At 71.2% G+C, this 113,427-nt stretch carries 103 protein-coding genes and 2 pseudogenes (1 of these 105 running past the window's edge); 55 read left to right on the top strand and 50 right to left on the bottom strand.

The window, feature by feature from the left end; all coding sequences use genetic code 11:
- The first annotated feature begins 17 nt into the window (after window positions 1-17).
- Window positions 18-332: a hypothetical protein gene (locus tag O7617_RS30545; RefSeq protein WP_282259877.1), complete on the top strand. Its 315-nt coding sequence runs from the start codon at window positions 18-20 to the stop codon at window positions 330-332.
- A gap of 70 nt (window positions 333-402) precedes the next feature.
- Here O7617_RS30545 and O7617_RS30540 read toward each other — a convergent pair whose 3' ends face one another.
- Window positions 403-732, bottom strand: a complete 330-nt coding sequence (locus tag O7617_RS30540; protein WP_282259876.1) for an STAS domain-containing protein — start codon at window positions 730-732, stop codon at window positions 403-405.
- Window positions 733-905: 173 nt separating this feature from the next.
- Between O7617_RS30540 and O7617_RS30535 the strand changes: the two genes are divergently transcribed.
- The 5 genes from O7617_RS30535 (at window position 906) to O7617_RS30515 (ending at window position 5,314) form a co-directional block, all read left to right on the top strand.
- A complete protein-coding gene (locus O7617_RS30535; protein ID WP_282259874.1) occupies window positions 906-2,663 on the top strand; it encodes a PP2C family protein-serine/threonine phosphatase in 1,758 nt (585 codons plus the stop codon).
- Window positions 2,660-3,697 carry a cobalamin-dependent protein gene (locus tag O7617_RS30530; RefSeq protein ID WP_282259872.1) on the top strand — a complete coding sequence of 346 codons (1,038 nt, stop codon included), beginning with the start codon at window positions 2,660-2,662 and terminating at the stop codon, window positions 3,695-3,697. Before O7617_RS30535 ends, O7617_RS30530 begins: the two co-directional genes overlap by 4 nt.
- Window positions 3,698-3,815: 118 nt before the next feature.
- Window positions 3,816-4,163, top strand: a complete 348-nt coding sequence (locus tag O7617_RS30525; RefSeq protein ID WP_282259870.1) for an STAS domain-containing protein — start codon at window positions 3,816-3,818, stop codon at window positions 4,161-4,163.
- Window positions 4,164-4,231: 68 nt separating this feature from the next.
- On the top strand, window positions 4,232-4,678 hold the full coding sequence (locus O7617_RS30520) for a response regulator (RefSeq protein ID WP_145782537.1): 447 nt from the start codon (window positions 4,232-4,234) through the stop codon (window positions 4,676-4,678).
- Between the two features lie 114 nt (window positions 4,679-4,792).
- On the top strand, window positions 4,793-5,314 hold the full coding sequence (locus O7617_RS30515; RefSeq protein ID WP_282259868.1) for an ATPase: 522 nt from the start codon (window positions 4,793-4,795) through the stop codon (window positions 5,312-5,314).
- A 30-nt stretch (window positions 5,315-5,344) separates the two neighbouring features.
- On the opposite strand, the gene O7617_RS30510 is transcribed toward O7617_RS30515, so the two are convergent.
- The 3 genes from O7617_RS30510 to O7617_RS30500 form a co-directional block, all read right to left on the bottom strand.
- The gene (locus O7617_RS30510; RefSeq protein WP_282259867.1) at window positions 5,345-6,196 is read right to left on the bottom strand and encodes a hypothetical protein; all 852 of its coding nucleotides are present in this window, start codon (window positions 6,194-6,196) and stop codon (window positions 5,345-5,347) included.
- A gap of 515 nt (window positions 6,197-6,711) precedes the next feature.
- On the bottom strand, window positions 6,712-7,137 hold the full coding sequence (locus O7617_RS30505) for an OsmC family protein (protein WP_282259865.1): 426 nt from the start codon (window positions 7,135-7,137) through the stop codon (window positions 6,712-6,714).
- A gap of 91 nt (window positions 7,138-7,228) precedes the next feature.
- The gene (locus tag O7617_RS30500; RefSeq protein WP_282259864.1) at window positions 7,229-8,161 is read right to left on the bottom strand and encodes a serine/threonine-protein kinase; all 933 of its coding nucleotides are present in this window, start codon (window positions 8,159-8,161) and stop codon (window positions 7,229-7,231) included.
- 211 nt (window positions 8,162-8,372) lie between these two features.
- Between O7617_RS30500 and O7617_RS30495 the strand changes: the two genes are divergently transcribed.
- The 6 genes from O7617_RS30495 to O7617_RS30470 all read left to right on the top strand — a co-directional run bounded on the left by O7617_RS30495 (window position 8,373) and on the right by O7617_RS30470 (window position 15,712).
- The gene (locus O7617_RS30495) at window positions 8,373-8,603 is read left to right on the top strand and encodes a hypothetical protein (RefSeq protein WP_282259863.1); all 231 of its coding nucleotides are present in this window, start codon (window positions 8,373-8,375) and stop codon (window positions 8,601-8,603) included.
- 113 nt (window positions 8,604-8,716) lie between these two features.
- Window positions 8,717-9,463 (top strand): response regulator transcription factor, encoded by a 747-nt coding sequence (locus tag O7617_RS30490; protein WP_282259862.1) that lies wholly within the window; start codon window positions 8,717-8,719, stop codon window positions 9,461-9,463.
- Window positions 9,441-10,946, top strand: coding sequence for a HAMP domain-containing sensor histidine kinase (locus tag O7617_RS30485; protein ID WP_282259861.1), 1,506 nt, complete (start codon window positions 9,441-9,443; stop codon window positions 10,944-10,946). The genes O7617_RS30490 and O7617_RS30485 overlap by 23 nt, the downstream gene beginning before the upstream one ends.
- Before the next feature lie 44 nt (window positions 10,947-10,990).
- Window positions 10,991-13,294: a glycosyltransferase family 39 protein gene (locus O7617_RS30480; protein ID WP_282259860.1), complete on the top strand. Its 2,304-nt coding sequence runs from the start codon at window positions 10,991-10,993 to the stop codon at window positions 13,292-13,294.
- Window positions 13,291-14,613 (top strand): glycosyltransferase, encoded by a 1,323-nt coding sequence (locus tag O7617_RS30475; RefSeq protein ID WP_282259859.1) that lies wholly within the window; start codon window positions 13,291-13,293, stop codon window positions 14,611-14,613. The genes O7617_RS30480 and O7617_RS30475 overlap by 4 nt, the downstream gene beginning before the upstream one ends.
- Window positions 14,614-14,716: 103 nt before the next feature.
- Window positions 14,717-15,712 (top strand): SDR family NAD(P)-dependent oxidoreductase, encoded by a 996-nt coding sequence (locus O7617_RS30470; protein WP_282259858.1) that lies wholly within the window; start codon window positions 14,717-14,719, stop codon window positions 15,710-15,712.
- Here the strand turns inward: O7617_RS30470 and O7617_RS30465 are convergent.
- A complete protein-coding gene (locus tag O7617_RS30465; RefSeq protein WP_282264916.1) occupies window positions 15,678-16,556 on the bottom strand; it encodes an arginase family protein in 879 nt (292 codons plus the stop codon). The genes O7617_RS30470 and O7617_RS30465 overlap by 35 nt on opposite strands.
- Window positions 16,557-16,756: 200 nt before the next feature.
- Between O7617_RS30465 and O7617_RS30460 the strand changes: the two genes are divergently transcribed.
- The 4 genes from O7617_RS30460 to O7617_RS30445 all read left to right on the top strand — a co-directional run bounded on the left by O7617_RS30460 (window position 16,757) and on the right by O7617_RS30445 (window position 21,992).
- Window positions 16,757-16,906 carry a hypothetical protein gene (locus O7617_RS30460; protein WP_165947858.1) on the top strand — a complete coding sequence of 50 codons (150 nt, stop codon included), beginning with the start codon at window positions 16,757-16,759 and terminating at the stop codon, window positions 16,904-16,906.
- A 17-nt stretch (window positions 16,907-16,923) separates the two neighbouring features.
- Complete coding sequence (locus tag O7617_RS30455; protein WP_282259856.1) at window positions 16,924-18,354, top strand: methyltransferase; 1,431 nt, start codon at window positions 16,924-16,926, stop codon at window positions 18,352-18,354.
- Entirely contained in the window at window positions 18,347-20,443 is a 2,097-nt protein-coding gene (locus O7617_RS30450; RefSeq protein WP_282259855.1) for a sulfatase-like hydrolase/transferase, read from the top strand. Before O7617_RS30455 ends, O7617_RS30450 begins: the two co-directional genes overlap by 8 nt.
- Window positions 20,444-20,708: 265 nt before the next feature.
- Window positions 20,709-21,992: a citrate synthase gene (locus tag O7617_RS30445; protein WP_282259853.1), complete on the top strand. Its 1,284-nt coding sequence runs from the start codon at window positions 20,709-20,711 to the stop codon at window positions 21,990-21,992.
- A 259-nt stretch (window positions 21,993-22,251) separates the two neighbouring features.
- Here O7617_RS30445 and O7617_RS30440 read toward each other — a convergent pair whose 3' ends face one another.
- Complete coding sequence (locus O7617_RS30440; protein WP_282259852.1) at window positions 22,252-22,896, bottom strand: maleylpyruvate isomerase N-terminal domain-containing protein; 645 nt, start codon at window positions 22,894-22,896, stop codon at window positions 22,252-22,254.
- Between the two features lie 448 nt (window positions 22,897-23,344).
- Window positions 23,345-24,826: a glycosyltransferase family 4 protein gene (locus tag O7617_RS30435; RefSeq protein WP_282259851.1), complete on the bottom strand. Its 1,482-nt coding sequence runs from the start codon at window positions 24,824-24,826 to the stop codon at window positions 23,345-23,347.
- Between the two features lie 278 nt (window positions 24,827-25,104).
- Here O7617_RS30435 and glgX point away from each other — a divergent pair, with 278 nt between their 5' ends.
- The 3 genes from glgX to treZ are packed head-to-tail and all read left to right on the top strand — an operon-like array spanning window position 25,105 to window position 31,251.
- Window positions 25,105-27,222, top strand: coding sequence for a glycogen debranching protein GlgX (gene glgX, locus O7617_RS30430; RefSeq protein WP_282259849.1), 2,118 nt, complete (start codon window positions 25,105-25,107; stop codon window positions 27,220-27,222).
- 1 nt (window position 27,223) lies between these two features.
- On the top strand, window positions 27,224-29,530 hold the full coding sequence (gene treY / locus O7617_RS30425) for a malto-oligosyltrehalose synthase (protein ID WP_282259847.1): 2,307 nt from the start codon (window positions 27,224-27,226) through the stop codon (window positions 29,528-29,530).
- Entirely contained in the window at window positions 29,527-31,251 is a 1,725-nt protein-coding gene (gene treZ / locus O7617_RS30420) for a malto-oligosyltrehalose trehalohydrolase (RefSeq protein WP_282259846.1), read from the top strand. Before treY ends, treZ begins: the two co-directional genes overlap by 4 nt.
- A 112-nt stretch (window positions 31,252-31,363) precedes the next feature.
- Here treZ and O7617_RS33505 read toward each other — a convergent pair.
- From O7617_RS33505 to O7617_RS30400, 3 genes and pseudogenes are all read right to left on the bottom strand, one after another.
- Window positions 31,364-33,885 (bottom strand): annotated as a pseudogene (locus O7617_RS33505) (type ISP restriction/modification enzyme).
- 974 nt (window positions 33,886-34,859) lie between these two features.
- The gene (locus O7617_RS30405; protein WP_282259843.1) at window positions 34,860-35,405 is read right to left on the bottom strand and encodes an NUDIX hydrolase; all 546 of its coding nucleotides are present in this window, start codon (window positions 35,403-35,405) and stop codon (window positions 34,860-34,862) included.
- A gap of 40 nt (window positions 35,406-35,445) precedes the next feature.
- A complete protein-coding gene (locus tag O7617_RS30400; RefSeq protein ID WP_282259842.1) occupies window positions 35,446-36,804 on the bottom strand; it encodes a hypothetical protein in 1,359 nt (452 codons plus the stop codon).
- 432 nt (window positions 36,805-37,236) lie between these two features.
- Here O7617_RS30400 and O7617_RS30395 point away from each other — a divergent pair.
- The 6 genes and pseudogenes from O7617_RS30395 to O7617_RS30370 all read left to right on the top strand — a co-directional run.
- Window positions 37,237-37,314: pseudogene (locus O7617_RS30395) on the top strand (hypothetical protein); the annotation flags it as partial.
- A 676-nt stretch (window positions 37,315-37,990) separates the two neighbouring features.
- Complete coding sequence (locus tag O7617_RS30390) at window positions 37,991-38,470, top strand: hypothetical protein (protein ID WP_282264943.1); 480 nt, start codon at window positions 37,991-37,993, stop codon at window positions 38,468-38,470.
- Between the two features lie 239 nt (window positions 38,471-38,709).
- Window positions 38,710-39,546: an alpha/beta hydrolase gene (locus O7617_RS30385; RefSeq protein ID WP_282259841.1), complete on the top strand. Its 837-nt coding sequence runs from the start codon at window positions 38,710-38,712 to the stop codon at window positions 39,544-39,546.
- 46 nt (window positions 39,547-39,592) lie between these two features.
- Complete coding sequence (locus tag O7617_RS30380; RefSeq protein WP_282259840.1) at window positions 39,593-40,123, top strand: VOC family protein; 531 nt, start codon at window positions 39,593-39,595, stop codon at window positions 40,121-40,123.
- A 117-nt stretch (window positions 40,124-40,240) separates the two neighbouring features.
- Window positions 40,241-41,560 carry a hypothetical protein gene (locus O7617_RS30375; RefSeq protein WP_282259838.1) on the top strand — a complete coding sequence of 440 codons (1,320 nt, stop codon included), beginning with the start codon at window positions 40,241-40,243 and terminating at the stop codon, window positions 41,558-41,560.
- A 266-nt stretch (window positions 41,561-41,826) separates the two neighbouring features.
- Window positions 41,827-42,168 carry a GlsB/YeaQ/YmgE family stress response membrane protein gene (locus O7617_RS30370; RefSeq protein WP_282259836.1) on the top strand — a complete coding sequence of 114 codons (342 nt, stop codon included), beginning with the start codon at window positions 41,827-41,829 and terminating at the stop codon, window positions 42,166-42,168.
- A gap of 36 nt (window positions 42,169-42,204) precedes the next feature.
- Here O7617_RS30370 and O7617_RS30365 read toward each other — a convergent pair whose 3' ends face one another.
- From O7617_RS30365 to O7617_RS30355, 3 genes are all read right to left on the bottom strand, one after another.
- A complete protein-coding gene (locus tag O7617_RS30365) occupies window positions 42,205-42,357 on the bottom strand; it encodes a hypothetical protein (RefSeq protein WP_282259835.1) in 153 nt (50 codons plus the stop codon).
- 15 nt (window positions 42,358-42,372) lie between these two features.
- Window positions 42,373-43,824 carry an aldehyde dehydrogenase gene (locus O7617_RS30360; RefSeq protein ID WP_282259834.1) on the bottom strand — a complete coding sequence of 484 codons (1,452 nt, stop codon included), beginning with the start codon at window positions 43,822-43,824 and terminating at the stop codon, window positions 42,373-42,375.
- Window positions 43,825-44,016: 192 nt separating this feature from the next.
- Window positions 44,017-44,856, bottom strand: coding sequence for an oxidoreductase (locus O7617_RS30355; RefSeq protein WP_282259832.1), 840 nt, complete (start codon window positions 44,854-44,856; stop codon window positions 44,017-44,019).
- Between the two features lie 76 nt (window positions 44,857-44,932).
- Here O7617_RS30355 and O7617_RS30350 point away from each other — a divergent pair, with 76 nt between their 5' ends.
- On the top strand, window positions 44,933-45,571 hold the full coding sequence (locus tag O7617_RS30350; RefSeq protein WP_348774158.1) for a helix-turn-helix domain-containing protein: 639 nt from the start codon (window positions 44,933-44,935) through the stop codon (window positions 45,569-45,571).
- A gap of 96 nt (window positions 45,572-45,667) precedes the next feature.
- On the top strand, window positions 45,668-46,000 hold the full coding sequence (locus O7617_RS30345) for a hypothetical protein (RefSeq protein WP_282259829.1): 333 nt from the start codon (window positions 45,668-45,670) through the stop codon (window positions 45,998-46,000).
- A 111-nt stretch (window positions 46,001-46,111) separates the two neighbouring features.
- Here the strand turns inward: O7617_RS30345 and O7617_RS30340 are convergent, their stop codons facing one another.
- Window positions 46,112-46,855, bottom strand: a complete 744-nt coding sequence (locus tag O7617_RS30340; protein WP_282259828.1) for a TetR/AcrR family transcriptional regulator — start codon at window positions 46,853-46,855, stop codon at window positions 46,112-46,114.
- Window positions 46,856-46,932: 77 nt separating this feature from the next.
- Between O7617_RS30340 and O7617_RS30335 the strand changes: the two genes are divergently transcribed.
- On the top strand, window positions 46,933-48,150 hold the full coding sequence (locus O7617_RS30335) for a DUF418 domain-containing protein (RefSeq protein WP_282259826.1): 1,218 nt from the start codon (window positions 46,933-46,935) through the stop codon (window positions 48,148-48,150).
- Window positions 48,151-48,252: 102 nt separating this feature from the next.
- Window positions 48,253-48,939 carry a Type 1 glutamine amidotransferase-like domain-containing protein gene (locus tag O7617_RS30330; RefSeq protein WP_282259825.1) on the top strand — a complete coding sequence of 229 codons (687 nt, stop codon included), beginning with the start codon at window positions 48,253-48,255 and terminating at the stop codon, window positions 48,937-48,939.
- A gap of 14 nt (window positions 48,940-48,953) precedes the next feature.
- Here O7617_RS30330 and O7617_RS30325 read toward each other — a convergent pair whose 3' ends face one another.
- From O7617_RS30325 to O7617_RS30300, 6 genes are all read right to left on the bottom strand, one after another.
- A complete protein-coding gene (locus O7617_RS30325) occupies window positions 48,954-49,319 on the bottom strand; it encodes a hypothetical protein (protein WP_282259824.1) in 366 nt (121 codons plus the stop codon).
- Window positions 49,316-49,453 carry a hypothetical protein gene (locus O7617_RS30320; protein WP_282259823.1) on the bottom strand — a complete coding sequence of 46 codons (138 nt, stop codon included), beginning with the start codon at window positions 49,451-49,453 and terminating at the stop codon, window positions 49,316-49,318. The genes O7617_RS30325 and O7617_RS30320 overlap by 4 nt, the downstream gene beginning before the upstream one ends.
- Window positions 49,454-49,711: 258 nt before the next feature.
- A complete protein-coding gene (locus O7617_RS30315; protein ID WP_282259822.1) occupies window positions 49,712-50,134 on the bottom strand; it encodes a hypothetical protein in 423 nt (140 codons plus the stop codon).
- Window positions 50,135-50,145: 11 nt separating this feature from the next.
- Window positions 50,146-50,403 carry a hypothetical protein gene (locus tag O7617_RS30310; RefSeq protein ID WP_282259821.1) on the bottom strand — a complete coding sequence of 86 codons (258 nt, stop codon included), beginning with the start codon at window positions 50,401-50,403 and terminating at the stop codon, window positions 50,146-50,148.
- Window positions 50,403-50,765, bottom strand: a complete 363-nt coding sequence (locus O7617_RS30305; protein ID WP_145785671.1) for a DUF2089 domain-containing protein — start codon at window positions 50,763-50,765, stop codon at window positions 50,403-50,405. Before O7617_RS30305 ends, O7617_RS30310 begins: the two co-directional genes overlap by 1 nt.
- 219 nt (window positions 50,766-50,984) lie before the next feature.
- Complete coding sequence (locus O7617_RS30300) at window positions 50,985-51,518, bottom strand: RICIN domain-containing protein (protein WP_282259820.1); 534 nt, start codon at window positions 51,516-51,518, stop codon at window positions 50,985-50,987.
- 253 nt (window positions 51,519-51,771) lie between these two features.
- Here O7617_RS30300 and O7617_RS30295 point away from each other — a divergent pair, with 253 nt between their 5' ends.
- From O7617_RS30295 to O7617_RS30280, 4 genes are all read left to right on the top strand, one after another.
- Window positions 51,772-52,770, top strand: coding sequence for an RNA polymerase subunit sigma-70 (locus tag O7617_RS30295; protein WP_282259818.1), 999 nt, complete (start codon window positions 51,772-51,774; stop codon window positions 52,768-52,770).
- A gap of 1 nt (window position 52,771) precedes the next feature.
- Window positions 52,772-53,206 carry a DUF6069 family protein gene (locus O7617_RS30290; RefSeq protein WP_282259816.1) on the top strand — a complete coding sequence of 145 codons (435 nt, stop codon included), beginning with the start codon at window positions 52,772-52,774 and terminating at the stop codon, window positions 53,204-53,206.
- Between the two features lie 273 nt (window positions 53,207-53,479).
- On the top strand, window positions 53,480-54,103 hold the full coding sequence (locus O7617_RS30285) for a DUF6518 family protein (protein ID WP_282259815.1): 624 nt from the start codon (window positions 53,480-53,482) through the stop codon (window positions 54,101-54,103).
- A gap of 287 nt (window positions 54,104-54,390) precedes the next feature.
- The gene (locus tag O7617_RS30280) at window positions 54,391-54,723 is read left to right on the top strand and encodes a hypothetical protein (protein WP_282259814.1); all 333 of its coding nucleotides are present in this window, start codon (window positions 54,391-54,393) and stop codon (window positions 54,721-54,723) included.
- Window positions 54,724-54,786: 63 nt separating this feature from the next.
- Here the strand turns inward: O7617_RS30280 and O7617_RS30275 are convergent, their stop codons facing one another.
- The 3 genes from O7617_RS30275 to rph form a co-directional block, all read right to left on the bottom strand.
- Window positions 54,787-55,428 carry a dihydrofolate reductase family protein gene (locus O7617_RS30275; RefSeq protein WP_282259813.1) on the bottom strand — a complete coding sequence of 214 codons (642 nt, stop codon included), beginning with the start codon at window positions 55,426-55,428 and terminating at the stop codon, window positions 54,787-54,789.
- Between the two features lie 184 nt (window positions 55,429-55,612).
- Window positions 55,613-57,121, bottom strand: a complete 1,509-nt coding sequence (locus O7617_RS30270) for a DUF1996 domain-containing protein (protein ID WP_282259812.1) — start codon at window positions 57,119-57,121, stop codon at window positions 55,613-55,615.
- Window positions 57,122-57,644: 523 nt separating this feature from the next.
- Entirely contained in the window at window positions 57,645-60,254 is a 2,610-nt protein-coding gene (gene rph / locus O7617_RS30265) for a rifamycin-inactivating phosphotransferase (RefSeq protein WP_282264915.1), read from the bottom strand.
- A 269-nt stretch (window positions 60,255-60,523) separates the two neighbouring features.
- Between rph and O7617_RS30260 the strand changes: the two genes are divergently transcribed.
- Window positions 60,524-60,967 carry a DUF5990 family protein gene (locus tag O7617_RS30260; RefSeq protein ID WP_282259811.1) on the top strand — a complete coding sequence of 148 codons (444 nt, stop codon included), beginning with the start codon at window positions 60,524-60,526 and terminating at the stop codon, window positions 60,965-60,967.
- A 13-nt stretch (window positions 60,968-60,980) separates the two neighbouring features.
- On the opposite strand, the gene O7617_RS30255 is transcribed toward O7617_RS30260, so the two are convergent.
- The 3 genes from O7617_RS30255 to O7617_RS30245 all read right to left on the bottom strand — a co-directional run bounded on the left by O7617_RS30255 (window position 60,981) and on the right by O7617_RS30245 (window position 63,781).
- Complete coding sequence (locus O7617_RS30255; protein ID WP_282259810.1) at window positions 60,981-62,072, bottom strand: winged helix DNA-binding domain-containing protein; 1,092 nt, start codon at window positions 62,070-62,072, stop codon at window positions 60,981-60,983.
- 23 nt (window positions 62,073-62,095) lie between these two features.
- A complete protein-coding gene (locus O7617_RS30250; protein ID WP_282259809.1) occupies window positions 62,096-62,812 on the bottom strand; it encodes a carbonic anhydrase in 717 nt (238 codons plus the stop codon).
- Window positions 62,813-63,070: 258 nt separating this feature from the next.
- Window positions 63,071-63,781, bottom strand: a complete 711-nt coding sequence (locus tag O7617_RS30245; protein ID WP_282259808.1) for a DUF4396 domain-containing protein — start codon at window positions 63,779-63,781, stop codon at window positions 63,071-63,073.
- Between the two features lie 210 nt (window positions 63,782-63,991).
- Between O7617_RS30245 and O7617_RS30240 the strand changes: the two genes are divergently transcribed.
- Both O7617_RS30240 and O7617_RS30235 read left to right on the top strand, forming a co-directional pair.
- The gene (locus O7617_RS30240; RefSeq protein WP_282264914.1) at window positions 63,992-64,630 is read left to right on the top strand and encodes a HEAT repeat domain-containing protein; all 639 of its coding nucleotides are present in this window, start codon (window positions 63,992-63,994) and stop codon (window positions 64,628-64,630) included.
- Window positions 64,631-64,634: 4 nt separating this feature from the next.
- Entirely contained in the window at window positions 64,635-65,630 is a 996-nt protein-coding gene (locus O7617_RS30235) for a HEAT repeat domain-containing protein (protein ID WP_282259806.1), read from the top strand.
- A gap of 77 nt (window positions 65,631-65,707) precedes the next feature.
- Here the strand turns inward: O7617_RS30235 and O7617_RS30230 are convergent, their stop codons facing one another.
- From O7617_RS30230 to O7617_RS30170, 13 genes are all read right to left on the bottom strand, one after another.
- On the bottom strand, window positions 65,708-66,172 hold the full coding sequence (locus tag O7617_RS30230; protein ID WP_282259805.1) for a hypothetical protein: 465 nt from the start codon (window positions 66,170-66,172) through the stop codon (window positions 65,708-65,710).
- 35 nt (window positions 66,173-66,207) lie between these two features.
- On the bottom strand, window positions 66,208-66,708 hold the full coding sequence (locus tag O7617_RS30225) for a DoxX family protein (RefSeq protein WP_282259804.1): 501 nt from the start codon (window positions 66,706-66,708) through the stop codon (window positions 66,208-66,210).
- A 51-nt stretch (window positions 66,709-66,759) separates the two neighbouring features.
- Window positions 66,760-68,649 carry an amidohydrolase gene (locus tag O7617_RS30220; RefSeq protein ID WP_282259802.1) on the bottom strand — a complete coding sequence of 630 codons (1,890 nt, stop codon included), beginning with the start codon at window positions 68,647-68,649 and terminating at the stop codon, window positions 66,760-66,762.
- Window positions 68,650-68,736: 87 nt separating this feature from the next.
- On the bottom strand, window positions 68,737-69,357 hold the full coding sequence (locus O7617_RS30215; protein WP_282259801.1) for a YoaK family protein: 621 nt from the start codon (window positions 69,355-69,357) through the stop codon (window positions 68,737-68,739).
- Between the two features lie 200 nt (window positions 69,358-69,557).
- Window positions 69,558-70,220 (bottom strand): hydrolase, encoded by a 663-nt coding sequence (locus O7617_RS30210; protein ID WP_282259800.1) that lies wholly within the window; start codon window positions 70,218-70,220, stop codon window positions 69,558-69,560.
- Window positions 70,221-70,448: 228 nt separating this feature from the next.
- A complete protein-coding gene (locus O7617_RS30205) occupies window positions 70,449-72,491 on the bottom strand; it encodes a glycogen debranching N-terminal domain-containing protein (protein ID WP_282264913.1) in 2,043 nt (680 codons plus the stop codon).
- 12 nt (window positions 72,492-72,503) lie between these two features.
- Window positions 72,504-72,902 carry an SCP2 sterol-binding domain-containing protein gene (locus O7617_RS30200; protein WP_282259799.1) on the bottom strand — a complete coding sequence of 133 codons (399 nt, stop codon included), beginning with the start codon at window positions 72,900-72,902 and terminating at the stop codon, window positions 72,504-72,506.
- A 69-nt stretch (window positions 72,903-72,971) separates the two neighbouring features.
- Complete coding sequence (locus O7617_RS30195) at window positions 72,972-74,183, bottom strand: hypothetical protein (protein WP_282259798.1); 1,212 nt, start codon at window positions 74,181-74,183, stop codon at window positions 72,972-72,974.
- Window positions 74,170-74,697 carry a sigma-70 family RNA polymerase sigma factor gene (locus tag O7617_RS30190; RefSeq protein WP_282259797.1) on the bottom strand — a complete coding sequence of 176 codons (528 nt, stop codon included), beginning with the start codon at window positions 74,695-74,697 and terminating at the stop codon, window positions 74,170-74,172. The genes O7617_RS30195 and O7617_RS30190 overlap by 14 nt, the downstream gene beginning before the upstream one ends.
- A gap of 86 nt (window positions 74,698-74,783) precedes the next feature.
- The gene (locus O7617_RS30185) at window positions 74,784-76,421 is read right to left on the bottom strand and encodes a hypothetical protein (protein WP_282259796.1); all 1,638 of its coding nucleotides are present in this window, start codon (window positions 76,419-76,421) and stop codon (window positions 74,784-74,786) included.
- The gene (locus tag O7617_RS30180) at window positions 76,418-77,308 is read right to left on the bottom strand and encodes an ABC transporter ATP-binding protein (protein ID WP_282259795.1); all 891 of its coding nucleotides are present in this window, start codon (window positions 77,306-77,308) and stop codon (window positions 76,418-76,420) included. The genes O7617_RS30185 and O7617_RS30180 overlap by 4 nt, the downstream gene beginning before the upstream one ends.
- A gap of 114 nt (window positions 77,309-77,422) precedes the next feature.
- Window positions 77,423-78,742 (bottom strand): Na+/H+ antiporter NhaA, encoded by a 1,320-nt coding sequence (nhaA, locus tag O7617_RS30175; protein WP_282259793.1) that lies wholly within the window; start codon window positions 78,740-78,742, stop codon window positions 77,423-77,425.
- A gap of 122 nt (window positions 78,743-78,864) precedes the next feature.
- A complete protein-coding gene (locus O7617_RS30170) occupies window positions 78,865-79,881 on the bottom strand; it encodes a carboxypeptidase regulatory-like domain-containing protein (RefSeq protein ID WP_282259791.1) in 1,017 nt (338 codons plus the stop codon).
- A gap of 270 nt (window positions 79,882-80,151) precedes the next feature.
- On the opposite strand from O7617_RS30170, the gene O7617_RS30165 reads away from it, so the two are divergent.
- The 4 genes from O7617_RS30165 (at window position 80,152) to O7617_RS30150 (ending at window position 83,773) form a co-directional block, all read left to right on the top strand.
- The gene (locus O7617_RS30165; protein ID WP_282259789.1) at window positions 80,152-81,102 is read left to right on the top strand and encodes an SRPBCC family protein; all 951 of its coding nucleotides are present in this window, start codon (window positions 80,152-80,154) and stop codon (window positions 81,100-81,102) included.
- A gap of 54 nt (window positions 81,103-81,156) precedes the next feature.
- Complete coding sequence (locus O7617_RS30160; protein WP_282259787.1) at window positions 81,157-82,329, top strand: zinc-dependent alcohol dehydrogenase; 1,173 nt, start codon at window positions 81,157-81,159, stop codon at window positions 82,327-82,329.
- 363 nt (window positions 82,330-82,692) lie between these two features.
- The gene (locus tag O7617_RS30155; RefSeq protein ID WP_282259785.1) at window positions 82,693-83,277 is read left to right on the top strand and encodes a GNAT family protein; all 585 of its coding nucleotides are present in this window, start codon (window positions 82,693-82,695) and stop codon (window positions 83,275-83,277) included.
- Between the two features lie 109 nt (window positions 83,278-83,386).
- The gene (locus tag O7617_RS30150; protein ID WP_282259782.1) at window positions 83,387-83,773 is read left to right on the top strand and encodes a DUF2267 domain-containing protein; all 387 of its coding nucleotides are present in this window, start codon (window positions 83,387-83,389) and stop codon (window positions 83,771-83,773) included.
- 43 nt (window positions 83,774-83,816) lie between these two features.
- Here the strand turns inward: O7617_RS30150 and O7617_RS30145 are convergent, their stop codons facing one another.
- Both O7617_RS30145 and O7617_RS30140 read right to left on the bottom strand, forming a co-directional pair.
- Window positions 83,817-84,740 carry an LD-carboxypeptidase gene (locus tag O7617_RS30145; RefSeq protein WP_282264912.1) on the bottom strand — a complete coding sequence of 308 codons (924 nt, stop codon included), beginning with the start codon at window positions 84,738-84,740 and terminating at the stop codon, window positions 83,817-83,819.
- A gap of 243 nt (window positions 84,741-84,983) precedes the next feature.
- On the bottom strand, window positions 84,984-86,462 hold the full coding sequence (locus O7617_RS30140; RefSeq protein ID WP_282259780.1) for a glutamate--cysteine ligase: 1,479 nt from the start codon (window positions 86,460-86,462) through the stop codon (window positions 84,984-84,986).
- Between the two features lie 132 nt (window positions 86,463-86,594).
- On the opposite strand from O7617_RS30140, the gene O7617_RS30135 reads away from it, so the two are divergent.
- On the top strand, window positions 86,595-86,933 hold the full coding sequence (locus tag O7617_RS30135) for a DUF3817 domain-containing protein (RefSeq protein ID WP_282264911.1): 339 nt from the start codon (window positions 86,595-86,597) through the stop codon (window positions 86,931-86,933).
- Window positions 86,934-86,972: 39 nt separating this feature from the next.
- Here O7617_RS30135 and O7617_RS30130 read toward each other — a convergent pair whose 3' ends face one another.
- Window positions 86,973-87,521: a hypothetical protein gene (locus tag O7617_RS30130; RefSeq protein WP_282264910.1), complete on the bottom strand. Its 549-nt coding sequence runs from the start codon at window positions 87,519-87,521 to the stop codon at window positions 86,973-86,975.
- A gap of 142 nt (window positions 87,522-87,663) precedes the next feature.
- Here O7617_RS30130 and O7617_RS30125 point away from each other — a divergent pair, with 142 nt between their 5' ends.
- From O7617_RS30125 to O7617_RS30115, 3 genes are read left to right on the top strand one after another with little or no spacing between them, the layout of a single operon-like run.
- Window positions 87,664-88,788 (top strand): Vms1/Ankzf1 family peptidyl-tRNA hydrolase, encoded by a 1,125-nt coding sequence (locus O7617_RS30125; RefSeq protein ID WP_282259779.1) that lies wholly within the window; start codon window positions 87,664-87,666, stop codon window positions 88,786-88,788.
- On the top strand, window positions 88,781-90,535 hold the full coding sequence (locus O7617_RS30120; protein ID WP_282259778.1) for a thiamine pyrophosphate-binding protein: 1,755 nt from the start codon (window positions 88,781-88,783) through the stop codon (window positions 90,533-90,535). Before O7617_RS30125 ends, O7617_RS30120 begins: the two co-directional genes overlap by 8 nt.
- A 50-nt stretch (window positions 90,536-90,585) precedes the next feature.
- Window positions 90,586-91,701, top strand: coding sequence for an iron-containing redox enzyme family protein (locus O7617_RS30115; RefSeq protein WP_282259777.1), 1,116 nt, complete (start codon window positions 90,586-90,588; stop codon window positions 91,699-91,701).
- Window positions 91,702-92,073: 372 nt separating this feature from the next.
- Here O7617_RS30115 and O7617_RS30110 read toward each other — a convergent pair whose 3' ends face one another.
- Complete coding sequence (locus tag O7617_RS30110) at window positions 92,074-92,304, bottom strand: CDGSH iron-sulfur domain-containing protein (RefSeq protein ID WP_145782301.1); 231 nt, start codon at window positions 92,302-92,304, stop codon at window positions 92,074-92,076.
- A gap of 145 nt (window positions 92,305-92,449) precedes the next feature.
- On the opposite strand from O7617_RS30110, the gene O7617_RS30105 reads away from it, so the two are divergent.
- On the top strand, window positions 92,450-93,892 hold the full coding sequence (locus O7617_RS30105) for a hypothetical protein (protein WP_282259773.1): 1,443 nt from the start codon (window positions 92,450-92,452) through the stop codon (window positions 93,890-93,892).
- 223 nt (window positions 93,893-94,115) lie between these two features.
- Window positions 94,116-95,258 (top strand): SigB/SigF/SigG family RNA polymerase sigma factor, encoded by a 1,143-nt coding sequence (locus O7617_RS30100; RefSeq protein WP_282259771.1) that lies wholly within the window; start codon window positions 94,116-94,118, stop codon window positions 95,256-95,258.
- A 149-nt stretch (window positions 95,259-95,407) separates the two neighbouring features.
- Here the strand turns inward: O7617_RS30100 and ctaD are convergent, their stop codons facing one another.
- The 5 genes from ctaD to O7617_RS30075 all read right to left on the bottom strand — a co-directional run bounded on the left by ctaD (window position 95,408) and on the right by O7617_RS30075 (window position 101,116).
- Complete coding sequence (gene ctaD, locus O7617_RS30095) at window positions 95,408-97,399, bottom strand: cytochrome c oxidase subunit I (RefSeq protein WP_282259769.1); 1,992 nt, start codon at window positions 97,397-97,399, stop codon at window positions 95,408-95,410.
- Between the two features lie 125 nt (window positions 97,400-97,524).
- The gene (locus tag O7617_RS30090; protein ID WP_282259767.1) at window positions 97,525-98,247 is read right to left on the bottom strand and encodes an ATP-binding protein; all 723 of its coding nucleotides are present in this window, start codon (window positions 98,245-98,247) and stop codon (window positions 97,525-97,527) included.
- Between the two features lie 111 nt (window positions 98,248-98,358).
- Window positions 98,359-98,817, bottom strand: a complete 459-nt coding sequence (locus O7617_RS30085) for a DUF4383 domain-containing protein (RefSeq protein WP_348774157.1) — start codon at window positions 98,815-98,817, stop codon at window positions 98,359-98,361.
- 78 nt (window positions 98,818-98,895) lie between these two features.
- A complete protein-coding gene (locus tag O7617_RS30080; RefSeq protein ID WP_282259766.1) occupies window positions 98,896-100,053 on the bottom strand; it encodes a glycosyltransferase in 1,158 nt (385 codons plus the stop codon).
- Window positions 100,054-100,132: 79 nt separating this feature from the next.
- Window positions 100,133-101,116 (bottom strand): glucosyl-3-phosphoglycerate synthase, encoded by a 984-nt coding sequence (locus O7617_RS30075; RefSeq protein WP_282264908.1) that lies wholly within the window; start codon window positions 101,114-101,116, stop codon window positions 100,133-100,135.
- 226 nt (window positions 101,117-101,342) lie between these two features.
- Here O7617_RS30075 and O7617_RS30070 point away from each other — a divergent pair, with 226 nt between their 5' ends.
- From O7617_RS30070 to O7617_RS30030, 9 genes are all read left to right on the top strand, one after another.
- On the top strand, window positions 101,343-102,353 hold the full coding sequence (locus tag O7617_RS30070; protein ID WP_282259765.1) for a Gfo/Idh/MocA family oxidoreductase: 1,011 nt from the start codon (window positions 101,343-101,345) through the stop codon (window positions 102,351-102,353).
- A complete protein-coding gene (locus O7617_RS30065; RefSeq protein ID WP_282259764.1) occupies window positions 102,346-103,434 on the top strand; it encodes a zinc-binding dehydrogenase in 1,089 nt (362 codons plus the stop codon). Before O7617_RS30070 ends, O7617_RS30065 begins: the two co-directional genes overlap by 8 nt.
- 95 nt (window positions 103,435-103,529) lie before the next feature.
- Entirely contained in the window at window positions 103,530-105,305 is a 1,776-nt protein-coding gene (locus O7617_RS30060; protein ID WP_282259763.1) for an ABC transporter ATP-binding protein, read from the top strand.
- A 72-nt stretch (window positions 105,306-105,377) separates the two neighbouring features.
- Window positions 105,378-107,669 (top strand): accessory Sec system translocase SecA2, encoded by a 2,292-nt coding sequence (gene secA2, locus O7617_RS30055; RefSeq protein WP_282259762.1) that lies wholly within the window; start codon window positions 105,378-105,380, stop codon window positions 107,667-107,669.
- Window positions 107,670-107,849: 180 nt separating this feature from the next.
- Window positions 107,850-108,590 (top strand): GAF and ANTAR domain-containing protein, encoded by a 741-nt coding sequence (locus tag O7617_RS30050; RefSeq protein WP_282259761.1) that lies wholly within the window; start codon window positions 107,850-107,852, stop codon window positions 108,588-108,590.
- A gap of 231 nt (window positions 108,591-108,821) precedes the next feature.
- Window positions 108,822-109,319: a DUF2231 domain-containing protein gene (locus O7617_RS30045; RefSeq protein WP_282259760.1), complete on the top strand. Its 498-nt coding sequence runs from the start codon at window positions 108,822-108,824 to the stop codon at window positions 109,317-109,319.
- Window positions 109,320-109,479: 160 nt separating this feature from the next.
- Complete coding sequence (locus tag O7617_RS30040) at window positions 109,480-109,674, top strand: helix-hairpin-helix domain-containing protein (protein WP_282259759.1); 195 nt, start codon at window positions 109,480-109,482, stop codon at window positions 109,672-109,674.
- 155 nt (window positions 109,675-109,829) lie between these two features.
- The gene (locus O7617_RS30035) at window positions 109,830-110,588 is read left to right on the top strand and encodes a class I SAM-dependent methyltransferase (RefSeq protein WP_282259758.1); all 759 of its coding nucleotides are present in this window, start codon (window positions 109,830-109,832) and stop codon (window positions 110,586-110,588) included.
- Window positions 110,589-110,822: 234 nt separating this feature from the next.
- On the top strand, window positions 110,823-111,878 hold the full coding sequence (locus tag O7617_RS30030; protein ID WP_282257763.1) for an IS110 family transposase: 1,056 nt from the start codon (window positions 110,823-110,825) through the stop codon (window positions 111,876-111,878).
- Window positions 111,879-112,133: 255 nt separating this feature from the next.
- Here O7617_RS30030 and O7617_RS30025 read toward each other — a convergent pair whose 3' ends face one another.
- Window positions 112,134-113,081, bottom strand: a complete 948-nt coding sequence (locus O7617_RS30025; protein ID WP_282259756.1) for a DUF3500 domain-containing protein — start codon at window positions 113,079-113,081, stop codon at window positions 112,134-112,136.
- A 32-nt stretch (window positions 113,082-113,113) separates the two neighbouring features.
- Window positions 113,114-113,427, bottom strand: the 3' portion of a protein-coding gene (locus O7617_RS30020; RefSeq protein ID WP_282259755.1) for an ankyrin repeat domain-containing protein. Its footprint extends 79 nt past the window's final position; 314 of the gene's 393 nt are visible here — the last part of the coding sequence; its start codon lies off the right edge, out of view; its stop codon occupies window positions 113,114-113,116.

The following is a 113,427-nucleotide window of genomic DNA, read 5'->3' as shown; positions in this document are numbered from 1 at the left end:
GCGGAAGGAAGGTCGTCATGAAGCAGATCGTCGAGATCGTCCCCGCCCGACCCGGCTGGTACGCCCGCTGGCAGGTCACGCCCGAGGCCACCAGGTGTTACCCGGTGAGCCTGTGGGCGCTGTTGGAGGAGGCCGACGGGACCGGTCGGGAGGTGGTCGGTATGGACTGCATCGGCCAGTGGCCCGGCGCGGACGACAACGAGGCGGGTGGGCAGTTCGTCCGCTACCTGTACCAGACGCCCGATTCGGGGGAGCCCGAGGACGTCGAACCGCCGCCGACCGGCGAACTGCGCGAGGACCGCCCCCGGCTCCAGCCGATGACGGCGCCTTAGACATTCCTCCGGCCCCCGACCCCAGGTCCCAGGGTCGGGGGCCACCCCGGCCCGCCGGGGTGGCCGTCGATCAGCCGGTGGCGCGCAGGTCGTCGTCGTGGTCGACGGTCAGCAACTCGGCCAGGCCGGTGCGGTCGAGCATCCGTTGCAACTGCGGGCTGACCCCGGTCAGCCGGATCACCCGGGCGCTGCGCTGCACCACCAGCAACGCGCTGAGCCCGGAGGAGTCGCAGATGCTGATGCCGGTCAGGTCGATCAACACCTCGTCGTCGCCGTGCAGGTCGGCCGCCGCGGCGGTCAACTCGGGTGCGGTGTCGTAGTCGAGTTCGCCGGTCAGCCGGAGCCGGACGTGCCCCGCATCGAGGCGGGTCGCCTCAATCGCCAACAGCTGGTCGGACATCCCGTCATTTTCCCGGCCGAGCGTGGAAACGCAAAGCGGGCGCGGTGCTGCGCCACCCGAATGCGCTGAGATGCCACCAGCCGCCGACCGGCGTAGGGTGACTGGAGAGTTCCGACACTGAGCGCCGGTTCCGGCGCGGGCACGGGTGGACGACAAGGAGTGAGGCTCAGCTGGTGACTGCTTCCGACGTCAGGGACGTAGACCCGGGCGACGGACGGCTCCCCACACCGAGTACCACACGGCCCCCGGCGTGGCCCGCCGACGTCCTGCCCCGGTCCGCTGCCGCGCTGCCGCCGCTCGCCCTCGACGGGGATGTGTCCGCCCCCGACTGGTCCGAGGTCGTCGAGCACGTCCGGGAGGGCCTGATCGTCTGCGACGCCGACGGCGTCGTGCGCCACGTCAGCCCGGTGGCCGAACGCCTGCTACCCGAGGTGACGCCCGGCGAGTTGCTCGACGCGGCCGGTGTGCCCGGGTTGGACGACGGCGACTTCACCCACCTCGGGCGTCGGCTCAGCGCCCGCCGGGTGCCCCTGTCCGCAGGCCGCTGCTGCTGGTACGTCGAGGACGTCACCGACCGCGTCAGCGGCACCGACGCGCTGCTCGCGGAGCGGGCCCGCTCGACGTTCCTGGCCGTGGTCGGCGACAAGCTGGGCAACCCCCTGCACCCCGACCGGGCGGCCGCCGCGGTGGTCCGCCTCGCCGTGCCGACAGTGGCCGAGGTGGCCGTGCTGGTGCTCGCCCCGCGTGGCGGTCGGGCCCGTTGGTGGCGGTCATCGCGTACCGACGACGAGTCCCCGACGGTGGACAGCGGGGTGCTGGCCGGCGGCGACCTGCCGAGCGCCATCGCCGACGGGCTCACCGGAGCCGAGCCGCACGCCGTCGACTGGCTGGTCGAGCAGGCTGTCGACGCCGGTTGGCTGCCCGCGCTCACCGGCACCGAGAGCACCGCCCGAGTCGTCCCGCTGCCCGGCCGGGACGCGCCGGTCGGTGTGCTGCTGGTGGCCCGCCGAGCGACCCGCGGGTACGACGAGGCCGACGTGGAGCTGATCCGCGCGTTCGCGGCCCGCGCCGGCGCGGCCCTGACCACCGCCCTGCTCTACCGCGACCAGGCGGAGGTCGCGGACACGCTCCAGGCCAGTCTGCTGCCGGTCGAGCCGGCCGAGGCGGCGGGCGTGCAGTGGGGCACCGCGTACCGGCCCGCGCAGGCGGGGCTACGCATCGGCGGCGACTTCTACGGCTCGCACCGGCTCGCCGACGGGGGCTCGGTGTTCTTCCTCGGCGACGTGTCGGGCAAGGGCGTCGAGGCGGCCGTCTTCACCGGCCAGTTGCGTCAGTGCCTACAGGCGTTGCACCGGTTGGAGTCGCACCCCGGGCGGTTGCTGCGGTTGCTCAACGATGCGCTGCTGGAGACCACCCAGGCGCACGGTCAGGGCCGCTTCGCCACGATCGTGCTCGGCGTGGCCCGCCCGCGACGCGACGGAGGTCTGACCCTCACCATGGCCGGCGGCGGGCACCTGCCACCGCTGGTGCTGCGGTCCTCCGGCGAGGTGGAGGCGGTGCCGCTGAGCGGCATGCTGATCGGGGTGGTGCCCGACCCCCGGGTCGGCGAGGTGAGCGTACGACTCGCGCCGGGGGAGACCTGCCTGCTCTACAGCGACGGGGTGACCGAGGCGCGTGGTGGCCGTCGTGGCGACGAGCAGTTCGGCACGGAACGGCTGGTCGCCGCCGTGACCGGCTGTCAACGGATGCCCGCACCGGCCCTGGCCGAGCGGGTGGAGCAGGTCACCTGCGACTGGTTGGCGCACGGCGACCACGACGACATCGCGGTGCTGGCGCTGCGGGCCACCGGGAACGACGGGCGCGGGTCACGGCACCTGCACTCGGTGCCCGAGCCGGCCGACGCCGCCCAGCCGGGGAAGTCCGACGCGTGACCACCGCCACGGCGGCCGCCGACCCGGCCGGGGCCTTCGCCGGCTATTTGGACTGTCTCGCCGACGCCGACGAGTACGGCGCGATCGACCTGGCGATCGGCCTGCTCGACGCGGGCGTACCGGCCGAGCGGGTGCTGCTGGACCTGGTCGCGCCCGCGCAGGCCGAGGTGGGCGAGCGGTGGGCGCGCAACGAGTGGAGCGTCGCCCAGGAGCACGCCGCCACCCACATCAGCGAACAGGTGGTGGCGGCGGTCGTCGCGCACGTCGACCCACGCCCGACGGGCGGACGGGTGGTGGTCGCCTGCATGGACGGCGAGTGGCACGCGCTGCCGCCCCGGCTGGTGGCCGAGGTGCTGCGGTTGCGCGGCTGGCAGGTGACGTTTTTGGGTGCCAGCGTGCCCGCCGCGCACCTCGTGTCGTACCTGCACCGTTACGACGCGCACGCGGTCGCCCTGGCGTGCGCGCTACCGATGCGGCTGCCGTACGCCCACCGGATGATCGAGGCGTGCCGCCGCTCGGACGTACCGGTGGTGGTGGGCGGGCGCGGGTTCGGCGCGGACGGCCGGTGGGCGCGGCGGCTCGGTGTGGCCTGGGCGCCGGACGCCCCCGCCGCGGCCGACCTCATCGCCGACGAGCGGGCGCTGCGCGCGGTGCCGCCGCCCCGGTTGACGCACCTGGCCGACGACGAGTACGCCAGCCTGGTGCGTCGTCGGGGTGAGCTGATCGACGGCGCGTTGGCCGACCTGCTGGAGCGGGTGCCGGCGGCACGCGCCTACAGCGCCACTCAGCTCGACTCGACGGTGAGCGACCTGGGTCATATCGTGGACTTCCTGGCCGCGGCGGTCTACGTCGACGACAGCTCGTTGTTCACCGAGTTCGTCGAGTGGCTGCTGGAGATCCTGGTGAGCCGTGGGGTGCCCGCCGAGGCCGTCGCCCTGCCCTTCGACTTCTACCGCGTCGCGTTGCGTGACTTCCCCCGAGCGGGGCGTGTGCTGGCCCTGGGACGCGCCGCGCTCCCCGTCGCCGACCGCTGACGAGGCCGCTCCAGGACCGCCGCGGTCGATCACCGCGCCCTCCGGCCGACCGGTCAGCTCTGCGTATACTTGCCGCACTGCAAACGTCCCACCACGGGGTGGAGCGAGGGGGAGCACGGTGACGTTCAGCGTCAGCCACGTCGAGCGCGACGGCGAGGGCGCCGGTTTGCGACTCGCGGGCGAGCTGGACCTGAGCACCGCCCCCCAGTTGACCGCCGCGATCGAGGAGTTGACCGCCGCGGGCGAGACCCGGCTGCTCCTCGACCTCACCGACCTCACGTTCTGCGACTCCACCGGCATGGCCGTGTTCGTCCGGGGGGACAACCAGGTCGCCGCCGACGGGGGGTGGCTCCGGCTCACCGGTGCCAGCGGGCGGGTCGAGCGGGTGTTGCGGGTCACCGGGCTCGCCGACGTGTTGCGCTACGAACCGGAAACGCGCGACCCCGCGTCGCAGACCGCCCCGTGATGGGCTAGATTTCCCCGCCGACGCGGTGACCGTCAGGTCCCGTACCCGCCGACCCGAAGCAGGTAGTGATGGGCGCAGACAGCCCCCAGCCGGTACGCATCCTGGTGGTCGACGACGACCCGGGCGACGTGCTCATGATCGAGGAGGCATTGGCGGACTCCGACGTCGACAAGGTCATCGACGTGGTCAGCGACGGCGAGGAGGCGATGGAGTTCCTCCGCGCCGAGGGTCGGCACCAGCAGGCCCGCCGACCGGACGTGATCCTGCTCGACCTCAACATGCCACGGATGGACGGTCGGCAGGTGCTCGGCGCGGTGAAGCAGGACGAGGATCTGCGTACCATCCCGATCGTCGTGTTGACCACCTCCAACGCCGACACCGACATCGTCGGCAGCTACACGTTGCAGGCCAACGCGTACGTCACCAAGCCGATCGACCTGGACGACTTCAACGACGTGGTGCGCCGCATCGACGAGTTCTTCGGCCGGGTGGTCGTGCTGCCCAAGCGCGTCTGACGCACGACCCCCGCGCACGCATGCTGAACATTTTTCCCGAACCCCCTCGGCCGTCGCGGTCTGGGCCGAGGATCCAGGTGGGGAAGTAACAGCAGCTGCCTGGGGGGCGACAGAATGAGGTTCTCCGTCGTTGAGACCGGTTACGACCAACGGCAGGTGGATTCCTGCCTGGACGAGCTGGGGATCCGGTTGTCCCGACTGGCGGCCCGGGCCGAGGGCGCGGCCGGGGTGGGCCGCGAGTGGGACGAGATCCGCGAGGAGGCGGCCTGGCTCAGCGGGCTGATCCGACGGCTCGACCTGGGCGGCGCCAACGGCGGACGGTACGCCGGTGACGCGACGCGACGCGAGGCCGCCGACCTCCTGGCCCGGGCCCGCGTCGAGTTGGACGCGGCCCGCGAGGAGGCGCGGCAGGTGCGGGAGCAGGCGTACGCCGAGGCGGTGGAGGCCCGCCGCGACTTCGAGGCGGCGCTGTACCTGCGCCGGCGGCGTGAGGCCCGGGTGGACGAGATCCTCGGCCGGCTGACTGTGGACCAGGTACCCGCCGACACCCCGACCGCGGCTGCCGGCGTACCGGGGAGCCGGGTGGGCGTCGGCGGGCTGGACGCGGGCGCGGAACCACCCTCCGGCCGCCGCTGACCGCGCGGTGCGGCGACGCCCGTGGTCGGTTCAGGCGGTGAGCGCCGACGCGACGATCGTCGCCCGTTCCTCGTGCTGGGCGTACGCGTCCGGGTAGGCGGAGATCTGCACGGACTGGGCGGCGTAGGTGACGCTCATGTCCTGCCAGCCCGGGACCTCGTTGAGGGCCGTGTAGAAGGCCCGCGCGGCGTACGACGGGCGCATCAGCTCGGCCACCGTGCCCCAGCCGCTGCTCGGCCGCTGCTGGAACAACCCGACCGAGTCGTGGTCGGAGCCGCTGCCCTGGTTCGGATAGTCGAACGACTCCGGCAGGACGTCGCTGGCCAGGTTGTAGAGGTTGCTCTCCTGCATGGCGGTGGCCAGTGCGACCACCAGGGCGCGGCGGGGCATCTTCATGTCCAGACCGACGTCAACGATGATCTTCGCGTTGTCCATCTGCGCCTGGTCGAGGCCGGCGACCGGCCGGGGCCGGCGTGGTTTGACCGGCTTCTTCGGCGCCTTACGGGCGACGGTCGGGCTGGGCGTCGGCTTCGCCGTCGGGCTGGGCAGGATCCGCGCGGGCGCGATGTCGCGGTCCAGCGACCGGGAGGCGCGCTCGTCCGCGATCGCCGCACGGTCCGCCATCGCCTCGGCGAGCGGCTCCACCGCGCGGGAGGTGTCGTCGCTGTCGCTCCGGGCGGTGGCCACCGCGACGAGGCTCAGGCAGCAGGTGACACCGGTGGCCAACGCCACCCGGACCGGGGTCGAGCCCAGCAGGGTGCGACGGGGTGGTTCGGGGGCGCGGTGACGGCCGATCGTCCGTTCGGTTGATGCGGCGTCGTCCGATTGGATGCTCGGGCGCGCGTCGGTCAGCTTCTGGTCGGAGGGGTCGTCGGGATGCACCTGACGAGGCTAAAGACCCAATTGCTCGATATCGCCAGCCGATACGGTGGCATGCGCCACAATTTGCCCCGATCATCGGGGCTCGATGGCCCACACCGTCAGCGAATCGGAGCAACCTCGCGGATCAGGCGAGACGGTTATTTCCGATTCGGGGCGTGATTGCGGTCGCTCGGCCCGCCGCTCGACCCGTCTACCTCGCCATCCGCGCGTGTCCCCCGAACAGTCCCGCCCGAATCCCCCGAACGGCCGACCCCGGGCGGCCCACCAGGCCGGTGTCTCCGGGCGGTCCGTCGGGCCGGTGTCTCCGGGCGGTCCGTCGGGCCGGGGTCTCGGGGCGGTCCGCCGGCCGGGCCCCCGGTGCCAGGCCGGCCGTCCCCTGTCCCCGGCCGTCGACATCCGGCTTTGATCGACTCGGGTTCCCGCAAGTGGGGGTGTCAGAGCCGCTCGGATACCCCGACTTCCCCGATGTCGTGTGGATCATGATGCGGTGGAGGTGCCGGCTGGTGGTCGCCGGGTCAGTGTCGGCCGTTCTCCGCCGGTGTGACGGTCAGCCGGTGGCGGCTGGCGTCGTTGCTGGAGAAGGGCCAGAGCCGGTCGGCGTACTCGACCAGGTCGGCCAGTTGCTCCCGGCTCAGACCCGCCGAGCTGATCTGCGCGCGCACGTCGGCCCGATACCGGCCGTCGTCGTCGCGTCCCAGCTTCGCCTCCGCCCGCACCTGGACGGTGTGCGCCTCGTCGGTGATCTCACCGGCCGCCTCCACCGCCGCGTGGTGCAGGCAGGAGGCGAAGGCCGCGGCCAGCAACTGCTCCGGCCTCAGCCCCGTGCAGTGCGCCGCCAGCGGCGAAGCCAACGCGGTGGAGAGCCCGCCGTCGTCGGTGCGTACGTGACCGCCCTCGGCGGTCGCTGTGGCCTCACGCAGCCAGGAACTCTGATCCGGCATCGCGTTTCTCCCGTCGCTCACCGGCGGGCTACCCAGTGGCGGCCGGGCGAAACGCCGGAGCGGCGGCCGGGCGAAACGCCGGAGCGGCGGCTCAGCGCCGTTGGTCGAACACCGCCACCGCCTCGGTGGCCTCCGTCGCGGCCCGTTCGGTCCACGCCGAGGGTGGGGCGGGTCGGCGGGTGGTCGGGATCGTCATCGGCACGTACACCCGGGCGTCCACGGCCTCGGCCAGCAGCAGTGCGGCCATCAGGCTGGTGGGGCGTTGCCCGGGCTCGTCGGCGAGGCAGGAGTGGCACAGGTCGGCCACCTCCGGCGGAAGCCCGTCGATGTCGGGCAGCCGCTCCGGCGGCTGCCGTCGGCGTACGCCGAGCAGTTCGCCGGCGGTGACCGCGTGGTACGGCAGGCGGGCGGTGAGGCTGTAGTAGAGCAGCACGCCGAGGGCGTACATGTCGGCGGCCGGGGTGGCGGGCTCCCCGTCCAGCTGCTCGGGGGCGAGGTACGCCGGGGTGCCGACCACGATCCCTTCCGGCAGCGGGTCCGGGGTGCCGGTGGGGACGGCGATGCCGAAGTCGAGGACCTTCACCCCGGCCGGGGTGAGCATGACGTTCGACGGTTTGACGTCGCGGTGGACGATGCCCTCGGCGTGTGCGGCGGCCAGCGCCGCGGCGACCTCGGCGCAGACCCGCACCGAGATCCGCCAGTCCAGCGGCCCGGCCCGCAGGTGCGCGGCGAGCGTCTCACCCTCGGCCAGCTCCATGACGATGTACGGCACCGGGCGGCCGGGCAGGGTGGAGGAGGTGCCGAAGTCGTGCACGCTCGCCACGTTCGGGTGCACGAGGCGGGCCGCCGAGCGGGCCTCCGTGCGGATCCGTTCCACCGGGCTGTCCCGGTCGTGTGGTCCGGGCAGGATGAGCTTCACCGCGACCGGCCGGTCCAGCACCTGGTCGTGTGCCCGCCACACCTCGGACATGCCGCCCACGCCGATGCGCCGCTCGAGCTGGTACCGCCCGTCCAGCGCGCGCATCGACCACTCCTCGTCCTCGTCCCGCCGGCGGCGGATCCTCCGGTCGCGGTACCCGACCGCCGAGCTGGGCAAACCGGCGGGTCGCGCTGAGCGAACCGGCGGGGCGGGCCGACGCGTGCACCTCGCTGCGGCGCGGCGGCCGGTGCGGTAGCTTGCGAGCCAGAGCCGGTGTCACCGAATGTGCCGGCACGGTCACCCGAGAGGCATCGCGATGAGCGAGGTCACCGTCCGCTTCGTCGGCGGGCCTGCGGACGGTCTGGTCCGGCTGCTGCCGGCCGGGTCGGACGGCGGCCCACCGCAGCGTTGGATCATGCGGCATCCGGACGGCACCGGTCCGGTGCAGCCCGGCCCGGACCACCTCTATGAACGCGACCGGCCGGACGGGACGGGCGGCTGGAGCATGCGCTTCGTGCGCACCGACGCGTTCGGGGTGTCCGAGTGACCAGCACGCGGGGCTGACCGGTGCGGGCGCCGGAGTTCCGTCGACCCGGCCGCACAGCCGGCACACAGGTTCCACAGGGGCGGGGCACAGACGTGGCGGCCACGATGGGCGGCATGGTCATGAACGGGCAGGCCGCACCGAGCCGGATCGAGCTACGCCGCCCCGACGGGGAACCCGTGCGGGTGCTGGTGGTCGACGACGAGCCCACGCTCACCGATCTGCTGTCGATGGCCCTGCGGTACGAGGGTTGGCAGGTCCGCAGCGCCGGTGACGGGATGGCGGCGTTGAGTGCCGCCCGGCAGTTCCAGCCGGACGCGGTGGTGCTCGACGTGATGTTGCCCGACCTGGACGGCTTCCAGGTGCTGCGTCGACTGCGTGAGTACGCGCCCACCGTGCCGGTGCTCTTCCTGACCGCCCGCGACGCGGTGGAGGAGCGCATCGCCGGGTTGACCGTCGGCGGGGACGACTACGTGACCAAGCCGTTCAGCCTGGAGGAGGTGATCGCCCGGTTGCGCGCCCTGTTGCGCCGCTCCGGGTTCGCGGTCGCCGCCCGCGAGGACGCCGTGCTGACCGTCGGCGACCTCAGCCTCGACGAGGACAGTCACGAGGTGCGTCGATCCGGCCAACTGGTCACGCTCACCGCCACCGAGTTCGAGCTGCTGCGCTACCTGATGCGCAATCCGCGTCGGGTGCTCAGCAAGGCGCAGATCCTCGACCGGGTGTGGAACTACGACTTCGGCGGCCAGGCCAACGTGGTGGAGCTGTACATCTCGTACCTGCGCAAGAAGATCGACGCCGGCCGGGCGCCGATGATCCACACGCTGCGCGGTGCGGGCTATGTCCTCAAACCCGCCGAGTGACCGCCGACCGCTGCGTGCCGCCCGACGGTGGCTGGCCGGCCGCTCCCTGCGTACCCGACTGGTGTTCGCCCTGCTCGCGCTGCTGGCGGTGGTCAGCGTCGCGATCGGTGGCCTGACCACCGTGGCGCTGCGGCACTTCCTGATCGACCGGCTCGACGCCCAGCTGGCACCCGCGACGACCATGCGGGGTGACCGTCCGGGGCGGCCGGTGTTCCCGGGCAACGGACCCGGCGTGCCACCCGGATCGCCGTCGGGCACGGTGGTCGCCGTGATCACCGACGGGCGGGTGGTCAGCGCGCGGACGCTGACCGACAGGCCGTCCAGTGGCGACCCGTTCCCCGACGAACAGGCCGTTCCGGTCGGTGAGGTCGCCGCGCTGGCGGCTCTGCCGGTCGACGTGGAACCACGCACCGTGGACCTCGGGGTGCGCGGTGACTACCGGGCCGTGGCCCGGCAGTACTGGGACGGCCGGGTACGCGTCGTCGCGATCCCGCTGTCCGGCGTGCAGGAGACCGTGTGGTGGATGGTGGCGGCGCAGGCCGCGGTGGCCGCCGCCGGGTTGCTGGTCGCCGGTGCGGCCGGTGCGCTGATCGTCCGGGCCACGCTGCGCCCGCTCAACCGGGTGGCCGCCACCGCCACCCGGGTCACCGAGCTGCCCCTCGATCGTGGGGAGGTGGCCCTCGCCGTCCGCGTGCCGGATGCTGACACCGACGCGCGCACCGAGGTCGGTCAGGTCGGCGCGGCGTTGAACCGGATGCTGGGCCACGTCGCCGACGCGCTCTCCGCCCGGCAGGCCAGCGAGACGCGGGTACGCCAGTTCGTCGCCGACGCCAGCCACGAGCTGCGGACTCCGCTGGCGGCGATCCGGGGCTACGCCGAGGTGGCCCGGCGCGGCCGGGACGAGGTTCCCCCGGACGTGGCGCACGCGTTGCGCCGGGTGGAGTCGGAGAGCACCCGGATGACGCGGCTCGTCGACGACCTGTTGCTGCTGGCCCGCCTCGACGCCGGTCGGCCGCTCGCTGTCGAACCGGTCGACCTGACCGCCCTGGTGGTGGACGCGGTCAGCGACGCGCACGTCGCCGGGCCCGACCACCGCTGGCAGCTCGACCTGCCCGAGGTGGTGCTTCGGGTGCCCGGCGACGCCGCCCGGCTGCACCAGGTGGTCGCGAACCTGCTGGCCAACGCGCGGGTGCACACCCCACCCGGCAGCACGGTGACCACCACGTTGGCCGTCGACGCGGGCTACGCCGTGCTCACCGTCGCCGACGACGGGCCCGGGGTACCGGCGGAGCTGCAACCGGAGATGTTCGAACGGTTCGCGCGCGGCGACGGCTCCCGGTCCCGGGCGCACGGCAGCACCGGTCTCGGCCTGGCGATCGTGGCGGCCGTGGTGGAGGCCCACCGGGGCACGGTCGGAGTGGACAGCCGGCCGGGTCGGACAGCGTTCACCGTCCGGTTGCCTCATCCCACAGCTGACGCATAGTCAGCACACGGCGTCCCGCCAGCCTGGCCGCCAAGGCTGACCGCATGGACAGAACAGAGACCCTGACGGCACCCGCCGAACCCGAGCCGCCGACGGCCACACGCCCCGACGAGCACTCGCCGCCGACGCGTCGCTCGCCGGCCTGGGCCCGGCCCGCGCTGGCCGGCCTGCTGCTCGCCACGGCTCTGCTCTACCTGTGGGGCCTGGGTGCCTCCGGTTGGGCGAACTCCTTCTACGCCGCGGCCGTGCAGGCCGGCTCGGTGAGTTGGAAGGCGTTCCTCTACGGCTCGTCGGACGCCGCCAACTCCATCACCGTCGACAAGACACCCGCGTCGCTGTGGCTGATGGCCCTGTCCGTACGGGTCTTCGGGCTGAACAGCTGGGCGATGCTCGTGCCGCAGGCGCTCTGCGGGGTCGCCTCGGTCGGCGTGTTGTACGCGACGGTGAGACGCTGGTACGGGCCGGCCGCCGGTCTGATCGCCGGCGCGGTCCTCGCGGTCACCCCGGTGGCGACGCTGATGTTCCGGTTCAACAACCCGGACGCGTTGCTGGTCCTGCTGCTGGTCGCCGGGGCGTACGCCACAGTGCGCGCGGTGGAGTCGGCGAGCACCAGGTGGATCGTGCTGGTCGGTGTGCTGGTCGGCTTCGGCTTTCTCACCAAGATGCTCCAGGCGTTCCTGGTGGTGCCGGTCTTCGCCGGTGTCTACCTGCTGGCCGCGCCGACCGGGCTGTGGCGGCGGGTCCGACAGCTGCTGTTGGCGGGCCTGGCGGTGGTGGTCTCGGCCGGCTGGTGGGTGGCGCTCGTCGAGCTGGTCCCGGCCGACGCCCGCCCGTACATCGGAGGGTCGCAGGGGAACAGCATCCTGGAGCTCACCCTCGGCTACAACGGCCTCGGCCGGATCACCGGTGACGAGGTGGGAAGCGTCGGTGGCGGAGGCGGGCGCCCGGGAGGCGGCGGTCCGTTCTCGGGCCAGACCGGCATCCTGCGCATGTTCGGTGGTGAGGTCGGCGGTCAGGTCTCCTGGCTGCTGCCGGCCGCCGCGATCCTGCTGGTCGCCGGGCTGCTGGTGGCCGGCCGGGCGGCGCGTACCGACCGGGCCCGGGCCGGGCTGCTGCTCTGGGGCGGCTGGCTGCTGGTCACCGGCCTGATCTTCAGCTTCATGTCCGGGATCTTCCACGCGTACTACACGGTGGCGCTCGCCCCGGCGATCGGTGCGTTGGTCGGCATCGGTGTCACGATGCTGTGGCACGAGCGGCGACCGGCTGTCGCCGCGGTCGCCGAGATCCCGGCGGGTGATCCGGTGCCGGCGTCCGCCGACGGTGTCGCTGGTTCGCGACGGCAGCGGTGGCGTCGACCGGCGGCCTCGGCGACGCTCGCCGGCACTCTCGCGGTCACCGTCTGGTGGGCGTGGTCGCTGCTCGGGCGTAGCCCCGACTGGTACCCGTGGTTGCGCGGCGTCGTGCTCGTCGCCGGTCTGGTCGGTGCGGCGCTGCTCCTGCTGATGACCCGGCTTCCCCGCCGGTCGGTGCCGGTGGTGCTGGGTCTGGGCCTCGCGACGGCCCTCGCGGGCCCGGTCGCGTACGCGGCGCAGACCGCGGCGACCCCGCACACCGGGTCGATCCCCAGCGCCGGTCCGTTCGTGGCCGGCGGCTTCGGGCGCGGCGGCTTCCCCGGTGGGCGACCACCGGGCGGGATGGAACTGCCGGGCGGCGGTCAGTTCCCGGGTGGTTTCCCGGGCGGGGGTCGATTCCCGGGCGGGGGTCAGAACGGTGGCGGTCAGTTCCCGGGCGGCACCCCCGGCGGGGGCCAATTCCCCGGCGGCGGTCGAGACGGCGGCGGTCCGAACGGCGGCGGTCAGGACGACGGCGGAACGAACGGCGGCGGTCAGAACGGCGGCCAGGGGCCGGGCTTCCCCGACGGTGGCCGCAACGGCGGGCCCGCCGGCGGCCAGGGACGCCCGGCCGGCGGGGGAATGGGCGGCCTGCTCGACGCCCGGGAGCCCAGCACCGCGCTGCGCGAGTTGCTGGAGCGCGACAGCGCCGACTACACCTGGGTGGCCGCCACCATCGGCTCCAACAACGCCTCCGGTTACCAGCTCGCCACCGGAGATCCGGTGATGCCGATCGGCGGATTCAACGGCAGCGACCCGTCGCCCACCCTCGCGCAGTTCCAGCGCTACGTGGCCGATGGAAAGATCCACTACTTCATCGGTGGTGGCGGCTTCCGGGCCAACGGCGGCAGCTCGGCCTCCCAGGAGATCGCCGCCTGGGTCGCGGAGGCGTTCACGGCGCAGACCGTCGACGGTGTCACCGTCTACGACCTGAGCACCGGCACGGAGGCGTCGTGACCGCGCTGAACGCACAGCGGGCCGCCGTCCAGGCCCGACCCACCGCCTCCGGCGCGGTGCTGGACGTGGTGATCCCGGTCTACAACGAGGAGGCCGACCTCGGCCCGTGCGTACGACGGCTGCACGCCCACCTGACCGAGCACTTCCCGTACCCGTTCCAGATCACCATCGCGGACAACGCGAGCGTCGACGACACACCGGCGATAGCTGACGGTCTCGCCGCCGAACTGCCCGGCGTCGACGTGCTGCACCTGGAGGCCAAGGGGCGGGGAAGGGCGCTGTCGGCGGCCTGGTCCGCGTCGTCCGCGCCGGTGCTGGCGTACATGGACGTGGACCTCTCCACCGACCTGGCGGCGCTGTTGCCGCTCGTAGCGCCGCTCATCTCCGGCCACTCCGACCTGGCGATCGGCACCCGCCTGGCGCGTACCTCCCGGGTGGTACGCGGTGCCAAGCGGGAGGTCATCTCCCGGGCCTACAACCTGTTGCTGCGCGGTGCGCTGGCGGCGCGGTTCTCCGACGCGCAGTGCGGGTTCAAGGCGATCCGCGCCGACGTGGCCGGTGAGCTGCTGCCGTTGGTGCGCGACACCGGCTGGTTCTTCGACACCGAGTTGCTGGTCCTCGCGCAGCGGGCCGGTCTGCGCATCCACGAGGTGCCGGTGGACTGGGTCGACGACCCGGACAGCCGCGTCGACATCGTCGCCACCGCCCTGGCCGACCTGCGCGGGGTGGGCCGACTGGGTCGGGCGTTGCTGACCGGCGCGCTGCCGTTGACCGCCCTGCGTGCCCAGTGGGGCCGGGGGCCGCTCGCCGTGCCGCCCGGCCGTGCGCCGCTGGCCGTGCCGCCTGGCCGGGGGCCGCTCGCCGTGCCGCCCGGCCGTGCGCCGCTGACCGGTCCGGCGACTCAGGTGCCCGTCGGGTTGCCCCGTCAGTTGGTCCGGTTCGCGGCGGTCGGGGTGGCCAGCACCCTCGCGTACCTGGTGCTGTTCGTGGCGACCCGGGGTGCCCTCGGCGCGCAACCGGCCAACCTGCTGGCGCTGCTGGTGACCGCTGTGGCGAACACGGCCGCGAACCGTCGGCTGACGTTCGGCATCACCGGGCGTCGGCACGCGGGGCGGCATCACGTGCAGGGTCTGCTGGCCTTCGCGCTCGGTCTGGCGTTGACCAGTGGCTCGTTGGCCGTCCTGCACGCGGTCCACGCCGTACCGGCCCGGCCGGTGGAGCTGGCCGTGCTGGTGGCCGCGAACCTGGCCGCCACCGTCTCGCGATTCGTGCTGCTGCGCCTCGGCATGCACCACCGGGCCCGCCCGACGCGTCGGTGACACCAGGGTCACGGCCAGGGTGTAGCCCTGGGGCGAAGGCACGGCCCGGCGCGCGACCGTGAACACCAGGCAGGGCTGATCTGCACATTGCGAGGAGCGCACGATGACAACAGCACAACGTCCCATCGGCTCGGGCTTCGACGCGAGTTCCACGACGAAGGATGTCCTTGGATCGACCGACCTGACCGGCAAGATCGCGATTGTGACCGGTGCCAACTCTGGGCTGGGGCTGCAGACGGCACTGGCACTGGGTTCAGCGGGCGCTCACATCGTGGTCCTCGACCGCGACACCACCAACGCCCGCAGCGCCTTGGCCGGGATCTCCGCGGAGTACGCGACCATGGATCTCAGCGACCCGGCGTCGGTCGACGCCGTGGCCGGGGAGTTCGTCGCCTCTGGCCGGCCGGTGCACATCCTGGTGGAGTCCGCTGGGATCATGGCCGCGCCGTTGGGCCGGGACTCGCGCGGCAACGAACTCCAGCTGTCGATCAACTATCTCGGTCACTTCCAGCTCGCGGCCCGGCTCTGGCCGGCGCTGCGGGCCGGTAGCGCGCGGGTCGTCACCCTCACCTCGCTCGGGCACCGTCACTCGCCCGTTGTGTTCGACGACCCGAACTTCGAGCACCGGGAGTACGACCCATGGGCCGGCTACGGACAGTCCAAGACCGCGATGTCGCTGTTCGCGGTGGAACTCGACCGACGAGGCCAGGAGTACGGGGTGCGCGCGTTCGCCGCCCACCCGGGCAGCATCGTCGCGACAGGGCTGAAGCAGTATCTGACGACTGAGCAACTCGTCGCGGCCGGCATGGTGGACCCCGACGGAGATCCGATCCTCGACCCGAGCAAGCAGCTGAAGACCCCCGAACAGGGTGCGGCGACGCCGGTGTGGTGCGCGACGAGCCCGCAGCTTGCCGGTCTGGGTGGTGTCTACTGCGAGGACTGCGACGTCGCCGACATCGTGCAACCAGTCGGTTCCGACACGACGGAACTCGGTGACTTCAATGATCTCGACGGCGTCCTGCCGTACGCGGTCGACCCCCTGCAGGCCGAGCGTCTGTGGGAACTCAGCGAGAAGCTGACGAGGGTCCGCTTCCTCTAGAAACGAGCATCTCGGTGAGGACCTCGACGACGCGGCGGGTGTGCCGCCCGTCGGGGTCCTCGTCGGTGTTCAGGTCGGTCACGCTCATCCCGAGCAGCCGGTCGGTGCGGGCCAACGGCGTGACCAGCGCGATCAGGTCGGCCCAGCGCGGCCCGTCCGGCTCGGGGTAGGTCACCGCGGGCAGGTCGCGCGGGTCCACCACGTCCAGGTCGAGGTGCAGCCAGGCCGGTCCGTCGCCGTCGGCGGCCAGGCCCGCGCCGACCGTCGCCGCGCCCCGGCGCAGCAGCTCGGGTGCGGTGACCGGGTGGATCGCCGGGTCGATCCGGGCCGCCTCGACCCGGCTGCTCTCGTCGGTGGCCGGGCGGTGCCCGAGCAGGTGGACGCGGCCCGGTTCGATCAGCGTGCCGTCGGGGCCGACGGCGGCGGTGGGTCCGTTCCCGGTGACCACCGAGAGGTCCATGTCGGCGGCCTCACCGGTCGGCGAGGTGGCGCCGTCGAGGAAGTCCGGGTGGGCGTCGACGAACCACAGATCGGTCGCCGGGGGCAGGGCCCGGCAGATGCCGGGCAGGATCGCGCAGTCGCCGCCGAGCACCAGCGGTCGGTGGCCGTCCGCGATCAGCGCACCGATCCGCGCGGCGATGGCGCCGCCGGCCCGGACCAGGCCAGCCGCGCCGATCACCCCGCTGGCCGGGTCGCGGGCCGGGTCGCGCAACCGCGCCTCGTCGATCCGCCCGCCGTCGTCGGCGGCCAGGGCCTCGCGCAGGCCGGCCCGGCGCAGCGCGGCCGGGGCCCGCTCCTCACCGCGCCCTGCGCCGGAGGAGTCCAGCGGCGCGTCCACGATCATCCAGCGCACGTCAGCAGCGTACCGGCGCGGCGGGCCGTCCCGGCCGCATTCTGTGGCGAGGCTGGGAGTCCGCCAATGTGCCCGCGACACGGATGGCGATCAGCGTACGGTGAGGGACAAGTCCGGCTTTCTGGGTCAAAAGTCTCACCGCTGCATGCTCGGGACGCCGGTGTCGAGACGGCGAGGGCAAGGAGCGATCGGTGGAACATCTGGCCTACCTGGACGCGGGATCCGGCAGCCTGATCGTGCAGGCGGTCGTCGGCGGGGTGGCCGGCGCCGCGGTCGCCGCGAAACTCTACTGGCGACGCCTGGTCGACCGGTTCCGCCGGCAACCCACCGACCAGCGGTAAGCGGGCCGACCCCGACGATGGCGATCTCACCCACCGAGGTACGGCCCGAACCGGCCTCCTTCCGCGACCCGGCCAACCGGGTCTTCCACGTCGGCGACGAGGTGCTGCGCGGGCTGGACCCCCAGGCCGCCACACACTGGCGGGCGCTGACCGGCAGCACGTTCTTCCCGGCGCTCGTCGCCGCCCGCAAGGTCTGCGCCACCGAGGACGCCCCGCCGACCCTGGTGCCCGCCACGACCGGTGCCCCGTGGGCCGCCGTGCTGCGCCACGAGCGCATCCCGTTCGTCTCCCACCCGTACGAGTGGTCGTTCGGCATGCTGCGCGACGCCGCGCTGCTGCACCTGGAGATCCTGCGCGCCGCGCTCGGCGAGGGCTTCACCACCAAGGACGGCTCGGCGTACAACCTGCAGTGGCGCGGGGCGGAACCGGTCTTCATCGACATCGGCTCCTTCGAACCGGTCCGCGACGGCGAACCGTGGGCCGGTTACCGGCAGTTCTGCCAGACCGTGCTCTACCCGCTGCTGCTCACCGCCCACCTGGGCGTCGACTTCCAGCCGTGGCTGCGCGCCCGCGTCGACGGCATCGAGGCCGACGAACTGCGACCACTGTTCGGCGGGACCCGCCGACTGCGCCCCGGCGTGCTGACCCACCTGCACCTGCACGGCGCGATGCAACACCGCAACGCCGCCGCCAGCACCACCGAGGTCCGCGACCAACTGCGCGCCGCCGGCTTCTCCCGGGAGCTGCTGCTGGCCACCGTACGCGGCATCGAGAAACTGGTCCGGAAGCTGGAGCACCGTCCGGCCGGGAGCCACTGGTCGGACTACCAGGTCACCTGCGGCTACTCGGCCCGCGACCGGGTGGCCAAGGAGCAGTTCGTGGTCACCTCGGTGGCCTCCGGCACCCGCCCTCGCCTGGTGCTCGACCTCGGCGCGAACGACGGCCGGTACTCCCGACTGGCGGCCGGGCACGCCGACTACGTGGTCGCCGTCGAGCAGGACCCGGCAGTGGTCGACGAGCTGTACCGCAAGCTGCGCTCCGAGGGGCAACGCCGGATCCTGCCGCTGGTGCTGGACCTCGCCGACCCGTCCCCGGGGGGCGGCTGGCGGGGCGTCGAACGGGCCGGCTTCGCCGAACGGGCGTCCGCCGACGTGGTGCTCGCCCTGGCCGTCGTGCACCACCTGGCGATCGGACGCAACGTGCCGCTGCCGGAGGTCGTCGACTGGCTGGCCGGGCTGACCGCCCCGGGTGGCACGGTGGTGGTCGAGTTCGTCCACCCGGAGGACCCGATGGCCACCCGACTGCTGGCCAACAAACCCGGCGGCCTCTTCCCGGACTACCGCCGCGACGCCTTCGAGACACTGCTCGCCGGCCGGGGACGCATCACCGAGCGGCTGGAACTGCCCTCCGGCACCCGCACGCTCTACCGAACGGTGATCGGTGGCTGAACCGGTCGCCGCCACCGGGCCGCCTCCCGACGAGCGGTCCGGCCCCGGCGGCCCGTCGGCCCCGGACGTCGGTCGGTCGGACGAGTCGACCGGCGGGCGGTGGGATCGGGGCCGGCGCGGTGAGCTGGGCCGGGCGCTGGAGGTGACCGCGCTGGTCGGACTGGTGGTCACCCAACCACTGCTGGACGTGCTCGGCCGCAGCCCCGACTTCTTCCTGTTCCACCGCGCCGACCCGGCCGAGATCCTGCTGCTGCTCGCCCTGGTGGCGGTGCTGCCCACGACCGGGGTGGTGCTGCTCGGCGCGCTCAGCCGAGTGGCCGGCCGGACCGCACGCGCCCTCACCCACAGCGGGCTCGTCGGGCTGCTGCTCGCCGCCCTCGCCGTGCAGGTGGGCCGACACGTGACGCCGCTTCGGGGCGTACCCCTGCTGGTGGTGGCCCTGCTGGCCGGGGCCGGAGGCGCTGTCGCACACCGGCGCCGGCGGGCGCCGCGTCTGGTGCTGCGCCTGGCCGCCGCCGGACCGGTGGCCTTCGTGGCGCTGTTCCTGTTCGTGTCGCCCACCTCGGCGGTGGTCCTGCCGCGCGGCGACGGCGGCGCGGTGGGCACCGCGCAGGGCTCGGGCGTGCACCCGCCGGTGGTGATGCTGATCCTCGACGAACTGCCGCTGGTCAGCCTGCTCGGCACCGACGGGAGGATCGACGCGACGCGGTTCCCGCACTTCGCGGAGCTGGCCGACGCCTCCACCTGGTACCGCAACGCGACAGGTGTCAGCGGGTGGACGCCCAACGCGCTGCCCGCCATGCTCACCGGCCGCTACCCGGCGAAGCCGGTCGCCCCGCACTACTCGCAGTACCCGGACAACATCTTCACCGCCTTCGGCGGCCTCTACGACATCAGGGCCGAGGAGAGCATCACCCGCCTCTGCCCGCCCAGCCGGTGCGAGCAACCGGTCACCCCGGAACAGGGGCTCGGCGTCCTGGTCCGGGAGACCGGCAAGCTCCTCGGCCGGGTCGCCGGGCCCACCGACAGCGCCGTCGACCCGGAGGACTCCTACCGGGAGCAGACCCGCGCCGAGGCCGGCCTGGACGCCGCCGAACCGGCACCGGCCGACCCGAAGTTCCGCTGGGACAGCCTGGACGACAACCAGCCCGCCCGGTTCACCAGCTTCCTGGCCGGGCTGAAACCGGCGCCCCGGCCCACACTGCACTTCCTGCACCTGCTGATGCCGCACTCACCGTGGGCGTACCTGCCGTCCGGGGCCCGCTACGACGCCCCCGAGGACCTGCCCAACGACGGCGCCGGCTGGGTCGACCTGGCCCGGCAACGCCACCTCGCCCAGCTCGGCTACACCGACCGGCTGATCGGCGAGACCCTGCGGACGCTGCGCGCCAGCGGCCTCTACGACCAGTCGATGCTCGTGGTGACCGCCGACCACGGCGTCAGCTTCCGCCCGGGCGCCCAGGGCCGGGGGATGGACGCGATCAAGGCCGCCGCCGGTGAGGTCGCCTGGGTGCCGATGTTCCTCAAGGAACCCCGGCAACAGACCGGCCGGGTGGACGACCGCAACTGGGAACACGTCGACCTGCTGCCGACCGTCGCCGACGAGGCCGACATCCGGCTGCCCTGGCACGTCGACGGCCGCTCCGCCCGACAGGCCCCGCGCGCCGACGGCACGAAACACTTCTACGACCGCCCAGGCGTTCCGACCACCTTCCCCGGAGGCGTGCCCACCCCGCCACCGCTGCCGACCCCGCACCCCCTGGTCGGCACGCAGGTGCGCGCCGGCCCGCCCGGCGGCAACGCCCGGGTCGCCGACCTGGCCGCGTTCACCGCCATGGACCCCGACACCGGGACCCTCCCGGCGCTCGTCTGGGGTGACGTGCCGGAGAAGATCCCGGACGGCACGCTGCTGGCCGTGGCCGTCAACGGCCGGATCGGCGCCGTCGTCCCGGCGGTGCCCGCCGACCCCGGCGGACGCCGGTTCGCCGCACTGCTGACCGACGACAGCCTGTTCCGCGCCGGCACCAACCAGCTCGACGTCCTCCAGGTCACGCCGGACGGGACGCTGCGACGCCTCGCCCTGTCGTGACCCGGCCTCGGTCTGGTCCCGGTCGGGCTGCCGGCCCTCTCCCGGCTGGCTTGCCGGCTCGGTCCCGGTCGGGTTGCCGGCTCGGTCTCGGCCCGCTCCCGGTAGCGTCCCGACCAGCGGGAGGCCGGGTTTCCCGGCGGCCCGGTCGGGAATCGGGTGACGCATGCCTCACCGCAGAACCATGGCGGGCGTTGTCCACCGGGCCGCAATTACGGTAGAAGCGAAGGCAATTCAACGTAGATCTGCCGGCGAAGCGAGGAACCACATGACGGAAGTCAAGCTCGATCACCCCGGTGGGCAGCTGTCGATGCCGGTACATCCAGCGGTCGAGGGCCCCGCCGGTATCGGGGTGAGCAAGCTGCTGAAGGAAACCGGGATGACCACGTACGACCCCGGTTTCGTCAACACCGCGGCCGCCTCATCCGCGATCACCTACATCGACGGCGACGCGGGGATCCTGCGTTACCGGGGATACCCGATCGAGCAGCTGGCCGAGAAGTCCTCCTTCCTGGAGGTCTCGTACCTGCTCATCTACGGTGAGCTGCCCACCGAGCAGCAGCTGACCGAGTTCTCCGAGTGGATTCGGCGGCACTCGCTGCTGCACGAGGAGATGCGTCGCTTCTTCGACGGCTTCCCCCGGGACGCCCACCCGATGGCGGTGCTGTCGTCGGCGGTGAGCGCCCTGTCCACCTTCTACCAGGACAGCCTGGACCCGTTCGACTCCGAGCACGTGGAGATCTCCACGGTCCGGCTGATGGCGAAGGTCCCCACCATCGCCTCGTACGCGTACAAGAAGTCCATCGGGCAGCCGCTGCTCTACCCGGACAACTCCCTCGGGTACGTCGACAACCTCCTGCGGATGACGTTCGGCGTGCCGGCGGAGCCGTACGAGGTCGACCCGGTGATGTCGAAGGTGCTGGACATGCTGTTCGTCCTGCACGCCGACCACGAGCAGAACTGCTCCACGTCGACCGTCCGCCTGGTCGGCTCCAGCAACGCCAACCTGTTCGCCTCGGTCTCCGCCGGCGTGAACGCCCTGTTCGGCCCGCTGCACGGCGGCGCCAACCAGGCGGTGCTGGAGATGCTTCAGCAGATCCACGCCGGCGACGGCGACGTCCGGTCCTTCGTCCGCAAGGTCAAGGACAAGGAGGACGGCGTCAAGCTCATGGGCTTCGGCCACCGGGTCTACAAGAACTACGACCCGCGGGCGGCGATCGTCAAGAAGGCCGCGCAGGACGTGCTGGGCCGCATGGCCAAGCCGGACCCGCTGCTGGACATCGCCATGGAGCTGGAGGAGATCGCGCTCGCCGACGACTTCTTCGTCTCCCGGCGGCTCTACCCGAACGTGGACTTCTACACCGGCCTGATCTACAAGGCCATGGGCTTCCCGACCAAGATGTTCACGGTCCTGTTCGCGCTCGGTCGGCTGCCCGGCTGGATCGCCCAGTGGCGCGAGATGATCAACGACCCGGAGACCAAGATCGGCCGTCCGCGGCAGGTCTACGTCGGTGCCGCCGAGCGGGACTACGTCCCCTTCAACGAGCGCTGACCTCCATCGCTCTCAGCACCACAGTTCGTCGCACGATCGCAGGCCGCCGACCCACTCGGGTCGGCGGCCTGTCGCCGTCCGTCGGTGGCGTCGGCCTGTCGCCTTGCGTCGGTGGCGGGGTGGCGGGGTGGCGGCCCCGGCCCGGTCAGGTGGGCTTGATCGACTCGGCTTCCTGGAAGTCGGGGCATCGGCGGCGCTGGGATACCGCGCCTTCACGGAAACCGAGTCGATCAAGCGCGACTCCCGACCCCGGCGGGGGTCAGAAGGCGGAGATGTCCTGCGTCCGCTCGCTGCGGCTCAACGCGCTGATCAACGCGGACTGCCCGCGGCGGCGGACCGCCAGCCGGACCAGCAGGTCGCGGACGGGGTCGAAGACCTCCGCCGGGAACTCCGGCGTGGGTACGCCGGTGCTCACCGCGAGGTCGTCGGCGTGGACCACGATCTCCACCTGGCGGGTGAGCAGGAAGTCACCGCGCCGCAGGGCCCAGCCCTGCCACGGAATGGGTACGACGTCCCGGGCCGCGCCACGCCCCAGCAGATCGCCCGCCTCCTGCACTGCGGCGGCGGATCGGGCGTGCAGGTCGGCGGGACCTCGGGCCGCGTCTTCCTCGTCGTTGCTCGCGGCGACCGAGGCGGCGTCCGGGGTGCCCTCGCTGACCCAGGCAGCCCGCTCGTAGTGACTATCGGCCGACTCCAACACCGGCAGGTCACTCGGCCTCGGCAGCAACTCCGCCGCCCGGATCGCCTGACGTCCCAGGTGGCACGCCAGCCCGCCGACGGACAGGTGCGGGAGCGCACTCGGGCGCGACCACTGCTCCGACACCTCGGGGCGGCGGATCAGGTCCAGAGCGATCGAAGCGGCAACCGGGAACGCGGCATCCAGTGCGTCGACAGGGCGAGACATCCGCACATTCTGGCAGCGTGCCCCCCGCCGCGCGACGCGACCCGGTCCGCGCCGGACGGGCGCTACCGGGCGTCGACGTCGCGCGCGCCAGGCTGGCGTGATCGACTCGGTTTGCAGGAAGTCGGGGTGTCCCAGGCGCAAGGACACCCCGACTTCAAGGAACGCGAGTTGATCAAGCGCCGACGGGCCCGGGCGCTGAACCACCGGCGGGCCAGCGCGACCCCGGGCCAGCGCGGCCAGCCGATCAGCGACCCCGGGCCAGCGCGACCCCGGGCCAGCGCGGCCAGCCGATCAGCGACCCCGGGCCAGCGCGACCCCGGGCCAGCGCGGCCAGCCGATCAGCGACCCCGGGCCAGCGCGACCCCGGGCCAGCGCGGCCAGCCGATCAGCGACCCCGGGCCAGCGCGACCCCGGGCCAGCGCGACCCCGGGCCAGCGCGGCCCGCGGATCAGCGCAGGCCGGCGGCGGCCAGCAGGTTACCGTCGGGGAGCGCCGGTAGCGCACGACCCTGGGACATCCGCCGCTCGGCGCGTTCGGCGGTGAACGCGGCGTCGGAGTGGATGGCGGCGGCGTAGCCGGCGGCGGTGCGGTGGGCGATCGCGGACCAGCCGTACTGGTCGTGGACCATCCGACGGGCGCGGCGGGCCATCACCCGGGAACGCTCCGGGTCGGACAGGAGCGTGTCGATGGCGTCGGCGAGCCCGTCCGGGTCGTGCGGGCGGAAGGTCATCCCGGTGACGCCCGGTTCGACGATCTCGGCGAGGCCGCCGGTGGCGGCGACGGCCAGGGGAGCGCCGGCCGCGGCGCCTTCCAGTGCCACCATGCCGAACGGCTCGTAGATGCTCGGCACGGCGAAGCAGTCGGACGCGGCCATCAGCGCGGGCAGGTCGCTGCCGCCGAGGAAGCCGGGCATGGTGACCATGCCGCCCAGGCCGCGGCGGTGCACCTCGGCCTCCAGTTCGGCGCGGTACGGGCCGTCGCCGGCGATCACGGCGCGCAGCCCGGGGTGGCGCTCGCGCAGTCGGGGGAGTGCGGCGATGAGGTGCTGGACGCCCTTCTCGTAGACGAGGCGACCGGCGAAGGTGACCAGCGGGCCGTCTCCGGCGAACCGGGCCCGGGCGGCGGCGACCGCACGCGAGGGCACCCGCCAGCGGTGCGGCTCGACGCCGTTGGCGACCACGTCGACGCGTCCGGCCGGTACGCCGAACAGCGCGTTCACCTCGTCGCGCATGTAGCCGGAGCAGACGATCACCCGGTTGGACTCGCTGCTGAGCCACTGCTCGACGCCGTGGATGGTGCGGTTCATCTCCTCCGGCAGCCAGCCCTGGTGCCGCCCGGCCTCGGTGGCGTGGATGGTGCTGACCAGCGGGATGTCCAGGTGGTCGCGCAACGTCATCGCGGTGTGCGCGACGAGCCAGTCGTGGGCGTGGATGACGTCGTACGAACCGGCCTGGGTGGCGCGCAGCGCGGTGCGGGTGAGGGTGTGGTTGAAGGCCATGGTCCAGGCCAGCAGCGAGTCGGTGGCGAGGGGGAAGGTGACCGGGTCCTCGGGGGCGCGCAGGATGCGCACGCCGTCGGCGTACTCCTCCAGGGGTGCGCCCTCGGTGTGGCGGGTGACGACGGTGACCTCATGACCGGCGGCGGCGAGAGCCACGGAGAGCGCGTGCACGTGGCGGCCGAGGCCGCCGACGAGCACCGGCGGGTACTCCCAGGACAGCATGAGGATGCGGCGGGTCTGCGGGGGCACCCCGGGGCCGGACTGCGCGGGCACGACCGCGCCGGGCTGCGCGGGGAGGCCGGGCGCTGTCGAAAGCTGGGGCCGGGAGGTGAGCGTGGGCCGGTGGGCCCGGTCCTTGGTGGTAGCGGTCTGCTCGTCGACCCGCAGGGTCACGTCGATCTCCGTCCAGGGCAGGGTGGTGCGCGCCGACATCGGTGGCGGCGGAGCGACAGGTGGAAGGGCGGCCGAGGGCCTGGCGGGCACGCGCGCGAACGCTTGCCCCGGGTCAAGGAAAGTCCATCGGGCCCAAGAACGCATCTCGAAAACGGCCATCGTGACGGAGGACACCCGAGGGTTTAACGCGCATCAGACGGGTGGTTTCCGGGCACTGGCTGAAAGGATGGATTGGCGCGCCCGGGCCGGGGGCACTACCTGCGTGCGCGCGGGCAGCCTCGGCCGGCGCGCACATCACCATGGGTTGAAGGAGCGACATGCAGGTCTGGCCGGGCGAGCGGTACCCCTTGGGCGCCACCTACGACGGGATGGGCACCAACTTCGCCATCTTCTCCGAGGTCGCCGAGCGGATCGAGCTGTGCCTCTTCGACGAGTGGGACACCGGCGCGGAGCGTCGCGTGGAGCTGCGCGAGGTGGACGCGTACGTGTGGCACGCGTACCTGCCGGGCATCGAGCCGGGGCAGCGTTACGGCTACCGGGTGTACGGCCCGTACGACCCGGCGAACGGGTTGCGCTGCAACCCGCACAAGCTGCTGATCGACCCGTACGCGAAGGCCATCGACGGTGACATCCAGTGGGACCCGGCGGTCTACGACTACGTGCTGGACGAGCCGGAGCGGATGAACGAGACCGACTCGGCGCCGTTCATGCCGAAGTCGGTGGTGGTCAACCCGTACTTCGACTGGGGCAACGACAAGCCGCCGCGCACGCCTTACCACCACTCGGTGATCTACGAGGCGCACGTACGCGGGTTGACGATGCGGCACCCGGACATCCCGGAGGAGCTGCGCGGCACGTACGCGGGCATCGCCTCCCCGCCGATGATCGACTATCTGACCCGGCTCGGGGTGACGGCGATCGAGCTGATGCCGGTGCACCAGTTCGTGCACGACCACCGGCTCAACGATCTGGGGCTGCGCAACTACTGGGGCTACAACACGATCGGCTTCTTCGCCCCGCACCACGGCTACTCCGCGCTGGGCCGGCTCGGCCAGCAGGTGCAGGAGTTCCGGGGGATGGTCAAGGCGCTGCACGCGGCGGGCATCGAGGTCATCCTCGACGTGGTCTACAACCACACCGCCGAGGGCAACCACCTCGGGCCGACGTTGAGCTTCAAGGGCGTGGACGCCCCGAGCTACTACCGGCTCAGCGAGGAGGACCGCCGCTACTTCGTCGACTACACGGGCACCGGCAACAGCCTCAACGTGCGCAGCCCGCACTCCCTGCAACTGATCATGGATTCGTTGCGGTACTGGGTGACCGAGATGCACGTCGACGGTTTCCGGTTCGACCTCGCGGCGACCCTGGCCCGGGAGTTCTACGAGGTGGACCGGCTGTCCACGTTCTTCGAGGTGGTGCAGCAGGACCCGGTGGTCAGCCGGGTGAAACTGATCGCCGAGCCGTGGGACGTCGGGCCGGGCGGCTACCAGGTGGGCAACTTCCCGCCGCTGTGGACGGAGTGGAACGGCAAGTACCGCGACACGGTGCGGGACTTCTGGCGCGGTGAACCGGCAACCCTGGCCGAGTTCGCGTCGCGGATCTCCGGCTCGGCCGACCTCTACCAGGACGACGGCCGTCGACCGTTCCACAGCATCAACTTCGTCACCGTCCACGACGGGTTCACCCTCAACGACCTGGTGTCGTACAACGACAAGCACAACGAGGCCAATGGCGAGGACAACCGGGACGGCGAGAGCCACAACCGGTCCTGGAACTGCGGCGTCGAGGGCGACACCGACGACGAGGCGATCCTCGCCCTGCGGGCCAAGCAGCGGCGCAACTTCCTGGCCACGCTCATGCTGTCGCAGGGCGTGCCGATGATCGGCCACGGCGACGAGCTGGGCCGCACCCAGCGCGGCAACAACAACGTCTACTGCCAGGACAGCGAGTTGTCCTGGGTCGACTGGGACTCCGTCGACGAGCAACTGTTGGAGTTCGTCCGCACGCTCACCGACTTCCGCAAACGGCACCAGGTGTTCCGCCGCCGCCGCTTCTTCACCGGCCTGCCGGTCGGCGGGCGCGGCACCGACGAGCCGCTGCCCGACCTGGCCTGGCACACCCCGGACGGGCGGGAGATGACCGGTGAGGACTGGGGCAACGACTTCGGCCGCTCGGTGGCCCTGTTCGTCAACGGCGAGGGCATCCGGGAACGCGGCCAGTACGGCCAGCGGCACCACGACGCGTCGTTCCTGCTCTGCTTCAACGCCCACGACGCGCCGTTGGACTTCACCCTGCCCGGCAGCGAGTACGGCCAGAAGTGGGAACGGGTGATCAGCACCGCCGACCCCGAGCCCGACGACGCGACGGTGATCAGCGCGGGCGGCACCATCCGGGTGCCGGACCGTTCCCTCGTGGTGTTGGAGAGGACGATCTGACATGCCGGCCACCCCTCCGAAGGCCACCTACCGCATCCAGGTCCGCCCCGGCTTCGACCTGGACGCCACCGCCGCGATCCTCGACTACCTCGCCGACCTCGGCGTCAGCCACCTCTACACCGCCCCGCTGCTGACCGCGACGCCCGGCTCGCAGCACGGCTACGACGTGGTGGACCACCGGGAGGTCAACCCGGAGCTGGGCGGGGAGGCCGCCCGGCAGCGGCTGCTGCGCGCCCTGCGCGACAAGCGGCTCGGGCTGGTCGTGGACATCGTGCCCAACCACGCCGGGGTCGCCGTCGCGCCGGCCAACCCGGCCTGGTGGGACGTGCTGCGCCGGGGGCGCGACTCGTCGTACGCCGACTGGTTCGACATCGACTGGGACCGGGGCCGCCTGTTGCTGCCGGTGCTGGCCGACGACCCGGCCGCCCTGGACGACCTCAAGCTGGTCGACGGTGAGCTGCGCTACCACGAGCACCGCTTCCCGATCGCCGACGGCACCGGCGACGGCGACGCCCGCGCGGTGCACGACCGGCAGCACTACGAGCTGGTGTCGTGGCGTCGGGGTGACGCCGAGCTGACGTACCGCCGGTTCTTCGCCATCACGACCCTGGCCGGTCTGCGGGTGGAGGACCCGGCGGTGTTCGCCGCCACCCACGAGCTGATCCTGCGGTGGGCCGCCGCCGGGGAGGTCGACGGCATCCGCGTCGACCACCCGGACGGCCTGCGCGACCCGGGCGGCTACCTGGCCCGGTTGCGGGAGGCCGCGCCGGACGCCTGGCTCGTGGTGGAGAAGATCCTGGAGTACGGCGAGGAGCTGCCGGACTGGCCGGTGGACGGCACCACCGGCTACGACGCCCTGGCCATGGTCGGTGGGCTCTTCATCGACATCGACGCCGAGGGCGACTTCACCGTCCTGGACACCCAGCTGAACGGCAAGCAGATCTCCTGGGCGGACCTGACCCACTCCACCAAACTGGCCGCCGCCACCCGGCTGCTCGCCGCCGAGCTGACCCGGTTGGCGGCCCTCGCCCCCGAGGTGCCCACCGAGCAGGCCCGCGCGGCGCTCGCCGAGCTGGCCGCCGCGTTCGACGTCTACCGGGGCTACCCGCCGCACGGCGCCCGGCACCTCGCCGCCGCCCGCTCCGAGGCCGGTCGCCGCCGCCCCGACCTGGCCGGCGCCCTGGACGCTGTCACCCGCCGCCTGCGCGACCCCCACGACGAGCTGGGCATGCGGTTCCCGCAGCTCACCGGCGCGGTGATGGCGAAGGGCGTGGAGGACACCGCGTTCTACCGGTGGACCCGGTTCGTGGCGCTCAACGAGGTCGGTGACAGCCCCACCCGCTTCGGGGTGCCACCGGCGGAGTTCCACCGCAACGCCTCCGCCCAACAGGTCCGCTGGCCGGCGAGCATGACCACCCTCTCCACCCACGACACCAAGCGCAGCGAGGACGTCCGCGCCCGCCTCGCCGTACTCAGCGAGCTGCCGGGCCGGTGGGCGGAGCAGGTCAAGAGCTGGATGGAGTACGCTCCGCTGCCCGACCCGGCGTTCGCCCACCTGCTCTGGCAGACCGCCGTCGGCGCGTGGCCGATCGAGCGGGAGCGGCTGCACGCGTACGTCGAGAAGGCCGCCCGGGAGGCCGCGGCCTCGACCAGCTGGGCGGACCCGGACCCGGTCTTCGAGCAGGCGCTGCACAACGTTGTCGACCGCATGTACGACGACCCGAGCCTGCACGACGAGCTGACCGAACTCGCCGCCGCGATCACCCCGGCCGGTTGGTGCAACTCGCTGGGGCAGAAGCTGATCCAACTCACCATGCCCGGGGTGCCGGACACCTACCAGGGCACCGAGCTGTGGGACAACTCCCTGGTCGACCCGGACAACCGCCGGCCGGTCGACTTCGACGTACGCCGAGAGCTGCTGGCACGCCTCGACGGCGGCTGGCGTCCCCCGGTCGACACCGACGGAGCGGCGAAGCTGCTCGTCGTGTCGCGGACGCTGCGGTTGCGGCGGGCGCACCCGGAGCTGTTCACCACCTACCGGCCGGTGCCCGCGCACGGGCCGCAGAGCCGTCACGTGGTGGCGTTCGACCGGGGTGGCGCGATCACCGTGGCGACCCGCCTGCCGCTGGGGCTGGCCCGCGCCGGCGGGTGGTGTGACACAGCACTGTCGCTTCCTGTTCACGAAGTGAAGGACCTGTTCACCGGGCGGGTCTACAGTGGCGGAGAGACTCCGCTGGACAATCTTCTGGCCGACTATCCCGTCGCTCTCCTGGCTCCTCTCACCGCCGCCGAGGAGGCCGCTTCATGACCGAATTCTCCGTCTGGGCGCCGGACGCCTCCCGGGTGCGACTGCGCCTGGCCGACGACACCGACCACGAGATGAGCGCCGCCGCCGACGGCTGGTGGCGGGTCGACGTGCCCGACGCCGGCCCCGACTACTCCTTTCTGCTGAACGACGACGAAACGCCGCTGCCCGACCCCCGCTCCCCGTGGCAGCCTGCGGGTGTGCACGGGCCGAGCCGCCGCTACGACCACACTGCGTTCCAGTGGAGTGATTCCTCCTGGACGGGGCGGCAGCTGCCCGGCAGCATCCTCTACGAGCTGCACATCGGCACCTTCACGCCGGAGGGCACCTTCGACGCGGCCATCGACCGCCTCGACCACCTGGTGAACCTCGGTGTCGACCTGATCGAGCTGCTCCCGGTCAACGCCTTCAACGGCGAACACAACTGGGGGTACGACGGCGTCTGCTGGTATGCCCCGCACGAGCCCTACGGCGGCCCCGACGGCCTGAAACGGTTCGTCGACGCTGCTCATGCTCGCGGTTTGGGGGTGATCCTCGACGTTGTCTACAACCATTTCGGGCCCTCCGGGGCCTACGCGCCACGGTTCGGCCCTTACCTGGCCGAGCAGAGCAACAGTTGGGGCCGCTCGATCAACCTGGACGGCCCGCACTCCGACGAGGTACGCCGCTACATCATCGACAGCGTGCTCATGTGGCTGCGCGACTACCACGTCGACGGGCTGCGGTTGGATGCGGTGCACGCGCTGCCCGACACGCGCGCGGTGCCTCTGCTCGAAGAGCTGGCCATCGAGGTCGAGTCGTTGTCGACGCACCTGGGGCGGCCGTTGTCGCTCATCGCCGAGTCCGATCTCAACGACCCGCGGCTCATCACGCCTCGTGAGGCGGGTGGGTTTGGGCTGCACGCCCAGTGGAACGACGACGCCCACCACGCGCTGCACACGTTGCTGACGGGGGAGCGGCAGGGGTACTACGGGGACTTCGGCTCCCTGGAGACGTTGTCGGACGTGCTGACGGGTGGCTTCTTCCACGCGGGGACCTGGTCGAGCTTCCGCAACCGGCACCATGGGCGGCCCCTGGATGCGCGGGTGCCTGGGCATCGGCTGGTCGCCTACCTCCAGAACCATGACCAGATCGGGAACCGGGCCACCGGGGACCGGATCTCGGCCTCGCTCTCGCCTGCGCTGGTGCGGGTGGGGGCTGTGCTGCTGCTGACCGCGCCGTTCACTCCGATGTTGTTCATGGGGGAGGAGTGGGCTGCTTCCACGCCGTGGCAGTTCTTCACGTCGCACCCGGAGCCGGAGTTGGCCTCTGCGGTGCGGACCGGGCGGCGGCGGGAGTTCGCGTCGCACGGGTGGCCGGAGGGGGACGTGCCCGACCCGCAGGACCCGGAGACGTTCACGCGGTCGCGGTTGGACTGGGCCGAGCTGGACAAACCTGAGCATGCTTCGATGCTGTCGTTCTATCAGCGGTTGATCTCGCTGCGTCGTTCCAACTCGGACCTGTCGGATCCTCGGTTGCACGCGGTGTCGGTGCAGCACGGGGACCAGTTCCTGGTGATGCGGCGGGGGGACACGCTTGTCGTGGCGAACTTCGCTGGGCGGGGGCAGGGGGTGTCGCTGCCCGGGGTGGCTCGGCGGGTGCTCCTGGCCACCGGCGAGGGGGTCACCGTTATGCGGGACCGGATCGAGTTGCCGGCGGAGACTGCGGCGATCGTGACCCTTTAAAAGGCGCTGTATTGGCTCGAATTTCGCAAGGGCGAGGGACCTGCCATCAGTTGCTACCGATTTCGTAGAAGGACACCGGTGTCCATTTCGCCGGATCTTCAATGAAGCGGGACTACCAAAGGCGAGCCGTTTCGGTCGTGGTTGCTTCCCATGGCTTGGAAACCTTGCGCTGCTTGGGCGGCACCGGCAGAACCCCGGCTTCGGTTAGCTCCTCCACTGAGATTAGCGACCCGTCGCGAATTTGTGTTAAAAGCGAATCCTGTTCTGGTTCAAGGTCGATGAGTAGGGCCAGGACATTGAGCAAGTCGATCAATTCTCTGGTGTAATCAGCAGGCCAGTGATGTTGACCGATGCCAAGAAGGGAAGACGTTCGCCGGTCGCCCATCACTGGACGATCGCGAGTCTTGCGCCGGTAGCTGAACCATTTGTTGAGGACGTTAACGCCAGATACCTCGTACGACCACATCGCAGCTGTCACATTGCCGATGCGGCCGGTGCCGACGCGCAACTCACGGGAAGCCGCGTCGTATTGGAGCGCATCTGGCATGTGTTCGGAATCGGACGGAATTGCTGCGTTTGGAAGTACCTTAGGGGTGCGGTCTGGGGGTAGGCGAGGTGTGTGACGAGGCCGATCGGCACCATGATCTGCGAACCGTTGGCCATAACTGTGCAACCACAGGACGCGCCTGCCAATCGCAACCGCTTTGGTGAAATATTCTGGTTGGGCGGTCATGGGCATTCTCAAACCAGGCGCTCTGAGATCATCGGCAAACGTTTTCGTGAATCCTGGGTGAGCCAAGACTGCAGCAATATAAGCGAATAGGTCTTCGGGAGAGACTGGCTCGCCATATCGAAGAGCGAGCAAATCGAGCAGGCCAGGAACAATGTTCGGAATGGTGCCGTGAGGATCGAGCCAGAGCGGAAATGCACGACCGCCGCGACCATTGTAATGGTGAAGATCGGGGACTTCAGCTGTAAAGGTTGCGGCGGGACCCGAAGATGTAACAGTGTCATGGGGTGCGGTCAAGTAGATTTGTGTGCTCGACCGAACTGCCCAAAGGGTTGGATTGGGTTGATTGATTAGACGCTTACGGGAATGATCCATTGCCGATCGAAGGACCGGAAGCCGATTCGGACCGGTTCTAAGCAGGGCCCAGACTCATCTTTGATAGGAGTTTTCGTTGCCTCAAATCCGGGCAGGGCATCCATGAGCACTTTATTGATATGGCGATCCCGGGGATGCTCCTGCATAAGCTCAGGCTTCTCCGCAGACGGTGCGGCAACTAGGGTATCCCACCTCATGCGAAGACTCTCCGGGTCGGGGGCGATGACCCAAGTGCGGCCGGTCATCGTGCCTGAACCGGAATAACGTAGAAGATCGTCCAAGGTTGGATAGCTTAGCCAGCGAGCCCCACCCTTCGGAAGGAAAGGTGCCCGGAAATCTGACGGGCACTCTATCCAGCCTCCGTCTTGAAGCGAAACGTCTGCTAGCTCGGAAAATTTTGCATTCCGATTTCCGGGTTGCAGACTTCGGAAATAGACTGGTGCTGGTGTTTCGGCGCCGGAGCTGCCGTCCCGCACGGCTAGTGTTATGCAGATCGGTTGTTGCACGCCCTGAAAGAGTCGTGTGTTGACTGGAGGTTGGTGGCCTTCAGGCGAGCAATCGATGACCCAAACAGCGTCAGCTCGTCGGCGCAGGTAATCGCGCATGCGCTGGAACCCTGGACCATCTAGGAAGCCGGCCACGGTAATGAGGCAAATAACACCGCGATCTGAGTCAACATGGTGGTCAAAAACCTTCCAGGTTGCCCATCGCCAGAAATAGACGTAGGGGTTATAGAGGTGCTTGGCATGCACTCCGACCCCCCATTCTGACGGTGGCATGAAATCCGTTAGTGGCGCCGCTTGCCCGGCGGTGGGGTTCCCTGCTTCGACCCAGCCACCCTTCCCGTGGGACTTGTCTTTATAGGGTGGATTGCCAAGGACAACTAGCACGCCTTCGTCGCGCTTAATCCGATTGGCTTCCCGCCGTGATTGCGCTATGGGCTCATACCAGGTGCCAAGGCTCTGCTCCTCCACAAAAGGATTGCCCAAAGTGTTGGTAACGAATAGCCTGGGATTGATGTGCTCCGGGTTCGCGCCGAGTTCAGCCAGTTCGGCAAGGATTCGCAGCTGTGCCACGGCGAACGGACCCAATTGAAGCTCGAACCCTACGAGCCGCCACAAGGCTGCGGCCACAGCTGCCGGAACGGCTCCTTCGCCGAGGTCGTCGGCGACAGCCCGGCCAATCGAACGCACGACTTCGAGTAGGAAGGTGCCAGTACCCATGGCCGGGTCTACTAGATTGACTTTTTGGTTGGCTAGGCCGTCGGGCATCTCGAAACGGCCACGTAACGCCTCGTCAACGAGGCGTGTCATCGACTGCACGACTGGCACGGGTGTGTAGTATGAGCCTGTCTGCTTGCGGAGACTGTTGTCGTACTCCTCTAGGAAGTCTTCGTAAAAGTACAACCATGCGTCTGGTCGACCCTTCGAGATTTTTGGCCAATCGACGACTGCTAGCACGCGGGTCAATGTGGCGACAGAGGTCGCAAGTGTTCGGCTCTTTATGACCTGGTCAGTGAGGACTCGCATTGCAGTACCTATGAGGGACTGGCGGCTAGCGAGGAGCTTCGCTGCCGGGTCGATTCCCTTGTTGAGATCGATACCTTGGGCACGTGCGAGCAGAAGTCCGAAGGTGACTGCCTGAGCATAGCTGTCCGCGAATTGGCCGTCGGTGGCATCAGGGAAGAGTAGGTGCCGCCAGTCCTTTGCGAGTCCGGTCAGGGTTGGGTCCTGGCGGGCCAACTGTTCTTCGACCTCGGATCGCAGCAGCCGACATAGACGCGCGGTAGTCTCGGCGAGCTGCTTAGGGCTTCGGGGTGGCGTGGGACTCCACCCGAGATATTCCTCGAAGAGCGACAGCAGTGCCCTCGGAGCCGTCAAAACGCCAGTGGACGCTAGGTCACCGCTGAGTCGGACGATCTCGCCTGCTGGTTCGCCGTAGCGCCAAAGAGAGAATGCTAGCCCGTCGGTATAGATAAGATTCGGCAATGCCTGAAGTTTGGCCCATTGTTCTTTGTCATGCTTCCGCCGAAATTTCCGAGGATCAGCACCAATTCCTGGCGCTTTTACTTCGATAAATCCAACCAAAGTGTGCGAGTACGTGACTGCATAGTCGGGCCGGCTCTGGAGGTCAGCGAGCGAAGTCTCCCCGACAAGGTTAAGCCGGTCGCGACGATGGTTGCATAGTGCCGCTAGGTCACTCACCAGCTTTTCCAGGGGTGCCCGGAGCTGATCTTCGGGCTCACCTCGAACCGCGACGTCTGTGAGCTTGTTTGTGGCTGCTCGGCCGAACTCGGCCACCGCCGAGTCCAGCGTTAAGGGATGATCAGCCACGACACCTCCAGTGCAGACATCCAAATCCGGTGCGAGATCCATCTTGCACGCGGTGTGACAATATCTCAAGGTCATCTGACGAGAGCTTTACGAGCATCGCCAACCCGGCACCTCGTATCAAGCGGCGAATAAGTCACCCTCTGTAGTGGTTCCCTGTGGAGGTAAAACCGCTACCGGGTCTCCGGTTTCTGAGTCAAGGCGGCAGAGGGACACGCTGTTGCATCTAAGCGTAGTGATGAGGCTGTCGCGCCGCCGGCAAGGTAGGCCGGTCTGTTCTGGTGTCGGGCGTTCAACGCAGACCGGATGCGTGGAGCAACGTTGCCTGGGAGTAGGTGTGCAGCAACCTCCGCCGAGAAGAAGGCGATGTCTTCTAGCTCCTGTCCGAGCAACTGGACACCGTCAAGGTTTGCGATCGCTCCACAGTCAAATGTGAAACTGACTAACGCGTGGGGCCGCTGTCCGGCAGGAGGAGCCCAGTCCAGGACCAGGAGGTTGCCCACCTCCGCCGTTAGCCCAAGCTCCTCGCGAACCTCGCGGGCGCATGCCTCATGCGGGTATTCGCCTTCATCCACGTAGCCGCCGGGGAAAGCCCAGTGGTCGCGGTAAGTGGGCTTGACGAGCAGCACGTTGCCGTCCGGGTCGGTAATGAAGGCCGCAGCGGCGGCGTAGAAGGAAGCCAGGTTGGCGTACCAGGTGGCGGGCTCCGTCCAGGTCACCTCGGTGACGCTAGCGGATGTGTCTAGGTGCGCTCTTGCTCTAGATGGCTGCCGGCATGGCCGCGAGAGTATGCAGGACCTCGTTGACCTGGGGTGATGCCTGCTGCGGGCTGAACGTGTTAGCGAGTTCGCGGACGCGCTGTCGGACACGCGCCGAGTGGATTCCCGTGGCATGCTGCCCGAGCTTGGAGGCCCAGTCGCAGGCGGCGTCGGTGTCCCCAGCGCGGGCATAAGTCATGGCAACGAGGGCGGTGTGTAGGGCGCGCGTCCGGGTGTTCTGGCTGCCTAGGTCGAGCGCGTCGGGAGCGTGTCGAAGGGCCTGCGTGTACAGGTGCAGGTCGCCCAGGGACCTTAGCGTGGCGCCGGCTAGGTGAGCTGGGCTGAAGTAGCCGACCCAGCGTGGGCCGGAATCTGTGCCCGCCCGGTCGAGAGCACGCTCAGCCTTAGTGAGGGCGGTTTGGCAGGCACGCCGCTCGCCTGACTGTCCGTAGGCGGTAGCTGCGGTGGCGTGCAGCCGAGCGAGGACTGCGGCGGGTGCGCGGCCGGCACCATCGATAGCCGCTTCGACAAGCCGGGCCGCCTCTCGGGCGTGCCCCACGAACACAGCCTGTGTGGCGAGATTGGCCAGCAGGTGCGCACCGTAGAGGCGGTCGTCGGCAGCCTTGGCGAGCCGTATGCCGAGCGTCACATGATGTTGGGCCATGGCATGTTCGCCCGCGTCGTACGACATGAAGGCGAGTTGGCCGGAGAGCGTCGCCGCTGCGCGCATGAGGTCGCGCCCCACGGCATCGGTGTAGGTGCCGTGCAGCATGGGCGCGACCTGACGCACCAGGAAGTCGGCCATGACAGCACGCGTACGTGGAGAGCCGCTGCCGTGACGTCGGTCGAGATCGGTGAAATGGTCGGCCAGCGCGTACAGCGATTGAACATCTGTGGAGGTGACCTGTTGCCGGCCGCTCCGGCTGACCGCCTTGTCGGGCAGGTCATACCGCCAGCCAAGCGCGGCCTCTAGCGCTTTGCCGCTGTCGAACACCCCGCTGTCCTGATGGTTGAGGCGCTTGGCCAACCTCGTCCAAATCAGTTCGGCGGTATCAATCGCCCCAGCGACGGTCGCAGGGTAAACACACATGTTGATGCTCTCGGCCGTTCCAAAGCCCAGCTCGGTCACACCGACCGAGCGACCGAGCTTGCGGGCCAGTGTCTCGGCCATCGCGGCCTGCACGTGCTCACCAGGCCGGCGACCGCGCAACCACCAGTAGACGCTGGCGGCGTCGTACCGCCAGGTGCCCTGGTCGCGGCCGGTGTGATTGAGCTGTCGGGCAAAGGCAGCGTGAGAGTTGGCGTAACCGGCGGCCAGCAAAAGCCCTTCGAACGCCGTGTTCGTCACCGGTCGCGCCATCGATCCGCCTCCAGGCATCAGTCAACTACCAACAGTGACGAGCCTATGGGCTGCCGAAGTCCTATGGGGACCCGCGCAACCCTGCGCAACCCACGTCCTGAGCAGCGCAAGCGAGCGCATTACTTGCCATCTGGTCCGTTGATCGGCAGCCCGCTTCGCTAATCGCAGGTGTCCTGGGTGTCGGCGAAGTCTGAGCGTCGCATACCGGGCTGACGGAGGTGGCTATGCACGGCGACGGGTCAGCAAATCGAGGCGAGCAGTTTGAGGCGGCCGAGCGGGAGGCTGCCAAGCAGCGCCTTCTGGCCCAGGCCGAGGCGGAGCGCGTACCCGTTGACGACACGACCCGCGCGGTCCCGGACCGGCGGTGGCGGCGTGACCAACGATGACCTCCCGATCGGCCGACGCGTGGCCCGGTGGCGGGTGCGGCGGTCGATGACGCAGCAGATGCTTGCCGACCGGTTGCGCAGGTCGAAGAGCTGGGTGGACAAGATCGAGCGGGGTGCCCGCACCCTGGACCGGTACTCGGTGATCCAGGAACTGGCCCACGTCCTGCGGGTAGAGCCGGAGGTGCTACTCGGCCAGCCGCCCAGCACCCCGGCGGGCACGCCGGACGGGGTGGACGACATCCGGGCAGCGCTCGCCCGCTACGACATCCCGCAGGCTCCACCGCAGACGGACGAGCTGAGGCGGCAGGTTGGGCATGCCTGGTTGACCTACCAGCACGCGCACTACGGACAGTTGGTGCGTCTGCTGCCGGGTCTGCTCGACGCCGCTCGGGCCGCGCAGAAAGCAGAGGTGCTGGTGCAGGCGTACCGCATCACCTCGTCGCTGCTGGTCAAGCTCGGCGAGGCCGACCTCGCCTGGCTGGCCGCAGACCGCGCGATGTCCGCCGCCGGCGACGACCCGATCCTGGCGGCAAGCGCAACCATCTCGGTAACCCAGGCCCTCCGCGCCAACAACCGCAACCCCCTGGCCCTAAAGGCGGCCCTCCCAACGGCGAACCGCCTCCTCGCGCCCCAGTCCCACCCCGTCGATCATGAGGTTGGCGGGTCTGGTGGAGATCAAACCGCCCGTCAACCTCATGATCAACGTGGCGAGGGCGAGGGCGAGGGCGAGGGCGAGGGGCGGGGGCGGGGGTGGGGGTGGGGGTGGGGGTGGGGGGCAGGGCGAGCATCGGGGGAGGGCGGTGGGTGGGACGTTGCTGGTGCAGGCGGCGCTGGCCGCCGCCGGATGCGGCGAGCATCGCCGCGCCGACGAGCTGACCGACCGGGCCGCGGGCGTCGCCGCCAGCCTGAGGAGGTACGACGACACGCACCGCACCAACTTCGGGCCGGTCGCCGTCGAGCTGGCCCGGGTTCTCATTGCGGCACAACGGGGTGACGCCGCAGAGGCGTTGCGGAGGCACTCAAGCGTCGTGCGGCGGGAAGGGTGGCGGCGGTTGCCGGCCGAGTATCGGGGTGCGTACCTGGTCGACGTCGCGCGGGCTTACCTGCACCTGGGTGACGTGCGCGGGGCGGCCCGCGCCCTGGTGGACGCGGACAGTGTCGCGCCCGCTGAGGTTCGGTGCCGGGCGTCGGCGCGTACCGTCATCGCGGATGTCGCCCGGACGCAGCCGGCGCCGGCCGGCGTGGCGCGACTGGCGACGCTGGTCGGCCTCACCCGGTGAGACTCAGACGGGACCTGACCGGTTACGTGCCCGGGACCTACCTGGTCGCGGTAGCTTGGTCTGAGACGCCTGAGAACTGCTCAATCATGGCCGATGTGACGGTTCGTCGCGGCGACAGCAGCGCTATCGACGCCTGGCGCGACATCACGATCGCCACCGATGTCGACCAGCCCTGAGCGTTGGCCGCGGGCTCTGTTCCAACGTCACCATCTGACTGGAAAGCGATCATGATCGCAGCTTTGACGGGGTTCACCCAGCAGCTAATGCCGGTGAATGGCATCAAGATCAACGCTGTCACGGGGGGCTCGGGCCCGCCGGTCCTTCTGCTGCACGGCTGGCCGGAAACGTGGTGGGGTTGGCACCGTGTGATGCCGCTGCTGGCCGAGCGTTTCAGCGTGGTGGCCATCGATCTGCGCGGCGCGGGCTTCTCCGACTGCCCGCTCGACGGCTACGACAAGGCGACGATGGCGCGCGACGCGCACGACGTCATGGTTGCCCTCGGGCATGAACGCTACGCCGTGTGCGGACACGACATCGGCGGGATGGTCGCCCTGCCGCAGGCCGCCAGCTATCGGCAGGCTGTCACCCACCTGGCCGTCCTCGACGTTCCGCTCCCCGGCTGGACCGGATGGGAGGCGGCGACCGCGAGCCTCTGGCACTTCAGCTTCCACACGAACCGGGATCTACCCGAGCGCCTGATCCACGGCCGTGAGTATGACTACGTGTCGACCTTCATGGCTGAGCGGTTCTACGACCACAGCACCTTTGATCCGGCGGACATCGACATCTACGCGAAGGCGATGGCGCTCCCTGGCCGCACTCGCGGCGGTCTGGAGTGGTATCGGACCCTCGCCGCCGACCATGCGGCCGCGCTCGAGTACAAGAAGCAACCGCTGGATATACCGGTGCTGGGTCTCGGCGGGGACCAGCGCTTCGGTGCGCAGATGGTGCCGATGCTCAAGGAGTTCGCCGGCAACGTGACGGGCGGCCCGGTCGCGCGGTCCAGCCACTATCTCGCGGAGGAGCGGCCGGATGAGGTCGCGAGCGCTCTGACCGATTTCCTCGAAGCCAAGTGACACTCTGCGATCGCGCCGATCGGTCAGACAAGAAGGGAAAGCTGTCATGAGCGCACCTGTCATACGCGGCGTCAACCACATCGGCATCACGGTGCCCGACATCGAAGCCGCGAAGACGTTCTTCGTGGAAGCATTCGGCGCCCAGGTTATCTATCAGTCCTTCGGGCCGGAGGATCCGCCTCGGCAGGGGCCCGAATTCGAGCGGGCCGTTGGTGCTCACCCGGGAACGGTCGTGCGCGCGCAGGCGATGGTCAAGATCGGAACCGGACCCGACTTCGAGCTGTTCGAGATGCACGGCCCCCAACAAGCCGAGCCGGTTCGACCGAGCGACTTCGGCATCACGCACTTCGGCCTCTACACCGACGACATCGACGCATCGGTCGAGCGCCTCAGAAGGGCCGGAGGCACCCCCCTCACGGAGCCTCGCCCGATTCCTTATACGACTGAACAGGGTCCGGGAAACAGGGTCTGCTACTGCCGTACGCCGTGGGGCACGACGATGGAGTTCATCACCACGCCGGACCGCATGCCCTATCACGACCAGACGGATCTGCGTAGGTGGCAGGACGAGGAGTGAACACCTGCCTGGGGAGCCTCAGGTGCGCCTCAGCCAACGGTCGAAGAGCGCTGCCAGTTCACCGCGATGCCGTCACGGGACATCATCGGCGGCCCCGGCTCGCTAGGCTCTGCGGCCATGCGTACCTTTCGATCGGTCCGTGCCCTGGTGGCGGTCACCGGCGTGTCCACCCTGCTTCTGATGCCGGTGCCCGCCGTCGCGGCCGAGCCGGATGCGATCGCCCTGGTCGATGCGGCAACCGACGGCACACCCGGCAACGGCGGGGTCGGCGGGTCGGACATCTCCGACGACGGCAGGTACGTCGCCTTCGCCTCCACCTCGGACAACCTCGTCCCGGGCGACACGAACCAGAACACGGACATCTTCGTCCGCGACACGGAGACCGGCACCACCACCCTGGTCAGCGGTGGCCTGGACGGGCAGCCGGCCAACAACGGGGCCGAGTACACCACGGCGATCTCCGGCAACGGCCGGTACGTGGCCTTCACGTCGTACGCGTCGAACCTCGTGCCCGGCGACACCAACAACGAAGTCGACGTCTTCGTGCACGACCGCCAGACCCTGTTGACCACACGGGCCAGCGAGTTCGCGGGTGGGCGGCAGATTCAGGGCATCAGCAGCAGTGCCACCATCTCCGACAACGGCCGTTACACCGCGTTCATCATCACCTCGTTCACCGGCGACCTGGACGACCAGGGCCTCCGGCTCTACGGGCAGGTGGCGTACGTCCACGACTCGCAGCTCGACAAGACCACACGGGTGAGCTTGCAGGCCGACGGCGGCACGAACCTCTCGGCGTTCCAGGTCGTCATCTCGGGTAGCGGGCGGCGGGTGGCGTTCAGCGGGTACGGCGACTGGGTCGGCGACGGCGGCACGGACGCCGGCGTCTTCGTTCACGACCTGTCATCCGGCGCGACGGTCCGGGCCAACCTGCCGGCCACCGACGGTGACTTCCGCAGTGGGTCGAGCCCGAGCATCAACAGGGACGGCACCAGGGTGTCGTGGGAGTCGTACGAGCCGTACGTGCCGGCGGACACCAACGAGGCGGGCGACGTCTACGTCCGCGACCTGATCGCTGACACCACAGTGCTGGTCAGCGCCAGTCGCGGGAGCGCGGGCGCGGGCGACAACTACAGCACGTCCGGTCGACTGGCGGCCGGCGGTCGTTACGTGTCCTTCTACTCCCCCGCCTCCGACCTCGTTCCGCGCGACGGCAACGGCGTCGGCAGTGACGTCTTCGTGCGGGACCTCAACACCGGTCGGACGACGGCGGTGAGCACCACCGCCGCCGGGGCGACCGGCAACGGCGAGAGTTTCGACGGAGTCACCTCGGCCAACGGGAGCCGGATCGTCTTCAGGTCCAGCGCGACGGACCTGGGGGTCGACCCGGGCGACGGTCACGAACACCTCTTCGTGCGCTGCCTGCGCAACTGCTGACCGGCGAGAGCGTGCTGCCTCGGACCACGACGGTCGATGTCCCGACCGTGCGGTGCCTCCCGATCGGTGGCATGTCCGACGCGTCCTCTGCGGTGGCGAAGACGAACTGCTTCGCGCCGGGACGGTAGGGGCGGGCCATGGGCGTCCTTCGTTCGGGTGCGAAAGGTCCACCAGCGTAGGGGATCCCGAACCGCGAGCGGGGCGGGGTTTCCGGGAACGTGAGATTCGGGCATGTATGTCGGCACTGCTGGAGGGGAGAGACAGCAATGCTGGTAACCGGTTATCTCGGCGCGGTGCTCATCGGCGCCCTGGTCGGCCTGCTCGGGCGACTCATCCTGCCGGGGCGGCAACGGATCGGCGTCGTCGCCACGTTCGTCCTCGGCGTCGGCTCGGCGGTGCTGGGCACCGTGGTCGCCCGGGCGCTCCACGTCGACGACGACGCCGGTGTGAAGGTGTGGGTGCTGCGCTGGGACTGGATCGTGCTCGCGATCCAGGTCGGCCTCGCGATCGTCGCCGTGGCGCTGGCGAACATGCTCACCTTCACCCGGCTTGCCGGTGGTGACGAAACCCCTCGTCGGCGGCCCCGTCGCAGCAAGGCCAAGAGCTGACGAGCCGACCCCGCTCAGTCGGCCGTCAGCCGGGCCCTACGCCGGCCGCGTGTCGCTGACGGCGAGGGCCACCAGCGACAGCGGCACGAAGACCCAGAGCTGAAGCACTGTGTACCGGTGCAGTTCCCCGCCGATGTCGGCGCCGGCCAGCTCGGCGTCGAGCGGTGGTCGGAGCGCGGCTTCTTCCAATCGACGATCGTACGATTACCGGCTGCGGGTGATCGACTTGTGCTCGACGTAGCCGGTCAGGCCGACCTTGCCGTACTCGCGGCCGAGACCGCTGGCCTTGTAGCCACCGAAGGGTCCGTCGAAGCTGATCGGCGAGCCGTTCAGCGTGACGGTGCCCGTACGCAGCCGGCGGGCGACGGCCAGGGCGCGGGCAACGTCCGCGGACCAGATTCCGCCGGACAGGCCGTACTCGGAGTCGTTGGCGATCCGCACGGCGTCGTCATCGTCGTCGTAGGCGATGACGACCAGGACCGGGCCGAAAATCTCCTCCTGCGCGATGCGCATGCCGTTGTCGACGTCGGCGAACACGGTCGGGGTGACGTAGTTGCCCTTCTCCAGGCCGGCGGGGATCTGCGGGCCGCCGGTCACCAGACGCGCGCCGTCCTCGATGCCGATGGTGATGTAGTCGATGACACGCTGCTGCTGGTCGCGGCGGATCATCGGGCCGATGAAGGTGTCGGATGCGGCCGGGTCGCCGACCTTCAGCGACTCGACCATGTCTTTCACGGCGGTGACAACCTCCTCGTAACGGCTGCGTGGAGCCAGGATGCGGGTCTGCAGGATGCACGCCTCGCCGTTGTTGCCCAGCGAGCCGAACCGCAGTCCCTGCATCGCGGCGGCCAGGTCCGCGTCGTCCAGGATCAGTGCGGCGGACTTGCCGCCCAGTTCCAGACCGACTCGCTTGAGTTGCTGCCCGGCGATCGCCGCGATCCGCCGGCCGGCGCGGGTCGAGCCGGTGAAGGAGATCTTGTCGACGTCGGCGTGCGAGACGAGGTGCTCGCTGGTCTCCCGATCCGCCGGGAGCACACTGAGGACGCCTTCGGGCAGCCCGGCCTCGTGCCAGAGGTCCGCCAGCAGCATCATGCTCAGCGAGTTCTCCGGGGAGACCTTGAGCACGACGGTGTTGCCCGCCAGCAGAGCCGGGATCAGCTTCGCGGTGGCGGCGGAGAACGGGGAGTTCCACGGGATGACCGCGGCGACCACACCGATCGCCTCGCGCCGGACGATGGTGTCGAAGGCCACCGAAGGGTCGGACGGCGCGACGATCTCCTCCCAGCCGAACTCCTCGGCCGCCTGGAGGTAGGCGTTGGTCTGACGGGTCAGGAAGGGTTGACCGATCTTGGTGAACCAGCCTGCCGAGCCGTTCTCCCTGGAGATCGCCGCGGCGATCTCGTCCGCCCGCGCGGCACGCAGCGCGTCGTAACGACGCACGACGTCTTGGCGCTCCTTCGGCGAGGTGCGCGGCCACGGACCGTGGTCGAACGCCTCACGCGCGGCGGCGACAGCCTTGTCGATGTCGGCTGGTGCGGCCTGCGCCACGCGGCCGAGCACCGACTGGTCGTGCGGGGACAGGATGTCGAGCATCAACTCCGGCGCGCTGGGAGTCACCCAGGAACCACCGATGTAGAGCTTGTCGCGCACAGTCATGTTTGATTCCTTGAGATGAGAAGGGGTGGAGGTATGCGGGCGGGGTGGATGTCGGCGCGCCGCCGGGCGGACCATCCGCGCGACGGACTCGGCGAAATCGCCGAGTCCGTCGCGGTCGGTGGAGACGCTGAGTTCGCGCCCTACCGCGTCTTCCGCGGCTCGCGCCGCCGTGAACTGCGGGGCGAGTGTCGGTCAGGCGGTGGGGTAATCCGTGGACCGGCTCACCTCGGCCCACGAGTTGGCCTCCGCTATACGGCCTTCCTCTGAGCTGATCGCGATCCCTAGTGCGTCGCTGCCGAGCAGCAGCCGGCGCGGAGGCTCCGCGGCGTCCACGGTGTCGACGATGGCGCGGGCCATGCGGTCCGGGTCGCCGGGCTCGTTCCCGGCATACTGTGCGAATCGATTCAGCCACGCGCCGACCGTCTGCTCGTAGTCAGGCGTGATGGGACCGGAGGGTTCGGCGGCCCCGGCGGCCCAGCCGGTGCGGATACCACCCGGCTCGACGATGGTGACCTTGATGCCCAAGGGGGCCACTTCGTTGGCGAGGACCTCGGAGAAGCCCTCTACGGCAAACTTCGCCGTCTGGTAGGCACCCAGGCCGGGGGTGCCGCCTACGCGGCCGCCGATCGAGGAGATCTGCACGATATGCCCGGATCGCTGCCCGCGCATCACGGGTAGGACCGCCCTCGTCACATTGACCACGCCGTACAGGTTCGCTTCGACCTGCGCGCGGAATTCCTCCTCGGGGAAGTCCTCGATCGAGCCGCTGGTGGCGTAGCCCGCGTTGTTGACCACCACGTCGATGGAGCCGAACCGCTGCACCGCCGCGGCGACCACCTCTCGGGCCTGCGCCGGGGAGGTGACGTCGAGCGCGACGGCCGCGAGACGCTCGGGGTGCTCTGCCGCCAGGGAAGCCAGCGCTTCCGGCTTGCGGGAAGTCGCCACTACCCGGTCGCCGGCCTTCAGCGCTGCGAGCACCAGTGCCTTGCCCAGGCCCTGCGAGCCACCGGTGATCAGCCAAGTCCTTGTCACCGTACGTATCCTCTCGCTTGTCATCCTCGCCACCCTGAAGCGGGCAGCAACACAACCGTAGAGTTACGGTCGCTAAATGCAACAACACCGAGGCGGAAAAATTCTGTTCCGCGACTCACATGCAGAAGATTGCCGGGCAGCTGAAACAGTCGAGTATGATCGCAGCGCCATGAGAGCCGATGCCGCCCGTAATCTAGATGCCGTCCTCCGCGCCGGAGCTCGACTTCTGGCCGAGGACCCCGGCACCTCCATGTCAGCCGTCGCCGCTGCCGCCGGAGTGGACCGCACCACCGTGCACCGCCGCTTCGCGAACCGCGAAGCCCTGCTCAGTGCCGTCTTCCAGGCCAAGCTCGACTCCGCCGAGAACGTCCTCGACGAGGCCCGCCTGACCGAGGCCCCCGTGCCCGTCGCCCTGCACCGCTACGTGGAGGGAATCGTCCCCGTCAGCCGTGAGTGGCCTCTCGACACTCGCCGCATGATGCAGAACGACCCTGCCGCCAGCATCCGCCGTCAGGAGCAGAGCGCCCGAGTCGACGCCTTCATCCGCCGATCGCGAGACGAGGGATACCTCCGCGGCGACGTGGACATGACCTGGGCGCGAACGGTCCTCGACCAACTCGTCGACGCCGCCGCCCACCAGTTCCCGACCCTGACGCCACCGCAAGCCGCCGACCTCGTCGTAGCCACCTTCATGAACGGCCTCGGCGCGGCCTGACGGTCGGAGCGATCACCACCCGCCTGGCACGGCTGGCGACTACCGGGCAGCCTCCGCTCCCGGCTGCAGGGGACAGCCGTCCAATACGATGCGGGGATGGGCAGATTCCTCGCGCTGTTCCACGGCGCGGCTGACGAGGCCGGCAAGGCCGACCTCACCGAACAGCAGCAGACCGAGTTCATCAACGCCTGGGCGTCGTGGGCGCAGGCCAACGAGAAGGCCATCATCGACCCGGGTGCTCCGCTGAACGCGAAGAAGCTGGTCACCGCGCAGGGTGTCGAGGACGTCACCGACTCTCTGACCGGCTACACCATCGTCGAGGCGGGCTCGCACGACGAGGCGGTGCAGATCTTCTCCGGGCACCCGCACCTGGGGCTGTTCGCCGGAAACTCGATCGCGGTCCTGGAATGCCCGCCCCCGCCGAGCTGACAACCCGTGCCGCCCGGCGGCGGCTTCACCGACGCCGACAGCGGCGCGTCGCGGATCACTCGAATAACGTGAGGCCGAACCGGGTTTCGGTGCACGACTGCGTGCTGCGGTTCAGGAAGTGCGCCGCGCGATGGCGGCCTCGACGCCGTCGAGGATCAGGTTGAGGCCGAAGGTGAAGTCCTGGTCCTGTGGGTCCTCGCCCGGTTCGCTCTCGAACGCGCCCGCCGCGAACAGCGGCGCGGCCTCGGGGAAGCGCTCCGGGCGGACGAGCGCGGCGAGGGCGCGGCCGTAGTTCTCCTCGACGTCGGCCTGACTCAGCCCGGTGCCGCTGCGGCCCTCCGCCATCTGCCGGCCCTGCAGGATCGCGTTGCGCACGTAACCGCTGACGACGACGAGTACGCCTGCCTTCGTCCTCGGCTGCAGGCCGGTGTCGCGAAGGACCCGCAGGAACGCGTCCATCCAGCCGATGGCGTTCGGCCCTCGGGGTGGGCCGGCGATCGGCACCTCCACGAGCCACGGGTGTTCGGCGTATCGGGCGCGGATCGCCGCCGCCCAGCGATGGACGCCGTCACGCCAGTTGTCCGCTTCCAGCCGGGGGGCGGGCCCGGTGGCGTGGTCGGTCATCAGTTCGACGAGTTCCTCCTTCGAGCCCACGTGCCGATAGAGCGACATCTTGGTGAAGCCGAGAGTCTGCGCGACCTTCTGCAGGGTCACCCCGTCCAGGCCCTCGTGGTCCGCCAGGTCCACCGCAGCGCCGACGACCCGCTCGACATCGAGTTCGGCGGGCCGGCCACGGCGTGCGGATGTCGGCAGTCGCCAGAGTCGCGCCAGGTCGGCGGGCACGTCGTCGGCCATTGACGGCATATTGTGTCCCATGGATAGTATCTCCTGTACATTAAAGCTGTCGTCGGGCCGGACGGGGAGAAAAGCATATGGACGTGTCAGCGGGCACCATCGGCGCCACGGCGAGCCCGTCGAGAGCCGGGCAGCGCCTGCACGACCTCGACGCGCTGCGGGGCTTCGCGCTGCTCGGGATCTTCGTCGTGAACATCACCTTCATGGCCTCCGGTTACCCGGGCAACCTGATCACGGACCCGGCGTTCTCGTCGGTCCTCGACGATGCGGCGCGGTTCCTGTCCGCGGTGTTCGTCGACATGAAGTTCTACATCCTCTTCTCGTTCCTCTTCGGATACAGCTTCACCCTGCAGATGGAGGCGGCTGGGCGCGCGGGCGCCGCGTTCGGGCCGCGGATGCTGCGCCGGATCGCCGGCCTGTTCATCCTCGGCGCCCTGCACACCGCGCTCCTGTACGGCGGCGACATCCTGATGACGTACGCGGTGGTCTGTTTGGTCCTGCTCGCGATGCGCCGGGTCCGCGACCGGACGGCGCTGCGCGTCGCCGGCGTGCTCTACGGGATCGTGCTGATGAGCCTGCTGGCCAGCGGGCTTCTCGTGAACTCCTCCGCGTTCCTGCCGACCCGAGCCGAGGCACTGACCAACGCCGAGAAGGCGACGGCCGCGATGCTCGGCGGATGGAGCGACGTCATCGGCCACCACCTCTCCGGGCTCCCCTTTCTGGTGCTGCAGTCCGCGACGTTCCAGGGGCCGACGGCGCTGGCGATGTTCCTGCTCGGCATGGTTGCCGGCCGACGGCGGCTCCTCGCCGGTGTCAGCGGTCACGAGCCGGTGCTGCGGCGGATCCAGTGGATCGGCTTCCCCGTGGGTATCGCGGGCGGCGTGGCGTACGCGCTGGGCGGCGGCAACGGCGAGCCACTGGCCGTGGGTGTGAGCGCGGCGACCGCGCCGCTGCTGACAGCCGCGTACGTGGCCACGCTGCTGCGGATGATGCACGGCCCGCGGTTCGGGTTCGTGCGGTCGGCCCTGGCACCGGCGGGGCGGATCGCGCTCACCAACTATCTGGGGCAATCGCTGCTGGGGCTGCTCATCTTCAGCGGGATCGGGCTCGGCCTGGCCGGGAGGGTGTCGCCGGTGGGGACGACCGGTCTGGCATTGCTGATCTTCGCGGCGCAGCTTACGGTGAGCGCGTGGTGGCTGCGTCATCACCGGTACGGGCCGGCGGAGTGGGCGCTACGGCGGGTGACGAACGGAAGGACGGCAGAGCCGGCGGCGAGCCGGAACGGCATCTCATAGAGGTGCGGCGCGCCCCGCACCGTCCCAAGCAGGACCGTGTCGCGGTGTGCCGTGGCCGCACGGACGCCGAGTACGGATCACTCGGAGAACGGGCGGATTTTCATGAAGTTCCTTCTCACGTCGGGGGGCATCAGCAACCCGAGCATCTCCGCCGCCCTCGTCGACCTGCTGGGCAAGCCGATCGCCGAGTCCACGGCCCTGTTCATCCCCACCGCCGTCCACCCCTTCCCCGGCGGAGCCGAGAGGGCGTGGAAGGCGGTTCACGGCCGCGCCGACATCCCGCTGTGCCAGCTGGGTTGGAAGTCCCTGGGGTTGCTGGAGCTCACCGCGCTGCCGACCATCCGAGAGGAGAACTGGGTGCCGGCGGTCCGGCAGGCCGACGCCCTCCTCGTCTGGGGCGGCGACGTGCTCTACCTGACCTACTGGATGCGCCGGTCGGGCCTGGCCGACCTCCTGCCGTCGCTGAGCGACACGGTCTACGTGGGGGTCAGCGCCGGGAGCATCGCGGTCACCCCGTACAACTGCGACGCCGAATTCGATCTCGGGTTCGTCCCGGACGGCAGCGACATGGCGAAGGACGCCGACCGGGCGCTGGGGCTGGTGGACTTCACGCTGTACCCCCACCTCAACCATCCGGACATGGAGGACACCGACCTGCCGACCATCCAGGAGTGGGCGTCCGGAATCCCGGTCCCGACGTACGCCATCGACGACGACACCGCCATCACTGTGGTCGGTGGCAGCGTCGACGTCGTCTCCGAAGGCGAGTGGAGACTGATCAACCCCTGACCGGGGTGATCCCGTCAGTCGAGCACCGACTCGCCGCCCGGGTAGGCGAACGAGGCGCGCAACTGGCCCTGGTTGACGGCGTCACCGGTGCGCCCGACGCGGGCCGTCGTCCGGATCACGGGTACGCCGTCCGCCTCGGTGGTGGCGACCAGCCGCTGTCCGCGTACCTCGATGGTGGTGTTTCCCGGGGTTGCCGGAACGCCGCGGGCGGTGGCGTAGGCCCGGACGACCGGGCTGGAATTGACGTAGTGGGTCCACCAGCGACCGGGCGTCACACCGTCGGGGGCGTCCACCCCGAAAAGATCCGGTCCGATGTACGTCAGGGAGTACGCGCCGAAGCCGGAGGTCTGCCCGGCGTCGTCGACGACGTACTGGTTCATGAAGACCTGGCGGTTCGGCGCCGGGTGAGCCCGTCGGGCACCAGGGCGGCCACCGCGTCGGGGTCGGCCGGAAGCCAACCGAAGTAGATCATCCTGCTGTTCACGACGAACTGCGGAGCGACGAGTTCGGTCACGAGGGGTCCTCCCGCCGGGCATCGATACGTAGCCGCGACGCTACGGAGTGGCCCGACACCCGGACAACGACGGATTGCCGACATGCGGGCGCCCGGCGGGACGCGGCGGAGGGACCACCCGTCCGAGTGGTCCCTCCGCTGGTGTGCCGGTGCGTGGCTAGACTTCAGGTTGGCAGTTCACCTGCGTCTGCTGCGGCGGGCGCAGCCTCGGGAGGGTGTTCCCGCACCCTTCCGAGGGGCCGTCCCGTCGGACGGCGTCTACTCGCAGAAGACTCGCACCGTGGCATCGGGGGAGTCCACCTCCACCGTCACGTCGTCGAGGTGCTCCACGAGGGCCTCCAACTGCTCCGGCTTGAGCTGCGTCAGGTCGATCGGCACACCCGAGTCGCTGAGTGAAGCGTTGGCCTTGACCAGGGCCTGCGGCGGGACCAGCGCCGCCAGCCGTACGCCGGCCCGCAGCAGTTGCAGTGGCACCCGCACGTTGACCCGCGACGGCTCGCCGTTGTCGGTGGCGTCCACCACCACCCGCAGGTACTTCACCTTGCCCTTCGGTCGGAGGTCGTGACCTGCCACCGCTGGTGCCTGGTCCCGTTCGAGGGCGGCGATGAGCTGCTCCGCCTCCTCCGCGGTGACCTTGCCGGCGGCGAGCATGTCGAGGATGTCCTTGCGTTGTTCGGTCATACGAACCTCTCCTATCGGATGGCCACGAGCACGGCCAGGCGGCCCTGCTCGATGTCGAAGCGGGCGCCGGGCAGCGCGGAGACGACGCGCCAACCGGCACCGAGTGCCCGCATCACACGGATGCGGAACACGAGGCAGGCCACGATCGCCGCGAGGACGACCAGGATCACGACCGGCAGGAGTACGAGCGCCACGGGGAGCACCGGGACCCAGAAGCGGAGGGGCCGGTGGTCCGGGCGGTCGACCTTGACGGTCACCAACTGCGGCATCACGATCGGCCGTCCAGCTCGGCCAACGCCTGCTGGGCGGTGATCTCACCGCGGCGCAACCTGTCGATGATGTCGGCCCGCGACGGCGCCGGATCGGTCTCGACGAAGTCGAGCATCTGGGTGATCCGGTTGAGTCGTGACTTGATCGTCGGGTAGCTCACCCCGAAGATGCGCTCCATCTCCTTGATCGACCCGTGGCAGCGCACGAACGCCGTCACGAAGACCTGGTCCTCGACGTTGAGCTGAGCCAGTTGCGGTAGCTCGAACTCGCCCTCGATCGCCACGCCGTTGCTCGCCAGGCGCACCCGCTCGACGACGAACGGCTGGCCCCGCGTCAGGCTGGTCAGTTCCTGCCAGTCCATCGCCTGCTCTTTCATATCTGAAGTTGTACCTCAGCAATACTCAACTTCAAAGAGTATGAGATTAACTTTTTTAATCGAGCCCGCATGGTGCGGCTGGCGGCGAGCGGTGGGTGGCCGGTAACGCAACCGCGGCGGGACCGGGAGAGGTCCCGCCGCGGCGGCTGGGGGCACGAGATCGCGGCGGGCTCGGGAGAGTCCCACCGCGGCCGAGGGGTGTCGCTACGGGGCGAACCAGGTGAAGGCCTGGTTGTTCGAGGTCGTGTAGCAGGTGAATTGCATCATGTCGGCGCCGTTCTGAACCGAGTTACCCTCCACCGCCAGGCACTTGCCGGTGCTCCGGTTCTTCAACTGGTAGTAGTCAGAGCCCCCGGAGCCGAAGTTCAAGATCGGCAGCCACTGGTCGTTGAGGCGGGCGTCGCCGCACACCTGCGTGACGACCTTCGCCCGCTCGGCGGAGGAGTCGCCCTGCACGGCCATGCACCGTCCGCCGTTGCGGTAGGAGATCCGGTAGTAGCCCGAGCTGGTCGTGGTGAAGGTCCAGTTGCGGTTCGTCCCGGTCTCGCAGAGGCGCTGCTCGATGACGATGTTGGTAGCCGACGAGTAACCGGCGGGGTGCAGGCAGTAGTAGTTCGTGAAGGGCTGGATGATCCACGGGCCGGAGGTGGCCGCCGCCGCCGGGCTGCCGGTGCCGATCAACGTCGCTGCGATCATGGCGAACACCGCCACCAGGACGCTCGTCGTTCTGCGCTTCATGAGGGGCCTTTCCGTTGTCCACAGTGGAGGAAGCCCGCCAAGGCTAGCGATCATGCTCGATCCACGCTAGTCCATGGCAGCCGCGCCTATCCGTTCACGACGGCCTTGAGTGCCGTGTCGGGTGCCTGCTCTGCCGGGGCAGGGAGGTCGGGCAGCATCCGAGACGGATCGACCCGCACCGTCCGGTGATGAGTTTTCCGACCCACGCCCGTCACACCTATGCCAGGACATGACGAGGCGGAAGGATGACGTGATGAGTACCGACGTGAGGGACCTCGCCGAGGTCGACGAGCCGGAGTTCACCGGGCTGGCGCAGCGGCACCGACGGGAACTGCACGTGCACTGCTACCGGATGCTCGGGTCGTTCGAAGACGCCGAGGACACCGTGCAGGAGACGTTCCTACGGGCCTGGCGGCGGCGGGAGACCTTCGAGGGCCGCTCGACGTTTCGGGCCTGGCTGTACCGGATCGCCACCAACGCCTGCCTCGACCTGCTCGCCAAATGCCGCCCGGAGCCCGCGACCGGCGGCGAGGTGCGCTGGTTGCAGCCCTACCCGGACCGGCTGCTCGACGAGCTGCCGGCGGGCGACGCCGACGAACCGGAGGCCGTCGCCGTCGCCCGGGAGACGATCGAGCTGGCGTACGTGGTCGCCGTCCAGCACCTCGCACCGCGCCCACGGGCCGCGCTGATCCTGCGCGATGTGCTCGGCTGGCCGGCGAAGGATGTCGCGGACCTGCTCGGCGACTCCGTCAACTCGGTGAACAGCGCGCTGCAACGCGCCCGCGCCGGCATGCGGGAGCACCTGCCCGCCGAACGGCAGGACTGGACCGGCGGCGACGAGGACGCCGCGACCCGTGAACTGGTACGCCGCTTCACCGAAGCCAGCGTCGCCACCGACATCGGCCGACTCACCACGATGCTGCGCGACGACGTGCGCTGCTCGATGCCGCCCACCCCGGGCCTGCACGTCGGGCGCGACGCGGTGGTGAACGACTGGATCGAGGACGGCTTCGACCGCATGACCGGCCTGCGCGGCGTCCCCACCTCCGTCAACCGGCAGCCCGCCGTCGCCTTCTACCACTGGCGGGAGCCGGAGAACGCGTACCTGCCGCTGACGCTCGACGTCCTGCGCATCACCGGCGGGGCGATCACCGAGATCGTCACCTTCCATGCCGACCGGTTCCCGACGCTCGGGCTGCCCGAGCGGCTGTCGGCGCAGCGTCCGCCTACTAGCGAACCTGAGGAGCACTGACATGACCAGCGCGAACGCCGCCCCTGCACCCACTCGGACCAACCGCCGCATCCTCGGGCTCGCCGGCACCGGCATCATCGTCACCCTCGCCGCGATCGTGGTCACCACAGCCGCCGCCGCGCTCGCCCAGGCCGTCGGCGTCGACTTCGAGATCCCCGACGGCGGGGAGAAGATCCCGCTGGGCGGGTTCGCCGTGGTGACCGGCTTCTTCTCGATCGTCGGCGTCGTCATCGCCGTCGCCCTGCTGCGGTGGAGCGCCCGCCCCGCCGAGCGGTTCCTCTGGACGGCGGTGTCGCTGACCGCGATCTCGCTCGTCCCGCCTCTGCTCGCCGGGGCGAACACCGCCACCACCGTCGCCCTTCTCGGCCTGCACCTCGTACCGGCGGCGGTCGTGATCCCCACCCTGACGCGCAGCCTCCGCGTTCGGGCCGGTTGACCCGGGCTGCGTTCGTGTCGGTTGACCCGGGCTGCGTTCGGGTCGGTTGACCCGGGCTGCGTTCGTGTCGGTTGACCCGGGCTGCGTTCGGGTCGGTCGACGCGGGCTGCGTTCGGGTCGGTCGACGCGGGCTGCCGCCGGGGCGGGACGCGGGGGGCTGGGGTTGCCGCGCCGTTGAGCGATCGGGGCCTGGGGTTGCCGGGCCGCCCCTCGGTCCGGCCCGGACGACCAGGGTGGCGGTCCGCTGTCGCATACTCGGTATGCTCTGCGAACATGCGACCTGGTGATCGGACGGTGGCACTCGCCTCCGTGGTGGGCGGCTTCCTGCTCGGCGTCCTCGACTTCTGCTGGATCAAGTGGCTGCCGTTCCCCGTCGCCGAACTCGGCAACTCCACCGCCACCTGGGCGGTCGCCGCGTTCTTCTTCGGATACTGGGTGCGGTCCGGGTGGCTTCGCGCCGCGCTCGGCGCCACCGTCCTGCTCGTCGTCGCGGTACCCAGCTACTACCTCGCGGCCGCAATCCTGCAAGGCGACGACCTCGCGGTGCTCTGGGCGCCGTCGTCGCTGATCTGGATGTTCTTCGGCGTGCTCGCCGGGGTGGTGTTCGGCACCGCGGGGACGTGGGCGCGCGGCGCGGGCTGGCGGCAGGTCGTCGGCGCGGCGCTGCCCGCAGCCGTGTTCTTCGAGGAGGCGGCCCGGTTCGTCGGCAAGGCGAACGATCCCGACTACTCCTCACTCGCGTGGTGGAACGTCGCCATCGACGTGGCGCTGGGCCTGCTGATCGTCGTGCTGACCGGCGAGTCACACCGTCGGCGGGCACTCGTCGTCGCGGTGGCCGTACCCCTGGCCGCCGCGATCCTGGTGAGCTTCGCGCTGGTCGGTGGAGCCCTCTCCTGACACCCTCGCGCCTCGCGCCTCGCGCCTCGCGCCTCGCGCCTCGCGCCTCGCGCCTCGCGCCTCGCGCCTCGCGCCTCGCGCCTCGCGCCCAAGATCCGCGCAACATCCGGGATGTTGCTGCCTCGGGCGGGCGGGAGACACCAACATCCCTGATGTTGTGCGGATCTCGGCGACGAGCAGACGAGCACTCGACCGCCGGTGCCCCGCGCGTTGCCGCCGTTGTGGTTCTCAGCCGGTCGACCGACGCGCACCTGCTGCGCGGGATTCCGTCGGATAGCCTGTGGCCCATGGAATCCGTGGACGTGGTGCTGGCCGTCGCGTGCCTCGCGGTCAGTCTCACCATGGCCGTCGTGCTGCTCCACCGGAGCCGTGGCGGCAGGCAGGTGCCCCGGATCTTCGGCCGTCCACAACCTCTCCCACGTCTGCGGGCCGCCATGTACGTCTGCCTGGGCCTCGGGCTGGGCGGTGGCTGGCTCGTGAAGGACCTCTTTCCGCCGCACTCCACAGGCGACACGGTGCTGTTCAACGTGGTGCGGGTCCTGCTGGTGGTTGCCGTCGTCACCGCCCTGCTGAGCGCGTTGCGGCACCCGCGGTCCGTCCCCGACGAGGCCGCCCGCTGAGGCAGTGCCCGCCGGACGCTAGGCGATGTGCGCGACGGCGGACCCCGTTGGGTGCAAGCGACGTCAGTCGTTCCGGGCACCGCGATCGGGTGCGGCCATGTCGCCCGTGGCGGGCGTGCCGTCGGCCAGCGCGTACCTCAGGTAGACGGTGCCCTTCGTGCCGGCCGCCGGTGGTTCGAGGAGCGTGAGGTTGGTGGGCACCTCGCCGCCGTCGAACACCTTCTTGCCGACGCCGAGCACGATCGGGTGCAGCCACAGGTCCAGGCGGTCGAAGAGCTTCTCGCGCAGAAGGGTCTGCACCAGGTTCACGCTCCCGACGACCTTCACGTGCTCGTGCCGGTCGCGGATCTCGCGCACCGCGTCGGCCAGGTCCGGGCCGAGCTGGGTGGACCCGGCCCACGAGAGGTCGGGCGTGCCCCGGGAGGCCACGTACTTCGGGATACTGTTGAAGAGCGTGGCGATGTCGTCGTCCTGGCCGCCGACCTGATGCGGCCAGTACGCGGCGAAGATGTCGTACGTCCGCCTGCCGAGCAGGAGAGCGTCGGTGCCCTCGTACGCGGCCGCGACCTGCGCTCCGGCCACCTCGTCCAGCAGAGGCGCCTGCCAGCCGCCGAACGGGAACCCCGCCGGGTCCTCCTCGGGACCGCCGGGCGCCTGCGCGACGAGGTCGAGGGTCGCGAACAGTTCGATGTGGACGAGGCCCATGCCCTGCTCCTCTGGAGGTCGTTGTCTCGACCCAGAGACTAGACCGGGGCCGGAACGTGGGCCCGTCATCGACTCGCCCGGACGGTGGCGCGTCCGCTGACCTTCGCCGGCCACTCTAGGACCGCCTCCCGCAGACTGACGGCCCCCGCACCGGAGTGCGAGGGCCGTCTCTGCCTGGCGTCGGTCAGCCGCCGGCGAAGCTCACCTCGGTGCCGCACTTGGCGTTCTGGTTGAGGCAGGACTTCACCAGAGCACCGAGGCGGGCCGGGTCCCAGGCGTTCATGAAGTCACCGTGCATGGACGACGGCTTGCCGGAGGAGAGGCTGAGACCGTCACCGCCCAACGACTGGTAGTTCACCATGAAGGACAGATCCGGCACGGCCACCGGGTACTTGCCGGTGCAGACGCCGTTCACCGGGTCGCCCATGTGTGACTTGTGGTCGGGCGAGTCGATGTTCTTGCCGTCCCAGCAGTCCTTGAAGACGAGCTGGAAGATCAGGTTGCCACCGGGGGCGCAGACCGGCCAGTTGCCGTCGGCGCTGCGGCCGATCTCGGCGCTGCCGGCGCACCAGAACTGGTTGCTCCCGGCGTTCTTCGGGGTGTCCACCTGCTTCTTCGCGTCACCCTCGACGACCCGCAGGCCCGGCGGGAAGGGCTTGACGGTGGACGGGTCCTTGACCCGCGAGCCGTAGTAGACGCGGAAGCTCTTGATCGGCACGGCCTTGCCGTCCTTGCGCAGCTCCGGGACCCAGTAGGCGCTGTTGTCACCCGGGGCGTTGCAGTTGGTCGTCTCGGAGAGCAGCTGGTCCGTCGTGGTGAAGGCGTCGATCTTCGTACCGAAGAACGTGTGCATGTGGGAGGCGCCGGGCAGGCCGGGCACGACGATCGGGTCGTCCGGCGCGGAGTTGGCGACCTCGCAGTCGGTGTGGAATTCGGGGACCCGGGTGGTGCCCGGGGTCACCGGCTTCGGCGTGATCGCGTTGAAGGCGGCCAGTTCCCTGTCCCACCGGGCCTGGTCGACAGGCACCCAGCCGCCGGCCGGCGCGCTCGGCGGCACCGACGCGGAGGCGGACGACGACGGGGTGGCGCTCGGGGTGGCCGAGGCACTCGGCGACGTGCTCGGCGTGGCCGACGCGCCGGGCGACGCGGCCGTCGCGGGGCCGAACGTGAACCAGTTCAGGTTGACGAAGTCCGACGTCGAGGTGCTCTTCAGCACGGCGAAGACGGTCTGCGGGGCGGCGGGCACGCTCGACGCCTTCGCGGTGACGGTCGTCCACTTCTGCCAGCCGCCGGTCGGGGCGATCGGGAAGTCGGCCAACAGCGTGCCGTCCTGCGCGCCGAGGCGCAGCTCGACGGTGCCACCGGCGGAGTTGTGCGAGGACACCCGGGCGGTCAGGTCGGCCCCGGTGATCGACACGCCGTCGTACCGCAGCCAGTCGCCGTCGGCGAGCCAGCCGACGTTGCGGCCGCCGTCGGCGTCGCCGGTGTTCTCGGTCTGCGCGCCGGACTGCGCCGCGAAGCCCTCCGCCTGGACCCGGCCCGGGACGGAGACCTCCTCGGCCTGGGCGCCGGCGATGTAGATGCCGCTCGCGGTCAACGCGGCGGCGACCGCGCCGGCCAGCGTGAGGCGGGTGATACGACGGCGCTTGCGCGCCCGGTCCGGCGGTGCGACATGCGCGGGGGGAGTCCGCATTACCAATTGTCCTTCGAGTCGACGGCACAGCTCATGGCGGAAAGAATTATGAGCGGGTCGAGGGATTCGCATCAACTCGTGGACGAAGAATTAAGGGAGCCATTCCGGACGCTCCCTGGTGGCCGCCTTCTCGGCTACGGATAACAGTTTTTCGGCCTTACTTCCTTAAGTTCTCGTTAAGCGTCCGGAGTGGACCACCCTGCCGCCACCTGGCCTTACGCCACTGACGCGGTCATGCTGGCCGACGGCGCTGCGGAATGTGATTCAGTCGACGGCAGATTATCGGTAATGTGAGGCGGGCAGGGCGTTATGCTCGGCCTGGTCCGTGGAAAACCGCGACCGGAGTGTTCGACGCGGACGCTACGAAACTCGGCCCGGGATGCAGTCCGGTGTGCCGCCGCGGTCGGCGTCCGTCGAGGCGCGCCGACGTCAGCCAGCCGCGCAGGACGCGGTCCGCGGGCGTGCGGGCATCCCCCACGGGGTACGCCCGGACGCCCGCCACGGCCCGCGCGGTGCCGTCCGGTCAGGGCAGGATCTCGACGTACCCGTCGCTGCCGTGCACCCGGATCCGCTGCCCGTCGCGGATCAGCCGGGTGGCGTCGAGGACGCTGACGACAGCCGGTAGGCCGTACTCCCGGGCGATCACCGCGCCGTGCGTCATCAACCCGCCGACCTCCGTCACCAGGCCGGCGATGCCGACGAACAGGGGTGTCCAGCTGGGGTCCGTGTGGGCCGTGACGAGGATGTCACCCGCTTCGAGATCGGCCTGGGCCATGTCGAGGATGACGCGGGCGCGTCCTTCGACAGTCCCGGCGGACACCGGTACACCGATCAGGGCGCCGGTCGGCACGTCGTCGCGTCGGTAGGCGCCGGTGAGGACCTCGCCGTCCGAGGTGATCACCCGGGGAGGCGTGAGCGTCTGGTACGACCGGAACGCGTCGGCGCGCCGCCGGATCAACTCGTCGTCCACCCGGTGTGTGCGCACCACCTCGTGGAACTCCTGGAACGTCAGGTAGAAGACGTCCTCCTTCTCGGCGAGCACACCGGCGCGCACGAGCCGCTCGGCCTCGTCGAGCAGGGCCTTCTTGTAGACGAGGTAGCGGCTGACGATGCCGTACTTCGGGTACTCCCGATAGCCGACGAAGGTCCGCACCCGCTCGATCATCCGCTCGGTCTCGTCGGCCTTCTGCTCCCCGTCCGGCAGCGCCCGCAGGCGCGCGAGCACCTCCTGCGCCTTCTCCCGCGCCTGCTGCTGCCCCTGCGCGAAGCGCCTCCTGGCGGCACCCGGCTCGAAGAGCCGGACGTTGTCGAGGATCACCGGCACGAGCGTGCTGGGGCGTTCGCTCCACCGTGGCCTGGTGATGTCGATCTCCCCGACGCAGCGCATGCCGTACCGGTCGAGATACGCCTCGATGGCGTCACGCGCGGCGGTCCCGCCCGGGAGTTTCGGCAGGTCGTCGAGGAAGTCGTCGTCCTCGACGCCCCGCAGGAACGCCACCACCTCCGGATGAGGGCGGATCTGGTCGGCGACGTCGAGCAACGCCAGCCCCATCTCCGACGTGATGTTGCCGGGGGCGGACAGGGTGAGGGTGTCCGCGGCGTTCTTCTCGCCCAGCCACTCGTACAGCCGGTCGTTGAGCCACCAGGTGGCCTCCATACCCGCCATGATCGCCTGCGTGTTCAGCGGCTCACCGAGGATCCGCTTGTGTTCCTCGAAGGCTTCCAGCAGGAAGTCGAACAGCGCCGTACCGCTCACCCCCGCGATGTCGCGCCGCAGGGCGGCGACGGACGCCTCGCTGCGCTCGATCAGCTCGGTCACGATGGCCGGGTCGGTTGCGATCGACGTACCGCCGGTCGGCAGCCTGGCGGGACCACCGTCACCCGTGAGCGCCGTCGGAACGAAGTCCGGGCGGTCGAGGAGCGTCTGCAACGCGTCCCTCATCAGCGGATCGGACTTCCCGACCATCTCCAGGAACCCGGCGCGGCCTGGTGCGGCCAGCAATCGGGTGGCGTCGACGAACAACCTCCCGCCGGCCTCCAGCATCGGAGCCATGGCCGTCAACTGCCACATGGACGACCCCAGCGGTTTCATGGGGTCGGTCATCATCTGCTGGTGACCGACCGAGAGGTAGACGTGGTTCTCCTGGTCGGCGGCCGGGGGGACGGGGAACAGCGTGGTGATCGGTCGGCTCTGCACGATCAGGAAGTCGTCGTCGACCAGGCACCACTCGATGTCCTGCGGACGGCCGAAGTGAGCCTCGATCCGCCGCCCGAGCCGCACGAGCCGCACGACCTGCGCCTCGGTCAGCGCCGGTTGTTCCTGCCGCCGCGGGTCGATCGGCACCTCCCGCGTACCGCCGCCGGGCAGGGCGGCCACGGCATGGTGTTTCGCGGCCACCGCGCTGGTGACCACCTCACCGTCGCGCACCGTGAAGACGTCCGGGTCGACCAGGCCGGACACCAGGGCCTCGCCGAGGCCGAAGCCGGCGTCCACTGTCGCGACCTTCCGGTCGCCCGAAACGGGGTCGGCCGTGAACAGGATTCCGGCCGCGTCCGGAAAAACCATCTGCTGTACGACGACAGCCATCTGCACCGAGCGGTGGTCGATGCCGTTGCGCAGCCGGTAGACGACGGCCCGCTCGGTGAACAGCGACGCCCAGCATCGGCTGACGTGCCGCAGAACCGCCTCCGACCCCATCACGTTCAGGTACGTGTCCTGCTGGCCCGCGAAGGAAGCCGTGGGGGAGTCCTCCGCTGTGGCGCTGGACCGCACGGCGTAGGCCGTCTCGTCCCCGAACCGGGTGAGCGCGCCGGTGATCGCCGCCGCCACGTCGCCCGGGATCGCGGTCTCCTCGATGCTCCGGCGGATCTCCGCGCTGAGCGCGCCGATCGCCTCCCGGTCGTCCGGGCCCAGGCGCGAGAGCTGGTCGAGCAGCTCGCCGACCGACGGTGCCTCCGCCAGGACCCGCCGGAAGGCGGCCGTCGTCACGCAGAACCCGGCCGGCACGCGAACCCCGTCGACGCGCGACAGGGCGCCCAGGTGCGCGGCCTTGCCCCCGACGACCGCGATCTGCGTCTCGTCCACCTCTTGGAGATCCACCAGCGGTGCGAGGTCGCTGCGGCCCTCGTCCATCGACAACACACCCACGTCGTGCCCCCCGTTGTGTCCTGATGCTGGTCCGGCCGCAGATTGTGCGCCAGGACCGGGGTCTTGCCGCAAGCCCCCAGGTGCGATATACGTTAGAAGTGGCAGGGAGGGTTATCTCCTTGCCTTTACTTTTTGGCCCGCTCGGGCGGTGCGGTGACCCGCCCGACCGCCGCACACCTCGGCCGCCCCACCAGGCCGACACCGCCGCCACCGACCGGTGCACCCGCACCGGTCGAGGAACGAGAATCGTCAGCATGCGGATCCGGATCGACGGCACCGACCTGCCCGGTCGCCGGACGGGTGCGGAGGCCGACGCGCTGCGGCGGGGCAACGTGCACGTCGGCGTCCAACGCAAGGCCGAGGTGGTCGATCTGGTGCCTGCCGACGCCGCCGACGCCACCTGGCACGTCGAGGTGACCAGCCGCGAGATCCACGGGATGCTCGACGTCGGCGGCCCGTGGGTGCACGGCCGCCCCGGTGCACGATTCCTGTACCTGAGCTGGGGCGCGGTGACCGAGGACGGCTTTGCGATGTTCCGACGAGCGAAGTTGATGTTCACCGACGTCCCGACCGAGCTGCTGCGCGCCGCACACGAGGGCGGCGGCGTGCTCGTCGGCCGGGTCGGGCTGACCGACGCCGCCGGCGGGCCGCTCTGCGCCCGGGTGCACCCACCCGCCATCGTCTGGACGGTGGAGTGAGTGCTTCCCGGTCCTAGCCGGCGATGTCGACGCCGGCCAGGGGGACGGCCCGCTGCGCGGCGAGGTGTTCGGCCTGGGCGGTGATGGCGTCGCGCGTCGCGCCCGACAGCCGCTGCCAGGGCTGCACGGCGACCGTCAACGTCCTGCCGGACTTGCGGGGACGCCAGGTGCCGACCAGTTCGCCGTCGACCAGGACGGCACCGGGGCGACCCAGCACCGGCCACAACTCCTTGGCGTGGGCGGCGTCCGGCACCAGTGTCGCCCGGTCCTTCGCCTGGAGGAACAGGTCGTACGGGCCGAGGAGGCGGGTGCCCGTGCCGTCGGCCGACTCCAGCGCCTGCTCGTCGGCGGCCAGCAGTGAGCGCACCTCACCGTCGACCGTCACCTCGACCACGTCGTCGGGCCAGCGCGCCCTGACGTCCTTGACCGGGGCGTCGAGATAGTCGGCCACGTGTTTCGGGGTGGCCGGGCCGAGCAGTCGGAGGTACCCGCGGATGAGGTCGAACCGGTCGTCCGGTGCGGGTGCTGTCGTGAACCGGGGGATGCGCCGCAGGATCGGAGGTGAGGTGTCGAGTTGCAGTTCCAGCCCGGCCCGCACGGCGGCGAGCCGGAACGGCATCTCGTAGAGGTGGGTGGCGCCGCACGGCCGGCAGAACCGCAGATACGGCTCGGGCAGCATCGTGGCCAGGCGGCCGGACACGTCCCCCTTGACCGTCGGCGTGGTGACGACGGCCCGCATCCGGGCGGCGACCTCGTCCAGGGCCGTGAGGTTGCCGATGCCGGCGGCTTTCAGCGGTCGGGACGCGTCGTAGATGCGCTTTCCCGCGTCGGCGTCGGAGAAGGGCGCGACAGCGGTCGCCACCTTCCCGACGTCGGCCCGGCGGTAGAGGTGGGGTGCACCCCGCACGGTCCACAGCAGGACCACCTCCGTGCCGGACAACGCGGTCACGTCGACTCCGCGTACCGCGAGCGCCCACCGGGCGCCCTCCGGCCCGGTGTTCTGCACCCCGATGTCCAGCACGGCGGTGTCGGCGAGCGTGCCCGCGCCCCGGTCGAGTTGCTGTGCGTGGACGCGGAAGCGCAGCACCCGGCGGCGATCGACCATGCCTGAACCCTAGAGCGTGGCGGTCAGGCCACCAGCGAAACCCGCCCGTCGTCCAGGTCGTAGCGGGCGCCCACGACGCTCAACGCCCCCTGGTGCACCTTCTCGGAGATGATCGTGCTGCGGGCGCTGAGGGCCGCCACCTGGGCGACGATGTTGGCGCGGACCCCGTTCTCCACCGGGTCGCCGGGCTGGCCCAGCACCGGCTCGACGATCGGGCGCAGGGCGTCCACGATCGTGCCGATGTGCCCGGGGGCGGTGCCGCCGCTGTGGATGGCGTCGATGGTGGCGGTGATCGCGCCGCAGCGTTCGTGGCCGAGGACGACGATCAGCAGGCTGCCGAACTCCTCGACGGCGAACTCGATGCTGCCCAACAGCAGGTCGTCCACGATGTTGCCGGCCACCCGGTTGTCGAACAGGTCACCGAGCCCCTGGTCGAAGAGGACCTCGGGGGCCACCCGGGAGTCCGCGCAACCCACGGTGACGGCGAACGGGTGTTGACCGGCGGCGAGGCGGTGCAGGTCGGCCAGGCCCTGGTGCGGGTGCCGGCCGTGCCCGGAGGTGAACCGCCGGTTGCCGGCCCGCAGCCGACGCAGCGCCTCGGCCGGAGTGTCGACCGGGTTGTCGGCGGGTGTCGCAGCGGCTGCGGACGGGCCGGCGGCGGCTGCGCCGAGCGCGACGGCGGCGGCGCCACCAGCGGTCAGCAGCGAACGGCGGGACAGGTGGGAACGCGCCACTGTCATCTCCCTGAGGTGAGGCAATTCGCTCCCTTCCTACCAGGCCGCCGTCCACAAGGGTGGAACGCGAGGTGATCGATAAGTCACACCGACGCACCCCGGGCCCGGGGAGGCGGCTCCCTCGACGTGGGGATCCGCCCGTCCCGCCGTTGCGGCCGACCTGTCGGAGAGCGGTTCGCAGGACATCTTCACCCCCACGGGTGTGCTGGTCGGTCTCCCGCTGCTGCTGGCCTGGACGGTCGCGTTGCCACTGGCCGGGTGGTCCTACCACCGGCGTACCCGGTCTCCGCGCTGACCGGCCGGCCGCGCTCGTCGGCCCAGCTGCCAGGAGGCGGTCGGCCACGCCGCGACGAAGCCGGCGATCAGCCCGAGCTGGCCCATGAACCAGAAGACCGGGCTGTCGGCCCGCAGCGGCGGCTCGGAGAGGACGGCGTGGTGGGCGAGCGTCAGCCACGCGAACAGCGCCACCTCGAAGGCGGTGATCGTCACCAGTTCGATCCTGACGACCGTCGACAGGGCCTGCCAGATTTTCGTGACGCTGCGACCGGGCGCGTCGGCGTACCGGAAGAGGACGGCGATCGCCACGGCCGCCAGGTAGTCGCCGGCGTAGTCGACCCACAGCGTGCTGTGGGCCGGATCGGGCCTGAGCGCGTACAGGGCGACCTCGGCGATGACGAAGCCCAGCGCGCAGTGCGCGCCGCAGCGGGACACCCGCGTGACGACGAGCCCTCGCCGTGGCCTGCGGACCTGGCCGTCGTGCCGCCGTCGGGCGAAGACCTCGGGCCGACCCCAGTTCCAGTACAGCCGGACGGCCGCCGGGCCGATGTACAGGACGGTCACCGGCCAGACGATCTCCATGACCCGCACCGGCTGACGGTGCCCGCGCAGATAGGTGTCGGCAACCACGATCGCGAAGCTGACGAACCCCGCCGCGAGCGCGGCCCAGGACAGCACCAGCAGCCAGGTTGGTGGCATCCTCGCCCCTTCCGCACCTGGGCGCCGACCGCCGCCCGCAGCCGGAGGCGCGGGACCATCGAGGACACCTCGGAGTGTGGCACGCCATATCGGCCCCGCACTGCGGAAAGGCGCAGGCGGGGAGCGCTTGACCTTGACACAGTGACAAGGTCTCTACTGGGGTCCGAGGAGGTGGGTTCGATGACCGGTCCGCAACAGGACACCGACACCATGAGAGCTCTCCAGGGGCTGAAACACACCGACGCGTCGGTGCGGCTGCGCGCTGCGCTGGCGATCGGCACGACCCCGGACCCGCGAGGCGTCGACCCGCTCGTCGCGCGGTGCGCGGTCGAACCCGACTTCTCCGTACGCGAAATGCTCACCTGGGCCCTGACCCGCCACCCGGCGGCGCAGACGGTCCCCAGGCTGCTGGGTGAACTGGGCTCCGAGCATGCGCAGGCACGCAGCCAGGCGCTGCACACGCTGTCCAAGATCGGTGACCGGCGGGCGTGGCCGGCGATCACGCGGGCGCTGCTCACCGACGCCGACGACGAGGTGGCCCGCGCCGCGTGGCGGGCGGCGGTCGTCCTGGTGCCCGACGGTGCGACGGCGGAGTTGGCCGGGGTGCTGTCGACGCAGTTGGGGCGCGGCGACCGGCAGACGCAGTTGAGCCTGAGCCGAGCGCTGATCGCGCTCGGCGAGGTGGTCATCCCGATGCTGCGGGCCGCGGTGACCCATCCCGACCCTCGGGTACGCGCGCACGCGACCGCCACGCAGCGGCTGTGGGAGGACCCGGACGCCGGTTTCGAGTACGCGATCGACGAGGCCACGCGTGTGGTGGCGCTCGGCCCGGCGGCGGCGAGCGGGTGACCGGGTGCTGATCGGCGAGGTGGCACGGCGGTCCGGGGTGAGCGCGCGCATGCTCCGGCACTACGACTCGCTCGGGCTGGTCCGGCCGACCGGTCGGACCGGCACCGGCTACCGCGAGTACACCGCCGCGGACATCCGGCTGATCTTCCAGGTCGAGAGCCTGCGGTCGCTGGGGCTGTCGCTGCGCGACGTCCGGCGGGCGCTCGACGACCCCGGATTCGCCCCCTCGGCCCTCGTCGACGACCTCATCCGGCAGACGCGGGAACGCATCGCGGGCGAGATGGAGTTGCTGACCCGGCTGCGTCGCATCGGTGCGACGGAACCGGCTGACTGGGGGGACGTCCTGGAGACCGTCGCCCTGCTGCGCGGGTTGGGTTCGGAGAGCGCCGGACGGCGTCAACGCGCGGCCCTGGCGTCGGTGGAGAAGGTCTCCGTGGAGGCCCTGGTCGAGGCGGTGCTCAGCGAGGCCGATCCGAACGTCGCCGGTGCCCTGCGCTGGGCCCTGGCGCAGTCCGCCGACAGTGGGCTGGCCCTGCTGGCGGAAGGGCTCCGGTCACCGGAGGCGACCGTACGCAGACGTGCCGTCGAGACCATCGCCGAGATTCCGCACGACACGGCCACCGACCTGCTGCGCGACGCCCTCACCCACACCGACATCGTGGTCCGCCGGCATGCGGCACTGACGCTCGGTCCGCGGGGCGTGGCCGACGCCGTTCCGACACTCGTCGACATGGTCGTGGAGGAGGCCCGCGACGTCGACGCCGCCGACGCGCTGAGCGCGTTGGCGGGCGACAGCGCGCTGGCGGACCGGATCACGACCACGCTCGTCGACCGCCTCGCGGACGAGTCGGTGCGACAGTCGGCGCGTCGGCGGTTGACCCAGGCGCTCGCGGACATCCCCGGAAGGGCCGCCTCCCGCGCCCTCACCGAGCTGAGCCGGGACCAGGACCGGGTCGTCGCCATGACGGCGACGTACGTCCTCGGGCTGCGCGACGCGTAGCACGCCGACGAGCGCTCGATGCCGCAAGCCGGCGCCCGACTCGATCTCGACGGCTCGCCGGTACGCCGCGGTCGGTGTCACTTCCCCGGGTCGTCGTTGGCGTCGCGCAGCTTGCCCATGGTCCCGGTGAGCGTGCCGAACGCCTCGGGCCCGATCGTGCTGAGCACCCGCTCGCGCAGCGACCGGGTCGCCACCTCGGCGATCGACTCGGCGATCTCCTCGCCCTTGCCGGTCATTTCGAGATAGGTGACCCGCCGGTCGAGCTCACACGCCACGCGCCGGGCCAGACCGGCGCCGCAGAGCCGGTCGGCGAGTTTGGTGAGCCCGCCACTGGACATACCCGCCTCGTGGGCCAGGCGAGTCATCGGCATCCGGTGCTTGTCCGCGCCGCGCAGGCGTAGCAGCACCTCGGTGGGGCCCTGACCGAGGTCGAAGAGATCAGCCACCTCGCTCACGATCGCCTGGTGGGTGGCGTGAAAACCCTCCGCCACGAGCATCCACCCGTCGAGCAGGTCGTGCCGCGGGCTCGCCTCAGTCTCCATGGCAGATCCAACTTCCGGGTGAGCGCGGATGTTCCTCACGGCGCACGACCGAGCCTAGGGCGTGCGAGCAGCAAGCGGGTCATCAGCCCACTGGCCACGCCCAGCCCGATCGCCGCGGCCGTCCACCACCAGGCCCAGGGAAGCAGCCCCAGAGCCCGATCGACGGACCAGTCGCCGGGACCGGTGAGCGACAGCACCGCCGGCAGGACCAGCAGGACCAGGGGATACTCGTACCCGTTGTGCTGGACCCAGAGGCCGTTGCGCCACTTCACCGTGATCGCGACGGTCATCACGCCCGCCGCGATCGTCGCGGCCAGCGGGGTGAGCGCTCCCGCGACGAGCAGAAGGCCCGCAGCGATCTGCCCGAGGCCCGCGGCGGCCGCCGTGAGGCGACCGCCGCGGAACCCGTCCGCCCGGAACTCCGCCGCTCCACCCTCGATCCCGTCGCCGCTCAGGCGGTGACTGATCTTCTGGATCCCGTGCCCGGCGAAGAGAAGTCCGATGACCAACCTCAGGATGAGCAAGCCGATGTCCATCGCGATCTCCTCGGTCGTGGCGTTCGGGGTGGGGCGGGTCGGTGTTCGCGCTTACAGCACGAAGCAGGTGTCGAAGATCTCGGGTGCGGCGGCCGGGGTGAAGCCGCGCTGCGCACGCCACTGCCGATGCTGCTCAGACTCGGCGACGGCCTGGCCCAGCAACTCGGCCTGCCGTGCCCCGGAGATGCTGGGCTTCACGGTGGCCTGGTAGCCGCCGAAGTAGGCGACCGGGCTCCAGGCCGGGCTGATCGTCGGCAACGCCTCGTCCAGCCCTTCGTACTCGGCCGCCGCGTAGACGATGCGGCCGCCGGTGACGGTGAGCAGCGACTCGATGTGCGGGATGTCCTGCTCGTCGACGGCGAAGAAGTCGTCGGAGAGGATGGCGAGATCCCCGTAGAACCCGGGCTTGAGGATGCCCTTGACGTCCTGCTCACCGGTGAGCTTGGCGCCGGCCTGGGTGTACATCGTCAACGCGGTCTCCCGGCTGACGCGGTTCTGCGGCGGGTAGATCGTCAGGTCACCGACGGTGCGACCGGCGATCAGCCAGTGCAGCGCGACCCAGGGGTTGTAGGAGGAGACCCGGGTGGCGTCGGTGCCGGCGCCGACGATCAACCCGCGGTCCAGCATGGCGCGGACCGGCGGGGCCTCGGCGGCGGCGCCGGCGCCGTACCGGCGTACGAACGCCTCGCCCTGGAAGGACATCCGGTTCTGGATCGACATGGCACCGCCGAGGGCGGCGATGCGGTCCAGGCTGTCGCGGGAGACGGTCTCGGCATGGTCGAACAACCAGCGGTTGCCGGCGGGGAACAGCCCTTCGGCGGCGAGCTTCTCGAACACCGCCAGGTCGCGGCGGATCGTCTCGTCATAGGTGGCGTGCAGCCGGAAACCCCACCCGTTCTCCAGCAACATCCGTACGGCCTTCTCGAAGCCCGCCTCGTAGTCGGCCGCCAGTTCGGGCCGGGGCTCGGTGAAGTTCTCGAAGTCGGCCGCCGACCAGGTCAGGTTCTCGCCCGCGCCGTTGAGGCGCAGCCACTCGTCGCCGTCGCCGGGTCGGACCATGTCGATCCACCGCCGCAGGTCCTGGATCTCCTGTCCAGGGGTCTGCGGGAAGAGGTGGTAGGCGATGCGCAGCGACAGTTGACCGGAGCGGGCCAGGTCGATGACGGTGCCGTAGTTGTCGGGGAAGTTCTGGAAGCCGCCGGCCGCGTCGATGGCCGACGTGAGGCCGAAACGGTTCAGCTCGCGCAGGAAGTGCCGGGTGGAGTTCTTGAGGTCGTCACCCTGCAGGGTCGGCGCGGCGGCCAACGTGGAGTAGAGGATCAGCGCGCTCGGCGCGGCCAGCAGCATCCCCGTCGGCTCACCGTCGCGGCCGCGCACGATCTGCCCGCCCCGAGGGTCGGGGGTGGCCTTGGTGTAGCCGGCCGCCCGCAGCGCCGCCCGGTTCATCAACGCGGACTGGTACAGGTGCAGCACGAACACCGGGGTATCCGGTGCCGCCGCGTTGAGTTCGGCCAGGGTGGGCAGCCGCTTCTCGGCGAACTGGTCCGCGGACCATCCGCCGACCACTCGTACCCACTGCCCCTTCGGGGTGCGCCCGGCCTGCTCACGCAGCATCGCCAGCGCCTGCCGCAGGGTGGGAACGCCGTCCCAGCGCAGCTCCAGCACGTAGTTCAGACCACCGCGGATCACGTGCAGGTGGGAGTCGTTCAGGCCCGGGATGACCCGGCGGCCCAGCGCGTCGACCACTCGGGTCCGGGCGCCGATCAGAGCGGCGACGTCGTCGTCGTCGCCGACCACCGTGACCTTGCCGTCCTTGATGGCGACGGCGCTGGCCTGAGTGCGAGCCGGATCACCGGTGTAGACCTTGGCGTTGCGGACCACGAGATCGGCGACGTGGGTGTCGCTGATCGGGGGAAGCCCAGCTACAGGCATGGTAGCCATGGAAATCATCTCCAATGAGTACGGAGTTGGTGAGAGGCGAAATGAGAGAGGTGCCGCGCCCGGGGGCGTGGCGCGAACGGGACCGGGTCAGCTCGCGGTGTCGCTGCGGGGTACGGCCAGTACCGCTACGGCGGTGCCGACCGTGGCGGCCAGCAGGGGCCAGCCGACACCCACGTGCCGTACGAGCAGGGCACCGCCGAACGCGCCGGCCAGCATGGCCAGTACGGAGGCCAGCCGGCGGCCCGCACGCGGATTGCTGCCACCGGCCGGCTTCGAGTCCGATGCCAGACCGGTCAACGTGAGGGTCAGCACGGTCGTGGTCACGTCCGGTACCGCGAGCTTGCGTACCGTCCCGTTGCGCAGGCCCATGGCCAGCGCCGTCAGGGCGATGAGCGGGACGATCGCGTGGCTGGTGGCGAAGGCGACGGCTGTCGCCGCGGCCAGCAGGATCAGTTCGACACCGAGGACCCAGCGCAGTTGGCGATGGGGTGTCCCGCTGCCCATGATCGTCGCCAGGCGTCCGGCGACGCCGGCGCCGAGCAGGAAGGCGGCCAGCGACACCAGCGAACCGAGCACCGAGAAGCCGGGCGCGCCGGCGGCGGCGAAGCCGAGGATGACCACGTTGCCCGTCATGTTCGCGGTGAAGACGTGGCCCAGGCCCAGATAGCTGATGGCGTCGATGACACCGCTCACGGCCGTCGCGGTCATCAGAGCCGGCAGTAGCGGCTCGCGACCGGCGGACCCGCGCGCGGCCGACGGATGGCTGAGGTTCACGTGCGTTCCTTGGTGGGGTCAGGATGCGGTTGGACTCGCTCCTGCGGGGAGGCGGGCCGTGGTGCGTCCCGCGTCTGGGCCGGACGGCGGCAGTCCAGCCCGGTCGGGCCGGGCTGGACTGCCGGGGCCGAGGATCAACCTGCGGCGTGGGCGCCCATGACGGACTGGGCGTAGACGACGCCGAGGCCGTACGCGCCGCCGTGCGCCTTGACGATGTCCATGACCGACAGGTAGGTCTCGGACCGGGCCCAGTCGCGCTGCAGCTCGAGCAGCACCTGGATCCAGGTCACCGGGACCGCGCCAGCGTTGATCATGCGCTGGATGGCGTGCTCGTGAGCCTGCGGGGTGACACCGCCGGAGGCGTCCGCCACCACGTACACCTCGTAGCCCTGACCCAGCGCGGACAGCACCGGAAGCACGATGCAGACCTCGGTCCAGAGACCCGAAATGATGATCTTCTTGCGGCCGGTGGCCTTGATCGCCTCGACGACCGCGCCGTCCTCCCAGGCGTTCATCGTGGTGCGGTCGATGACCTCCTGACCGGGGAAGACCTCGGCCAGTTGCGGCAGGATCGGGCCCGAGAACGACTCGGCGGCCACCGTGGTCAGGACCACCGGGACGTTGAACGCCTTCGCCGCCTTCGCGAGACCCACGGTGGCGTTGACGATCGCCGTGCGGTCGCCACTGCCGGTTCCGAAGAACATCTGCGGCTGGTGATCGACGAAGAGCATGACCGAGTTGTCGGGGGTCAGCAGGTCAGGGCTCGGAGCGGCCTTGACGTTGGTGACATCGAACATGGCAGTTTCCTTCTTCGCTACTGGTACGGGCTGGTGCACACCGCGGGCGCGTCCGAGCAGTCCCCGCAGTCGGTTTCTGGATGCCGGCACTGCGGCCTCCTTCGGTGGTTCGGTGGGGCGATCGTTCGTCCCGGGGGTAGCAACAATCTTGCTAGAAAGATATTTCCCAGGAAGATGTTGCGGCGAGGAATTTCGGTGTGAGCTGCGCCGCAGCCCGCCGCAGCCGCCTCAGGGCTGGTCGGGGCGGTGGCGGGCGAAGGCGTCGGCCTTGCCCCAGCGACCGGGCACGTCCAGCAGCGCGATCCGCCCGAAGGTGGAGGGCAGCGCGGGGTCCACGGCCAGGTGGTCCTCGTGCGGATCGAGGCCGAGCATCGTGCGGATGAGCAGCATGCACGCACCGCTCGACCACGCCTGTGGGCTGCCGGCGGTCGGGTACCGGACCGGGTACCGGGTGGTGGCGCGGTCGAACCCGCCGAACGCCTCGGGTAGCCGACCCTGGAAGTAGGTGGCCGCGGACAGGATGCTCTCCGCGATGCGGCCCGCCTCACCGGTGAAGCCGTACCGACGCAGACCCCAGGCGATGAACGAGTTGTCGAACGGCCACACAGTGCCGTTGTGGTAGCCGAGCGGGTTGTAACGGCGCTGCCCCTCGGCGAAGGTCCGTACCCCCCACCCGGAGAAGAGCGCCGGACCCATCAGGTGCTCGACGATCCGCGGGGCCCTCTCCGGCGGCACGATGCCGCTCCACAGGAGATGCCCGATGTTGGAGGACAGGCTGTCGACGGGAGTGCCGTCGTGGTCCAGCGCGAGGGCGTAGAAACCGGCGTCCTCCAGCCAGAAGTCCCGGTTGAAGCGGTCGTACAGTGCCGCCGCCTCCTGCTCCAGCCGCTCGGCGAAAGCGGGGTCGCCCCAGACGGTACGCGCCAGCCGGGCACCCCGGATCTTCGCGTCGTAGGCGTACCCCTGGGTTTCGCAGGTGGCCCTCGGGAAGCCCGGCAGCCGCCCGTCGGCGTAGGAGATGCTGTCCCAGGAGTCCTTCCAGCACTGGTTGTCCAGGCCGGTGGCGCGGTTGCGTCGCTCGTACCAGATGTAGCCGGTGGAGGTCAGGTCCGCGTACGTGTCGATCCAGGCCAGCGCGGCGCGAGCCTCCTGCTCCAACTCCAGCACCAGCGCGGTGTCGCCGCTCCACCGCTCGTACTCGTCGAGCAGCACCACGAACAGCGGTGAGGCGTCCACGGTGCCGTAGTAGGGGGAGTGCGGCTGCTCCTCGAACGCGGCGGACTCGCCGTAGCGCAGCTCGTGCAGGATCCGGCCGGGGTCCTCCTCCAGCACGTCGTCGCGCCGCGCACCCTGCAGCGACGCCAGGATCCGCAGCGTCGGCGGGGCCAGCGACGGTGTCACGGCCAGGGTCTGCAGGCAGGTCAGCAGGCTGTCGCGGCCGAACAGGGTCATGAACCAGGGCAGCCCGGCCGCCGGCACTGTCGCGCCGCCCAACGAGAGTGGGGCGAAGCGCAGCGCGGCCAGGTCCACCAGGCTGCGGGCGTACACCTGTTGGAGGGCGACGCTGTCGGTGTCCAGCGTCGGGGCCGCCGCGACCCAGGCCCGCACGCTGGCGGGCAGCGTGGTGTCGTCCGGGCGCTGCGCCCGCAGGGCGGCGCGCAGGTCGACGCCGTCCGGGCGCAGCGCCCGCATCGCCGCCTGAAGCCGGGTGGACCACTGCTCCCCGGGGCCGAGGTGGACCGTGAACCGGAGACCCTCAGCGTCGTACTCCGCCGGTTCGGTGGCGGAGACCACCACCTGCCGGTGGTACGTGGACCGCCGGTAACCCAGACGAAGATCGTTCGTGCCGACCTCGGTGTAGTACGTGCCGACCTTGTCGCCGACGTCGAACTTGATCTCGAAGATGTCGGCGAAGTCGGCGGCCACCTCCAGGCGGATGTCGAGTTCCATCTCCCGCTCGCCGTAGTTGAAGATCGTCAACGACTCGGTCAGGTCCGGGCCGATCCGCCGGCGCCGGATGGCGGACAGGTCGGCCTGCACGTAGTCCACCGCGGCGCCCGGCACCACGAAGAAGGTGACCTCGTAGTACTGGCTGTCGTCCACCGACAGCGCGGTCATGCACTCGCCGTTGACGAAGAGCATCCAGCGGGACAGGAAACGGGTGTCGGCGGCGAACAGCCCGACCGGGGCGGCGGGGGACGACTCCACATCGCCACTGGCATCGGACACCATGAAGGTGTTCCCGTCGATGCACGCCACCGTGCCCTGGATGTCCTGCATCGGTCACCGGCCGCCGTCCGGGCCGTCGTTGCGGGCGGTGTCCGGGCCGCCGTCTCGGCCGCTGTGCTCCGGCGGCTCCGGCTCGCGCGGGAACAGCCGCCCGATCCGCAACGCCAGGCCGAGGTCACCGTCGACCAGGATCTCGCCCCGGGTGATCGCCGCCAGCCCGTTCACCTCGCCACGCGCCATCGCATCCGCGACCTGCGCCGAAACCATGATCACGGTGGTGGCCGGCGCGCCGCTCCTCGTCACCCGCATCCGGCCGTGGTCGATGGTCAGCAGCCACTGGTCGAGACGGTCGCCGTCACGAATGTCGAAACGCACGCTCCCACAGACCTTGCTGAAACGCGGATCCTGGCCGGCAACGGTCAACCGCTCGAAAAAGGCGCTGGTCGCCGTCATCCCACCTCCCCGGCCGCTGGCAGAAGCCCGGGTGCCTACCCGGTGTGGGCCGCTGTTAACTCCTCCTGCTCAGGGTTTGAGCGTGAAACGGCTCCAAGCGGTCGCGTCAGCGGTGACGAGGACGTGGTCGGGCTCGCCCGTCGGCCCGTCCCGCCCGTAGAGCCAGGCGTACCCGGGTGCCACGCTGACTGCCCCGACGCTGGGGCCGTACTCCCGTGCGAGGGTGAAGTGCCTGCCGTCGTCGCGGCTGACCAGGAGGCGCCCGAGCCGGTCGGGCTCGGCGCCTTCGCTCGAGCTGATCGCGAGCAGGGAACCGTCCACGCCCACCGTGAGATCCCACGTTCCCCGGGGCAGGTCGACGTCGACGTTCGTCCAGGTCTTCGCGCCGTCGGTGGTGCGTAGCAACCGCATCCCACCGTCCGCTGTCGGCGAGTCGACCAGCGCGTACCCCCTCCGGTCGTCGAGCCCGACCACCGCGGCGACATCGGCGTCGTCTCCCACCTCCCAGGCGTCCCAGGTCGCGCCTCCGTCGGCGCTACGGGCCAGCGTCGCCCCCGACGACCCGGACCCCATCCGGTACGCCGCCCAGATCGAACCGTCGGTGGCCGGGTAGAGGCTGAACAGGGGACGCCACGACGGTGCCTTCGCGGTGAGCCGGTACACGGTCCCGCTCGACGGATCCACCGCCAGCGGCTCCGACAGTGGCCGGCAGCCGAAGCCGCAGAAGACCGGCCGGGCCGTCGCCGGGAAGGCGGGCACGGCGACGACAGCGGAATTCGCGTCCCGCCAGGTCCGGCCGTAGTCGGTCGAGAGGTGCAGCGTCCCCGAGTCGCTCACCAGGTAGGACCGCTCGCCGAGCACGGTGAACTCGTTGCGACCGGCCGCCGTACCGGTGGCGGCGTTGGCCCTGCACCTGGCACCCTGGAACCGGGCCGCGTCCCAGTCCGACCAGGTCCGGCCGCGGTCACCCGTGTACGCGAAGCGCACGACACAGGTGTCCTCCGACACGTCGACGTCGACCCCGGAGTCCGGCCCGGTCAGCGTGAAGACGTCCCCCTGGGCGGACGATGGTTGCGCGGGGGCCACCGGGTCGGGCCGGTCCGCCCCCGTCACCAGCGGCACGGTCGTCAGCCCGGCCAGTGCGACAAGCGCTGCCGCCACCATCGCGACCGACCGGCGACGGCGGGATCGTGCGGTGGACCGCAACTCATCGAGGGGCGGCGGCGAGACGGCCTCGGTGAGGGTGTCCACGTCGAACCCGGAGAACTCACGACCACGCATCGATCCTCCCGGTCTCGGTGTCGTCGGTTTCGGCGGTGTCGGTGTCGGCGAGCAGCGCCGCCAGGGCCGTCCGACCCCGGGACAGGCGGGACTTCACCGTCCCGGCGGACACGCCCAGGGTGTCGGCGATCTCGTCCACCGGCAGGTCGACGAGGTAGTGCAGCGCGAGGGCGTGTCGCTGCCCCTCCGGCAGCTCCCGCAGCGCGGCGAGCAGGGCGAGGTGCTCGGGGGAGTGGTCGGCGACGTCCGGCGGTGGGCCGATCCGGCGCAGCAGGCCGTCGAGCACCCGACGGCGGCGGAACCGGCTGCGGGCCCAGTTCACGGCGACCCGCCGCAACCACGCCTCCGGGTTCTCCAGCGCGGCGAAGCGCCGTGGCGACACCAGAGCCCGGGTGAACGCCTCCTGGACCGCCTCCTGCGCCTCGCTGAGGTCCCCGGTCACCGCGTACAACTGGACCACCAGGCGCCGGAAACAGCTGGCGTAGAGGACCGAGATCAGATCGCCGTCGGACACCGTCACCTCCCTTCTCACCACTCCCACTTATGGGCCGGCAAGAAGGTTCCGGTGGCCGGCCACGTAATGTCGGCCGGCCACCGGATCTACCCCTGGAGGTCGCGCCGCCGGTAGCCGAACAGTCCCAGTACGGCGAGCGCACCGGCGATGACCACCATGAGGGCGGCGGCGGTCCAGTCGGGTGCCGCGTCCGGGACCGGGGCGAGGTGCGCGAACGGGGACAGTCGGCCGACCCAGGCCGGTGCGCCGGTGCTGTCGGCGACGACCTGTAACAGGAAACCGCCAGCCGCCGGCAGAGCGCCGACGAGAGCCACCGCGCGTGGCAGCCAGCCCACCGCGAACGTCGCCGCGCCGAGGGACAGCAGGGCGACCGGTAGCACGTTCAGCGCGCCGGCCAGAGCGGCGAGGAGACCCAGTGGCGCGTCGACGGTGGCCGCGCCCGCCCAGGTGGCGAAGCCGGCCGCGACGAGTAGCGCCGTCGTGCCGCCCAGGGTGACGACCAGTTCGGACACGAGGAAGCGGGCGCGGGTCACCGGCTGGGCATGCAGCAACGTGAGCCGACCGGCGGCCTCGTCGGCGACGAGGGTGGCCGAGCGGACCGCGGCGAAGACGCCGGCCGGGATCGCGAGCAGCGTCACCATCGCCGCCACGTACCCGTCGACCGAGCCCAGCCCGGCGAAACCGGCCTGCGCGGCAAGATCGGCGAACCGGGCGTTGTCCGCCAGGAAGTCGGTCATCGACACCGTGAGTACGCCGATGAGCAGATAGTAGGCAGCCACCCCGGCCGCCCAACCGCCGAACGGACGCGCCAGCCGACGGGCGGCGAAGCCGCTCACCGAGCCGAGTAGGCCCAGACGGGGTGGACGGCCCGCCGAGGTGGTCAGCCAGCCGCCGCCGAGGTCCCGTGGCCGGGCGGCCGACACGGCCGCGACGAGCAGGATCGCGTCGACGGCTGCCAGCACGACCAACGGCAGGACCCGGTTCGCCGCGTACGGCTGCGACAGCGCGACCATCCCGAACGGTGACACCCACCGTAGCCAACCGAGCCCCTCGACCCCCTCGCCGACCATCCGGAGCAGCAGTGCACCACCGAGCAGTGCCGTCGCGGCACCACTGGCCGCGGCGCGGGTCGCGAAGAGCTGCGCGGCCAGCGCGCCGGAAGCGACGAAACACACCCCGAGCAGGGCCAGGCCGACGCCGTGCAGCACGGCTCCGTGCGGTGACGTGCCGACGGCGAGCAGCGCGGCGCCCGCCGCGACACCTGCCACAAGCACCGCGCCGGTCAGGACGGCCACGTGCCGGGCCACGATCGCCGGGACCGGGAGCCGACCGGCTGCCACGAGGTCCCACCGGCCGGCGTCCTCCTCGCCCCGGGTGATCCGGGTGGCCGCCAGCAGCCCCCACGTCCCGACGAGGACGGACAGGGCGGTGCCGGTCCGCCACACCGTGAACCCACCCGCGTCGTCGAGGGCGACCGGCTGACCGAACAGGGTACGGATCGCGGGGTTCTCGGCCAGGGCGGCCAGCGCGGCGGCGTCCAGCGCGTCGCCGACGGTACTGGCGTAGGTGGCCGCCACCATCGCGGACATCCCGGCGACCAACACGACGACGATCAGCGCACCCCGGCGTACCTGTCGCAGGGCCAGTCGGCTCACGGCCGGGCCGACGACGCGGGCGGGCGGAACCGCCGGAACCCGCCCCGGGCGGGTGACGACGGCGGTCACCGGGACGGCTGCTGGTAGTAGTCGAGGAAGATCTCCTCCAGGGTCGGCTCGTGGATCCGCAGCGCGGTCACGTCCACGGCGGACAGTGCGCGCAGCGCCGCCGCCGGCGGGCCGGTGAGGGTGAACCGCAGCCGGGCGGGACCCATCTGTTCCACGGTCTCGACGCCCGCCACCCCACTCAGGTCCGGAGCCACGTCGGCGAAGCTCACCTCGACCTGGCTGCGGTGCAGCCGACGCAGTGCGGCGACCCCGGCGACCTCGACGAGGCGGCCCTCGCGCAGGATCGCCACCTGGTCGCACACCGCCTCGACCTCGGCGAGCTGATGGGAGCTGAGGAACACCGTCTGCCCCCGTTCGCGGGCCTGCGCGACGGCGGCCTGGAACTCCTGCTCCATCAGCGGGTCCAAACCGCTCGTCGGCTCGTCGAGCACGAGCAGCGGCGCGCGGGTGGCGAACGCCGCCACCAGGGCGACCTTCTGCCGGTTACCGGTCGAGTACGCCCGACCCGGCTTGGACGGGTCCAACGCGAACCGGTCCACCAGCTCGTCTCGGTAGGCGCGGTCCACGCCCGGCCCGAGCCGACCCAGCAACTCCAACGCCTCGGCGCCGGTCAGGGCCGGCCAGAGCGCGACATCGGCCGGAACGTACGCGATCGAGCGGTGCGCCGTCGCCACGTCGGCCGCATCGGCATCGAAGATCCAGGCCCGTCCGGAGGTGGGACGCGCCGATCCGAGCAGCATCCGGATCGTGGTGGACTTACCGGCGCCGTTCGGCCCGAGAAAGCCGAACACCTCGCCGGCCGGCACCGTCAGGTCGAGTGCGTCCAGTGCGCACACCCGGCCGTAGCGTTTGGTCAGACCGACGGTGCGGATCGCGGGAACAGCCATGGGAAACCCCCTGGGTCGACGACGGATACGACGCCGACCAGGCTTCCCGGCACACCGGAACCGAGCGTACTCCTCGGTTTTCTGGGCGGGAAGTGTCCGTCCCGTGACACCGGATCAGGCGGGCCCGGGCCGGTTCGCCGACGCCTCGTAGACGTCCGGTACGCCGTCGGCGTCGGTGTCGCGCTCCTCCACCGCGCACACGCCCTCGTAGTGGCGGTTACGAGCGCGCAGCACGATGGTGGCGAGCAGCGCCGACACCAGAGACCCGAGCAGCACGCCGATCTTGGAATGGTCGTCCCGTTCGGTGCCGGCACCGAACGCCAGCTCGCCGATCAGCAGGGACACGGTGAAGCCGATCCCGGCCAGCAGCGACAGCCCGACGATGTCCCACCAGGCGAGCCCTTCCGCGAGCCGGGCCCGCGTGAACCGCTGCACGAGCCAGGTGGCGCCGAGCACGCCGGCCGCCTTGCCCGCCACCAGACCGACCGCGATGCCGAGAGTGACCGAGTCGGTGAGCGTCGCGCCGAGGCCACTCGCGCCGGCGATCGACACTCCGGCGGCGAAGAACGCGAACACCGGCACCGCCACCCCGGCGGACAGTGGCCGGATCCGGTGCTCGAAATGCTCCGCCAGGCCCCGGCCCGGCCCCGGCGTGCGGCGGATCACCGGCACCGTGAAGGCGAGCAGCACCCCGGCGACGGTGGCGTGCACGCCCGAGGCGTGCACGAGTGCCCAGGTCGTCGCGGCCAGCGGCAGCAGCAGCCACCACGATCGGACCCGCCGCTGCACCAGCAACCCGAACAGGGCCAACGGAACCAGCGCGAGCAGCAGCGGGCCGAAATGCAGGGAACTCGTGTAGAACACCGCGATGATCACGATCGCCAGCAGGTCGTCCACCACCGCGAGAGTCAGCAGGAACGTCCGCATCGCCGCCGGCAGGTTGGTGTTGATCACCCCCAGTACGGCGAGTGCGAACGCGATGTCGGTGGCGGTGGGGATCGCCCAACCCGCCAACGCCCCGTCGCCCGCCCACAGGTTGAAACCGACGTAGATCAGCGCCGGCACCGTCATCCCGCCGACCGCGGCGGCGACGGGCAGGACCGCACGTCGGGGCTCCCGCAGGTCACCGGCGACGAACTCACGCTTGAGCTCCAGCCCGGCGACGAAGAAGAAGATCGCCAGGAGGCCGTCGGCGGCCCACTGGCCCAGGGTGAGATCGAGGTGCAGTGCCTCGGGGCCGATCGTCAGGTCACCCAATGACTGGTAAGCCCCGGACCAGGGCGAGTTCGCCCAGGCCAGGGCGAGCAGCGCGGCGACCAGGAGCAGAATCCCACCGACCGTCTCGGTGCGGAGGATGTCGCCGATCCGGCGTACCTCGGGCCAACTGCCGCGGGGAAGGAGCTGCGGCTGGCCGGGCGTGGGTGGCGGGGTCATCGGGAGCCTCCGGAGGGGTCGCTGACGGAACCGCCGACCAGGCTTCCCGGCACACCGCTGATCATTTTACCCGAACGGCCGGCATCGGCCCGGATCCCAGGTGGGTGCGGTGGCCCGCGGGATCACCCCAGGTCGAAGTCCACGACGCTCGGCGCCCGCCGGACCCGCACCGGGGTCGCGCCGTCGAACCCGGCGGCGTCGCGGTGCCACACCGGCTGGGCGTACGAGCAGTCGCAGCGCAGCTTGACCCGTTGACCGGGGAGCAGGCGCAGGGCGTAGGTGTCGCCCACGTCCGCCACGCCGGCCAGGTCACCGGTCGCCGCGTCGAACGCGAGCACCTGGGCGTAGGTGAGTAGCTCGTCGACCCGTACCGCCCCGCCCAGCGGTGTCCCGGCGGGCAGCGCCTGGTCGAGGGTCGCGGTCTGCTGGGCGCGGACCCGTACCGTCCGCGCCTGCGCCCGGGCGCCCACCCCACCGGACCACACGGTCGCGAACCCGTTCGCGGCGAACTGCACCGGCCAGTGGTACGGCCCGAGGCCGGTGACCGTGTAACGGCCGTCCTCGTCGGTGGTGGGGCCGTGGTCGCCGTACTTCGGGTCCGGCACGTGCGGCACCACCATCACCAACGCGCGGGGAACCGGTGCGCCGGTCGCGGCCTCGGTCACCACGCCGACGACGGTGCCCGGCGGGTCGAGCCGGACGGTCGGCGCGCTGGTCACCGTGCCGGCCCGGACGTGGACGACCTGTGCCCGTTCGCGCTCACCGGTGCCGCCGTGCCGGCCCACCCACTGCAGGCCGTGGACCGTCGCGTCGTAGGGGCGCACCATGAGCCGGTACTTCCCCGGGGCCACGTCGCCGGTCAGCAGGACACCCTGCTCGTCGGAGCAGCCCCCGTACCGGCCGAGTTGGTCCTCTCCGATGGTGACCGCGGCGAGGGTTGCGGCGTCCACCGGGACGAGCGCGGCGCAGGCCCGGGGGACCGGCGCGCCGGTGGCCGCGTCGCGCACCACCGTGCGGACCTGGCCGGGCGCGGGAGACCCGGATCCGGGGGTACGCGCGGCAGCCGGCGCGGCGGCCTCCACGACGAGCAGTGCGACGGCGACGGTGGCGGTCAGATGGCGCAGGAGTGCGCGGGTCACGGGCGTGGTCCCTTCCGGCGGTGTGACGGGTGAGCCGACGCTAACGGGCCGTAGCTGATCCAAATCGGTCAATGTCATTATGCCGACGGTCGGCGGGCCGGCAATCCGCTCGCTCCGCGCACAAGGCGCTGTGTGCCCGAATCGGGCACACGCGTCACGAGTACCGCATAGCGTCACGGGGCAGGTCCACCGTGCGATGCGGTGGACCGGTGCTGGCGTTCACCGTGTCGCGTGGTGGACGTGTGGTGACGTTCACCGGAGGGAGCGGACATGAGCCGTGTCGAGACCGTGCTCCTGCCGGAGCTGGACGGGCCGGTGCCGGCGACGCTGCCGAGCGCGCTCGGGCTGCTGAGCCTGGCCCTGGGCGTGGGCGCCCTGGTCGCGCCCGGCCCACTCGCGCGACTGACCGGGGTGGACGACTCCCCGGCCGCGCGGGCCGTGCTCCCGACGGTCGGCCTGCGCGAGCTGGGCAGCGCCGCCGGCCTGCTCAGCGGTCGTCACCCGGCAGGCTGGGCATGGAGCCGGGTGGCCGGCGACGTCATCGACCTGACCCTGCTCGGGCGTGCCCTCGCCGACCGCGACGGTGAACGCCGTCGCCGCGTCGCGCTGACCACCCTCGCGGTAGCCGGGATCGCCGCCGTCGACCTGCTCTCCGCCGTGCGAATCGGGCGCGCCCGACGGGCCCGCGCCCGGGTGATCCGGATGGAGATCGGCGTGACGGTCAACCGGTCGCCCGCCGAGGCGTACCGGTTCTGGCGCGACGTGGAGAACCTGCCCCGGTTCATGGCACACCTCGAATCGGTACGCGCCGACGACCTGCGCCGCTCGCACTGGGTCGCCCGCGGCCCGGCCGGTCGACACGTCGAGTGGGACGCCGAGATCATCGACGACCAGCCGAACAAGTCGATCACCTGGCGGTCGTTGCCGGGTACCGGTGTGCCCAACGCCGGCCGCGTGCGATTCGTGCCGGCGCCCGGTGACCGGGGCACCGAGGTCCGGGTCGAACTGCGCTACGCGCCGCCGGCCGGCTCACTCGGCCGGACGGTGGCGAAACTCTTCGGCGAGGAACCTGAGCAGCAGGTCCGCGACGACCTGCGCCGGTTCAAGCAGGTGCTGGAGACCGGCGAGGTGGTCCGTTCCGAGAGCAGCCCCAACGGCATCTCCGTACGCCAACAGGCCGCACAACGCCCCGCCCAGCCGCTGCCGGCGTCCCGCCGCTGATCCGCCGTGCGGCGTCCCGCCGCTGATCCGCGCACGCTCTGGAAGGGACCGAGAATGAAGGCCACCGCCTGGATGGGCACCGACAGCGTCAAGGTGATCGACGTACCCGATCCGACCATCATGAACGCCCGGGACGCGATCGTGCGGATCACCACCACCGCCATCTGCGGCTCCGACCTGCACCTTTACCACGGCTACATCCCCGCGATGCGCAAGGGCGACATCCTCGGTCACGAGTTCATGGGCGAGGTGGTCGAGGTCGGCCCACAGGTCCGCAACCTCACAGTGGGAGACCGCGTGGTGGTGCCCTTCCCGATCGCCTGCGGGCACTGCTCGTCCTGCCAGCGCGGCCTCTACTCGGTGTGCGAGAACTCCAACCCGAACGCCGGCATCGCCGAGAAGATCATGGGGCATTCGCCGGCCGGCATCTTCGGTTACTCCCACCTGCTCGGCGGCTACGCCGGCGGTCAGGCCGAGTACGCCCGGGTGCCGTTCGCCGACGTCGGCCCACTCAAGGTGCCCGACGAGGTCGCCGACGACCAGGCGGTCATGCTCGCCGACGTGTTCCCGACCGGCTACATGGGCGCCGAGATGTGCGACATCAAACCCGGTCAGGTCATCGCCGTCTGGGGCGCCGGGCCGGTCGGACTGTTCGCCGCCGCCAGCGCCCGGCTGCTCGGCGCCGAGCGGGTGATCATCATCGACCGGTACCCGTACCGGCTGCGGCTGGCCGAGGAACACATCGGCGCTGAGACCATCAACTATGAGGAGTCCGACGTGTTGGACACCCTCAACGAGATGACGGCAGGCCGGGGCCCCGACGCGTGCATCGACGCGGTCGGCCTGGAAGGACACCACGGCAACGCCGCGATGTACGCCTACGACCGGGCCAAGCAGGCCGCACGGGTCGAGACGGAACGGCCGTTCGCCCTGCGCCAGGCGATCCTGGCCTGCCGCTCCGGCGGGGTGGTGTCGGTCGTCGGCGCGTACGGCGGTTTCGTCGACAAGTTCCCGATGGGCGCGTTCATGAACCGCTCCCTGGTCATGCGGACCGGTCAGTGCCACGTCCAGCGCTACACCCGCCCGCTGCTGGAACGCATCCAGCGCGGCGAGATCGACCCGAGCTTCATCGTCAGCCACCGGATGCCGCTGCGCGACGCCCCGAAGGGCTACAAGATCTTCCAAAAGAAGCAGGACGACTGTACGAAGGTGCTGCTCAAGGTCTGACCGGGCGGCCCGTCTGCTGGCCGGGGGAGTGCTTTGCGCGCTGCCTGTGGAGCTGATGTCGTAAACGATTCAGCCCGAATCGGCGTGGAGTGCCCTGCCGTGAAGCCGAGCGGTCGTCACGGCCCCGGTCGGCGTGGAGTGCCCTGCCGTGAAGCCGAGCGGTCGTCACGGCCCGGATGCGTGATCTCGTGACCCATGGGTCGGCTGATGTCGTAAACGATTCAGGTCCACAGGGGCCGACCACCACCCTGGGTCGCGCTGGGCCATGTGAGTTCCGGGCGCGTCTCCCGCCGGGCGGCTGACCCCGCTGGTCGGGCTTCTGGCTGCCGCGCCGGGGTGTTGGCCAGCGGCTAGCGTGTCGCCATGGAGAGTGCTGGCACGTCGATGCCGTTCTCGGCCGACCTCACCGTCCGGCTGCGGCCGGTCACCGAGCCCGACCTGGGGATGTTCCGGCGGTTCTGCACCGAGCCGGGCCTGATCGGGCTGGACTGGGCCGGCTTCCGCGACGCCGGCGCGCCGGCACGGCGGTTCGCCGTCGACGGCTACCTCGGCGAGGACGACGGACGGCTCGTCGTGGAGATCGAGCAGGAGCAGGTTGCCGCCGGCATCGTCAGCTACACCGCTGGGCGCTACGCCGGGCGGGCGTCGTACTGGGAGATCGGCATCGTCCTGCTGCCGCCGTGGCGGGGTCGGGGGATCGGCTGGCGGGCGCAGGCGCTCCTGTGCGAGTACCTCTTCCAGCACAGCCCGGCGCAGCGCATCCAGGCCGGCACCCACCCGGAGAACGTGGCCGAGCAGCGGTCGCTGGAGAAGGCCGGCTTTCAGCTCGAAGGCGTCATCCGGGCCTGCGAGTTCCGGGCCGGTCAGTGGCGCGACGGCTACCTCTACAGCCGGCTGCGAGACGACCCGCCGCCCGCAGCGCTCGCCGAGACCCCACCCGTTGAATGACGGAATGTCCGGGTCGGCGGGTGCCCCCGGTTTGCGACCGGGGCCCCGGGGAACTCGCCCGGTTCGCCCGCAGACCGGCCGGTCGGCGGTCGAGGGGAGGGAGCGCGTCATGGAGTACGAGCAGATGATCGCCACGGTCCGGCAGCGCGCCGGTCTCGGGGAGAACGAGGCTGTCCGGTCCGTGCAGGCCGTCCTGTCGGTGCTCGGGGAACGGCTCGCCGGCCAGGAGGCCGACAACCTGGCAGCACAACTGCCCGAGCCGCTCAACGGGTCCGTCACCCGCAACCCGCAGGGCCGCCGGTGGGACGTCGGCGATTTCCTGAAGCACGTCGGTGACCGCGAGCAGGTCCAGAACGCGGACCAGGTGCGCGAACACGCCCAGGCGGTGCTGCGTACCGTCGCCGAGGCGCTCGACGACGACGAGCGAAACGACCTGCTCGCCCAACTGCCCGGCGGCATCATCGACCTCTTCGGCGTGCCCACCCCACGAGGCTGAGCACCGGGGCGTCGCGGCCCGCTCGGCTGTGCGGGCCACGCGGTCAGCGGGCGCGGACCCCGGCCTCCACGGTCAGGGTCCCCGCCTCGGCGTCGATCGTGGCCCGCGCGCCGAGCGGCACGGTGAGCTGCCCGTTGCCGTGCCCCAGCCGCAGCCCGCCCAGGACCGGCACACCCAGGTCGTACAGGCGGTCCTTCAACACCGCCGCCGCGTCCCACTCGCCCGCCCCGCCGACGCTGTTGGTGATCTGACCGACGGCCACCCCGGCGATCCGGGACAGCGCACCCACCCGGCGCAGCTCCGTCAGCATCCGGTCGATGCTGTACGGCGCCTCATCCACGTCCTCGAAGAACAGGATCGCGCCGTCGAACGTCGGGACGTCCCCGGCGCCGAACGAGGTGGAGAGCAGCGTCAGGCAACCGCCCAGCAGAGGGCCCGACGCTCGACCCGGCACCACCACGGGCGCGGCCGTCTCGGCCGGGTCCCTGGTGATCGTGACGGGTGCGGTGGTCATCACCGCCCTGCGCAGGGCCTCCGCCGACTCGGTGCCGGTGCGGGCGTCGTTCCAGTTGACCATCGGGCCGTAGAAGGTGACCAGGCCGGCCTCGCGCCAGAGCCTGCCCTGGATGCTGGTGATGTCGCTGAACCCGACGACCACCCGAGGATCCCGGCGCAGACCGGCGACGTCCATCCGGTCCACGATCCGCTGGGTGCCGTAACCGCCCCGGGCGGCGAAGACCGCTCGTACCCCCGGGTCGTTGAGCGCGGCGTTCAGGTCGGCCAGGCGCTGCTCGTCGGTGCCGGCCAGGTAGCCGTACTTCGCGTAGACATGCTCGCCCAGCTCGACCTCCAGACCCCAGCTCCGCAGGATCTCGATGCCGCGACCCATCAGCGTGGGATCGGGAGTCCGGCCGGGCGCGACGACTCGAACCCGGTCACCGGGCACCAGCGCCGGGGCGCGCGACACCCGCTTGGGGCCGCCCGGTGCGGCCTGCGCCGCGGTGGCCGTGCCGACCAGCAACGCGCCGCCGGCAGCCGCCGCCCCGGCACCCAGCAGGTGCCGTCGGGAGAGGGCGCGGTCCGCGGACCTCGGGGTGGGAATGCGGTCACGTCCGGATGTGCTCACCGGCAGCCCCCTCATCGACGTCGATGTCCGCGCCGCACCAGAATACGACAAGCATCGATCGCCCGGGGGGCGGTGATCAGCGGGTTAGGGGATGGGCCACTCGTGCACCGGCCGGTTGCTGTGCATCAGGTCCACGTAGTGGCGGACCACCTCGCGCAGCGCCTCCGGCCGGTCCAGGTGGTCGGCGGACTCCAGTCGGTGCAACGTCTCCACCTGCCAGCTCGCGCCGTTGCGGCCGGTCAGGCAACGCTGCTCGATGATGCCGAGCAACCGGTCCCGCTCACCCGGGTCGAGCCCCCACCGGTCCAGACCGTGGTGCGCCAGCGGCAGCAACCGGCGCAGCACCAGCTCGGTGACCGGCAGGTAGCCGAGGCCGGGCCAGAACACCTGCGCGTCGATGCCGTGCCGGGCGCAGTTGGTGAAGTTCTCCTCGGCGGCGCTGAACGACATCTGCGACCACAGTGGTCGGTCCGACTCGGCGAGGGCCCGGACCAACCCGAAGTAGAAGGCGCCGTTGGCGACGGTGTCCAGCACGGTCGGGCCGGCCGGCAGCACCCGGTTCTCCACCCGCAGGTGGGGTCTGCCGCGCGACACGTCGTACACCGGGCGGTTCCACCGGTAGACGGTGCCGTTGTGCAGGCGCAACTCGTTGAGGTTGGGCACCTCACCGGTGGCCAGGGCCTGCGTCGGATCCTCCGGGTCACAGACCGGCAGCAACGCCGGGAAATAGCGTACGTTCTCCTCGAACAGGTCGAACACGCTGGTGATCCAGCGTTCCCCGAACCAGACTCTGGGGCGTACCCCCTGGGCTTTGATCTCTTCCGACCGGGTGTCGGTGGCCTGCTGGAACAGTGGGATGCGGGTCTCGCGCCACAGCTCCCGGCCGAAGAACAGCGGCGAGTTCGCGCCGACCGCCACCTGGATGCCGGCGACCGCCTGGGCGGCGTTCCAGTAGTCGGCGAACTGGGGTGGGCTGACCTGTAGGTGGAACTGGGTGCTGGTGCAGGCCGCCTCCGGGGTGATCGTGTCGGCGGTCACGGCCAGCCGTTCCACGCCGCTGATGGCGATCGGCAGGTCCTCGCCGCGAGCCGCGAAGATCTGCTCGTTGAGCAGCTTGTACCGCGGGTTGGCCGAGAGGGTCTCGGCGGTCAGGTGCTCCGGGCGCACCGTCGGCAGGATGCCGATCATGACCATGTGCGCCCCGATCGTCCGGGCCTTCACCTCGGCGGCGTTGAGGCTGGCCCGCACGTACTCCTCGAAGTCGGCGGTGCCGGCGCCGGTCAACCGGCGCGGCGGCACGTTGATCTCCACGTTGAACTGGCCCAGCTCGGTCTGGAAGCTCGGGTCGGCGATGGCCGCCAACACGTCGGCGTTGCGCATCGCCGGATTCGACGACTCGTCGACGAGGTTCAGCTCGATCTCCACGCCGGTCATCGGCCGGTCGACGTCGAAGCGCGACTCGCGCAGCATCTCGGCGAAGACGTCCAGACAGCGACGGACCTTGTCGCGATAGCGGGCCCGATCCTCGCGACTGAAGGTGCGTACGCCGACGTCCTCGCCCATGGTCACCACCCTGTCACCGCTGGTCCCTCTAACCTCGCACGCGATCGACGGGCGGGGGAAGGGCTGACGGTTCTTTCCTACCCAGTCAGCGCGCCCGGCTAGCATTGCGCCGCGAAAGGTGGTGGCGTGCGGATGCGCGAGAAGGTGACCCGGTTGTTCGTCGTGGCGGCGATCGCCGAGGCCTGCTCCTGGCTGGCCCTGCTGGTCGGCATGCTGGTCAAGTACGGCCCGCCGGAGAACGAGCTGGGCGTGAAGATCTTCGGGCCGATCCACGGCGGCCTGTTCGTCGCGTACGTCCTGCTGGTGCTGGCCGTGGCCCGGCTGCACCGGTGGAGCCTGCCGGCCACGGCGGTGGCCCTCGTCAGCGCGGTGCCGCCGTTCGCCACTGTGGTCTTCGAGCGTTGGGCCCGCCGCCGGGGCATGCTCGGTGTCGACAGCCGGCCCGCCCGCGAGCCCGCGCCGGTCGGCTGACCCCGCTGATCCGTCCGACCTGATCCGGGCCGGGCGCGGTCAGGTCAGCGCGGAGCAGGCCACGACACCGGCCAGCAACAGCCCGCCCAGGAACGCCTGCAACAGCAGCGGCGGCCCGAGGTGCGACCAGAGCGTCGCGGTACGCGGGGTCAGCAGCTGCCCGGTGGTGAGGTTGACGATCCGCTCGATCCGGGGCGGCAGCTCCGGGTCCCGCTGCGGGCGCACTGTGAGCTGCACCTGGTCCGCCGGGTGCAGGGCGCTCTGCGGCAGGTGGCCGTGTAGCTCCACCTCGCACAGCTGGCCCGCGGTGTTGCGCAGCCGCACCGGGGTGACCAGGTACTCCGGGCCCTGCTTCAACTGCTTCCACCGTCGGCGGGCGCCACCACCGCCGAACGAGAACAGCGAGCGCAGCAGCAGGGCGGGAAGGCTGGCGACGGCCGCCGCCGCGAGCACCGCCACCAGCACCGGCTGCCCGATGCGTACCTCCCGGGTGTAGCCGTCCAACAGGCGGATCAGCCGCCCCGTGACGATTCGCTCCGTCGGGTGCACGATCCGTCGGGTATCGAGTCCGCTGTCCATCTCCACCACCGAGAGTCCGCTTGTGTTCACAGATCGTATCGACGTCCTGGGTTGAACGACGTGAATGAAACCTGGTCACGGGCTCACGGCCGCGAGGTGACATCCCGGGCGACAGGGGTAAGCGGGGGGCCGAGCTGGAAAGGGGTCGAGCATGCAGCTGTCCTTCCTGCGCCCGCTCTACGACCGTCCCGGGCCGTGGTGCTCGGTGTACCTGGACGCCTCCGCCGACACGGAGGACGCCCATCCCGCGTTGGACCTGCGGTGGCGCGCCTTGCAGAGTCAACTCACCGACCAGGGGGCCGACGAGGCGAGCGTCGCCGCGCTGGACCGGGTGATCCGTGGGCACGACCCGATGGTCGGGGACTACGGCCTCGCGGTCTTCGCCAGTCACGGTCGGGTGGTGCTCTCCGAGTACCTGTCCGCGCCACCACTGCGCGACCTGGCCAGTTTCGCGCCGCTGCCCCACGTCATGCCGCTGCTAGCCCAACGCGGCGAACAGGTCGCCTGGGTGCGGGTGGTCGCCGACCGGATGGGCGCCGACGCCATGGCGGTCAGCGCCGGCGGAGTCCCCCGGCGGGCACACGTAGCCGGTCGGGACGAGTTCCCGCTGCGACGGACGAAGCCCGGCGGCTGGTCCCAGTCCCGGTACCAGCGGGCGGCCATGGAGGCCTGGCACCAGAACGCCGGCGACGTCACCGCCGCGACCGCGGACCTGGCCGACCGGGTCGGCGCGGACGTGGTCGTCGTCGCCGGTGACGTCCGCGCCACCGGGATGATCGCCGCCCAGATGCCGGAGCGGTGGCAGGACCTCGTGGTCCGCACCGACGCCGGATCCCGGGCCGGCGGCGCCGACCAGACGCTGCTCGACGACCTCACCGTGCAGACCATCGCCGAGGTCGCCGACCAGCGGATCGCCGCCACGCTGGACAAGTTCGGCGTGCAGGAGGACGTCGGCGGGGGACTCGACGCGGTCGTCTCGGCCCTGCAACGCAACCAGGTGGACACGATGATCATCGTGGACGACCCGTCGGCCACCGGTGAGCTGTGGATCGGCGCGGAACCCACCGAGATCGCCGTCGACCCGGGGCAGTTGGCCGCCATGTCGGTCGACGACCCGCAACGGGTACGCGCCGATGCGGCGCTGGTCCGCGCGCTCGTCGGCACCGACGCGGCGCTGACCGTGCTCGGCCCGGACGAGGCGCCCGACCTGACCGACGGCGTCGGCGCGGTGCTGCGCTACGTCGACCCCAGCACACCGGGGCGCGGCGATGGCTGAGCGCCGCGTCGCGGACCTGGTGGTGGAACGGCTCCTGGCCTGGCGGGTGCCCCGCGCCTTCGGCTACCCGGGGGCGGCGATCGCCCCGCTGGTCGAGGCGTTGGAGAGCACCGGCGGTGAACCGGCGTTCATCCCGGCGCGACACGAGGAGACCGCCTCGTTCATGGCCACCGGCCACGCCAAGTTCACCGGCGGCATCGGCGTCTGCCTCGCCACCCAGGGGCCTAGCGCCGTCCAGCTGCTCAACGGCCTCTACGACGCCAAGCTGGACAGCAAGCCGGTGGTGGCGATCGTCGGGGAGGACATCTCCGGGCCGCTCGGCGGCGCGCATCAGGAGATCGGGCTGAGCCGGCTCTTCGGGGACGTGTGCAACCAGTTCGTCCGGTACGGCCGCAGCCCCGAGGACGTGGCGGCGCTGCTGGACCAGGCGTTCCGTACCGCCGCGGCGACCCGCAGCCCGACCTGTGTCGTGCTGCCCCGGCAGTTGCAGGAGGCCGTGGTGCCCGACCTGCAACCGTCCGCCGTCGGGGTGATCTCGGCGGCCCCGGGTGAGCCGCTGGCCCGGGTGCTGCCGCACGACGTGGACCTCGACGCCGCCGCCCAACTGCTCGACGGTGGACAGCGCGTCGCGATCCTCGTCGGCCAGGGCGGGCGCGACGCGGCCGCCGAGATCATCGAGGTGGCCGACCGGCTCGGCGCCGGCGTGGCCACCTCCCTGCTGGGCAAGCCGGTGCTCGACGAGCGGCTGCCGTTCCACACCGGTGTCCTCGGCGAGGTCGGCACCCCGGCCGCGGCCGAGCTGATGGGCGGCTGCGACACGCTGCTGCTGGTCGGCACGAACGACCCGTGGACCGAGTACTTCCCGATGCCGGAACAGGCCCGCACGGTGCAGATCGACATCGACGGTCGGCGGATCGGCACCCGCTACCCGGCCGACGTTCCGCTGGTCGGTGACGCCGCCGAAACCCTGCGGGCACTGCTGACCCGCCTGCGCGGTCGACCCGAGCAGCGGTGGCGCGCCACCGTGGAGGCGTCGGTGGACCGGTGGCGTGACGTCGCCGCCGACCGGGTCGCCGCGCCCGCCGACCCGGTCAACCCGCAACTCGTACTCCAGGAGCTGTCCGCCCGGATGCCGGGCTCCGGCGCCGTCGCGGTCGACGTCGGCTCGGTCCTCTACTGGTACGCCCGACACCTCACCCTGCCGCCGGGCGTGAACGCCCAACTGTGCGGCACGCTCGGCTCGATGGGTTGCGCTCTGCCGTACGCGGTGGCCGCGAAGCTCGCCGCCCCCGACCAACCGGTGGTCGCGCTGGTCGGCGACGGGGCGATGCAGCTCAACGGGCTCGCCGAGCTGATCACCGTCGCGCACCACTGGCAGCAGTGGCGGGACCCTCGCCTGGTGGTGCTGGTGCTCAACAACCGGGACCAGAACGGCATGGGCGGTGGGCTGGCCCCGTCGCCCGACCCGATGCGCCGCCGCCCCGACGTCCCGTACGCCGGTTGGGCCCGACTGCTCGGCCTGCACGGGGTGCGGGTGGACCGTCCGGAGCTGGTCGGTGCCGCCTGGGACGAGGCCCTCGCGGCGGACCGTCCCTGCGTACTGGAGGCGGTCGTCGACCCGGCGGTGTCGTTGGCGCCGCCGGAGCCGGCGTTCGCCGACCTGCGGGGCTTGTACGCCGACGGCGCTCCCGCCCGCAAGGTCCGGGAGCAGGTGGAGGTCACCGCGAACGCCCAGGACTTCGTTTAACCGCCCCGGGCCAGGGCATCAGAAGCGGCCCCGACGACGCTGGAGGTCCCATGCCCGAGCCCGCTGACCGCCGCTACGGTCCCGCGACCCTTCCGCGGCCGCGCGGCCCGCTCTCCGCGGCGGTCGTCGAGGCTCTGCGGCGTCCGCCGCACGACCTGCCGGCCGGTCTCGGCGTCGACGTCGACCCGGCGGACCCGATCACCGACGAGGATCTCCAGCTGACCCTGTTCCTCTGCTACGAGCTGCACTACCGGGGTTGGCTCGGGGTCGACGAGTCGTGGGAGTGGCAACCGACGCTGCTCGCGCTGCGCGCCCACTGCGAACGGGTCTTCGAGGCGGCGGTGCGCCGGCTGGTCGGCACGCCGGTGGTGCCCGCCGCCGGGGTGGCCGCGGGCCTGGCCGAGCTGGTCGCCGCCGACGACGGGCCGGCACTGGCCGCGAACCTCCAGCGACGCGCCGACCTCGCCCAGTTCCGCGAGTTCGTCGTGCACCGGTCCGTGTACCACCTGCGCGAGGCGGACCCGCACAGCTGGGCGCTGCCCCGCCTCGGTGGGCCGGCCAAGGCCGCACTCGTGGAGATCCAGACCGACGAGTACGGCAACGGCCGGCTGGACCGGATGCACGCCGAGCTGTTCCGGTGCACCCTCGACCGGCTGGGGCTGGACGTCGGGTACGCCGCCCACCTGGACGCCGTACCGGCGGTGACCCTGGCGACCAACAACCTGATGTCGCTGTTCGGCCTGCACCGTCGACTGCGCGGCGCGCTGCTGGGGCACCTCGCCGCGTTCGAGATGACCTCCTCGTTGCCGAACCGCCGCTACGGCAACGGGCTGCGCCGGCTGGGCTTCGACGAGGTGGCCACCCGCTTCTACGACGAGCACGTCGAGGCCGACGCGGTGCACGAACAGATCGCCGCCCACGACATGTGCGGCGGACTGGTCGCCGTCGAGCCGACCCTCGCCCCCGACGTGCTGTTCGGCGCGGCGGCCGGGCTCGCGCTGGACCGGTTGTTCGCCGCGCACCTGCTGGAGAGTTGGGCCGCCGGTCGCAGTTCCCTGCGGCCACCCGCTCCGCCGGCCCTGCCGCCGACCGTCCCACTCGTCGCGTCGACCCCGGTGACCTCACCGGTTGTTGTCGTCCCGCCGGCCCCGACCGCGCTCGTCTGACCAGCCCGCTGCCGCGCGCTGTCCGCGCTGCCGCGCGCTGTCCGCGCTGCCGCGCGCTGTCCGCGCGGTGTCCGCGCTGCTGTGCGGTGCCGCGCGCTGTCCGCGGTGCCCCTGTTTGGCGCCGGTGGGCTGTCGGCCGCCGCCCTCAGCTCCAGGGCCCTTGCTTCGTCCTTTGCTCTGCACCCACCGAGGCGACGGTTACGGACCGTGCCTGGTGCCTGGGTGGGTGCAGAGCAAAGGCGGCGAGGGTGGTGGATGGGTCCCGACGGCGAGTCTGCGCTGAGCAGGGCGGGCGCAGAGAAGAGGGTGGCGGCGTGCCGGTCGGGCCTGCCGGAGGGCGCTCTCGGAGCGTGATGGCGGGACCTTGGGTCGTCAGCCCTCGCGGGTGGTGCCCGCCCGGAACCGGATCGCCTTGTGGGTGCCGTCGCAGAACGGTTTGAGCGCCGACTTGCCGCACCGGCACAGCGCCACGGTGCCCCGGCGCGCGTCGATCCGCTCGCCGCTCGGCGTGACCAACGCGAAGTCACCCCGGACCAGCAGCGGTCCGTCCTCGTACGGGGTGATCGTGGCGGCCGCTGGCTCGCTGGTGTCGTCGGTGCCCATGGCCCCGGAAGTGCCCGCCCTGGCCGCACCGAAACCCGAGCGACCGAACGCCGTTGATGACCGGCGGACCCCTCTGACCAGCGGAATGTGCCGCCGGGTGGGTGATGCCCCGTTTGAACCCCATCGGGACGGGAAGCCGGGCCGCGTGGTGAGCGAACGAGGCAAGGTGGGGCCGGTGCACAAGGTGCACAAGGGGCTCACGGCCGATGGCGCCGGTCTCGCCGGCGACCGGGTCGTGGCCGCGGGCAGCGCCGCCCGGGTGCTGGTCGCCGCCACCGCCCGAGCGCTGCGTGGCGAGGACTGCGCCGACCTCGGGCACACCGGGCCCACGTCGCGTTTCCCCGGCGCTCCGGAACCGGTACGCCGGGCCGCCGTCACCCGGGCCGCCGGACGGGTCGCGCTCACCGACGCCCAGATCGGCGAGGTGGACGCCGCCCGGGTCGCTCGCTGGTTCGTCGACCAGTACCCCCGTCGGCGTTACCCCGGCGTGCTGATCGGCTCTCCGCACGGCGGCCTGGCACACCTGGCCGTGGCGCTCGGTGTGCCGTGGCTGCCGGCCGGCTTCGAGATGACCGCGCACTGGTCCGACGGCGCGGTGGACCGCCCGGCGGACGCCCTGGAGCACGGTGCGGCACTCGCCACCCGGTTGCTCGCCGGCAACCCCGACCTGCACCTGCGGCAGGTGCACTGCCCGGCCAGCCGTGGCCCGCTGACCGGGGCGACCGTGGCGGTGGCCGCCGCGTGGCGGGCGCTGCCGACCGCGTACACGCGGTTCCTGGCCGACCGGCTGCTCCCCGGCGCCCCGGTGCTGCTGGTCCGCGACGCGCGCACCTGGCCGGTCCTGGAGCGCGGCCCGGGGCACAGTTTCCAGGTCGGCTGCCCGGCCAGCGGGCTGGACCCGGTGGACTTCCACCCGGACAGCCACGCCCTGCGGCAGGTCCTGCGCTCGGCCGGCGGCGACGCGACCCGGTGGGCGCCGCCGGAGGTGTCCGTCCCGTCGGGCAGCGCCGAGCACGGCGTCGACTCCGGCTTCGAGTCGGCCGCGCGGGACTGGTCCGCGCGTCACGGGCACCCGCTGCACCGGGTGCTGGTGCCCCGACCGGCGGCACTGAGCGCGGCCGTCGCCGACCTGTACCGACGGTGGCTGCGCGCCGCCGGCAAGACCGGTGATCGGTTGGTGGTGGAATGCGGGCGTCTGCTCGACCCGTGGCAGGTGGTACGGGCGGGGCTGGTGCCGTACTGGTGCGAGAACGCCACCCGGCGCACCGTCGACGAAGCCGAGTGGTGGCTGGCCGGCAGCGAGCCGTTCAGCTCGGTGGACGTGTTGCCCGAGCCGCCCGGGATGCGCTCACCCGCCCTGGCCGGGCTGCCGCAGTGGCTGGCCGTGGCCGGGTTCGGGCGGCGACGTCGGGCGTTGGACCGGAGCAGCGCGCGCGGCTACCCGGTGACGCCCGTGCCCACCCGCCGGGCCACGGAGGTCCTTCGTGCCCAGCCGTACGACCTGCCCGTACCGCCCCCGCTGAGGCTCGCCGAGGCCCTCGACGCGCTCCGCGACAGCGGCGGCCACCAGGGCTTGTCGGTCTCCTGAGACGGAGCACGCCGAAACATCCTCGCGAACCCGGGGTCCCGTGATTGAGTACCTACGGAGCGGGAACATCGCTGGCTGCGACAGCCTGATTGCGCTGCGTGGACGCGTTGTCGCCCGCTGGCATCCCAGTCACTGACCCACTTTTCCGGCCCGGTGCGTGGCTCGACCACGCGCACGACCGGTTTCCCGATCCGGGCGGGGGACCTTCCTGAGGGAGGCGCGGATGTTCGGACAGACGAGTACGACCACGACCACACCACCACCCACCGATCGAGGTCTGGAGGACCTCGACGCGGCGGCACTGGCGTACGCGGCCCGGATCGAAGGGCTGCCGCCGGAGCGACGGGGGGAGGCCCGCGAGGACCTGGTGCGCTTCGCGCTGCCCTTCGCCGGGCGGCTGGCCCGCCGGTACCGGGGTCGGGGGGAGCCACTGGAGGACCTGGAACAGGTCGCCCGGCTGGGGCTGGTCAACGCCGTCGACCGGTATGACCCGGAACGGGGGTCCTTCACCGCGTACGCCGCGATCACCATCGTCGGTGAGATCAAACGGCACTTCCGGGACCGGACCTGGGGCGTACACGTGCCCCGCCGGTTGCGGGACCTGATCCTCGAGGTGGGGCAGGCGACGGCCGCGCTGACCAGCGAGCTGTCCCGGGCCCCGTCGGTGGCCGAACTGTCCGCCCGACTGGAGACCCCGGAGGAGGAGATCCTCGCCGCGCTGGAGTCGGCGGCCGGCTACAGCCCGGCCTCCCTCAACGCCCCGGTGGGTGGGGAGAGCTCCGCGGAGTTCGGTGACCTGGTCGGCGAATCGGACAACGCGCTGGAGTCGGTCGACGACCGGGTCACGGTGAGCGGTCTGCTGCACCGGCTGCCCTGGCGGGAGCGGCGCATCCTGGCCATGCGGTTCTACGGCAACCAGACCCAGGCGGAGATCGCCGCCCGGTTCGGCATCTCGCAGATGCACGTCTCCCGGTTGCTGTCGCGAGCGCTCACCTGGCTGCGCCAGGCGATGCTCGCCGACGCGCCGCCGCCGTGGCAGAACGGGGCCGCCGAACCCGACCCGGGCAAGACCCGGATCTCGGTCAAGCAGAACGGTGACCGGGTGGTGGTCGAGGTCGGCGGCGAGATCGACCGCGACGGCGCGGACCAGTTGCGCCGGGCCATGCTGGAGGCGGTCACCGGACAGCCCAGCGAGGTGGTCGTCGACCTGGTCGGCGCGGGCGGGTTCGACGCCGGTGGGATCGCCGCCCTGATGGCCGGGCGGGACGCGGCGGAGCGGACCGGGGTGCCGCTGCGCCTGACCCGGGTCCAGCCCGCGGTACGCCGCTCGCTCACCGCCGCCGGCCTGGCGCCCGCCCGGGACTGAGCGGCCGGCCCGGCGCCCGCCCGGAACCCGAGCCGCCCGAGACCGAGCCGCCGGCAACCGAGCCACTCGTCCAAACCGGAGCGCCGCCGGTCGCGACGAACGACGAGGGCCGACACCCACCGGGTGTCGGCTCTCTCGGCGTACGCTGATCAGCGTTCTTCGGGGTTGTCCTCGCCGTGCGGGTGACGCCAGCGTTCGTGCGGCTTCGGCGGGTCCTCGGCGTCCTGGGGCGCGTCGCTCTGCTCGAAGCTCGGACGCCGTATCCCCTCGGGTTCCGGCACGTCCACCGGACGGGCGCCGGACCGTGGCGCGGGCTGGTACTCGGCCGCCTCGCGGGCACCGTGCGCGCCCTCGGCGGCCGGCGACTCCGGTGCGTGGTGCTCCAACTTCAGCTCCTCGGCGAACTCCTGCGGCGGCTTCGTGGTGCGCTGCGGTAGGTCCCGGCCCAGGTCGGCGACGAGCGGGCCGTACTTCAGGTCGAACGCGGGGCGCTCGGACCGGATCCGGGGCATGCGGTCGAAGTTGCGCAGCGGCGGCGGACAACTGGTGGCCCACTCCAACGAGTTGCCGAAGCCCCACGGGTCGTCCACCGTCACCACCGCCCCGTACCGCCACGACTTCCAGGCGTTGTAGATGAAGAACAGGGTGGACAGGCCGAGGATGAAGGCGAAGACGCTGGAGATCGTGTTCAGCGTGGTGAAGCCGTCGGTGGGCAGGTAGTCGGCGTAGCGGCGCGGCATGCCCTCGCTGCCCAGCCAGTGGTGCACCAGGAAGGTGCCGTGGAAGCCGATGAACATCGTCCAGAAGTGCGCCTTGCCGAGCCGCTCGTCGAGCAGCCGCCCGGTCATCTTCGGCCACCAGAAGTAGTAGCCGCCGAAGAGGGCGAACACCACGGTGCCGAACACCACGTAGTGGAAGTGCGCCACCACGAAGTAGCTGTCGTGGGTGTGCCAGTCGGCCGGCGGGCTGGCCAGCAGCACCCCGGTGAGGCCACCGAGCAGGAAGGTGACCAGGAAGCCGATGGCGAACAGCATCGGCGTCTCGAAGGTGAGTTGTCCCTTCCACATGGTGCCGATCCAGTTGAAGAACTTCACTCCGGTGGGCACCGCGATCAGATAGCTGAGGATGCTGAAGAACGGCAGCAGCACCTGACCGGTGGCGAACATGTGGTGCGCCCAGACCGTCATGGACAGCACGGTGATCGCCACGGTGGCCAGCACGATCCCGGTGTAGCCGAAGAGCGGCTTGCGGGCGAAGACCGGGATGATCTCGGTGATGATGCCGAAGAACGGCAACGCGATGATGTACACCTCGGGGTGGCCGAAGAACCAGAACAGGTGCTGCCAGAGCATCGGGCCGCCGGTGGCCGGGTCGTAGACGTGCGCGTTGAGCAGCCGGTCGGCCGACAGCGCCAGCAGCGCGGCGGCCAGCAACGGGAAGACGAGGATCACCAGCACGCTGGTGAACAGCATGTTCCAGGTGAAGATCGGCATCCGGAACATGGTCATGCCGGGGGCACGCAGGGTGAGGATCGTGGTGATCAGGTTGACCGCGCCGAGGATGGTGCCGAGCCCGGAGACCACCAGGCCGAGCACCCACATGTTCGCGCCCACGCCGGGGCTGTGGTCCACGTCGCTGAGCGGGCTGTACGCGGTCCAGCCGAAGTCCGCCGAACCTCCCGGGGTGATGAAACCGCCGATCACCATGAGCCCGCCGAACAGGTACAGCCAATAGGCGAGCGCGTTCAGACGGGGGAACGACACGTCCGGCGCGCCGATCTGGATCGGCACGATGAAGTTGGCGAACCCGAACGCCGCAGGCGTGGCGAACAGCAGCAGCATCACCGCGCCGTGCGAGGTGAAGAGCTGGTTGTACTGCTCGGAGGAGAGGAACTGCATGCCCGGTCGGGCCAGCTCGGCGCGCATCACCATCGCCTGCAGCCCGGCCACCACGAAGAACCCGAAGGAGGTCAGCAGATACAGCAGGCCGATCTGCTTGTGGTCGGTCGTGGCGAGGAACTTGATCAACGAGTTGCCGGGAATCGGCGTGCGTACCGCTCCCGGGAAACCCCCGAACCGGGCCGGTGCCAGGATCGCCGGGCCCCGATCGCGACCGGGTTCCGTGGTTACCCGCTTGGGCATGGCTGCTCACCCCGTCGTGACGGCAGAAAGGACGGGCGTGCCTACCCGACCCTCGCACCATGTAACCAGGCCAGAGCGGTAAATTCGGTCAGATCGCTGGTACCGGGCGCAAGCGCCCCGAACACTCAGGTTGCCGGCAGCATCGCCCAGACCGCCTTGCCCTGCCCCGCGGGCACGCTGCCCCAACGCTGGGTCAGCTCCCGCACCAGCATCAGCCCCCGGCCACCCTCGGCGTGCAGGTCCGTCCCGCCCGGCCGAGCCTGCGCGTTGCTGCCGTCCACCACCGCCAGGTGCAGGTACGGCCGGCGCAGGGTCACCGTCACGTGCATCGGGGTGCCGGCGTGGCGTACCACGTTGCCGACCAGCTCGCTCACCACCAGCGCGGCAGGTCCCGCCGCGTTGGGCAGGTTCCACTTGGCGCACGCGTCCGTGACCAGCTCCCGGGCCCGGCGGCACGCCTCGGCCACCGGCTCCAGCCGGGCCCGCATCCGCAACGGGGCACCCGCCAACCGGGTGGCCTCCGCGCAGTCCGCGGTGACCGGAACCACCCGGCAGGTGGTCGACTCGGCCAGCCAACGCGCGGCGACCGGCGACGGGGCGCACAGCACCACCGGCACCGCCGGCCACTCCTCGGCACGGCGGGCCGTCGCGGCGAAGACGGACAGCGCCAGCCGGTCCTCGACGCGCACCTCGGCCAGGTCGACCACCAACGCCTCCGGCTGGTCGACGAGCGCGTCGTTGAGCGCCCGGTGCACAGTGCGCATGGTGCCCAGGTGAAGCGCACCGGTGAGTCGGACGACCGCCACCGGTGCCGTGGTGCGCACCTCGCAGGTGATCCGGCTCGACATCGCCACCCTCTATTCGCTGCTGGGTCGGGAGCTCCCCACTACCCGGGGCGGCCCGACGTCAAACCGGGTCGACGGCCCGGCGAGGCGGTCCAGCTGCCGCAACAGGGCAGGTCACGGCCGGGGTCGCCCGGTCAGGACGCCCAACGCGATCATGCCGACGCCGAGACCCAGGTGCAGCCAGTCGTCGGCGTCGTTGACCGGCAGCACGTTCGCCCCGGTGTCGTGGTCGACAGCCAGACCGTAGAGCCAGAGCACCAGGTAGACGGCGCCGCCGCCGATCAGGAACGTCCGGGCCCCGGTGACCGTCCGGGCCAGCACCAGACCCACCAGCCCGAACACCAGGTGCACCAGGTTGTGCAGCACCGACACCTGGAAGACACCGAACAGGTACGCGCCGGAGCCGTGGCCGGCGAAGCGCAGGTCGTGCATCCCGGTGGTGATCCCGGGCACGAAACCGAGCACGCCGATCAGCAGGAACAGCACGCCCACCGTCGCCGCCGCCCGCCGGACCGGCGCCTTGCCGTCGGCCGGGTTGGGTCGGGCCCGGGAGTGGGCCATCGGTCCGACCATTCCCCGGCTCCTCGCTGCGCGGCGGGTACGAGCGCTGCCGGCTACCCGCTGTCGCCGCCGACAAACGCCCGCCGACGGTCAGGCCGGGAGCAGCCTCGGCGCGCGGGACAGCTGACGGACCCGCTCGTACAGCTCCACGTAGCGTTGGGCCATCACCGCCGGGGTGAACCGCTGCGCGGCCGCCCGCCGGCACTCGTCCGGGTCGAGCAGGTCGGCGGCGAGCACCAGATCGCCCAGTTCCTCCTCCTCGGCGGCGAGCAGCCCGGTGCGGCCGTGCTCGATCAGCTCCGGCAGGCAGCCCCGGCTGGTCGCCACCACCGGCGTACCCAGGGCGAGCGACTCGACCACCGCCGTGCCGCCCGGCTCCTCCCAGCGCAGCGGGAACAGCGACGCGCGGGCGCTGGCGAGCAGGTCGTCCCGCTCCTGACCGGCCACCGTGCCGACCCAGCGGACCAGGTCACCGTCGACGTGCGGGGCCACCTCGTCGAGGAAGAACCGCACATCCGGGTTCTGCCGGGCCTCGTCGCCGGCGGCGGCCAGATCGGCCGGCCGATGGTACGGGCCCACCGGACCGGCCAGCACCAGCGGAAACCCGACCCGGTGGGCCAGTCGGGCACCCACGTCCTGCCCCTTGCCCGGGTTGATCCGGCCCAGGATGAGCACGTGCTCGCCCTTCTCCGCCCGCGGCCGGCGGTCGGCGTCGACGGCGAGCGGCGTGGACAGGTGCACGTGCCCCACCGAGTGCTCCCGCAGCGCCAGCGGCGCCCGGGCCAACTGCGACGCGGAGACCCCGTTGACGCGGACCCGGTCGCCGCCGTCCAGGCTGCCGTAGAGCGCCGGGTGCTTGGCCAGGTCCCAGTGCAGGGTGTGCAGGGTCGGCGGCCCGGCCGGCCCCATCGCGGCGAGCGTGGCGAGGCCCACCGCCTCCACGTGATCGTGCACCAGATCGATGTCGTCGCGGGAGTGCAACTCACGGACCACCCCGGCCAGGTGCGCCTGGGCGACCCCACAGACCTGGTTGTACGGCCGCTGCAACGACGCGAACTGCCCGTCGGCGAAGACCGACACCCGCTCGTCCACCGGCAGGGTGCTGCTGCCCACCGAGGCCAGCACCACCCGCACGCCCAACCGGCGCAGCTCCGGCACGAGCGTGGCGATGACGTTCTCGATGCCGCCGTAACCGGGCGGTGGCACGGACAGCCACGGCCCGGCGTTCATCAACACGGTCAGGCTCATCCGGTGGGTCCCCCTCTCGCGGTCACTGGGCGGTCGGTTCGCGACCGCGGGGCTCGCCGAACCGGCTCACTCCTCGCGCTCACGCTGCGGCCACCCGTCGGCGGGGCACCCGGTGGCGCAACTCCGCCAGCGGCGGGCGTTCCTCGATGGACACATCGGTGACCACGATCTCCCGGTCCAGGTTGGGCAACGTGTCCGAGCCGCCGCGACGGAACTGGGTCAGCAACGACTCCGGCGCCAACCCGGGAATCGCCCAGCCCCGCCGCTGCAACCGGGACCAGGCGGTCAACATGATCTGCGCGGACATCCGGCCCAGCGCCGCCGTGTCCTGGTGCCGGTGCTTGCGCTCACCGAGGTCGACCTGCGCCATCGCGTCGAGGCCGACCAGGTCGAGCAGGTCGATCATCATGGCCGTCTCCACCCCGTACCCGGAGACGAACGGCACCCGGGCCAGCACGTCCCGGCGGCCCGCGTACTCACCGGCGAGGGGCTGCACGAAGCCGGCCAGCTCGGGCCAGAACAGGTTCAGCAACGGTCGGGCCATCAACTCGGTCACCCGACCCCCACCGTCCTGCTCCACGCTGGCGGCACCCACCAGAGGCCGGTGATAGAACCCCTTCACGAAGTCGACCGAGGAGTCGGTCAGCAGCGGGCCGAGCAGCCCGGTCACGAAGTGCGGCCGGAACTCCCGCAGGTCGGCGTCGACGAACGCCACCACGTCCCCCTCGGCGGCGGCCAGACCCGCCCACAGGGCGTCACCCTTGCCGGTGAGTCGGGGCAACCCCCGGGTCATCGCGTCCTGGCTGACCACCTCCGCACCGGCGGCCCGGGCCACCTGCGCCGTACGGTCAGTCGAGCGTGAATCCACCACGATCAGTTCGTCGACCAGGGCGACGCGATCCATCAGGTGCTCCCGGATGGTCGACACGATCGCGCCGACGGTGGCCTCCTCGTTGCGCGCCGGCAGCACCACGCTGACCCGGGTCTCTCCCTTGGCCCGCATCAGACGACGCGCCGGCCAGTCCGCCGCCGTCGTCGTCCGGTACGTGGCCCACGCCTCCACCACCGGTGAAACGCTCGATGTCGCATCCCGCACGGGCACCCCTCCATTCGTGCGTGGAAGAACCGAATTTGGTTGTTCCCATTCCTCATCACGCGCTAACCGCATTCTCGGCAACAGCTTGATCACAGAGGTGACGACAATGCGTTCCCGGGGGATGAACGTTTGATTGCGCACACCCCGGGGGACTGCTCCCATCGCACATGAAAGGTCTTCGAAGGGGTGTCGGATGCGTCACTGCCGGGTGGGTCTGGTCGGAGCCGGGGGAGTGGCACAACGCCACGCCCGCGTGCTGTCCGGCTTCGACGACGTCGAGCTGGTCGGGGTCACCGACGTCGCGCCGGAGGCGGCGTCCGCGCTGGCCACGCGGCACGGCGCGCGGGTCTGCGCCGACCTCGCCGAGCTGCTGGCCACCAGCCCCGACGCGGTGTACGTCTGCGTGCCGCCGTTCGCGCACGGCCCCGCCGAGGAGGCACTGGTCGAGGCCGGCGTGCCGATGTTCGTGGAGAAGCCCGTCGCGGTCGACCTGGGCACCGCCGAGCGGATCGCCGACCTGGTCGCGCGCCGGGGGCTGCGCACCGCCGTCGGCCACCACTGGCGTTACCTGAGCGTGCTCGACCAGGCCCGTGAGCTGCTCGCTGACCGTCCCGTCCGGATGGTCAGCGGCGCCTGGCTGGACAAGGTGCCCCCGGTCGCCTGGTGGTCGCGGCGGGACCGCTCCGGCGGCCCGGTGGTGGAACAGGCCGCCCACGTGCTGGACCTGGTCCGCGTGCTGGCCGACGAGGTCACCGAGGTCACCGCGTACGGCGACGGCACCCCTCCGCCGGTCGACGGCGCCGACGTCGACTCGGTGACCACCGCCGTGCTGCGCTTCGCCGACGGGGCGGTCGGCACGCTCAGCGCGGCGTGCGTGTTGGGCTGGAAGCACCGCGCCGGCCTGGAGATCCTCGCCGACGGGCTGGCCCTGGCCCTGACCGAGGACGGTCTGTCGATCCGCGACGCCGACGGCGAACGACACGTGCCGGCCGATCCGGAGGCCGCCCGGGTGGCGGTGGACCGCGCCTTCGTCGACGCCGTACGCGGCATCGGCGACGACGTCCGCGTCCCGTACGCCGAGGCGCTCGCGACCCAGCGACTGGCCCTCGCGGTGGCCGACTCGGCCCGCACCGGCACGACCGTACGACTCGCCACCCCGACCGCCCCGGCCGCGCTGCGCACGGGGGTGACCGTCGATGCGTGACCGGGTCGTGGTGGTCACCGGTCCCGGCCGGGTCGACCTCGTGGAGCAGGACGCCGCGCCGCTGCGCCCCGGCACGTTCCGGGTCGAGACGCTCTTCAGTGGCGTCTCCGCCGGCACCGAGCTGAGCTACGTCAAGGGCACCAACCCCTACCTGAACGTCACCTGGAACGCCGACCTGGGCCTGTTCCAGCCGGGCGCGGCGAGCACCCCGTACCCGGTGAACCGGCTCGGCTACATGCAGGTCGGCCGAGTGGTGGAGAGCGAGACCCCGGCCGTCGCGGTCGGCACGGTCGGTGCCATGACCTACGGGCACCGCACCGGCTGGCTGGCCGACCCGGTCGCGGAGCGGTTCGTGCCGCTGCCCGACGACCTGGACCCGCTGCTCGGCGTCTACGTCGCGCACATGGGCCCGATCTGCGCCAACGGCCTCCTGCACGCGGCGGCCGACCTGCACGGCGCCGACGTCCGCGCGCTCGGCGACGGGGTCCGCGGCCGTCGTGTCGCGGTGGTCGGCGCCGGTGTGGTGGCGCTGCTGACCGCACTGTTCGCCAGGCGGCACGGCGCCGCCTCGGTGGTGGTGCTGGACTCCACCCCGCACCGCCGCCACGCCGCCGAGGCGCTCGGCCTGGAAACCCTCGACCCCGACGCGGACGACCCGGCGGTGGTGCTCAAGACCCGCTGGGCGCACACCGCCGGTGACCGGGGCGCCGACGTGGTGTTCCAGTGCCGGGGGCAGGCGTGGGCGCTGCAGCTCGCCCTGCGGCTGCTGCGCCCCCAGGGCACCGTCATCGACCTCGCCTTCTACCAGGAGGGCGCGGACGCCGTCCGGCTCGGGGAGGAGTTCCACCACAACGGGCTGTCGCTGCGCTGTGCGCAGATCGGCCGGGTGCCGCGCGGGCTCGCCCCCACCTGGGACCGCGAACGGCTCTCCGCCGAGACCGTCGACCTGCTCCGCACGTACGGGGACGTGGTCCGCAAGCACCTCGTCTCGGCGGTGGTGCCGTTCGACGAGGCACCCACCCTGCTCACCGACCTGGCCGACCGTCGACGCCAGGAACTCCAGGTGGTGCTGGCCACCTGACCGCGCCCCGGGGCGGGGTGGCGACCGGCCCCCGGGAGCGCACGTCGGCCCGGACCCCGCCCGGGTGGGTGACGCGGCCGACTACCGTTCCCGGCATGAGCACCCCGAAGGACCGGCCGGTCGGCACCGCGCAAGACCGGCCGGTAGGCCTGGCCGCGCTGCTGCCGTACCTGCGTGAGCACACCGGCACCCTCGTCGTGGTGGGCGTGCTGTCGCTGCTCGGCGCGGCGACCTCGCTGGCGCAGCCGCTGCTCACCCGGTCGGTGCTCGACCGGATCGGCGCCGACCACCCCGTCTCCGCGCTCGTGACGGTGCTGGTCGTCCTCGTCGTGCTCAGCGCGGCGATCGGCGGGCTGCGCGACTACCTGCTGCAACGCACCGCCGAAGGACTCGTGCTCGGCACCCGGCGACGGCTCGCCGCCCACCTGCTGCGGCTGCCCATCGCCGAGTACGACAGCAGGCGTACCGGCGACCTGCTCTCCCGGGTCGGCTCGGACACCACCCTGCTGCGCGCGGTCGTCACCTCCGGGCTGTTCGAGACGGTCACCGGGGCGGTGACCGTGGTCGGCGCCGGCACCGCCATGGTGCTGCTCGACCCACTGCTCTTCGGCGTCACCCTGCTCGGGGTGGCGCTCGGGCTCGGTTTCGCGCTCACCTTCGTCCGCCGGGTGCGGGCGTTGGCCCGTGCCGCCCAGGAACGGATCGGCGAGATGACCTCCGCGGTGGAGCGGGCCATCTCGGCGGCCCGGACCATCCGGGCCAGCCGCGCCGAGGCCCGGGAGACGCAGACCGTCACCGGCAGCGCCCGGGAGGCGTACACGGCCGGGCTGCGGGTGGCCCGGGTGCAGTCGGTGGTCGGCCCGATCGGCTCGATCACCGTGCAGGGCGCGTTCCTCCTGGTGCTCGGCATCGGCGGGGCGCGGGTCGCCGCCGGGGCGATCTCGGTCGGCGACCTGGTCGCCTTCGTCATGTACCTGTTCCTGCTGGCGCTGCCGCTGGGCCAGGTGCTGCGGGCGTACACCCAGTTGCAGTCCGGTCTGGGCGCCCTGCACCGGATCGAGGAGATCCTCGCCGTACCCGCCGAGGGTGCGGCGGACCGGCCGGCGCCCGCCTCCGCGACGACCAGCCCGCGCCGACCCGCCCCGATGATCGAGTTCGACCGGGTCGCGTTCGGCTACCCGGGCGGTGAGCCGGTGCTGCACGACGTCAGCTTCACGGTGCCCACCGGTACGCGTACCGCCCTGGTCGGCCCCTCCGGCGCCGGTAAGTCCACCCTCCTGGCCCTGGTCGAGCGCTTCTACGAGGTCAGCACCGGTGCGGTCCGGCTGGACGGCACCGACGTGCGGGACCTGCCCCGCGACGCGCTGCGGGCCCGGCTCGGCTACGTCGAGCAGGAGGCCCCCGTGCTCGCCGGCACGCTGCGGGAGAACCTGTTGATCACCACCCCGGACGCCACCGACGACCGGTTGCACGAGGTCCTCGACGAGGTGAACCTCGCCCACCTGACGCACCGCACCGCCGAAGGGCTGGACGTCCAGGTGGGGGAGGGAGGGGTGCTCCTCTCCGGGGGTGAGCGGCAGCGGCTGGCCATCGCCCGCGCCCTGCTCGCCGGCCCGCCGGTGCTGCTGCTCGACGAGCCGACCAGCAATCTCGACTCGCGCAACGAGGCCGCGCTGCGCCGGGCCATCGACGCGGTGGCCGTACGCCGGACGCTGTTGATCGTGGCGCACCGGCTCGCCACCGTCGTCGACGCCGACCAGATCGTGGTCCTCGACGGCGGTCGGGTGGTCGCCGTCGGCACCCACGCCGAGCTGACCGCGACCGACCCCCTCTACCGTGAGCTGGCCGCCCACCAGCTACTGGTCGGCTGAGTCGTCTGATCCGGCCAACTTGTCGGCGGCCGGGCCGCGCATGGCGGCCCGAATCGCGTACCGTTGCCGCTCATGGGTGTGTCGCAACGGTTCAAGAGCAAGTTCCGGCGGTTCCTTCAGCGCCCCGGCTCGACCGTGGATCTTGCTCCGCTGGAGAAGCTGCTGCCGGCGATCGAGGCGCGCGCGGACGATCTCGCCGCGCTCGACGACGCCGAGCTGACCGAGGCCGCGGGTGCCGCGGTCGGTTACGAGGAGATCTGCGCGATCGGCCGCGAGGCCGCCCGCCGGGGCCTCGACCAGCGGCCGTACGACGTGCAGCTGCTCGGCGCGATGTCGCTGCTCTCCGGCAAGGTCGCCGAGATGGCCACCGGTGAGGGCAAGACACTCACCGCCACGATCGCCGCGTACGGGCACGTCCGACTCGGCAACGGCCCGGTGCACGTGCTCACCATCAACGACTACCTGGCCCGTCGCGACGCCCAGTGGATGGAGCCGGTCTACACCCTGCTCGGCCTCACCGTCGGCTGGGTCAACGAGGCGTCCTCACCGCAGGAGCGACGCGACGCGTACGCCTGCGACGTCACCTACGTCTCGGTCAGCGAGGCCGGCTTCGACTACCTGCGCGACCAGTTGGTCACCGACGTGGAGGACCGGGTGCAACCCCCGCTGACCACCGCGATCGTCGACGAAGCCGACTCCATCATGATCGACGAGGCGCGGGTGCCGATGGTCCTGGCCGGCTCGGTGCCGGGCGAGCAGGACCCGGTGCACGCCGCCGCCGCGCTGGTCCGCGGCCTGCGCAAGGGCAAGCACTACACGGTCGCCGAGGACGGGCGGAGCGTGGCGTTCACCTCCGCCGGCCTGGCCGCCGTCGAGGCCAAGCTCAGCATCGACCTCTACGACGAGGAGCACGTCGCGCAGCTCTCCGCGATCCACGTGGCGCTGCACGCCCACGCCCTGCTGCACCGTGACGTGGACTACATCGTCCGGGACGGCTCGGTCGAGCTGGTCGACGAGATGCGCGGCCGGGTTGCCCAGCGCCGCCGCTGGCCCGACGGCCTCCAGGCCGCGGTCGAGGCCAAGGAGGGCCTGGACGCCACCGCCGAGGGCGAGGTGCTGGGCACCATCGCCATGCAGGCGTACATCGCGCTCTACCCGAAGGTCTGCGGCATGACCGCCACCGCGGTGCACGTCGGCGACCAGCTGCGGGAGTTCTTCAACCTCGAGGTCGCGGTGATCCCGCCGAACACCCCGTGCATCCGTGAGGACGAGCCGGACCGCATCTACGCCACCCGGGCCGAGAAGGACGACGCGCTGATCGACGAGATCCAGCGCGCGCACGCCAAGGGGCGACCGGTGCTGGTCGGCACCCTGGACGTCAAGGAGTCCGAAGGGCTGGCCGCCGGCCTCAACGCCGCCGGTGTGCCGTGCGTCGTGCTGAACGCCAAGAACGACGACGAGGAAGCGGCGATCATCGCCGAGGCCGGCGCGTACGGCGCGGTGACCGTGTCCACCCAGATGGCCGGCCGGGGTGTCGACATCCGCCTCGGCGGCAGCGACCAGGCCGACCGGGAGCGGGTCGCCGAGCTGGGCGGGCTCTACGTGATCGGCAGCGGCCGACACGACAGCCGTCGGGTCGACGACCAGCTGCGCGGTCGGGCCGGCCGGCAGGGCGACCCCGGCGGGTCGGTCTTCTTCGTCAGCCTGGAGGACGACCTGGTCGTCCGGCACGCCGCCGACGCGGTGCCGCCCTCGCCGCGGATGAACGCCGACGGCCTGGTCACCGACGAGCAGGTCGACTACGCGGTGGAGCACGCCCAGCGGGTCGCCGAGGGCGTCAACCATGAGATCCACCGCAACACCTGGCGCTACAGCGTGGTGATCGAACAGCAGCGCAAGGCCCTCGCCGCTCGGCGCGAGCGGCTGCTGACCAGCGACGTCGCCGCGGTGATGCTGCTGGAGAAGGAGCCCGAGAAGGCCGGCGAGATGGACGAGGACCTGCTCGCCCGCGCGGCCCGCTCGATCGCGCTCTACCACCTGGACCGGCTCTGGGCCGAGCACCTGGCCGAGCTGTCGGAGGTCCGCGAGGGCGTGCACCTGCGCGCGCTGGGCCGCCTCGACCCGCTGGACGAGTTCCACCGGGCCGCCGTGCCGGCCTTCAACGACCTGGTCCCGGAGATCGAGGCCCGCACCATCGCCACCTTCAACGAGACCGATTTCGATGAGGACTGGCAGGCCGACGACGGCACCCTCGTCCGGCCCACCGCCACTTGGACGTACCTGGTGCACGACAACCCGTTCGGCTCCGAGCTGGACCGGCTGATCGCCTCCATCGGGCGTCGACTCAGCGGAGCCTCCCGCTGACGTAGGCCCTCGGGGCCTCCTGCCATGTGCCTAGGCTCGGCAGGGGGCCCCGTTTACGTCGTTTCGACCCGGGTTTCCGAGGGTAGTAGGGCTGGTCGGTCAAGTCGGGAGAGAGCAGACGATGACACAGGTGACGACGCCCGGCGGGCAGAAGCGGACGTGCACGGAGGCTGCGATCCGGTGAACCTCGACACGCGGGAGCCGGTGGTGCAGACCCTCGGCGTCCTGGAAACCGCCGCGCTGTTACGGGAGCTGACCGCAGGTCTGATCGCCCTGACCGACTTCGACGACGCGCTCCTGGCACTGGTCCGGGTCACCCGGGACGCTGTGGCCGGTGTGCGCTGGTGCGGCTTCACCGCCCTCCGCGCCGGCGAACCGGCCGGCGTGGCCGCCTCCGACGAGCGGCTCGCCGGGCTGGACGACCTGCGACACGGGCCGGACTCCCCGGCGATGAGCGCCATCCAACGCCGCGAGATGGTCCTCGCCGCCGACCTGACCGCCGAGCCCCGCTGGCCGGTCTGGACGGCGCGCGCCCGCGACCTCGGCGTACGCGGGGTGATCTCCGCGCCGGTGGACATCGACGACCAGGTCATCGGTGCGATCAACCTCTACGCCGCCTCGCCGGACCTGCTCACCCCGCAACACCAGCTGACCGCGATGCTGCTCGCCGAACACGCCGGCCTGCTGCTGGCCGCTGTCCGCGACCGTAGCCGGCAACTCGTCCTCGCCGACGAACGCGACGCCACGCTCCTGCACGACGGTGTGGTGGGCCAGGCCGTCGGCGTGATCATGACGCAGCGCGGGTGCCCACCGGCCGAAGCCCTCGACGTGCTGCGTACCGCCGCGACCTCGCTCGACATCCCGCTGCGCGAGGTGGCCGAACGCCTGGTCCACACGGTCTCCCGCCCCCGCGACGCCTGACCACCCATCCACCCAGTCCGCTCGCGCTCCTCGCCTCCATGATCGACTCGGGTTCCTTGAAGGCGTGGTATCCGAGGCATTGCGACGGCCCGGTTTCCTGAAACGCGAGTTGATCAGGGCGTGCGGTGTCCGTTCGTCCGGTCAGCGGCGAGTCGGGCGGGATCGTTTCGCCGCGAGCGGGCTCGGGTAGCACTCTGGTCAGGTGAGCTGCGCCGACCCGGGGGAGGACCGATGCAGAGCCGACTGCGGGTGCAGGGGCATCCGATCCAACCGATGCTGGTGACGTTCCCGCTCGGGTTGTTCGTCAGCGCCACCGTCTTCGACCTCACCGACGTCGTCGGTGGGCCGGCGTTCCTGGGCGAGGTGGGCTACTGGACGGGTGTCGCGGCCCTCGTCGCCGCGGCGCTGACCGCGGTGGCGGGCATGGTCGACCTGTGGGACGTACCGGGGGACCACACCCGCCGCACCGCGATCGCCTTCAACCTGGTGAACGCGGTGATGGCCGGCATGTTCCTGCTCACCTGCCTGGTCCGGTCCCAGTCACCGGATCGAGGGGCGTCAGCCGCGATCCTGGCGACCGAGTTGGTCGCACTGGCGATCGGCGGGGTCGGTGTGCACCTGGGTGCCCGCCTCATGCGTCACTTCGACGCCGGCCGGGCCGAGGCCGGCGGGCTGGAGGCGCTCGCCGTCTCCACCGGCGAAATCCGCCGCCCCTGGCCCAGCCGCTGACCGGGCCGGGCGGCTTCCGGCCGGGCGCGTAGTCGAGCCGCTGACCCGACCCCGGCGGCTTCCGGTCAGGCGCCCAGCCCGGCCGCTGACCGACCAGGTCGGTCCGGCGGCGCGCGTGAACGGGACGCCGCCTGGGTGGCTGGCCGGTTTACCATCACGGATGACCTCGTCTCTGGACACGCTCCCCACGATCGGTGCACCCGCCACCCGTGCCCTGCACGGCGCCGGCTACACCACACTGCGTCAGCTCGTCGACGTCCCCCGGGCCGACCTGGCCAGACTGCACGGCATGGGTCCGAAGGCGCTGCGCATCCTCCAGGCCGCCCTCGAAGAACACCAGCTCAGCCTCGGCTGAGACCTGCCGCTGCCCGGGGTGAGCCGGTCGCGCACCTCGGGGACCGGTCGCCGGGCGGCGCGAGCGGTGCGCGCGGCCGTCGTGGCACGACAGCCTCACGGGCGCGGCGGCAAATGGCTTGCCGGTCGGGGTGTCCGACCGCGAGGCTGGCCGCCATGGATGCCGAGCGTGACGCCGAGGAACTGATCGCGGAGGCCGCAGCCGCCCCGGTCGACGGGTGGGGCTTCGACTGGCTGGTCGGTCGGGCCGCCGAGGAGCGTCCACCATGGGGGTACGCGCGGATGGTCGCCGAGCGGATGGCCCGGGCCACCAGCGCGCTGGACGTGGACACCGGCGGTGGGGAGGTGCTCGCCGAGGTGCCCCAGCCCCCGGAGCTGCTGACGGCCACCGAAGGATGGCCGCCGAACGTCGAGGTCGCCCGACGGACCCTGCGACGGGTCGGCGCTACGGTGGTGGCCGTCGACCCGGACGCGCCGTTGCCCTTCCGCGACGCCTCCTTCGACCTGGTGGTCAGCCGGCATCCGGTACACACCGACTGGGCGCAGACGGCGCGGGTGCTGCGAGCGGGCGGGACGTTCCTCTCCCAGCAGATCGGGCCGGGCACCATGCGGGAGTTGAGCGAGGCGATCCTCGGCCCGCTGCCGCCTCCGGCCACGCGGCACCCCGAGCAGGCGGTCGGCGCCGCCGAGGCGGCCGGTCTGCGGGTGGTCGACCTGCGCCGGGCGACCCTGCGGGCGGAGTTCTTCGACGTCGGCGCGGTGGTCTGGTTCCTGCGCAAGGTGATCTGGACGGTGCCCGGGTTCACGGTCGAGCGCTACCGCGACCGGCTACGCGAACTCCACCGCCGCATCGTCGACGACGGCCCCTTCGTGGCCCACGCCGAGCGCTTCCTCATCGAGGCCACCCGCCCCTGACAGTGAGGATGTAGGAGCGGATCACCCGGCTGGTCTGACTCAGCCTCTGACTGACGTTGGCGTCTTCTAGCGGATTCGTCGGCCTGTCCGGGTGACCCGTTCCTGCACTCACCTGCGGGGCGTTCGTGACCTGATAGGAGCCTGTGCAAGAGGTCCCATCACTGTCCTGTCCGCCCGTCCCGGCGGTGCGTGCCGACCCTGTTCGGTGCAAGCGAGAGGGACGACGGTTTCAGCATGGCAGCCAGGAAGCGTCAGGTCACAGGCGGAGTCGATACCCACGGCAAGACTCATCACGCGGCGGCGGTTGATCAGGCCGGCCGGATTCTGGGTGATCAGGAGTTCCCGGCTACCACCGCCGGCTACCAGCTCCTGCTGGCCTGGCTGCGGGGGTTCGGTGCGGTGGTGAAGGTAGGCGTGGAAGGCACCGGCACCTACGGCGCCGGACTTGCCCGCTTCCTCACCGCTCGTGGCATCGCCCTGGTCGAGGTCGACCGCCCCGATCGGCGGGCCCGCCGCGCCAAAGGTAAGTCCGACCCCTTGGACGCGCTCGCCGCTGCCCGCGCGGCCCTGTCCGGGCAGGCCAACGGCACACCCAAGACCCGCACCGGCCCCGTCGAAGCCATCCGCGCCCTGCGGGTCGCCCGACGCGGAGCGGTCAAGGCCCGCACCGCTGCCCTCAACCAGCTGCACGGGCTGATCGCCTCCGCGCCCGACACGCTGCGCCAAGAACTCAACGGTCCGGCAACGACACTCGTCAACCGATGCGCCGCACTGCCCGTCAACGAGACCCGGCTCACCGACCCTGTGGAAGCCACCAAGGCGGCCCTGGCCGTGATCGCCACCCGGATCCAGACCCTGACCACCGAGATCAACCAGGCCGATCGCCGGCTACGACCCGTCGTCGCCCGCACCGCCCCACACCTGAGCGCCGTCTATGGCGTCGGCCCCGACGTCGCCGGACAGCTCCTGACCACCGCCGGCGACAACCCCGACCGGCTGCGTTCCGACGCCGCCCTGGCCCACCTCTGCGGAGCCGCACCCATCCCCGCCAGCAGCGGACGCACCGATCGGCACCGCCTCAACCGCGGCGGCGATAGAGCCGCCAACTCAGCCCTGCACACCATCGCCCTGGTCCGCATGCGCTACGACCCCCGCACCCGCGCCTACGTCGACAAACGCACCAAACAAGGACTCAACAAAAAAGAGATCATGCGCTGCCTCAAGCGCTACATCGTCCGCGAGGTCCACACCGCCCTCCTCGCCGACTTCACCGCCCTCAACACCCCTTGACTTCTATAGGAGCATCCGGCTCGGCACCCGCGGGCGCGATGATCGACTCCATCTCGGCGAGACGGGGGTGTCCGGGCAGGCGGGAGGCCGCCACATCGGCGATCTGACGTCGATCACCGCGGGCGGCGCCCGCCCCGGGCGCAGGCAGGGCCGGGAGCGCCGTCGGGCGGGCAGGTGGGCGCGGCGCCGGACCGGGCGAGCCCGGCCCCCCGGGCGGGCACGTCGGCGCGGCGCCGGGCCGGGCGGGCGCCGGTCCTAGTGGTGGGTTCGGTGGTGCCCGGCCAGGACGTCGGCGCCGAAGTCGCTGGCGGGGCGGCGCAGCACGGTGTGCGCGTGGTTGCCGTCGGGGCTGGTGTTGTCGTACTCGATCAGCAGGTCGTCGCCCTGCACCCGGTAGTAGTGCCGCTGCCCGGAGCGGGCGGGGCCGGCCCAGGCGAAGTGCAGCGGGCCCGCGGCCAGCCGAGTCGCCTCCCGGATGGCCAGCTCGGGCGGCAGCCGGTCCAGGTAGAGCGCGACCACCTGGTCGAGCAGCGCGCGGCCGGTAGGCCCCAACCGGTCCGCCGGTACGCCGAGTGGCTCCAGTGGTGCGTCGACCCGCCCTCGGGTGGCGCTGATGATGTCCGCCGGGGCGTCGTCGGCGATGATCGCGGCGGCCCGTTCGGCGGGGCCGAGCGCGTCGAGCAGCGCCAGGGCGAGATCCTCCTCGACGCCGAGCGGCCGGGAGACCGGACGGCCGGCGTAGCGCACCGCCGCCGGGTTGGCGCCGAAGAAGATCGGGGCGGGGGAGACCTGGTCGTCGACCACCGTCATGGTCACCGACAGGTGGTGCCCTTCGAACCGCCAGGCCCAGCGGTCGTCGCGCGCCGGGTCGCCGAACACGGCGACCCAGTAGTCGGCGCTGTGCCGGCCGCGCCGCCAGTCCTCGGCCCGGTCCAGCACCTCCTCCAGGGCGATGATCGCCATCGCCTGCGCGTACGCCGAGGGGCTGAGCGCGGTGGCCAGCAGCCGGTGGGCGGCCTTGCGCCCGGCGACGTCCATCGCGACGAGGCTGACGCCGGGCCGGGGTCGGGGCCGGTACTCCAGCCAGCGTCGGGCGGTTTCGTCGTCGAACGGGTGCACGGCTTCGTCGCGGGCGGCGGGGTCGAGCGCGGCCAGCAGCGTGGTGCAGGCGGCCCGCATCTGCTCGGGCAGAGGATCTTCCACCGACCCTGTATACCGGCACGTCGGGCCCGGTGTCAGCCGGCGCGCAGCAGCTCCGTCATCTCCGGCAGGTCGAAGAACTGCGCGGTCTCCAACGCCGACGGGTTGCCGTGTGCCGGGTCGGCCCCGGCGGCGAGGAGCGCGCGGACCGCGTCCGTGCTGCTGCGGAAGACCGCCGCGGCCAGCGCCGTCTGACCCCGGTCGTTGGCCCGGGAGTGGTCGGCGCCGCGGCTGAGCAGGGCGGCCACCGTGTCCGGGTGGGCGTGGTACGCGGCCAGGATCAGCAGCGTGTCGCCCTTGTCGTTGGTGAGGTTGACCGGCAGGCCGGCGTCGAGCTGCGCGGCCAGCT

The sequence above is a fragment of the Micromonospora sp. WMMD1155 genome, from assembly GCF_029581275.1.
Classification (GTDB): domain Bacteria; phylum Actinomycetota; class Actinomycetes; order Mycobacteriales; family Micromonosporaceae; genus Micromonospora.
This window is presented reverse-complemented; position numbering and strand designations above follow the sequence as displayed.

Bases quoted from the DNA above. Each gene is read 5' to 3' on its own strand.
- O7617_RS30110 (WP_145782301.1), bottom strand. From the start codon at position 92,304: ATGGGCACCGACGACACCAGCGAGCCAGCGGCCGCCACGATCACCCCG.
- O7617_RS30440 (WP_282259852.1), bottom strand. From the start codon at position 22,896: ATGTCTCGCCCTGTCGACGCACTGGATGCCGCGTTCCCGGTTGCCGCT.
- O7617_RS30060 (WP_282259763.1), top strand. From the start codon at position 103,530: ATGAGCACCCCGAAGGACCGGCCGGTCGGCACCGCGCAAGACCGGCCG.
- O7617_RS30275 (WP_282259813.1), bottom strand. From the start codon at position 55,428: ATGGGCCTCGTCCACATCGAACTGTTCGCGACCCTCGACCTCGTCGCG.
- O7617_RS30115 (WP_282259777.1), top strand. From the start codon at position 90,586: ATGCCCGAGCCCGCTGACCGCCGCTACGGTCCCGCGACCCTTCCGCGG.
- O7617_RS30300 (WP_282259820.1), bottom strand. From the start codon at position 51,518: ATGAAGCGCAGAACGACGAGCGTCCTGGTGGCGGTGTTCGCCATGATC.
- O7617_RS30470 (WP_282259858.1), top strand. From the start codon at position 14,717: ATGACAACAGCACAACGTCCCATCGGCTCGGGCTTCGACGCGAGTTCC.
- O7617_RS30230 (WP_282259805.1), bottom strand. From the start codon at position 66,172: ATGGAGACTGAGGCGAGCCCGCGGCACGACCTGCTCGACGGGTGGATG.
- O7617_RS30080 (WP_282259766.1), bottom strand. From the start codon at position 100,053: ATGAGCCTGACCGTGTTGATGAACGCCGGGCCGTGGCTGTCCGTGCCA.
- O7617_RS30480 (WP_282259860.1), top strand. From the start codon at position 10,991: ATGGACAGAACAGAGACCCTGACGGCACCCGCCGAACCCGAGCCGCCG.
- nhaA (WP_282259793.1), bottom strand. From the start codon at position 78,742: ATGACCCCGCCACCCACGCCCGGCCAGCCGCAGCTCCTTCCCCGCGGC.
- O7617_RS30465 (WP_282264916.1), bottom strand. From the start codon at position 16,556: ATGATCGTGGACGCGCCGCTGGACTCCTCCGGCGCAGGGCGCGGTGAG.
- O7617_RS30040 (WP_282259759.1), top strand. From the start codon at position 109,480: ATGACCTCGTCTCTGGACACGCTCCCCACGATCGGTGCACCCGCCACC.
- O7617_RS30255 (WP_282259810.1), bottom strand. From the start codon at position 62,072: ATGGTCGATCGCCGCCGGGTGCTGCGCTTCCGCGTCCACGCACAGCAA.
- O7617_RS30155 (WP_282259785.1), top strand. From the start codon at position 82,693: ATGGAGAGTGCTGGCACGTCGATGCCGTTCTCGGCCGACCTCACCGTC.
- O7617_RS30310 (WP_282259821.1), bottom strand. From the start codon at position 50,403: ATGCCGCAGTTGGTGACCGTCAAGGTCGACCGCCCGGACCACCGGCCC.
- O7617_RS30325 (WP_282259824.1), bottom strand. From the start codon at position 49,319: ATGAACCAGTACGTCGTCGACGACGCCGGGCAGACCTCCGGCTTCGGC.
- O7617_RS30400 (WP_282259842.1), bottom strand. From the start codon at position 36,804: ATGGCGCGACCGGTGACGAACACGGCGTTCGAAGGGCTTTTGCTGGCC.
- O7617_RS30120 (WP_282259778.1), top strand. From the start codon at position 88,781: ATGGCTGAGCGCCGCGTCGCGGACCTGGTGGTGGAACGGCTCCTGGCC.
- treY (WP_282259847.1), top strand. From the start codon at position 27,224: ATGCCGGCCACCCCTCCGAAGGCCACCTACCGCATCCAGGTCCGCCCC.
- secA2 (WP_282259762.1), top strand. From the start codon at position 105,378: ATGGGTGTGTCGCAACGGTTCAAGAGCAAGTTCCGGCGGTTCCTTCAG.
- O7617_RS30435 (WP_282259851.1), bottom strand. From the start codon at position 24,826: ATGTCGGCGCGCACCACCCTGCCCTGGACGGAGATCGACGTGACCCTG.
- O7617_RS30220 (WP_282259802.1), bottom strand. From the start codon at position 68,649: ATGGCTACCATGCCTGTAGCTGGGCTTCCCCCGATCAGCGACACCCAC.
- O7617_RS30345 (WP_282259829.1), top strand. From the start codon at position 45,668: ATGGGCAGATTCCTCGCGCTGTTCCACGGCGCGGCTGACGAGGCCGGC.
- O7617_RS30500 (WP_282259864.1), bottom strand. From the start codon at position 8,161: ATGCGCGCGCTGGACGGGCGGTACCAGCTCGAGCGGCGCATCGGCGTG.
- O7617_RS30350 (WP_348774158.1), top strand. From the start codon at position 44,933: ATGCAACAACACCGAGGCGGAAAAATTCTGTTCCGCGACTCACATGCA.
- O7617_RS30495 (WP_282259863.1), top strand. From the start codon at position 8,373: ATGAGCGAGGTCACCGTCCGCTTCGTCGGCGGGCCTGCGGACGGTCTG.
- O7617_RS30135 (WP_282264911.1), top strand. From the start codon at position 86,595: ATGCGCGAGAAGGTGACCCGGTTGTTCGTCGTGGCGGCGATCGCCGAG.
- O7617_RS30455 (WP_282259856.1), top strand. From the start codon at position 16,924: ATGGCGATCTCACCCACCGAGGTACGGCCCGAACCGGCCTCCTTCCGC.
- O7617_RS30335 (WP_282259826.1), top strand. From the start codon at position 46,933: ATGGACGTGTCAGCGGGCACCATCGGCGCCACGGCGAGCCCGTCGAGA.
- O7617_RS30380 (WP_282259840.1), top strand. From the start codon at position 39,593: ATGAGCGCACCTGTCATACGCGGCGTCAACCACATCGGCATCACGGTG.
- O7617_RS30485 (WP_282259861.1), top strand. From the start codon at position 9,441: ATGTCCTCAAACCCGCCGAGTGACCGCCGACCGCTGCGTGCCGCCCGA.
- O7617_RS30305 (WP_145785671.1), bottom strand. From the start codon at position 50,765: ATGGACTGGCAGGAACTGACCAGCCTGACGCGGGGCCAGCCGTTCGTC.
- O7617_RS30030 (WP_282257763.1), top strand. From the start codon at position 110,823: ATGGCAGCCAGGAAGCGTCAGGTCACAGGCGGAGTCGATACCCACGGC.
- O7617_RS30090 (WP_282259767.1), bottom strand. From the start codon at position 98,247: ATGTCGAGCCGGATCACCTGCGAGGTGCGCACCACGGCACCGGTGGCG.
- O7617_RS30505 (WP_282259865.1), bottom strand. From the start codon at position 7,137: ATGCCGGATCAGAGTTCCTGGCTGCGTGAGGCCACAGCGACCGCCGAG.
- O7617_RS30330 (WP_282259825.1), top strand. From the start codon at position 48,253: ATGAAGTTCCTTCTCACGTCGGGGGGCATCAGCAACCCGAGCATCTCC.
- O7617_RS30215 (WP_282259801.1), bottom strand. From the start codon at position 69,357: ATGACCGCGACGGCCGTGAGCGGTGTCATCGACGCCATCAGCTATCTG.
- O7617_RS30370 (WP_282259836.1), top strand. From the start codon at position 41,827: ATGCTGGTAACCGGTTATCTCGGCGCGGTGCTCATCGGCGCCCTGGTC.
- O7617_RS30100 (WP_282259771.1), top strand. From the start codon at position 94,116: ATGTTCGGACAGACGAGTACGACCACGACCACACCACCACCCACCGAT.
- O7617_RS30160 (WP_282259787.1), top strand. From the start codon at position 81,157: ATGAAGGCCACCGCCTGGATGGGCACCGACAGCGTCAAGGTGATCGAC.
- O7617_RS30295 (WP_282259818.1), top strand. From the start codon at position 51,772: ATGAGTACCGACGTGAGGGACCTCGCCGAGGTCGACGAGCCGGAGTTC.
- O7617_RS30045 (WP_282259760.1), top strand. From the start codon at position 108,822: ATGCAGAGCCGACTGCGGGTGCAGGGGCATCCGATCCAACCGATGCTG.
- O7617_RS30140 (WP_282259780.1), bottom strand. From the start codon at position 86,462: ATGGGCGAGGACGTCGGCGTACGCACCTTCAGTCGCGAGGATCGGGCC.
- O7617_RS30315 (WP_282259822.1), bottom strand. From the start codon at position 50,134: ATGACCGAACAACGCAAGGACATCCTCGACATGCTCGCCGCCGGCAAG.
- O7617_RS30540 (WP_282259876.1), bottom strand. From the start codon at position 732: ATGTCCGACCAGCTGTTGGCGATTGAGGCGACCCGCCTCGATGCGGGG.
- rph (WP_282264915.1), bottom strand. From the start codon at position 60,254: ATGGACGAGGGCCGCAGCGACCTCGCACCGCTGGTGGATCTCCAAGAG.
- O7617_RS30285 (WP_282259815.1), top strand. From the start codon at position 53,480: ATGCGACCTGGTGATCGGACGGTGGCACTCGCCTCCGTGGTGGGCGGC.
- O7617_RS30070 (WP_282259765.1), top strand. From the start codon at position 101,343: ATGCGTCACTGCCGGGTGGGTCTGGTCGGAGCCGGGGGAGTGGCACAA.
- O7617_RS30245 (WP_282259808.1), bottom strand. From the start codon at position 63,781: ATGCCACCAACCTGGCTGCTGGTGCTGTCCTGGGCCGCGCTCGCGGCG.
- O7617_RS30360 (WP_282259834.1), bottom strand. From the start codon at position 43,824: ATGACTGTGCGCGACAAGCTCTACATCGGTGGTTCCTGGGTGACTCCC.
- O7617_RS30240 (WP_282264914.1), top strand. From the start codon at position 63,992: ATGAGAGCTCTCCAGGGGCTGAAACACACCGACGCGTCGGTGCGGCTG.
- O7617_RS30515 (WP_282259868.1), top strand. From the start codon at position 4,793: ATGAGGTTCTCCGTCGTTGAGACCGGTTACGACCAACGGCAGGTGGAT.
- O7617_RS30150 (WP_282259782.1), top strand. From the start codon at position 83,387: ATGGAGTACGAGCAGATGATCGCCACGGTCCGGCAGCGCGCCGGTCTC.
- O7617_RS30195 (WP_282259798.1), bottom strand. From the start codon at position 74,183: ATGCGTGGTCGTGAGTTCTCCGGGTTCGACGTGGACACCCTCACCGAG.
- O7617_RS30545 (WP_282259877.1), top strand. From the start codon at position 18: ATGAAGCAGATCGTCGAGATCGTCCCCGCCCGACCCGGCTGGTACGCC.
- O7617_RS30125 (WP_282259779.1), top strand. From the start codon at position 87,664: ATGCAGCTGTCCTTCCTGCGCCCGCTCTACGACCGTCCCGGGCCGTGG.
- O7617_RS30445 (WP_282259853.1), top strand. From the start codon at position 20,709: ATGACGGAAGTCAAGCTCGATCACCCCGGTGGGCAGCTGTCGATGCCG.
- O7617_RS30085 (WP_348774157.1), bottom strand. From the start codon at position 98,817: ATGGTCGGACCGATGGCCCACTCCCGGGCCCGACCCAACCCGGCCGAC.
- O7617_RS30250 (WP_282259809.1), bottom strand. From the start codon at position 62,812: ATGACAGTGGCGCGTTCCCACCTGTCCCGCCGTTCGCTGCTGACCGCT.
- O7617_RS30035 (WP_282259758.1), top strand. From the start codon at position 109,830: ATGGATGCCGAGCGTGACGCCGAGGAACTGATCGCGGAGGCCGCAGCC.
- O7617_RS30180 (WP_282259795.1), bottom strand. From the start codon at position 77,308: ATGGCTGTTCCCGCGATCCGCACCGTCGGTCTGACCAAACGCTACGGC.
- O7617_RS30375 (WP_282259838.1), top strand. From the start codon at position 40,241: ATGCGTACCTTTCGATCGGTCCGTGCCCTGGTGGCGGTCACCGGCGTG.
- O7617_RS30520 (WP_145782537.1), top strand. From the start codon at position 4,232: ATGGGCGCAGACAGCCCCCAGCCGGTACGCATCCTGGTGGTCGACGAC.
- O7617_RS30165 (WP_282259789.1), top strand. From the start codon at position 80,152: ATGAGCCGTGTCGAGACCGTGCTCCTGCCGGAGCTGGACGGGCCGGTG.
- ctaD (WP_282259769.1), bottom strand. From the start codon at position 97,399: ATGCCCAAGCGGGTAACCACGGAACCCGGTCGCGATCGGGGCCCGGCG.
- O7617_RS30065 (WP_282259764.1), top strand. From the start codon at position 102,346: ATGCGTGACCGGGTCGTGGTGGTCACCGGTCCCGGCCGGGTCGACCTC.
- glgX (WP_282259849.1), top strand. From the start codon at position 25,105: ATGCAGGTCTGGCCGGGCGAGCGGTACCCCTTGGGCGCCACCTACGAC.
- O7617_RS30340 (WP_282259828.1), bottom strand. From the start codon at position 46,855: ATGGCCGACGACGTGCCCGCCGACCTGGCGCGACTCTGGCGACTGCCG.
- O7617_RS30270 (WP_282259812.1), bottom strand. From the start codon at position 57,121: ATGCGGACTCCCCCCGCGCATGTCGCACCGCCGGACCGGGCGCGCAAG.
- O7617_RS30225 (WP_282259804.1), bottom strand. From the start codon at position 66,708: ATGGACATCGGCTTGCTCATCCTGAGGTTGGTCATCGGACTTCTCTTC.
- O7617_RS30280 (WP_282259814.1), top strand. From the start codon at position 54,391: ATGGAATCCGTGGACGTGGTGCTGGCCGTCGCGTGCCTCGCGGTCAGT.
- O7617_RS30210 (WP_282259800.1), bottom strand. From the start codon at position 70,220: ATGTTCGATGTCACCAACGTCAAGGCCGCTCCGAGCCCTGACCTGCTG.
- treZ (WP_282259846.1), top strand. From the start codon at position 29,527: ATGACCGAATTCTCCGTCTGGGCGCCGGACGCCTCCCGGGTGCGACTG.
- O7617_RS30290 (WP_282259816.1), top strand. From the start codon at position 52,772: ATGACCAGCGCGAACGCCGCCCCTGCACCCACTCGGACCAACCGCCGC.
- O7617_RS30260 (WP_282259811.1), top strand. From the start codon at position 60,524: ATGCGGATCCGGATCGACGGCACCGACCTGCCCGGTCGCCGGACGGGT.
- O7617_RS30490 (WP_282259862.1), top strand. From the start codon at position 8,717: ATGGTCATGAACGGGCAGGCCGCACCGAGCCGGATCGAGCTACGCCGC.
- O7617_RS30200 (WP_282259799.1), bottom strand. From the start codon at position 72,902: ATGACGGCGACCAGCGCCTTTTTCGAGCGGTTGACCGTTGCCGGCCAG.